This is a genomic window from Flavobacterium sp. MK4S-17 (genome assembly GCF_009848495.1).
In the GTDB taxonomy this organism is placed as follows: domain Bacteria; phylum Bacteroidota; class Bacteroidia; order Flavobacteriales; family Flavobacteriaceae; genus Flavobacterium.
In genome coordinates this window covers 1-108,357 of sequence record NZ_WWEP01000014.1, presented here as the reverse complement: position 1 = coordinate 108,357, position 108,357 = coordinate 1, and the positions used below count along the sequence as shown (strand labels likewise).

General features: G+C 38.6%; 97 protein-coding genes, 3 tRNA genes and 1 other RNA gene. 46 read left to right on the top strand and 55 right to left on the bottom strand.

Translation table 11 applies throughout. The annotated features are described in order from the left end of the window. A tRNA-Pro gene (locus GSF09_RS07385) sits at nucleotides 1–75 on the top strand. 33 nt (nucleotides 76–108) lie between these two features. After that, nucleotides 109–182 (top strand) — tRNA-Arg (locus GSF09_RS07380). 132 nt (nucleotides 183–314) lie between these two features. Here the strand turns inward: GSF09_RS07380 and GSF09_RS07375 are convergent. The 4 genes from GSF09_RS07375 to GSF09_RS07360 all read right to left on the bottom strand — a co-directional run bounded on the left by GSF09_RS07375 (nucleotide 315) and on the right by GSF09_RS07360 (nucleotide 3,844). Then, entirely contained in the window at nucleotides 315–1,043 is a 729-nt protein-coding gene (locus tag GSF09_RS07375) for a hypothetical protein (protein ID WP_159800307.1), read from the bottom strand. Further along, a complete protein-coding gene (locus tag GSF09_RS07370) occupies nucleotides 1,040–2,134 on the bottom strand; it encodes a hypothetical protein (RefSeq protein WP_159800306.1) in 1,095 nt (364 codons plus the stop codon). Before GSF09_RS07370 ends, GSF09_RS07375 begins: the two co-directional genes overlap by 4 nt. Nucleotides 2,135–2,143: 9 nt before the next feature. Then, the gene (locus GSF09_RS07365; RefSeq protein WP_159800305.1) at nucleotides 2,144–2,434 is read right to left on the bottom strand and encodes a hypothetical protein; all 291 of its coding nucleotides are present in this window, start codon (nucleotides 2,432–2,434) and stop codon (nucleotides 2,144–2,146) included. Between the two features lie 195 nt (nucleotides 2,435–2,629). Further along, on the bottom strand, nucleotides 2,630–3,844 hold the full coding sequence (locus GSF09_RS07360; protein WP_159800304.1) for an NAD(P)-dependent oxidoreductase: 1,215 nt from the start codon (nucleotides 3,842–3,844) through the stop codon (nucleotides 2,630–2,632). Between the two features lie 205 nt (nucleotides 3,845–4,049). Here GSF09_RS07360 and ssrA point away from each other — a divergent pair. Further along, nucleotides 4,050–4,447: a transfer-messenger RNA gene (gene ssrA, locus GSF09_RS07355) on the top strand. Between the two features lie 69 nt (nucleotides 4,448–4,516). Here ssrA and GSF09_RS07350 read toward each other — a convergent pair. The 7 genes from GSF09_RS07350 to GSF09_RS07320 all read right to left on the bottom strand — a co-directional run bounded on the left by GSF09_RS07350 (nucleotide 4,517) and on the right by GSF09_RS07320 (nucleotide 9,594). Further along, a complete protein-coding gene (locus GSF09_RS07350) occupies nucleotides 4,517–4,957 on the bottom strand; it encodes an SRPBCC domain-containing protein (RefSeq protein ID WP_159800303.1) in 441 nt (146 codons plus the stop codon). A gap of 191 nt (nucleotides 4,958–5,148) precedes the next feature. Further along, nucleotides 5,149–6,615, bottom strand: coding sequence for a glycosyltransferase family 2 protein (locus GSF09_RS07345; protein ID WP_159800302.1), 1,467 nt, complete (start codon nucleotides 6,613–6,615; stop codon nucleotides 5,149–5,151). A gap of 170 nt (nucleotides 6,616–6,785) precedes the next feature. Beyond that, on the bottom strand, nucleotides 6,786–7,067 hold the full coding sequence (locus GSF09_RS07340) for a hypothetical protein (RefSeq protein ID WP_159800301.1): 282 nt from the start codon (nucleotides 7,065–7,067) through the stop codon (nucleotides 6,786–6,788). 132 nt (nucleotides 7,068–7,199) lie between these two features. Next, nucleotides 7,200–7,275, bottom strand: a tRNA-His gene (locus GSF09_RS07335). Nucleotides 7,276–7,338: 63 nt separating this feature from the next. Next, nucleotides 7,339–8,055, bottom strand: a complete 717-nt coding sequence (gene bshB1 / locus GSF09_RS07330) for a bacillithiol biosynthesis deacetylase BshB1 (protein ID WP_159800300.1) — start codon at nucleotides 8,053–8,055, stop codon at nucleotides 7,339–7,341. A gap of 51 nt (nucleotides 8,056–8,106) precedes the next feature. Beyond that, nucleotides 8,107–9,159 carry an isochorismate synthase gene (locus GSF09_RS07325; RefSeq protein WP_159800299.1) on the bottom strand — a complete coding sequence of 351 codons (1,053 nt, stop codon included), beginning with the start codon at nucleotides 9,157–9,159 and terminating at the stop codon, nucleotides 8,107–8,109. 6 nt (nucleotides 9,160–9,165) lie between these two features. Continuing rightward, nucleotides 9,166–9,594, bottom strand: coding sequence for a PaaI family thioesterase (locus GSF09_RS07320; protein WP_159800298.1), 429 nt, complete (start codon nucleotides 9,592–9,594; stop codon nucleotides 9,166–9,168). A gap of 136 nt (nucleotides 9,595–9,730) precedes the next feature. On the opposite strand from GSF09_RS07320, the gene GSF09_RS07315 reads away from it, so the two are divergent. The 5 genes from GSF09_RS07315 (at nucleotide 9,731) to GSF09_RS07295 (ending at nucleotide 18,391) form a co-directional block, all read left to right on the top strand. Further along, entirely contained in the window at nucleotides 9,731–11,314 is a 1,584-nt protein-coding gene (locus tag GSF09_RS07315) for a hypothetical protein (protein WP_159800297.1), read from the top strand. Nucleotides 11,315–11,376: 62 nt separating this feature from the next. Further along, nucleotides 11,377–12,024 (top strand): DUF1579 domain-containing protein, encoded by a 648-nt coding sequence (locus tag GSF09_RS07310; RefSeq protein ID WP_159800296.1) that lies wholly within the window; start codon nucleotides 11,377–11,379, stop codon nucleotides 12,022–12,024. A 54-nt stretch (nucleotides 12,025–12,078) separates the two neighbouring features. After that, complete coding sequence (locus GSF09_RS07305; protein WP_159800295.1) at nucleotides 12,079–12,714, top strand: hypothetical protein; 636 nt, start codon at nucleotides 12,079–12,081, stop codon at nucleotides 12,712–12,714. A gap of 101 nt (nucleotides 12,715–12,815) precedes the next feature. Beyond that, complete coding sequence (purL, locus tag GSF09_RS07300; protein ID WP_159800294.1) at nucleotides 12,816–16,475, top strand: phosphoribosylformylglycinamidine synthase; 3,660 nt, start codon at nucleotides 12,816–12,818, stop codon at nucleotides 16,473–16,475. Nucleotides 16,476–16,615: 140 nt separating this feature from the next. Beyond that, complete coding sequence (locus GSF09_RS07295) at nucleotides 16,616–18,391, top strand: long-chain fatty acid--CoA ligase (RefSeq protein ID WP_159800293.1); 1,776 nt, start codon at nucleotides 16,616–16,618, stop codon at nucleotides 18,389–18,391. Between the two features lie 56 nt (nucleotides 18,392–18,447). On the opposite strand, the gene GSF09_RS07290 is transcribed toward GSF09_RS07295, so the two are convergent. Next, nucleotides 18,448–19,200 (bottom strand): SDR family oxidoreductase, encoded by a 753-nt coding sequence (locus tag GSF09_RS07290; RefSeq protein WP_159800292.1) that lies wholly within the window; start codon nucleotides 19,198–19,200, stop codon nucleotides 18,448–18,450. Nucleotides 19,201–19,268: 68 nt separating this feature from the next. Further along, the gene (locus GSF09_RS07285) at nucleotides 19,269–20,123 is read right to left on the bottom strand and encodes a methylated-DNA--[protein]-cysteine S-methyltransferase (protein WP_159800291.1); all 855 of its coding nucleotides are present in this window, start codon (nucleotides 20,121–20,123) and stop codon (nucleotides 19,269–19,271) included. A gap of 248 nt (nucleotides 20,124–20,371) precedes the next feature. Here GSF09_RS07285 and GSF09_RS07280 point away from each other — a divergent pair, with 248 nt between their 5' ends. The 4 genes from GSF09_RS07280 (at nucleotide 20,372) to GSF09_RS07265 (ending at nucleotide 26,373) form a co-directional block, all read left to right on the top strand. Beyond that, nucleotides 20,372–20,842: a MarR family winged helix-turn-helix transcriptional regulator gene (locus GSF09_RS07280; protein WP_159800290.1), complete on the top strand. Its 471-nt coding sequence runs from the start codon at nucleotides 20,372–20,374 to the stop codon at nucleotides 20,840–20,842. 55 nt (nucleotides 20,843–20,897) lie between these two features. Further along, a complete protein-coding gene (locus GSF09_RS07275) occupies nucleotides 20,898–23,288 on the top strand; it encodes a 3-hydroxyacyl-CoA dehydrogenase/enoyl-CoA hydratase family protein (protein WP_159800289.1) in 2,391 nt (796 codons plus the stop codon). A 21-nt stretch (nucleotides 23,289–23,309) separates the two neighbouring features. Next, entirely contained in the window at nucleotides 23,310–24,491 is a 1,182-nt protein-coding gene (locus tag GSF09_RS07270; protein WP_159800288.1) for an acetyl-CoA C-acyltransferase, read from the top strand. A gap of 91 nt (nucleotides 24,492–24,582) precedes the next feature. Further along, on the top strand, nucleotides 24,583–26,373 hold the full coding sequence (locus tag GSF09_RS07265) for an acyl-CoA dehydrogenase family protein (protein ID WP_159800287.1): 1,791 nt from the start codon (nucleotides 24,583–24,585) through the stop codon (nucleotides 26,371–26,373). A gap of 82 nt (nucleotides 26,374–26,455) precedes the next feature. Here the strand turns inward: GSF09_RS07265 and GSF09_RS07260 are convergent, their stop codons facing one another. The 3 genes from GSF09_RS07260 to GSF09_RS07250 all read right to left on the bottom strand — a co-directional run bounded on the left by GSF09_RS07260 (nucleotide 26,456) and on the right by GSF09_RS07250 (nucleotide 28,550). Continuing rightward, nucleotides 26,456–26,611, bottom strand: a complete 156-nt coding sequence (locus GSF09_RS07260; protein WP_159800286.1) for a lmo0937 family membrane protein — start codon at nucleotides 26,609–26,611, stop codon at nucleotides 26,456–26,458. A 26-nt stretch (nucleotides 26,612–26,637) separates the two neighbouring features. After that, entirely contained in the window at nucleotides 26,638–27,231 is a 594-nt protein-coding gene (locus tag GSF09_RS07255) for a DUF4142 domain-containing protein (protein WP_159800285.1), read from the bottom strand. 116 nt (nucleotides 27,232–27,347) lie between these two features. Beyond that, on the bottom strand, nucleotides 27,348–28,550 hold the full coding sequence (locus GSF09_RS07250) for an FAD-binding oxidoreductase (RefSeq protein ID WP_159800284.1): 1,203 nt from the start codon (nucleotides 28,548–28,550) through the stop codon (nucleotides 27,348–27,350). Between the two features lie 145 nt (nucleotides 28,551–28,695). Here GSF09_RS07250 and GSF09_RS07245 point away from each other — a divergent pair, with 145 nt between their 5' ends. Beyond that, nucleotides 28,696–29,889 (top strand): LETM1-related biofilm-associated protein, encoded by a 1,194-nt coding sequence (locus tag GSF09_RS07245; RefSeq protein WP_159800283.1) that lies wholly within the window; start codon nucleotides 28,696–28,698, stop codon nucleotides 29,887–29,889. 29 nt (nucleotides 29,890–29,918) lie between these two features. Here GSF09_RS07245 and can read toward each other — a convergent pair whose 3' ends face one another. The 4 genes from can to GSF09_RS07225 all read right to left on the bottom strand — a co-directional run bounded on the left by can (nucleotide 29,919) and on the right by GSF09_RS07225 (nucleotide 33,168). After that, nucleotides 29,919–30,557, bottom strand: coding sequence for a carbonate dehydratase (gene can / locus GSF09_RS07240; RefSeq protein ID WP_159800282.1), 639 nt, complete (start codon nucleotides 30,555–30,557; stop codon nucleotides 29,919–29,921). 44 nt (nucleotides 30,558–30,601) lie between these two features. Further along, nucleotides 30,602–32,233, bottom strand: coding sequence for a SulP family inorganic anion transporter (locus tag GSF09_RS07235; RefSeq protein ID WP_159800281.1), 1,632 nt, complete (start codon nucleotides 32,231–32,233; stop codon nucleotides 30,602–30,604). Between the two features lie 72 nt (nucleotides 32,234–32,305). Beyond that, entirely contained in the window at nucleotides 32,306–32,587 is a 282-nt protein-coding gene (locus tag GSF09_RS07230; protein WP_159800280.1) for a hypothetical protein, read from the bottom strand. A gap of 65 nt (nucleotides 32,588–32,652) precedes the next feature. Continuing rightward, complete coding sequence (locus tag GSF09_RS07225; protein ID WP_159800279.1) at nucleotides 32,653–33,168, bottom strand: Dps family protein; 516 nt, start codon at nucleotides 33,166–33,168, stop codon at nucleotides 32,653–32,655. Nucleotides 33,169–33,276: 108 nt separating this feature from the next. Between GSF09_RS07225 and GSF09_RS07220 the strand changes: the two genes are divergently transcribed. Beyond that, nucleotides 33,277–34,224, top strand: a complete 948-nt coding sequence (locus tag GSF09_RS07220; protein WP_159800278.1) for a hydrogen peroxide-inducible genes activator — start codon at nucleotides 33,277–33,279, stop codon at nucleotides 34,222–34,224. Between the two features lie 31 nt (nucleotides 34,225–34,255). Here GSF09_RS07220 and GSF09_RS07215 read toward each other — a convergent pair whose 3' ends face one another. The 4 genes from GSF09_RS07215 to GSF09_RS13775 form a co-directional block, all read right to left on the bottom strand. Beyond that, a complete protein-coding gene (locus tag GSF09_RS07215; RefSeq protein ID WP_159800277.1) occupies nucleotides 34,256–34,456 on the bottom strand; it encodes a hypothetical protein in 201 nt (66 codons plus the stop codon). 135 nt (nucleotides 34,457–34,591) lie between these two features. Continuing rightward, entirely contained in the window at nucleotides 34,592–35,254 is a 663-nt protein-coding gene (gene mnmD, locus GSF09_RS07210; RefSeq protein ID WP_159800276.1) for a tRNA (5-methylaminomethyl-2-thiouridine)(34)-methyltransferase MnmD, read from the bottom strand. Between the two features lies 1 nt (nucleotide 35,255). Continuing rightward, the gene (locus GSF09_RS07205; protein ID WP_159800275.1) at nucleotides 35,256–35,726 is read right to left on the bottom strand and encodes a hypothetical protein; all 471 of its coding nucleotides are present in this window, start codon (nucleotides 35,724–35,726) and stop codon (nucleotides 35,256–35,258) included. A 3-nt stretch (nucleotides 35,727–35,729) separates the two neighbouring features. After that, a complete protein-coding gene (locus tag GSF09_RS13775; RefSeq protein WP_236564857.1) occupies nucleotides 35,730–36,380 on the bottom strand; it encodes a DUF4920 domain-containing protein in 651 nt (216 codons plus the stop codon). 179 nt (nucleotides 36,381–36,559) lie between these two features. Here GSF09_RS13775 and GSF09_RS07195 point away from each other — a divergent pair, with 179 nt between their 5' ends. Next, nucleotides 36,560–37,624, top strand: a complete 1,065-nt coding sequence (locus tag GSF09_RS07195) for a branched-chain amino acid aminotransferase (protein ID WP_159800274.1) — start codon at nucleotides 36,560–36,562, stop codon at nucleotides 37,622–37,624. A 29-nt stretch (nucleotides 37,625–37,653) separates the two neighbouring features. Here the strand turns inward: GSF09_RS07195 and GSF09_RS07190 are convergent, their stop codons facing one another. After that, entirely contained in the window at nucleotides 37,654–38,040 is a 387-nt protein-coding gene (locus tag GSF09_RS07190; RefSeq protein WP_159800273.1) for a nucleoside triphosphate pyrophosphohydrolase family protein, read from the bottom strand. Nucleotides 38,041–38,117: 77 nt separating this feature from the next. On the opposite strand from GSF09_RS07190, the gene GSF09_RS07185 reads away from it, so the two are divergent. From GSF09_RS07185 to GSF09_RS07150, 8 genes are all read left to right on the top strand, one after another. Further along, a complete protein-coding gene (locus GSF09_RS07185; RefSeq protein WP_159800272.1) occupies nucleotides 38,118–38,306 on the top strand; it encodes a hypothetical protein in 189 nt (62 codons plus the stop codon). A gap of 109 nt (nucleotides 38,307–38,415) precedes the next feature. Beyond that, nucleotides 38,416–38,907 (top strand): hypothetical protein, encoded by a 492-nt coding sequence (locus tag GSF09_RS07180; RefSeq protein ID WP_159800271.1) that lies wholly within the window; start codon nucleotides 38,416–38,418, stop codon nucleotides 38,905–38,907. A gap of 5 nt (nucleotides 38,908–38,912) precedes the next feature. Then, the gene (locus GSF09_RS07175; protein WP_159800270.1) at nucleotides 38,913–40,697 is read left to right on the top strand and encodes a sensor histidine kinase; all 1,785 of its coding nucleotides are present in this window, start codon (nucleotides 38,913–38,915) and stop codon (nucleotides 40,695–40,697) included. Beyond that, nucleotides 40,694–41,311 (top strand): response regulator transcription factor, encoded by a 618-nt coding sequence (locus tag GSF09_RS07170; RefSeq protein WP_159800269.1) that lies wholly within the window; start codon nucleotides 40,694–40,696, stop codon nucleotides 41,309–41,311. Before GSF09_RS07175 ends, GSF09_RS07170 begins: the two co-directional genes overlap by 4 nt. Before the next feature lie 285 nt (nucleotides 41,312–41,596). Further along, nucleotides 41,597–42,199, top strand: a complete 603-nt coding sequence (locus tag GSF09_RS07165; protein WP_159800268.1) for a penicillin-binding protein activator LpoB — start codon at nucleotides 41,597–41,599, stop codon at nucleotides 42,197–42,199. A gap of 22 nt (nucleotides 42,200–42,221) precedes the next feature. Continuing rightward, on the top strand, nucleotides 42,222–44,057 hold the full coding sequence (locus GSF09_RS07160; protein ID WP_159800267.1) for a COG3014 family protein: 1,836 nt from the start codon (nucleotides 42,222–42,224) through the stop codon (nucleotides 44,055–44,057). A 1-nt stretch (nucleotide 44,058) separates the two neighbouring features. After that, nucleotides 44,059–44,436 (top strand): hypothetical protein, encoded by a 378-nt coding sequence (locus GSF09_RS07155; RefSeq protein WP_159800266.1) that lies wholly within the window; start codon nucleotides 44,059–44,061, stop codon nucleotides 44,434–44,436. A gap of 90 nt (nucleotides 44,437–44,526) precedes the next feature. Continuing rightward, complete coding sequence (locus tag GSF09_RS07150; protein ID WP_159800265.1) at nucleotides 44,527–45,684, top strand: GyrI-like domain-containing protein; 1,158 nt, start codon at nucleotides 44,527–44,529, stop codon at nucleotides 45,682–45,684. Nucleotides 45,685–45,690: 6 nt separating this feature from the next. On the opposite strand, the gene GSF09_RS07145 is transcribed toward GSF09_RS07150, so the two are convergent. The 5 genes from GSF09_RS07145 to GSF09_RS07125 form a co-directional block, all read right to left on the bottom strand. Beyond that, a complete protein-coding gene (locus tag GSF09_RS07145) occupies nucleotides 45,691–46,407 on the bottom strand; it encodes a ThiF family adenylyltransferase (RefSeq protein WP_159800264.1) in 717 nt (238 codons plus the stop codon). Further along, nucleotides 46,391–47,044, bottom strand: a complete 654-nt coding sequence (locus GSF09_RS07140; RefSeq protein ID WP_159800263.1) for a TatD family hydrolase — start codon at nucleotides 47,042–47,044, stop codon at nucleotides 46,391–46,393. Before GSF09_RS07140 ends, GSF09_RS07145 begins: the two co-directional genes overlap by 17 nt. Nucleotides 47,045–47,140: 96 nt before the next feature. Continuing rightward, entirely contained in the window at nucleotides 47,141–48,652 is a 1,512-nt protein-coding gene (locus GSF09_RS07135; RefSeq protein ID WP_159800262.1) for a malate:quinone oxidoreductase, read from the bottom strand. A 102-nt stretch (nucleotides 48,653–48,754) separates the two neighbouring features. After that, the gene (gene ruvX / locus GSF09_RS07130; protein WP_159800261.1) at nucleotides 48,755–49,171 is read right to left on the bottom strand and encodes a Holliday junction resolvase RuvX; all 417 of its coding nucleotides are present in this window, start codon (nucleotides 49,169–49,171) and stop codon (nucleotides 48,755–48,757) included. A 6-nt stretch (nucleotides 49,172–49,177) separates the two neighbouring features. Beyond that, on the bottom strand, nucleotides 49,178–49,915 hold the full coding sequence (locus GSF09_RS07125) for a class I SAM-dependent methyltransferase (protein WP_159800260.1): 738 nt from the start codon (nucleotides 49,913–49,915) through the stop codon (nucleotides 49,178–49,180). A gap of 124 nt (nucleotides 49,916–50,039) precedes the next feature. Between GSF09_RS07125 and GSF09_RS07120 the strand changes: the two genes are divergently transcribed. Together GSF09_RS07120 and GSF09_RS07115 are read left to right on the top strand one after the other, a co-directional pair. Next, nucleotides 50,040–50,855 carry a 2,3,4,5-tetrahydropyridine-2,6-dicarboxylate N-succinyltransferase gene (locus GSF09_RS07120; RefSeq protein WP_159800259.1) on the top strand — a complete coding sequence of 272 codons (816 nt, stop codon included), beginning with the start codon at nucleotides 50,040–50,042 and terminating at the stop codon, nucleotides 50,853–50,855. Between the two features lie 9 nt (nucleotides 50,856–50,864). Then, nucleotides 50,865–52,691: a glycosyltransferase gene (locus tag GSF09_RS07115; protein ID WP_159800258.1), complete on the top strand. Its 1,827-nt coding sequence runs from the start codon at nucleotides 50,865–50,867 to the stop codon at nucleotides 52,689–52,691. Here the strand turns inward: GSF09_RS07115 and GSF09_RS07110 are convergent. Both GSF09_RS07110 and GSF09_RS07105 read right to left on the bottom strand, forming a co-directional pair. After that, complete coding sequence (locus GSF09_RS07110; RefSeq protein ID WP_159800257.1) at nucleotides 52,688–53,497, bottom strand: glycosyltransferase family 2 protein; 810 nt, start codon at nucleotides 53,495–53,497, stop codon at nucleotides 52,688–52,690. The genes GSF09_RS07115 and GSF09_RS07110 overlap by 4 nt on opposite strands. 1 nt (nucleotide 53,498) lies before the next feature. Next, the gene (locus GSF09_RS07105; RefSeq protein WP_159800256.1) at nucleotides 53,499–54,266 is read right to left on the bottom strand and encodes a lipopolysaccharide kinase InaA family protein; all 768 of its coding nucleotides are present in this window, start codon (nucleotides 54,264–54,266) and stop codon (nucleotides 53,499–53,501) included. A 77-nt stretch (nucleotides 54,267–54,343) separates the two neighbouring features. Between GSF09_RS07105 and GSF09_RS07100 the strand changes: the two genes are divergently transcribed. Further along, nucleotides 54,344–55,414, top strand: a complete 1,071-nt coding sequence (locus GSF09_RS07100) for a glycosyltransferase family 1 protein (RefSeq protein WP_159800255.1) — start codon at nucleotides 54,344–54,346, stop codon at nucleotides 55,412–55,414. Nucleotide 55,415: 1 nt separating this feature from the next. Here the strand turns inward: GSF09_RS07100 and GSF09_RS07095 are convergent, their stop codons facing one another. Next, nucleotides 55,416–56,294, bottom strand: coding sequence for an ATP-grasp fold amidoligase family protein (locus tag GSF09_RS07095; protein ID WP_159800254.1), 879 nt, complete (start codon nucleotides 56,292–56,294; stop codon nucleotides 55,416–55,418). A 5-nt stretch (nucleotides 56,295–56,299) separates the two neighbouring features. After that, complete coding sequence (locus GSF09_RS07090; RefSeq protein WP_159800253.1) at nucleotides 56,300–57,409, bottom strand: glycosyltransferase family 4 protein; 1,110 nt, start codon at nucleotides 57,407–57,409, stop codon at nucleotides 56,300–56,302. Nucleotides 57,410–57,518: 109 nt separating this feature from the next. On the opposite strand from GSF09_RS07090, the gene GSF09_RS07085 reads away from it, so the two are divergent. The 5 genes from GSF09_RS07085 (at nucleotide 57,519) to GSF09_RS07065 (ending at nucleotide 61,922) form a co-directional block, all read left to right on the top strand. Next, a complete protein-coding gene (locus GSF09_RS07085; protein ID WP_159800252.1) occupies nucleotides 57,519–58,619 on the top strand; it encodes a DegT/DnrJ/EryC1/StrS aminotransferase family protein in 1,101 nt (366 codons plus the stop codon). Nucleotides 58,620–58,624: 5 nt separating this feature from the next. Next, complete coding sequence (locus tag GSF09_RS07080; protein WP_159800251.1) at nucleotides 58,625–59,197, top strand: L-threonylcarbamoyladenylate synthase; 573 nt, start codon at nucleotides 58,625–58,627, stop codon at nucleotides 59,195–59,197. Beyond that, nucleotides 59,197–60,624, top strand: coding sequence for a CCA tRNA nucleotidyltransferase (locus GSF09_RS07075; protein ID WP_159800250.1), 1,428 nt, complete (start codon nucleotides 59,197–59,199; stop codon nucleotides 60,622–60,624). The genes GSF09_RS07080 and GSF09_RS07075 overlap by 1 nt, the downstream gene beginning before the upstream one ends. 11 nt (nucleotides 60,625–60,635) lie before the next feature. After that, on the top strand, nucleotides 60,636–61,655 hold the full coding sequence (locus GSF09_RS07070; RefSeq protein ID WP_159800249.1) for a COX15/CtaA family protein: 1,020 nt from the start codon (nucleotides 60,636–60,638) through the stop codon (nucleotides 61,653–61,655). Nucleotides 61,656–61,739: 84 nt separating this feature from the next. Beyond that, a complete protein-coding gene (locus GSF09_RS07065; RefSeq protein WP_159800248.1) occupies nucleotides 61,740–61,922 on the top strand; it encodes a CsbD family protein in 183 nt (60 codons plus the stop codon). A gap of 104 nt (nucleotides 61,923–62,026) precedes the next feature. Here GSF09_RS07065 and galA read toward each other — a convergent pair whose 3' ends face one another. The 10 genes from galA to GSF09_RS13835 all read right to left on the bottom strand — a co-directional run bounded on the left by galA (nucleotide 62,027) and on the right by GSF09_RS13835 (nucleotide 72,583). After that, a complete protein-coding gene (gene galA, locus GSF09_RS07060) occupies nucleotides 62,027–64,855 on the bottom strand; it encodes a beta-galactosidase GalA (RefSeq protein WP_159800247.1) in 2,829 nt (942 codons plus the stop codon). 99 nt (nucleotides 64,856–64,954) lie between these two features. Next, nucleotides 64,955–65,713 carry a LytTR family DNA-binding domain-containing protein gene (locus GSF09_RS07055; RefSeq protein WP_159800246.1) on the bottom strand — a complete coding sequence of 253 codons (759 nt, stop codon included), beginning with the start codon at nucleotides 65,711–65,713 and terminating at the stop codon, nucleotides 64,955–64,957. Between the two features lie 10 nt (nucleotides 65,714–65,723). Beyond that, entirely contained in the window at nucleotides 65,724–66,056 is a 333-nt protein-coding gene (locus GSF09_RS07050; RefSeq protein WP_159800245.1) for a 2TM domain-containing protein, read from the bottom strand. Nucleotides 66,057–66,060: 4 nt separating this feature from the next. Next, nucleotides 66,061–66,663 carry a 2TM domain-containing protein gene (locus GSF09_RS07045; RefSeq protein ID WP_159800244.1) on the bottom strand — a complete coding sequence of 201 codons (603 nt, stop codon included), beginning with the start codon at nucleotides 66,661–66,663 and terminating at the stop codon, nucleotides 66,061–66,063. Then, nucleotides 66,660–66,953, bottom strand: coding sequence for a 2TM domain-containing protein (locus tag GSF09_RS07040; RefSeq protein ID WP_159800243.1), 294 nt, complete (start codon nucleotides 66,951–66,953; stop codon nucleotides 66,660–66,662). Before GSF09_RS07040 ends, GSF09_RS07045 begins: the two co-directional genes overlap by 4 nt. Before the next feature lie 3 nt (nucleotides 66,954–66,956). Beyond that, nucleotides 66,957–68,303, bottom strand: coding sequence for a 2TM domain-containing protein (locus tag GSF09_RS07035; protein ID WP_159800242.1), 1,347 nt, complete (start codon nucleotides 68,301–68,303; stop codon nucleotides 66,957–66,959). A gap of 6 nt (nucleotides 68,304–68,309) precedes the next feature. Further along, nucleotides 68,310–68,936: a hypothetical protein gene (locus GSF09_RS07030; RefSeq protein ID WP_159800241.1), complete on the bottom strand. Its 627-nt coding sequence runs from the start codon at nucleotides 68,934–68,936 to the stop codon at nucleotides 68,310–68,312. Between the two features lie 281 nt (nucleotides 68,937–69,217). Continuing rightward, nucleotides 69,218–70,354 carry a M23 family metallopeptidase gene (locus GSF09_RS07025; RefSeq protein WP_159800240.1) on the bottom strand — a complete coding sequence of 379 codons (1,137 nt, stop codon included), beginning with the start codon at nucleotides 70,352–70,354 and terminating at the stop codon, nucleotides 69,218–69,220. Between the two features lie 65 nt (nucleotides 70,355–70,419). Continuing rightward, a complete protein-coding gene (locus tag GSF09_RS07020; RefSeq protein WP_370515982.1) occupies nucleotides 70,420–71,853 on the bottom strand; it encodes a TonB-dependent receptor plug domain-containing protein in 1,434 nt (477 codons plus the stop codon). Further along, nucleotides 71,810–72,583, bottom strand: a complete 774-nt coding sequence (locus tag GSF09_RS13835; RefSeq protein ID WP_370515981.1) for a carboxypeptidase-like regulatory domain-containing protein — start codon at nucleotides 72,581–72,583, stop codon at nucleotides 71,810–71,812. The genes GSF09_RS07020 and GSF09_RS13835 overlap by 44 nt, the downstream gene beginning before the upstream one ends. Nucleotides 72,584–72,802: 219 nt before the next feature. Here GSF09_RS13835 and GSF09_RS07015 point away from each other — a divergent pair, with 219 nt between their 5' ends. From GSF09_RS07015 to GSF09_RS06970, 10 genes are all read left to right on the top strand, one after another. After that, entirely contained in the window at nucleotides 72,803–74,002 is a 1,200-nt protein-coding gene (locus GSF09_RS07015; RefSeq protein ID WP_159800239.1) for a hypothetical protein, read from the top strand. A gap of 10 nt (nucleotides 74,003–74,012) precedes the next feature. After that, nucleotides 74,013–74,402, top strand: coding sequence for a VOC family protein (locus GSF09_RS07010; RefSeq protein WP_159800238.1), 390 nt, complete (start codon nucleotides 74,013–74,015; stop codon nucleotides 74,400–74,402). An 84-nt stretch (nucleotides 74,403–74,486) separates the two neighbouring features. Then, on the top strand, nucleotides 74,487–75,023 hold the full coding sequence (locus GSF09_RS07005; RefSeq protein WP_159800237.1) for a hypothetical protein: 537 nt from the start codon (nucleotides 74,487–74,489) through the stop codon (nucleotides 75,021–75,023). Between the two features lie 24 nt (nucleotides 75,024–75,047). Continuing rightward, on the top strand, nucleotides 75,048–76,106 hold the full coding sequence (locus GSF09_RS07000) for a nucleoid-associated protein (RefSeq protein WP_159800236.1): 1,059 nt from the start codon (nucleotides 75,048–75,050) through the stop codon (nucleotides 76,104–76,106). A gap of 116 nt (nucleotides 76,107–76,222) precedes the next feature. Then, on the top strand, nucleotides 76,223–78,085 hold the full coding sequence (locus tag GSF09_RS06995; RefSeq protein WP_159800235.1) for a hypothetical protein: 1,863 nt from the start codon (nucleotides 76,223–76,225) through the stop codon (nucleotides 78,083–78,085). 70 nt (nucleotides 78,086–78,155) lie between these two features. After that, a complete protein-coding gene (locus GSF09_RS06990; protein ID WP_159800234.1) occupies nucleotides 78,156–79,058 on the top strand; it encodes an ABC transporter ATP-binding protein in 903 nt (300 codons plus the stop codon). 12 nt (nucleotides 79,059–79,070) lie between these two features. Beyond that, entirely contained in the window at nucleotides 79,071–79,910 is an 840-nt protein-coding gene (locus GSF09_RS06985) for an ABC transporter permease (RefSeq protein WP_159800233.1), read from the top strand. A gap of 16 nt (nucleotides 79,911–79,926) precedes the next feature. After that, a complete protein-coding gene (locus GSF09_RS06980) occupies nucleotides 79,927–82,218 on the top strand; it encodes a T9SS type B sorting domain-containing protein (RefSeq protein ID WP_159800232.1) in 2,292 nt (763 codons plus the stop codon). A 19-nt stretch (nucleotides 82,219–82,237) separates the two neighbouring features. Further along, complete coding sequence (locus GSF09_RS06975; protein WP_159800231.1) at nucleotides 82,238–83,839, top strand: T9SS type B sorting domain-containing protein; 1,602 nt, start codon at nucleotides 82,238–82,240, stop codon at nucleotides 83,837–83,839. 32 nt (nucleotides 83,840–83,871) lie between these two features. Then, nucleotides 83,872–86,361, top strand: coding sequence for a T9SS type B sorting domain-containing protein (locus tag GSF09_RS06970; protein ID WP_159800230.1), 2,490 nt, complete (start codon nucleotides 83,872–83,874; stop codon nucleotides 86,359–86,361). 63 nt (nucleotides 86,362–86,424) lie between these two features. Here the strand turns inward: GSF09_RS06970 and typA are convergent, their stop codons facing one another. After that, entirely contained in the window at nucleotides 86,425–88,224 is a 1,800-nt protein-coding gene (typA, locus tag GSF09_RS06965; protein WP_159800229.1) for a translational GTPase TypA, read from the bottom strand. A 182-nt stretch (nucleotides 88,225–88,406) separates the two neighbouring features. Between typA and GSF09_RS06960 the strand changes: the two genes are divergently transcribed. From GSF09_RS06960 to GSF09_RS06945, 4 genes are read left to right on the top strand one after another with little or no spacing between them, the layout of a single operon-like run. Continuing rightward, nucleotides 88,407–89,303: a MerR family transcriptional regulator gene (locus GSF09_RS06960; RefSeq protein ID WP_159800228.1), complete on the top strand. Its 897-nt coding sequence runs from the start codon at nucleotides 88,407–88,409 to the stop codon at nucleotides 89,301–89,303. A gap of 52 nt (nucleotides 89,304–89,355) precedes the next feature. Beyond that, entirely contained in the window at nucleotides 89,356–90,855 is a 1,500-nt protein-coding gene (locus GSF09_RS06955; protein ID WP_159800227.1) for an NAD(P)/FAD-dependent oxidoreductase, read from the top strand. Further along, entirely contained in the window at nucleotides 90,852–91,691 is an 840-nt protein-coding gene (locus tag GSF09_RS06950; protein WP_159800226.1) for a phytoene/squalene synthase family protein, read from the top strand. Before GSF09_RS06955 ends, GSF09_RS06950 begins: the two co-directional genes overlap by 4 nt. Nucleotide 91,692: 1 nt before the next feature. Then, nucleotides 91,693–92,145 (top strand): sterol desaturase family protein, encoded by a 453-nt coding sequence (locus tag GSF09_RS06945; RefSeq protein ID WP_159800225.1) that lies wholly within the window; start codon nucleotides 91,693–91,695, stop codon nucleotides 92,143–92,145. Nucleotides 92,146–92,298: 153 nt separating this feature from the next. Here the strand turns inward: GSF09_RS06945 and rpsA are convergent, their stop codons facing one another. The 9 genes from rpsA to GSF09_RS06900 all read right to left on the bottom strand — a co-directional run bounded on the left by rpsA (nucleotide 92,299) and on the right by GSF09_RS06900 (nucleotide 104,067). Next, entirely contained in the window at nucleotides 92,299–94,059 is a 1,761-nt protein-coding gene (rpsA, locus tag GSF09_RS06940; RefSeq protein WP_159800224.1) for a 30S ribosomal protein S1, read from the bottom strand. 234 nt (nucleotides 94,060–94,293) lie between these two features. Next, a complete protein-coding gene (locus tag GSF09_RS06935) occupies nucleotides 94,294–95,667 on the bottom strand; it encodes a nucleoside permease (RefSeq protein ID WP_159800223.1) in 1,374 nt (457 codons plus the stop codon). A 91-nt stretch (nucleotides 95,668–95,758) separates the two neighbouring features. Further along, nucleotides 95,759–96,445 (bottom strand): (d)CMP kinase, encoded by a 687-nt coding sequence (gene cmk, locus GSF09_RS06930; RefSeq protein ID WP_159800222.1) that lies wholly within the window; start codon nucleotides 96,443–96,445, stop codon nucleotides 95,759–95,761. A gap of 4 nt (nucleotides 96,446–96,449) precedes the next feature. After that, nucleotides 96,450–97,469: a type IX secretion system protein PorQ gene (gene porQ / locus GSF09_RS06925; RefSeq protein ID WP_159800221.1), complete on the bottom strand. Its 1,020-nt coding sequence runs from the start codon at nucleotides 97,467–97,469 to the stop codon at nucleotides 96,450–96,452. 107 nt (nucleotides 97,470–97,576) lie between these two features. Further along, nucleotides 97,577–100,027, bottom strand: coding sequence for an endopeptidase La (lon, locus tag GSF09_RS06920; RefSeq protein WP_159800220.1), 2,451 nt, complete (start codon nucleotides 100,025–100,027; stop codon nucleotides 97,577–97,579). 192 nt (nucleotides 100,028–100,219) lie between these two features. After that, nucleotides 100,220–101,137 (bottom strand): DUF6252 family protein, encoded by a 918-nt coding sequence (locus GSF09_RS06915; RefSeq protein WP_159800219.1) that lies wholly within the window; start codon nucleotides 101,135–101,137, stop codon nucleotides 100,220–100,222. Between the two features lie 51 nt (nucleotides 101,138–101,188). Then, on the bottom strand, nucleotides 101,189–102,496 hold the full coding sequence (locus GSF09_RS06910; protein ID WP_159800218.1) for an MFS transporter: 1,308 nt from the start codon (nucleotides 102,494–102,496) through the stop codon (nucleotides 101,189–101,191). A gap of 85 nt (nucleotides 102,497–102,581) precedes the next feature. After that, on the bottom strand, nucleotides 102,582–103,385 hold the full coding sequence (locus GSF09_RS06905) for a 1-acyl-sn-glycerol-3-phosphate acyltransferase (protein WP_159800217.1): 804 nt from the start codon (nucleotides 103,383–103,385) through the stop codon (nucleotides 102,582–102,584). 40 nt (nucleotides 103,386–103,425) lie between these two features. Then, nucleotides 103,426–104,067, bottom strand: a complete 642-nt coding sequence (locus GSF09_RS06900; protein WP_159800216.1) for a CoA pyrophosphatase — start codon at nucleotides 104,065–104,067, stop codon at nucleotides 103,426–103,428. Nucleotides 104,068–104,116: 49 nt separating this feature from the next. Here GSF09_RS06900 and GSF09_RS06895 point away from each other — a divergent pair, with 49 nt between their 5' ends. After that, a complete protein-coding gene (locus GSF09_RS06895) occupies nucleotides 104,117–104,560 on the top strand; it encodes a DUF4268 domain-containing protein (protein WP_159800215.1) in 444 nt (147 codons plus the stop codon). 40 nt (nucleotides 104,561–104,600) lie between these two features. On the opposite strand, the gene GSF09_RS06890 is transcribed toward GSF09_RS06895, so the two are convergent. Beyond that, the gene (locus GSF09_RS06890) at nucleotides 104,601–107,864 is read right to left on the bottom strand and encodes a T9SS type B sorting domain-containing protein (RefSeq protein WP_159800214.1); all 3,264 of its coding nucleotides are present in this window, start codon (nucleotides 107,862–107,864) and stop codon (nucleotides 104,601–104,603) included. Nucleotides 107,865–108,357: the final 493 nt, after the last annotated feature.

Here is a 108,357-nt window from a genome sequence, read left to right as displayed (position 1 = left end):
CGGGGTGTAGCGTAGCCCGGTCATCGCGCCTGGTTTGGGACCAGGAGGTCGCAGGTTCGAATCCTGCCACCCCGACAACATAATGTATTTGAGAACCCAAGGATTCAGGGTCGCGTAGCTCAGCTGGATAGAGCACCTGCCTTCTAAGCAGGCGGTCCCAGGTTCGAATCCTGGCGCGATCACATCACAAAAGCCCTGTATTTCAGGGCTTTATTATTTTACATGGAATTTAATTAAAACCAATTCACTATATTTACCGCTACAAATCGTAACAAAAAGCAACATTTTGCGGATAGATATGAGTAAAACAATCATTAATTAAAGTTCAATAACCCTTTAATTTTAGTTTGAGATTCGAGCCAGCTTTCAATTTCTTGGATTACATCAAGGTAACTTTCAATATACTGCCTCAAGGTTATATTATTTGTAGAATGTATTATAAATGAATTGTCTTCAATATTACATTTAAATTCAGCAATTGTAAAGTTAGAGTTATTCATCTTAAACGACCGGAATTTTTCTATGTTTCTGAAGGTAGTTATGAAGTATAACTTATCAGATATATTACGTTCCAAATACACACTATATTGTAAATCATCAATTTTATCTTGAACGTGTTTAAATTCTTTATAAGAAAATACCAACGTGTTATCCAGAAGTAAACTCAAATCTTTTCTTTTTAACGCATCTCTACTAATTGATACTACATTTAATTCACGAAAACCTTTATCAGTACATAATGTTACATAAATTGTTAACTCAGTTTTGATAAACTCCAGTAATTCTAAAGCCACCTTAATCTTCTTTTCATAGATGTATTTTTTCATACCAAATTTATCGTAGAGGGAAATACTTATTGCCAATGCTATTAAAGCTATAATAGCGGGAAAAAGCTGGATAGTTTTATTTACATATTTTTCATTAAATAAATCAAAATATACTGATATAATCAGAAACAATAAGACTACAAATAAGCCACTTAAAAGCAATTTCCAATGATTTAATGATTTTAAAAATCTACCTATACTATATTTTTTAATCATTCCTTATTATTTAAAATTGCAGTGAGTACTTTGAAGAGTAATTCACCCTTACCAGTGAGCATGTACTTATCTAATTCATTATTATCTGTAGAGGATCTAGGGTAAAAAATCTCTTCAGTAATTAAATCAAGACTCTCATAATAATCCAAATCTTTTGACTCAATTTCAGTATTACTTATATTATCATTATTAATATATTCTCCTATTCTATAAAAAGAAACTAGTAAATTCTGTTCTGCTAATTCTCTTAGCATAATTTCAAAGTTAATACGTTCACTTTCGCTAAGCCCCTTAATCTCTTCATACAATAATTTTGAAAATATAATAGTTTTGAAAGGTGATAAATAAGTTAAAAATTTAAGTTTGGTTAAATCATCGTCGTCGACATGGCCAAAATCGAGATACTTATTAATATTAGTTATGGTAATATCTAATAAATTTTTAGTTTCATTATAATTTCGTTCAGAGGTTTGTAAATCTTTTTTAACAATTTTAATATCCTCATTTAGTTTCTCATTCTCTGTTGTTAAATTTTTCTTTTCAATATTTAATTTATCTTGAAGTAGTTGTAAAGCTGCGTAATTGTTTTGTGAACGATTGACTTCAGTAGATAGTTTCTCGATGGATTGATTTTTATCTTTTACTATATCGTCATGAAATCTAGCTTCAGTTTTAAGCTGATCTCTCTCTGTTTTTACTTTTTTCAGATGTTTTTCTAAAATTTCATGTTCCTCTTTTGAAACAACTGAACCTCTTGCAGTATTTTTATTTAATTCATTTAAAGCTTTAGTATATTGATTAGTAAGCCATCGAGAACCAAGTAATAATAAATATGATAATATTAGAATTAATGTTGTCCATAAAACATTAATTAAAAGTTCAAAAAATAAATTTTTACTATTAAAATATCTGTGAAAGTAATCTATTCTTTGTGTTAGTGTTACGCCTTCAGCGAAATTAAAAAAGGCATATATAAAGTCAAAGTTTCGTATAATCCAAACTCCCAGTAGCGACAGTAAAAATGGATTTGTAAACCTTGTTTTTACATAATCTGAAGTATCACTACCAATATTTTTAAAGAAATCCAGCATAGTAAAACCTTACAATTGAATATTTTGGTTATTACAAACAAACTCCTCTAATTTAGTTCTCATTACAATTTTGCTTGCAGTATGTTTTCTAATAATACGTTCAACTTTTTGGAAATAAAATTTTGTGTAAGGCCATTGATATTTTTCTAAAAAACTGTTACAAAAATATACAACCTCATATACCTCAGTCTTATCTACTTGAATTCTATCTCTTATACCAATATAATTCGGATTGTCTCCACTATCAGCGTAATTGTTGTAATCATCAAAGTATAAATCTGATTTTGTAAAATTTGCCATATTAAAATTGTTAAGTTTAAATGTAAGTAATTGGAGTGTAAATTAACAATAATTTAAGAATACAACAATAAGTATAATTACCTGTTTAGCAATTAAAAGAAATTACCTAAATAATAAAATCCCAATTACTGGGGATTTAAAATTCTTAATATATCGAGTAATTAAAAAAACCTGCAATAGTTGCAGGTTTTTATTTTAATGCGTCAAATGATTTTCATTGACATATCCTTTTAAGTATTTAAACCGTTCGGTAAGCCTGCCCTGCTCGGTGATTTGAGCGCGTTTCAGTATCCCTTCTTTATCCCCGTCAAAAAAAGCGGGAATAACATGTTCCAGGAACATTTTGCCAAATCCTTCGCTGGCATCTTTTGGCAATTCGCACGGCAGGTTATCCACAGCCATTACTGCTATTGCGGCAGGATGAAACATATCCACCTCTTCACCGTCATGTGGGTTGTAGCCGTAAAAAGGCTGTGCAATGGTTGAAGCGCGTACAGTACTGGCAACAGGCCCGTTAACATCGCATGATATATCGGCCACTACCTTTATACGGTTATCTTTTGCCTTAAGCATTTCTCGTGTGAGTATTGCAGGTGCACCATTGCCATAAAAATGCCCGGCCATGTAAATATCGGCTGCTTTGGTAAATCTTTCAAAATCTGAAACATAAGCATCCGGATTAGTATAAAAATCATTATTATCCAAAATTTTGCCGTCTTCGCGCTTATTATAATCAAGCACGTCAAGCTGAACATACACCGGGTTGGTATAGGTTTTATTCAGGAAATCTTCAACAGGTACTTCTTTTATTTTTATTGCATCCAAAATTTCTTTAACTCCCATACCCACTTTGCCTTTTCCGGTAAGCATAATCTTAATGGGGGGTAAAACCTGTTTTCTTAGCTTTGCTATAAGCGCCTGTTTATCGGCCAGGGTTTCCGCTTTAGGCAAATCAAATAATCCATACTTCATCCCAAACGCCCTGAATCCATTATAAGCACCCACATTACCGGCATAGCGGCCAAAACCTATCAGTCGTCTGTTGCTGGCATCCACAATGGTTTCATGGTCATACAGGTCAATATTTTTATCAAGCACAGCCTGAAGGAGCTTTTGATTGTAAGGCTGCTTTTTAATAGTGTGCGAAAAGAAAAAATATTTTTTATTTGGTATAAGCGCGTCAACCGGAACTTCCTTAACCCCCAGCAGTACATCACAATCACTTAAATCACTGCTGATTTCAATTCCTGCGCCCCTGTATTCCTCCTCATTAAAAACCCTTATATCTGACGGTTCAACCTTAACTGTGGCCTGAGGATACAGCTTTACAAGTTCTTTAAGCTTTTCAGGGCTGAAAACTACCCTTTTATCCGGTGGGGATTTCCTTTCTCTTATAATTCCGAATTTCATTACTTTATAATTAATAACACCGTTATTATTTAGATATTTTTAAAACTTTGATATATATTTTAATAACCTGTCAAATTCCTGATTAAAATTTACGGTTTCAAATATATATAAATAAACAGCCTTATCAAATGTAAACACCCATTTAATTATGGCTTGCAGGAAACAAATAATGGTATTATTTTTGCAACCTTGCTTTATGCAAACCGGGGTCGATTGGTTTTGACAGCAGGTCGAATTGAACGGTAAGCACGCCGGGAAGTGAAGCGGTTCCCGAACATCATTGCTTCGAACATTTAAACGGCGAAAATAACTACGCTCTTGCTGCTTAATTCTGAATTATAGTAAGATAAAGCCACGTCCCTGCAAGGCAGGGAGGCGGGATCCTTCTGAAAAGCCCTGGTTTATGGCGTTTCGAATAGAAGGACCGTAAAAATAAACCTGGGGACAGCCCTGCTCCGAGGCTGTACCGAGACTTTAGGAGCTAAGTAGCATGTGGCAGTTTCCGGCCTGGCATGCTATCGAAAAAATAAGCGGAAACTAAGCGTGTAGAAAGCCCTTTAATTGCTTGTTTGGACCCGAGTTCGATTCTCGGCGACTCCACAGAACCGGAAAGAACAGATTTATGTCCTTTCCGGTTTTTTATTTTAAACACCTGTTACAACAGGCCAGCAATCAGGCTTCACAAATTTGTTTCAGGCGGGCTAGGGCTTTGGGCCAGTCCTCATTGAACATGGCTTCCCAATCTTCATTAACTTTCATATCGATGGTTAGTTCAGTTGTACCGCCCTTTTCTGTAAAATTATAGCACTCTAAACTGCCTGTCCACTTTTTAGCCCACTCGCTTTCCGTATCTTCTATACTTCCGGGCTGTAAAAGAGCAATATGGGTTAGTAATATTTTACTGTAAGGATCAAAAATGGTTACCGTAGCTAATGTACCACTGCCATCGTTTCCTGTAAATTTAAGGTTTTCACCCTGTTTCCATTCACCCTTAAAATCAGAGCCCGGCCATGCGGCATTCGTCCAGTCTTTATAAGTTTCTTTCCCTGTCATGGTATCCCATACCTTTTTAGGGCTTGCTGCAATGCTGATTGTATATTTTAAGTTTTTCATGTTATAAAGTTAAGTATCGGCCCTGAATAAAAACATGCAATTTAAGACAAAAAGAGTATCAATTTGAGACAAATAACTTACTTTCAACACTATATAACAACATATGCAGGCTGAACATAGTAGTATAAAAAAATGCCTTTTGCAAATTGCAAAAAGGCATTTTTATATAGTAGTAACAGAATTAAAGTTATTTATGCTGCTGCGGGTAAATCGCGTGTTAGCCATCCTTTTTTACCTGCTGTTGCAATAGCATAGGGTGTTATCCAGAACAAGCCGAATGTATATAATATACTGTAGGAGTAAGCCCAAAATGAGTTAGGAATATCATTATACCTTTTAGCATAAAAGAAAACCGGGAAACTGGAAAGTATTAATATACTTAAAAACGTCGAACTTAAAAATAATAACGGGTGTGTAAATATAAATAGCAGCATTAGCAATATAACAGGGTAAGCCATTACTATTTTAATCCATTGGTTTAAAAATAACAGCCTTGTCCCAAATTTTGACTCTTTCCTAAAATTTTTAAATATAAATTTACCCATCATTATATTTTCGCGCACGTTACTCCTTCCCCACCTGATAAACATTTTATAAAGCCCTTTATACTGAACAGGTACATTTGTAAGTACATAAGCATTTCTCTGGAACTGCACGTGGTATCCTTGTTTTAGTATCATATTTGTCATGGCACGGTCTTCCCCAATATCCGAAGGCTGTCCCATAAAAGTCTGGTTTATCCATTCCGGCAGGCAGTTAAAAACTGCTTCGCTCCTATAGGCAGATAAGGCCCCCGGCGTACAAAATACCGAGCCTAAGGCACTTTCTACCGAGCGTATAAACTCAAAACTTAAAACAAAACTTACATTCAGCATTTTGGGTAATATGCCGTTGCTCTTGTTTAAAACATGAACATTTCCGGCTACCGCACCGCACTTTTCATTAACAACAAATGGGCTTACCAAATTTCTTAACGTATCTTGTTTTACTACAGAATCACTGTCAACAGTTACAAAAATCTCACCGGTACCCAAATTAAACCCGCGATATAAAGCATGGCGTTTACCTTTATTTTCCGGCTGCTTGTAAATTGACAAACGGTCGCCCAGCGTTTGCTTTGCTTTTTGCATCCAGTACCAGGTATCATCTTTACTGCCATCATCTATGGCGAGTAATTGCAGTTTCTCCTGTGGATAATCGCTTTCAGCAAGGCTCATTAATGTGTCCCACACCTGCCTGCCCTCATTATAAGCAGGTACAATAACAGTACAGGTGGGCAGCAAATCATTTGAAACTGACGCTACAGGCTTATACCTGAAATATAAAATCAGGCTGTATATAAAGAATAAAAATTTAAATGCAAGCAGTGAGAGCCCAATTCCCAACAGAATTTTTCCGCCTGATGAATTTAATCTTTCAACATTTAACTTATAGAAGTCAGGCTGAAATTCAAAAGCCATGAAAGCACCTGCAATTAGTATTATAAAAGTAGCTGCTAAAACTAAAAATCCCGTAGAGGGATACTGGCTGATTGAAAATGTTTTTTTGAAAGATTCATTAAAAATACCGGAAATAAATTCAGCAAGGTTACGCTGGTCATCATTTATAGTGCCTTCCTGTGCATATAAATTTTTGGGGTTAATTGTATTACTCTTCATAGCTGTTCACTAATTTATTGTTGTGCATATTGTTTAATCCACAATATTTAAAACAATGCATGTGCCAACAGCTTTATAATGGGTATTTGCTCAGTATTTTGATATGATTACACAAAAAAGGTGTAGAAATAATCTACACCTTTTTTTAAATTTCCACAAAATTGTGATACCTACTTTTTTAATTTACTGTAATCGGTAACACATCTTTTAGCATAATTTTTAGCGATAGCCCTTATGCGTTTTAAAGCTTCAGAATCTTTTTTTATCTTATTTTCCGATATAAAATTATTCTCTACCTTTTCAAACTCCACCTGTATCAGCTCAAGAAAAGCTTCCAGTTTTCCAGGCCCGCCCGATTCGTATTTTGATTTATACTCCGTCGCCAGGCTATCAACTGCTTCCTGGCAGGCACAATCAAATTTACTTTCAAGTTCGGTATAATCAACCTGCATATTATTATCTTTTAAATTAGGATAAAGATATAAATTTTAACATTTGATAAATTATAATTTATACATGCAAATTTTATGTTCCCTCTTGGCTTAAAACAAAAAGCCCTTTGAAAATTCAAAGGGCTTTTTTAAGGGTGAATGATGGGTCTCGAACCCACGACCTTCGGAACCACAATCCGACGCTCTAACCAACTGAGCTACAATCACCATTTATTTTGCGAGTGCAAATATAATTTCAATTACGCTTTTATGCAAGTAAAAAAGCAACTTTTTACACTAAATCGCTTATGCTGTTTACCGCCACATAGCGTTCGGCAGTATAACCCTCTGCATACTCGCTATTTATAAGCCTGCCTAAATCCTGCGCACGGTATAAAATACTGTCCTTAAAATTTTTTGTGGCTATAGGTGTAACCGGTTCATTGCTTTTCGGGTCATAAAACTGAGACCTGTATGCCATTAATGATTCTACTTTTTTATCCATAAAGCCTGTTACATCCACTACAAAATCAGGCTCAATGTTTTTCCATTGAATGTAGTGATATACTACTTTAGGGCGCCAGGCTTCCTGATTTACCCCCTCTAATTCTGTTTCAATTTTTCGCAATCCTGAAAGGAAACAGGCATCAGAAACCAGCCTGCTGCCTTTGCCGTGGTCTATATGGCGGTCGTCTATAGCGTTGCAAAGCACCATATCCGGACGGTATTTCCTGATAATTTTTATTACCTCAAGCTGGTGCTGTTCATCATTTATAAAAAAACCGTCCCTAAAATGCAGGTTTTCCCTTATAGAAACTCCAAGTATATTTGCTGCTGCTGCCGCTTCCTCGTCTCTTATTTCTGCCGAGCCGCGTGTACCAAGCTCTCCCCTTGTCAGGTCTATAATACCTATTTTTTTGCCAAGGCTAATCTCTTTCGCTATGGTTGCACCACAGCTAAGTTCTACATCATCAGGGTGCGAGCCAAAAGCCAGTATATCTAATTTCATTTTGTTTTTATTCAGTTACCGCAAAGTTACAAAGTTTAAACAGTATGGCAGTTATAAAATACGCCTCATGGTAAGGCTCTTGTTTACGGTTTCATAAAACTCTTTTTCAGGCTCGCTGTCTTTTGTTATCCCACAGCCTATAAATAAATGTGCCTCATTATTGGTAAGCTTCATGCTGCGCAGGTTTACAAAAAGGTCGGTTACAGTGCTGCCGGTAGTAAAGTCATAATTAATTTCACCAAGGTAACCGGAATAATATTCCCTGTTATACCCCTCATTATCTATTATAAATTGCCTTGCCTGTTGTTTTGGCAGCCCACATACGGCAGGAGTAGGATGCAAAATATTTATAATTGCTTCCTGGTTTGGCCCGTCAGTTAATTGAGCCGAAATATCGGTTTTTATGTGGAGCAGGTTTCCGGCCCTGAAAGTGTAAGGTGCTGTTGCCTGTATATGTTGTGTATGTCCCTCAAGCGATTTTAAAATATAATCCGTTACAAACTGCTGTTCCGCTTTTTCTTTTTCTTCCCAAACTGCATTAGCGTCTTCCATATATAACTGGGTGCCGGCCAAAGCTACAGTATGCAGTGTATTGTTTTTAATTTTCAGCAGCTGTTCCGGGGTTGCGCCCATCCATAATCCGCTTTCAGGGCTGTAAAAGCAGTAACGGAAAGCATTAGGATAAGTATATAACAGCCTGCTGAAAGTACCAATAATGTCGTTATTGTAATTAACGGCTTCGGTACGGGAAGTAACCAGTTTTTCAAATTCCCCATTTCTTATGGCATTAACGCTTTTTTGTACAAGCTGTTCAAACAGTTCCTTTGCGTCGCTGTCAATCGTCATTGCCATAGATTGCGTAGGTACAACACCTCCATCTTTAATCTTGGTAATAATTATATCGCTTTTGCTTTTAGGTATAAAAATTGTTTTTCCCTGATTAAAAGGTACAAAAACAAAACCTTCGGTGCAATAATCAGCTTCATAAAAGCCTTCTTCTTTTTGAAAGATACCTGTAAGTACATCATTACTCGGCTTGCTGTAAACAGCAAACGGCCTTTTAAACCCTAATTGCTCTTTTATCTTTAAAAATATATCTGTCATTAACTTTTAATGTTTCTTCCTGGGCAAAATCATATTAGTTATTTTACAAAGCGAAATTAGCCTGCCCTGCTCATCGGTAACCTTTATTTCCCATAAATGCAGGCTTCTTCCCTGGTGTATTATCCTTGCGGTGGCTGTAACTTCCCCATCCCTTTTGCTGCGAAGGTGGTTTGCAGAAATTTCTATACCCCTCACCTCCTGCAAATCTGTATTTATAAACAGTAACGATGCCGCACTGCCCACACTTTCAGCAAGGGCAACGGTGGCACCGCCATGCAGTAAACCCATAGGCTGGTGTACTTTGGCATTAACCGGCATTTTTGCCTCAAGAAATCCCTCTCCAGCATCGGTATAGGTAATATCAAGGGTTTGCATTAATGTATTCCTGCTGTAATCATTGCACATTTTAAGTGCTTTTTCCCTGTTAAACTCCATACATGTTTTTTTAAGAAACCCAAAAGTACGAAAAGACTGCCTTTTGCGAAAGCGTTACAGACTAAAACAGGCAATACGCCGTTACACATTTTAATATTACAAATTAATAGCTACTTTTACCAAAAATTGTTAACCGATGCGCCACTGCCTGTTATTATTTTTTGCTGGTTTAATTGTATCATTAACCTCCTGCCGCAACGATTTTGAATTTGAGCCAAGCAGTGGTAACCTTGAGTTTTCAAGGGATACTGTTTATTTAGATACTGTGTTTACAAACATAGGTTCCAGTACCTATATGCTAAAGGTATATAACCGAAGTAAAAAAGATATAGCCATACCAAGCATAAGGCTTAAAAAGCCGGACTCTAAATACCGCCTTATGGTAGATGGCATGAGCGGTACATCGTTTACAGATGTAGAGCTGCTTGCCAAAGACAGCATGTTTATATTTATTGAAACTACTGTAGATGTTGCGGAAGCCAATCCTGATGATTTTTTATATACAGATGAAATTGAGTTTTCCAGTACAAACGGTGTGCAGGAGGTGCACCTGGTAACATTGATACAGGATGCCTATTTTTTATACCCGCAACGGAATGATGAGGGCTTATATGAGGGCGTGCGCTATGACAGCGAAACCAACCCTGATAGCGAGGCTGTTTATATATATGGCTTTAATCTTGACCATAGTGATGTTAATAATGGTGATGAATACCACTGGAACAATACCAAACCTTATATTATATATGGTTTTGCTACTGTGCCCAACGGAGAAACACTGGTTATAGACCCAGGGGCACGTGTGCATTTTCATGCCAACTCCGGGCTGATGGTGCGCCCCGGGGCTAAGCTGGAAATAAACGGTACCACTTCCAGTGACCCGGAGACAGCAGAAAATGAAGTAATTTTTGAAGGCGACAGGCTGGAACCGGGCTTTGCAAATATTCCCGGCCAATGGTTTGGGGTTTTACTAATGTCGGCAGAGGATAATGCTATAAACCACCTTACGCTTAAAAACGCTGAAATTGGTATTCTTGCTTCAGCTCCAATCGGCGATGAAGTTACAAAACCAAAGCTCAGCATTAATAATTCACAAATTTATAACCACAGGAATTTTGGAATACTGGGTGTAAATGCAGATATAACCGCTACAAATTTGGCAGCAAATATTGCCGGGCAGGCTTCGGTAGCATGTACTTTGGGCGGAAACTACAGTTTTAAGCACTGTACTTTTGCCAATTACTTTAACCACCCCAGCCAGGTACCGCTGCTGGTAAACGATTATCAGCTTGACGGTGAAGTATTAAAGTTAAGCAGCCTGAATGCCACATTTGAAAATTGTATTATGTATGGTTCTTCCAGCCTGGGCATCTCGTTGGAAAATGCAGGTGCTGATACACCAGAAGTTACATTTAACTGCACCTTTAGCAACAGCCTTATAAAGTTTGTTGACTTTAACAACAGGTTTGCAAACCACCCGCTGTACCAGTTTAACGGTGGCGGCATTGTGAATTATAATAGTGTACTGATAGCAGAAAGTTCTATTGCAAATACTGCTGATTTTGTAAATCCGCAAAGAAATAACCTTAATATATTGAATACTTCTGCAGCAATAGGCATAGGCAGCACTGCGGTTGCAGCGCAGGTTCCTGCTGACCTTAACAATGTAAGCAGGACAGCAAACCCTGATGCCGGAGCCTATCAGCACTTAAACGAATAAAGGGTTTTCCAAATGGTTTTTTTCATACTTTTACGTTAACAAACATCATTAACTGAACAATTATGAAAAAAATTTACATCAGCCTTGCCATTATGGCAATGGCTATTACATCCTGCAAAAAAGAAGTAAAAGTAGAGGAAGCAACAGTAGAAGTTGAAAAAGATACGGTTGTACAGCAGGAACCTGCACCTGAACAGCCGATGGACTCGGTAGCTATGCAAAAAGCATGGGAGGCTTATGCCACACCGGGTGATGTACATAAAATGCTTGCCGAAGAAACCGGAAAATGGGATGTTACCATGACGTTTTGGATGGAGCCCGGTGCCGAACCACAAGTTGACAAAGCAACTGCCGATGTAAAAATGATAATGGGCGGACGCTACCAGGAAATGACTTTTACAGGAAAAATGATGGGTATGGACTGGATAGGAAAAAGCACTGTTGCCTACAACAACAAATCAAAGGAAATTACTTCAACATTTATTGATAATTCCGGAACGGGTATGATGGTTGTAAAAGGCCCTTATGATGCCGAAAAAAAATCGTTTAGCCTTAAAGGTGAGACAGTTGACCCAATGACAGGGCAAACGGTTCAGTTCAGGGAAGTATATACTTTTGTAGATGACAATACCCGCAGGATGGAAATGTTTGACACAAAAAATGGCAAGCCCGAATACAAAAGCCTTGAAATTGTAATGACAAGAAAATAAAAGGTGAATATACTTAAAATATTTTTTGTATCATTAGGCCACTAAAGGAAATATATGGAGTTTGATAAAGAAAAATACAAGGTATTAAACTGGAAAAATATTGCAATGCTGCACTGGATAATTAACCCGGGGCTTGCATTTAACGAATTGGTTTTAGGGCAGCGCGTCCCGAAAATTTCATTAATAGAAATAAGTACCGACAAGCCCTTATATGAAAGAAGCTTTATACCATGCCCCCATTGCAACACTATACATGACGGGAGGATATGGTCAGTACAAAACAATACGGCTTTTAAAAACTGGTTTGGACTGTACTGCCCTACATGCAGTAATGTTATTCCATGTTTTACCAATATATTTTCATTCATTATACTTGCGGTTACGTTTCCTGTGTGGGGCTGGTTCAGGAAACAGCTAAAAAATGCATGGTTAAAAAAGCAGCCTGCAAGATATAGAGATGCAGGGATTAGCCTGCCACAAAACCCTTACAATAAAAAAGGCTGGATAAAAGAAGGGCTAACCTGGGGTACTATTATGTTTATCCTGATGGAAATACTATTACCTGCTATTGAAGATGAAGAAATAGGATGGCGTAATTTTGCAGTAGGCATACCTATATGGTTATTAGGCGGTTTACTGTTTGGTTATTCCATGAAACGCTTTTTTGCAGCAAAGCTTAAAAATAATTAATCAGCTTATAGTTATAAAGCCTACTTTTCAGCTTTTTGCTATTTTCAAATCACTAAATAATACCTATTTTTGCAGTTTCAACAACATAACTACAACATACAATGATTCATTTCTTCGGAAACCATTCCAATACGGTTTTTGCAGTACAGTCGCAAAACGAAATTTCTGCTGAAGATACTGCAAAATTAAACTGGCTTTTTGGCAACGCACATAAAATTGAAAAATCCGTACTTACGGATTTTTTTGTTGGGCCCCGCCCCGCAATGATTACACCATGGAGTACCAATGCCGTTGAAATTACCCAGAATATGGGTATAAAAGGCATTATACGCATAGAAGAATTTAAAAAGGTGAGTGAGGATGAAACAGGCTTTGACCCTATGCTGTCGCAAAAATTCAATGGGCTTGACCAGGATATTTTTACTATAAATATACAGCCCGAAGCCATACTGGAGGTAACCGATATTGCTGCTTATAATGAAAAAGAAGGGTTGGCACTCAGCAGTGAGGAAATTGATTATCTGCGGGAGCTAAGCAATAAATTAGGCAGGAATCTTACCGATAGTGAAGTGTTTGGGTTCAGCCAGGTAAATTCAGAACATTGCCGTCATAAGATATTCAACGGTACATTTGTTATAGATGGCGAGGAAAAACCGGCTTCACTTTTTAAACTCATAAAAAAAACATCGCAGGAAAACCCTAATGATATTGTTTCGGCTTATAAAGACAATATAGCTTTTGTAAAAGGCCCTAAGGTGCAGCAGTTTGCGCCCAAAAGTGCTGATAAACCCGATTTTTATGAGGTAAAGGATTTTGATTCGGTAATTTCATTAAAAGCGGAAACACACAACTTCCCTACTACTGTTGAACCGTTTAATGGTGCTGCAACGGGTTCAGGAGGCGAAATACGCGACAGGCTGGCAGGCGGCCAGGGTTCACTCCCGCTTGCAGGTACAGCCGTGTATATGACATCCTATTCTCGGCTTGAAGAAACTCGTCCATGGGAAAAAGGTATGGCTGAGCGCAAGTGGCTGTACCAGACGCCAATGGATATATTAATAAAAGCATCTAACGGCGCATCTGATTTTGGAAATAAATTCGGGCAGCCATTAATTACAGGCTCGGTGCTTACCTTCGAGCATGAAGAAGAAGCCCGCAGGTTAGGCTTTGACAAAGTGATAATGCTTGCAGGCGGTATCGGCTATGGCAAAGAAAGCCAGGCCGTAAAGAAAAAACCCCAGCCCGGTGACAAAGTAGTGATACTGGGTGGAGAAAATTACCGTATCGGTATGGGTGGTGCTGCTGTTTCTTCTGCCGATACAGGAGAGTTTAGCAGCGGTATAGAGCTTAACGCCATACAGCGCAGCAACCCTGAAATGCAAAAACGGGCAGCCAACGCTGTGCGTGGCCTGGTAGAAAGCGATGAAAACCCTATAGTTTCCATTCACGACCATGGTGCGGGTGGGCATTTAAATTGCCTTAGCGAACTTGTGGAAGAAACCGGCGGTAAAATAGATCTGGATAAACTTCCGGTGGGTGACCCTACCCTTTCTGCAAAGGAAGTAATAGGGAATGAAAGCCAGGAGCGCATGGGGCTTGTAATTGGGCAAAAAGATATTGAAACCCTGCAGCGCATTGCCGAACGGGAGCGCGCGCCAATGTACACAGTAGGTGATGTTACGGGCGACCATAAATTTGTTTTTGAATCGGCTGCTACAGGCGCAAAACCAATGGATTTTGACCTTGCCGATATGTTTGGCGCATCGCCAAAGACTATAATGTCTGATAAAAGTGTTGTACCAAATTACGGCGATTTGCAATATTCACAGGAAAATATACATGAATATCTTAACCAGGTACTGCAACTGGAAGCTGTAGCCTGTAAAGACTGGCTTACCAATAAAGTTGACCGCTGCGTGGGCGGCCGTGTTGCCAAGCAGCAATGTGCAGGCCCTTTACAACTACCTTTAAACAATGTGGGGGTTATGGCCCTGGATTTTGCGGGTAAAGAGGGAGTGGCTACATCAATAGGCCATTCGCCTGTTTCGGGCCTTGTTAACCCGGTGGCCGGAAGCCGTAACTCTATTGGTGAAGCGTTAAGTAATATTGTATTTGCCCCGCTAAAAGATGGATTGAAAAGCGTTTCACTTTCAGCTAACTGGATGTGGGCATGTAAAAACGAAGGAGAGGATGCCCGTTTATATGAAGCGGTACAGGGATGCTCTGAATTTGCCATTGAATTAGGCATTAATATACCAACAGGTAAAGACTCGCTTTCCATGAAGCAGAAATATCCTGATGGCGATGTTATTGCCCCGGGCACGGTTATTATATCGGCTGCCGGTAACTGCAGCGACATTAGTAAAGTTGTTGAGCCTGTGCTGAAACGCAACGGTGGCAATATATACTACATTAACCTTAGCAATGACGGCTTTAAACTTGGTGGTTCGTCATTCGCGCAGGTACTTAATAAAGTAGGCAAAGAAGTGCCTACTGTTACTGATTCAGCTAAATTTAAAACCGCTTTTAATACCATACAGGATTTAATTAAATCAGGAAAAATTGCAGCAGGACATGATATAGGAAGCGGCGGTTTAATAACCACCCTGCTTGAAATGAGTTTTGCAGAAGTGAACCTTGGTGCTGAATATGACCTTACAGCACTGGGGGAAGCAGACACTGTAAAAGCCTTATTTGCCGAAAATATTGCGCTTGTTATACAAGCTGATACAGCAATTGAAGAAACTTTAAATTCCAAAGGAATAAGTTTTGCAAAAATAGGCCAGGCAAAAGAAGGCAATACAATTACCATTATAAATGGTGAAACCAACCTTACTTTTGATGTTGCCGAAACCCGTGATACCTGGTTTAAAACCTCTTACCTGCTTGACCAGAAGCAGAGCGGTGTACAAAAAGCAAAAGAACGCTATGTAAATTATAAAACACAGCCTTTGCAATACAAATTCCCGGAGCATTTTAACGGAAAAAAAGCAATTATTGATGCCAATAAGCCACGCCCAAAGGCGGCCATCATCCGCGAGAAGGGAAGCAACTCCGAACGTGAAATGGCAAATGCCATGTATTTAGCAGGATTTGATGTTAAGGATGTACACATGACCGACCTTATCAGCGGGCGTGAAACACTTGAAGATATACAATTTATAGGTGCTGTAGGTGGTTTCTCTAACAGTGATGTATTGGGTTCGGCTAAGGGCTGGGCAGGTGCATTTTTATATAATGAAAAAGCACGCACTGCATTGGAAAATTTCTTTAAGAGAGAAGACACACTTTCTGTAGGCATTTGTAACGGGTGCCAGTTGTTTATAGAACTGGGGCTGATTAATCCTGACCACAAAGAAAAGCCACGCATGCTGCACAATGACAGCCATAAGCATGAAAGCGGCTTTACATCGGTTACCGTTGGCGAGAATAATTCGGTAATGCTTGGCTCGCTATCCGGTAGTACACTGGGTGTATGGATAAGCCATGGCGAAGGGAAATTTAACCTGCCATATAAAGAAAACCAGTATAATATTGTAGCCAAGTATGCCTATAACGGCTACCCTGCCAACCCTAACGGCAGCCACTTTGATATTGCCATGATGGCCAGTAATGATGGCCGCCATTTGGTAATGATGCCCCATATTGAACGCTCCATGTTTCAGTGGAACTGGGCTTACTACCCAGATGGGCGCAATGATGAAGTTTCACCCTGGCACGAAGCATTTGTAAATGCACGTAAATGGATTGAGAAAAGATAGAAAAAAACCGCCATATGGCGGTTTTTTTATTCAATAATTTTAAAACTGTTATCACAAAGATTAAAATTCTATATATATGTAAATGTATTGCGCCATAAAATATATTTTCCTAATTTGCATAAAGCTAATTTTAAGAAAATATGAGTAACATCTCCCGCCTCTTTGATTTTCCATATTACCAACTTGAAAAATATAACCTGCCTGATGCGCTGGTTACTAAATATGGTAATGACTGGGTTAAAACTTCAACCAAGGAGTATATTGAAAAGGCTAATGCTTTTTCACGTGGCCTTTTACGCCTTGGCGTAAAAAAGAATGATAAAATTGCCGTTATCTCTTCCAATAACCGTACTGAATGGAATATTACCGATATAGGCATACTACAAACGGGGGCACAAAATGTTCCTGTTTATCCTACCATATCCGATGAAGACCATGAGTATATACTGAACCACTGCGAGGCAACCTATTGTATTGTTTCGGATGAGGATTTATTTAATAAAATTTCTTCTTTAAGGCATGCTATGCCCAAGCTAAAGGAAATTTATTCCTTTAATGAAGTAAGCGGCTGTAAAAACTGGAATGAAATACTGGAACTGGGCAGGGATGAAAGCAATCAGGCCGAAGTAGATGCCATGAAAAACAGTATTACCGAAGATGAACTGGCAACCATTATTTATACATCAGGTACTACGGGCAGGCCTAAAGGCGTAATGCTTTCCCATAAAAACATCGTATCGGATGTATTGATGAGTGCAGAAAGGGTTCCTTTTGAGCCGGGCAAAAACAGGGCATTAAGCTTTTTGCCTGTTTGCCATATTTATGAAAGGATGATATTATACCTATACCAGTATTATGGTGTTTCTATATACTTTGCCGAATCTATTGAAAAGGTAAGCGATAATATTAAGGAAGCAACCCCGGATGTTATAACCGCAGTACCGAGGCTACTGGAAAAAGTATATGATAAAATTATAGCTAAGGGGTCTGACCTTACAGGTATAAAGAAAAAACTGTTTTTCTGGGCAGTGGAAGTGGGCCTTGAATATGAGCCTTACGGTGCCAATGGACCGTGGTATGGCTTTAAGCTGTGGCTGGCACGCAAACTTATTTTCAGCAAATGGAAAGCTGGTCTTGGCGGCAGGCTGGGATTAATGGTTTCAGGCAGCGCAGCCATACAACCGAGGCTTGCAAGAGTTTTTGCAGCGGCTGAAATTCCGGTAATGGAAGGATATGGCCTTACGGAAACCTCGCCTGTTATTGCTGTTAATGACGAACGCAACAAAGGCTTTAAAATAGGGACTGTAGGAAAACCGCTTCGTGGTGTTGAAGTAAAAATAGCCGAAGACGGGGAAATATTATGCAAAGGCCCTAATGTTATGATGGGCTATTTTAAGGACGAGGAGAAAACAAATGAGGTAATGACAGATGGTTACTTCCATACAGGAGATATGGGAGAAATTGATAAAGAAGGCTTCCTTAAAATTACCGACCGTAAAAAAGAAATGTTTAAAACATCAGGCGGTAAATACATTGCTCCGCAGCTTATTGAAAATGCCATGAAGCAGTCGCGCTTTATTGAACAGATAATGGTAATTGGAGATGGTGAAAAAATGCCGGCTGCATTTATTCAACCTGATTTTGAATTTGTAAAGCAATGGGCTTCCCGTAAAGGTATTACTGTTAACAACAATGAAGATATTGCAGGCAATGAAAAGATAAAAGAAAGGATACAGCGCGAAGTTGATGGTATCAATAAAAAATTCGGCCATTGGGAACAGGTTAAAAGATTTGAGATTACACCCGAAATATGGTCGGTAGATGGCGGGGAAATGACCCCTACCCTTAAACTGAAACGCAAAGCCATAAAAGAAAAATACCAAAAGCTTTACGATAGGATATATGGCAATGCTTAATATATCTTTGCTTTTAATCTTATAAAAAAGGAGAGGCTATATAGCCCCTCCTTTTTTTATTTAGTTATTGATAAGCCACCGTCTACGGCTATCTCCGCACCATGAATATAAGAGGATTCTTTCGAGGCAAGAAAAAGCACAGTTGATGCAATTTCTTTAGGCAAACCAAATCGTTTATATGGTAATGTAGGAATAACATTTTTTATGGTACTATCTATCTCTTCAGCATTTAACCCGGTATTGTTAAAAATATTAGTTTGTATATAACCGGGGCTTATGCCATTTACCCTTATCTGCTTATCGGTACATTCTGCTGCAAAAGATTTGATAAACGACCCAACCGCTGATTTTGCGGCTGTATATATGGAAAAATTAGGCATACCAAACTTTGTTACAAAACTTGTATTTAGTATTATGCTGCTTTGCTTATTAATTAATGGTAATATCTGCTGAACCGTAAAATATGTTCCTTTAACCAGCATGTTAAAAAGTTCATCAAATAACTCTTCATCTGTATCTTCTATTGCCGCGAATTTTCCGTACCCTGCATTAACAAAAAGCACATCAATACTATCAGCATATTTCTTCACTTCTGTTGCCAATTGCATAATATCCTGTATATTTCCCGCATCAGAAATAATACCATGTGCATTGCGCCCTAATTTTTTTATGGCATTATTAACCGTGTCGTGCTTCCTGCCTGTAATTATTACTTTAGCACCTCTTATAATAAATTCTTCTGCTGTAGCATAGCCAATACCATTAGTTCCTCCTGTAATTAAAACTGTTTTAGAATTAAATCTTTGCATAACTGTTATTTTTAAAATTGTTGTTGCAAAGATTACAGTTAATGTTTTCTGTAAAAACCCGATACTTGCTATTTGTAACTATCTAATTGCGCAGCTTCCCATCCTATAATTGCACCTTTTCTTTCGTTGCCCCACATGTAACCGCCTACTTCCCCGTTTACCCTTATTACCCTATGGCACGGAATGAGGTAAGCAACAGGGTTTTTCTCTATTGCATTGCCAACAGCACGAGAAGAACTTAATTTCCCTATATGTCCTGCAATAACCTGATAATTTGCAAGATTACCAGTCGGTATTTTTAAAAGAGATTGCCACACTTTTAATTGAAAGTCTGTACCTTTTAAGTGGAGCTTTATTTCATCAAGATTTGAATGTTTTTTAGATTTAAAAATTTGCAAAGCTCTTTCCTGCATAGTATCATGCCCTGGAATAAAAGAAGCATTCGGGAACTGGCTTGTTAAATTAATTAATGCCTCTTCCTCGTTTTCATAAAAACCCATATAACAAATACCCTTTTGTGTTGAAGCGATAATTATATTACCAAAAGGAGAAGTGTTAAAACTAAAGTTAATAATAAGGTTTTTGCCTCCGTTTTTATACTCTGCTGGAGTCATTCCCTCAATTTTAATAAAAAGGTCATGCAGCCTTCCTGTACCAGATAATCCTGTTTCAAAAGCAGCATCAAAAAGGGTAGCCTCGCTATTCTTTAATATCTGCTTGGCATACTCAATACTAGTGTATTGCAAAAAACTTTTCGGGCTTACCCCTGCCCAATCAGTAAATATTCTTTGAAAATGATAAGCACTCAAATTTACCTCATTTGCAATATCTTTTACCTTGGGCTGGTATTTAAAGTTATTTCTTATATATGTAATAGCTTTTGCTATCCTATCATAGTTTATTATATCGTTAGCTTTTTCCATAATGCTAAATTGAGGATATTATTTAAACAAAAAAATCCGAAACTTGCTATAAAAATTATATAATACTACCTGTCAACACTCTACATACAAAAATAACATCTGCAACAATATTGTTTTTTTTAGTAACTTGTATGGTTATATACCAGTGATTTTCTTTAAATAAAGAAATAACTTTTTATGAGTCAAAAAATTATTTAAATTTAATATGCGTGCATACTATTTTTTTGTATATTTGAAATAACCAGGCGATGAAAGAAAAAACAATAGACTATATATTAAGAGCCACATGGCAGGCAGTTGCCCGCATGTATAATGAGGAAGCCTCAAAATACGGGGCAACAATGTCAATAGGTTTTGCGCTGCTATCCATAGATAAGGAAAAAGGTATTTCGTCAACTGCGCTGGGGCCGCAAATGGGAATGGAGCCCACCAGCCTTACACGCACATTGAAATCAATGGAGGAGAAAGGGCTTATAGTACGTAAAAAAAATCCTATTGACGGCAGGGGTGTTATAATACACCTTACTAAGCTGGGGCGTGAAAAGAGGGATTTATCCAAAGAAACCGTACTTAAGTTTAACGAAGTGGTAAAGCAGCATGTTTCGCAGGAAAAACTGGATCATTTTATTGAAGTGGCAGAAGTTATAAACAACCTTATTGCCGAAAAACAGGTTTACAGCGAAGGGAAACAGGAAACTGAAACAACAAAAATAAAATAGCAACAACATAGATGGCTTAATGCCATTGTTAACAACAAGCAAAAAACTTAAAATAATGAAACGCACTATTAAAAAGGCAGCCGTTGTCGGCTCCGGCATAATGGGTTCGGCAATTGCCTGCCATTTTGCCAATATAGGTGTTGAAGTCCTGCTGCTGGACATAGTACCAAAAGAACTTACGGACGCCGAAAAGAAAAAAGGGCTTACATTACAGGATAAGGCTGTGCGCAACCGCATAGTTAATGATCATCTTGACAATGCTTTAAAATCCAAGCCCTCCCCTATTTACCACCAAAAATTTGCATCGAGGATAGTAACAGGCAACACTGAAGATGATTTGCCTAAAATTGCTGATGCCGACTGGGTAATTGAGGTGGTTGTGGAAAGGCTGGATATAAAACAAAAAGTATTTGAGCAAATTGAAAAATACCGCAGGCCGGGAACCTTGATTACATCCAATACTTCGGGCATACCGATACATTTTATGAGTGAAGGCCGGAGCGAGGATTTCCAGAAACATTTTTGCGGTACACACTTCTTTAACCCCCCACGCTACTTAAAACTTTTTGAAATTATACCCGGGCCAAAAACTTCGCAGGAAGTACTGGATTTCCTCAATGGTTACGGCGAGAAGTTTTTAGGAAAGACTTCGGTAATAGCCAAAGATACCCCGGCCTTTATAGGAAACCGAATAGGTATTTACGGTATTATGAGCCTTTTCCACCAGGTAAAGGAAATGGGGCTGACTATTGAGGAAGTAGATAAACTTACAGGCCCTGTAATCGGCAGGCCGAAATCGGCTACTTTCCGTACAGTTGATGTTGTAGGGCTAGACACCCTTGTACATGTTGCCAATGGCATTTATGATAATTGCCCTGATGATGAAGTGCATGAACTGTTTAAAGTTCCCGATTTCATCAACAAGATGATGGAAAATAAATGGCTTGGCAGTAAAACCGGGCAAGGCTTTTATAAAAAAGTAGATAAGGATATTTTAGCACTTGACCTTGATACTTTAGAATACAGGCCTCAGAAAAAAGCATCTTTTGCTACACTGGAACTAACCAAAACTATTGATAAGCCAATAGACCGCTTTAAGGTTTTGGTAAAGGGCACTGATAAAGCCGGCGAATTTTACCGTAAAAATTTTGCAGGCATGTTTGCTTATGTTTCAAACCGTATCCCTGAAATTACAGATGATTTATACAAAATAGACGATGCCATGAAAGCCGGTTTCGGCTGGGAAAATGGGCCATTTGAAATATGGGATGCCGTTGGCGTTGAAAAGGGTATCGAAATAATGAAAGCAGAAGGCTTTGAACCTGCACAGTGGGTTAAAGATATGCTTGCTTCGGGTAACAGCACTTTCTATACAATTAAGGAAGGTAATACCTACTATTATGATATAGCCTCAAAGTTACAGAAAAAAATACCGGGCCAGGATGCCTTTATCATACTTAACAATATACGCGAAAGCAGAAAAGTATGGAGCAACAGTGATGCCGTTATTGAAGATTTAGGCGACGGCATACTTAATGTTGAGTTTCGTTCCAAAATGAACACTATAGGTGGTGGCGTGCTTCAGGGCATAAACAAGGCTATAGACCTGGCAGAAAAAGAATATGATGGTTTGGTAATTGGAAACCAGGCTGCAAACTTTTCAGTGGGTGCAAATATCGGTATGATATTCATGATGGCGGTAGAACAGGAATATGATGAGCTTAATATGGCTATTAAAATGTTCCAGGATACCATGATGCGTGTCCGCTATTCTTCTATACCTGTTGTGGTCGCACCACATGGAATGACACTGGGCGGTGGCTGCGAAATGAGTATGCATGCCGATAAGGTAGTAGCCGCTGCTGAAACCTATATTGGCCTTGTAGAGTTTGGTGTAGGCGTTATACCGGGCGGTGGCGGAAGCAAGGAAATGGCTTTACGTGCTGCGGACACATGGCATAAGGATGATGTGGAATTAAATGTATTACGCGAGTATTTCCTTACCATCGGTACTGCAAAAGTTTCAACATCTGCTTATGAAGCCTATGATTTAGGCATACTTCAAAAAGGAAAAGATATAGTAGTGGTTAATAAGGACAGGCAGATAGCAGAAGCGAAAAAATATGCTAAACTTATGGCAGAAGCCGGCTATACGCAACCTGTTAAACGCAAAGATATTAAAGTGCTTGGTAAGCAGGCACTGGGTATGTTCCTTGTGGGAACCGACAGCATGCAGGCAGGAAACTACATAAGTGAGCACGATAAAAAAATTGCCAATAAGCTTGCTTATGTTATGGCAGGGGGCGATTTGAGTGAGCCTACCCTTGTTACCGAACAATACCTGCTTGACCTTGAGCGTGAGGCTTTCCTTTCCTTATGTGGGGAGCGTAAAACTTTAGAGAGAATACAACACATGCTAACTAAGGGTAAACCGCTTAGGAACTAATACCTAAAATTTACAAAAAAAATGAAAACAGCATATATAGTAAAAGCATACAGGACAGCCGTGGGCAAAGCACCTAAAGGTGTGTTCAGGTTTAAAAGGCCTGACGAGCTTGCCGCAGAAACTATACAGTATTTATTAAAAGATATACCCCAACTGGACAAAACCAGGATTGATGATGTTATTGTGGGTAATGCAATGCCGGAGGCTGAGCAGGGCTTAAACTTTGCAAGGCTAATATCGCTTATGGGGCTAAAGATTGAAGATGTACCCGGTGTAACGGTAAACCGTTATTGTGCTTCCGGTTTGGAAACTATTGCTATAGCTACAGCTAAAATCCAAAATGGTATGGCTGACTGTATTATTGCAGGTGGTGCGGAAAGCATGAGTTATATCCCTATGGGCGGTTATAAACCGGTACCTGATTACCAGGCTGCAAAAAACGGGCATGAAGATTATTACTGGGGCATGGGGCTTACTGCCGAGGCAGTAGCAAAAAAATATAATGTGAGCCGTGAAGACCAGGACAGGTTTGGTTACGAGTCGCACCAAAAAGCGTTAAAGGCACAGGCAGAAGGTAAATTTGAAAACCAGATAGTACCAATAACTGTTGAGGAAACTTATGTAGATGGTAACGGCAAAAAAGCAACAAGAAGCTATACGGTAACCAAAGATGAAGGCCCCAGGGCAGATACATCGCTTGAGGCATTAGGCAGGCTTAAACCCGTTTTTGCTGCTGATGGCAGCGTGACCGCAGGGACATCATCGCAAATGAGTGATGGTGCGGCTTTTGTTTTGGTAATGAGCGAGGAAATGGTAAAAGAACTTAACCTTGAGCCTGTTGCAAGGCTGGTTAGCTATGCCGCTGCCGGTGTAGAACCGAGGATAATGGGGATAGGCCCTGTTAAGGCTATTCCTAAAGCCCTGAATATGGCAAACATGAAGCTGGACGATATCCAGCTTATAGAACTCAATGAAGCGTTTGCCTCACAATCTTTGGCTGTAGTACGCGAATTGGGTATTAATACCGATATACTGAATGTTAATGGCGGTGCAATTGCTTTAGGGCATCCTTTAGGATGCACAGGGGCAAAGTTATCGGTTCAGTTATTTGACGAGGCTAAACGCCGTGGCAATAAGTATGGCATGGTAACCATGTGTGTAGGTACCGGCCAGGGAGCAGCAGGAATTTATGAGATTTTCTAGATTAAGCAAAGAGAAGTTAAATTTAATGTATAACTAAAATCCTATTGACCCCTAATAGGTATAATCCCCCGTTGGGGGTTAGGGGGCTGATATGAGCGATATAACAAGAGGTGGCCAATTCCTTGTAAAAGAAACAAAATGCAAGGATGTTTTTACTCCCGAAGATTTTTCGGAAGAGCAAATAATGATGCGCAACTCTGTAAAAGAGTTTGTGGATCGTGAGCTTTGGCCTAATAAAGAGCGTTTTGAAAAGAAAGATTATGCATTTACTGAAGAGTGCATGCGCAAAGCCGGCGAAATGGGCTTTTTAGGCGTAGCCGTGCCCGAAGAGTATGGCGGACTTGGAATGGGCTTTGTAAGTACTATGCTGGTATGCGATTATATTTCGGGGGCTACAGGTTCTTTTTCCACTGCCTTTGGTGCGCATACAGGTATAGGTACTATGCCAATTACGCTATATGGAACCGAAGAACAAAAAAAGAAATATGTACCCAAACTTGCTACTGGCGAATGGTTTGGTGCTTATTGCCTTACAGAGCCGGGAGCAGGAAGTGATGCCAATTCAGGTAAGACCAAAGCGGTACTTTCTGAAGATGGCACGCATTATAAAATTACAGGACAAAAAATGTGGATTTCCAATGCGGGTTTCTGTAACCTCTTTATAGTATTTGCCCGTATAGAGGATGATAAAAATATTACAGGCTTTATAGTAGAGAATGATCCTTCCAATGGTATCAGCCTTGGCGAAGAAGAGCACAAACTGGGCATACGTGCCTCATCTACAAGGCAGGTATTTTTTAATGAAACCAAAGTACCTGTGGAAAATATGCTGAGCGAGCGTGGTAATGGTTTTAAAATTGCCATGAATGCGCTTAATGTTGGGCGTATTAAGCTGGCTGCGGCCTGCCTTGATGCACAAAGAAGGACAATTTCAGGTTCAGTGAAATATGCTAATGAAAGGGTACAGTTCCAAACACCTATTGCCAACTTTGGAGCCATACGCTCTAAACTGGCGGAAATGGCAGCAAGCTGCTATGCCGGCGAAAGTGCCAGTTACAGGGCGGCCAAAAGCATACAGGACAGGATTGAAGCGCGTGTAGCTGCAGGAGAAAGCCACCAGGATGCCGAACTTAAAGGTGTTGAGGAGTTTGCCATTGAATGTTCTATACTTAAAGTAGCTGTATCGGAAGATATACAAAACTGTTCTGACGAAGGTATCCAGATATTTGGCGGTATGGGCTTTAGTGAGGACACCCCGATGGAAAGCGCCTGGAGAGATGCAAGGATTGCCCGTATTTATGAAGGCACGAATGAAATTAACCGTATGCTTTCAGTCGGCATGCTTATTAAAAAAGCCATGAAAGGGCATGTGGATTTACTTGGCCCTGCCATGAAGGTTGCAGAGGAGCTTATGGGTATTCCATCGTTTGACACGCCTGACTATAGCGAACTTTTTGCAGAGGAAAAGGAAATTATCGCAAAACTTAAAAAGGCATTCCTCATGGTAGCGGGAAGCGCGGTGCAAAAATATGGCCCTGACCTTGACCAGCACCAGCAATTGCTTATGGCTGCGGCCGATATATTAATAGAAATATATATGGCAGAGTCGGCAATATTAAGGACTGAGAAGCTTGCCAAAAATAAAGGTGCTGAAAATGTAAAAGAACAAATTGCCATGGCGCAGCTTTATTTATACCATGCCGTTGACCTGGTAAATACCAAAGGAAAAGAAGGTATTGCTTCGTTTGCTGAAGGCGATGAGCAGCGCATGATGCTTATGGGGCTAAAAAGGTTTACAAAATATACCAATATGCCAAATGTAGTAGCTTTAAGGGAAACTATTGCTTCCAAGGTTATAGCAGAAAATGCATACCCTTTTTAACAGGCTGATAAAAACACTTAAATAAAAAACCCACTGTATTAAGTTTACAGTGGGTTTTCTTTATTGCGGTAATAACTTAATCTTAAGGCTTTCTGTTTTTAAATATATTTACCACTATTGCAATTACAGCAACAACCAGTAAAAGATGGATAAGTGCACTGCCCACATGGTAGGCAAAACTACCCAAGGCCCAAATAATAATAAGTATTACAGCAACAATATATAATAAATTTCTCATAGCAATTATAGTTTTATAACCAAAGGTTATTCCATGTTATCCATCTTCTCTTTAAGCGATTTTGCCTCTTCAAGATGCTTCCTTAAATCAGGCAGCATATTAGCGGCCCACATCCTTATTTCTTCATCGTTAGCTTTTTCAGATGCCTTTTCCATTTTGTCGATAGCTTTTTCATGTACGTCAACCATCATGTCAGCATATTTTTTATTGAAATCCATTGCTGATTCATCGTTAAGGTCATTATAGGCTTCCTGTGCATCTTCAGATAGTGATGACGGTAGTGAAACATTTTTCTTTTGTGCCAGCGACTTAGTAGTTTCTGATGCTTTTGTATGGGCATCAACCATCATTTGGCCGTATGCTTTTACATCTGCATTAGTACTTTTTTGCTGTGCCAGTTTGCCAAGTTCAATTTCTTTCATGTCAATAGCAGAAGCTGTTACAAGATATTCGGAATCATCTTCCATCTCGTCGTTGTTGTCAAATGTTTCCTCATTTTGCTCTTCTGCCACTTCCTTAGGGTCGTCTTCTTTATTTTCCTTGCATGAAGTCATACCAAATGACATGGTAACTACTGCCGCCCCTAAAAGCATTTTACTGAATAATGATGTCTTTCTCATAATAGGTTAAGTTTAAATTTTGTTTATTAAACGAAATTACTATAATGGAGTTTGTGGGGGTGTTATGATAATCACAATAAATGTTATGGAAATATTAAACTTTATTAAGAATATTTTTACCTGTTGAAAGTAAAAAGCCCCGCGTCTTCATTTTCTTTCCCTAAAAGCATATCCCTTATAATTTCGGCAGCTATAAGGCTGAATGTTATACCGTTTCCACCAAAACCGAGCGCAAAATAGCTGTTTGGTAATTTTCCATACGGCCCAATATAAGGCAATCCGTCTTTTGTTGCCCCAAAAGTACCTGTCCAGCTAAACTCCGGTTTAAAATCAAGATGCGGGAAAAGTTTATTGGCATCGGCTGTAAGTAGTTTGGTTTTACGCTTCATCAACTTATCGCGCTTTGCCGGGTTGCTGAACTCTACATCCCTTCCCCCAACCAAAACCCTGTTATCCGGCGTGGTACGCATGTAGAGATAAGGTTCAGCGGTATTCCATATCAGTACATCGTCCTTCCAGAATTTCCTTTCATTATACTGCTCGCTTACCACTGCATAAGTAGAAAGCAGTTTCACTATATCCTTATCAATAAAATCAACAACCTCATAACCCGTTGCATATATTAGTTTCTTTGCTTTTATAGTATAACCTGTTTCAGTTTTTAATGTTACCCCATTTTTAGTATGCCTGATATTTTCCACAGGTGTACGGTCAAAAATGTTCAGTTCTGTCCCTCTCTTTTTGTGCTGAAGCAAATAGTGCGCATACATATAGGCATTGGTTTGCGCCCCGTGTGTAGAAAGTATAGCACCATAGCAATCAAATCCATAACGTTCCTTAGCTTCCTTTGCAGTGAGGTATTTTACCTTAAATCCTGCCTCTTTTCGGGCTTTGTACTCTTCCTTAAGCCAATCTTCATCCTTTTTTCTGGCGGCATAAAACAAACTGTCTTTTTGCTCAAACTCTTTCATACCCAGTTTACCTGCTATTTCTGCAAGTACATCTATGGCACGTCCGCACAGGTTATAAGCCCTGTCTGCCTCTTGCCTGCCAATCATTTTCCTTAGCCTGTATAAAGGGATGTCAATTTCATATTGCAGCAGGGATGTGCTGGCACTTGTACTGCCCAAACCTATAGTCCTGGCATCAACAGTTACACAGGGTATGCCTGCCTCAACCAAATAATAGCGTACTAATGCACCGGAAATACCTGCGCCAATTATTGCCACTTCTGTTTCTACATCATGGTCAAGTTTTGGGAAGGTATATGGAAGCCCGTCTTTAATGAGCCAGAAAGGATAACCCGATTTTAAAGTCATAAATTATAATACTATTTCTTACAAATTTAGCAGGCAGCTTCTTCTTCTATAGTAATTTAACCAAAAGCATATTATATTTTAACTCTTGTTGAAGTTGAAACGGAAACAAATAAAAATATTAATTTTGCACTGCTAACCAGTTGTTATGATAAACCCTTCGGCCAGCGGATGGATTGATAAATTTTTTAACCGGCTTACTAAAAAGGCGCCGGAAAAAAGCATACACAATTTTTACAGGCAAATAAGGGATACCGGTTTTATATACGGGCATGCTGTAAGCATTGAACATTTAAACAGTAAAGAAACTACAGGCTGGACTGCCGAAGAAACCACAAAGGCTGCGCTTTTAGGAACTTTATTTGACCTTTACAGGCATGTTACGGAAGAAGAGTCAGTACACGATTTTATTAAAAAGGCAATCGGCTTTTACAGGGAAATGACTCCTGAAGGTTTTGCACTTCTAAAAAAAGTACTGCCGGCATCACCCCCAAGCCATGAACTGGAAAATATTTTAGATGAAAGGATAAGGACAAATGATAACATTATAGGGCGTAATTTTTCGCATATACTTACCAATGCCCTGTTGTTTATGGATGCACTGGCTTTCCGCCACTATCTGCTGGAAAATGAAATACCTGAAAAGTATATAAAAAAGCTGGAGGAAACGGCAGTCAGCATAGTATCGCTTGCACTTAAAACCAAAAAGGCGAAATCGGAATACGATAAGCTGCTGATAAAACTTTTTGAGTCTTCCGTGCGCTATACAAAATTCTCGGCAGTTAATACGCAAGGGTTAAACAAACTGGAGCTAAGTTATTTTAAAAATTATCTTGAAAAAATATACCTGCTGGATATTGCAGGTATGGCTATATGGAATGACAGCAAAGCAGAAAAAGATGAAATTGACTTTTTGTACCGCCTTGCCGCACAACTTGCAATTCCTGACGACGAAGTGGCTGAAAGTATAGCTTCCTTTGATGTTTTTATTAAAAGATACAAAAAGGAAATACCTTATTTTAATTACTCCAACCCTGTACGGCATTTTTATGACCATGCATCGCAATATGTTATGCTGCTTATAAACAGGAACCGTAAAAGATTAATAAAGGAACTTTCCAACAACGGTGAACTTATGGTGCTACTAACCCACTCTACCCACCGTACGCTTGATAAGGATGAAAAGAAAAAAGTGAAAAAGCAATTACTGGAAATATGTAAAACTGTGCCCTCACTCACTATATTTATTCTGCCGGGGGGAAGCCTTTTATTACCCTTGCTTATTAAATTTATTCCGCAGTTGCTACCGTCAGTATTTAATGAAAATCTTGATAATGAATAAAAAAAGCCCCGCAATTGCGGGGCTTTTTTTTATATTGTAAGGCGGTCAACCTTATCAAGGTCGGCATTATCCTTAAGGTTAACCTCAAGGTCTTTCACTATACCCGTATCAAGGCCATATACCCAGCCATGCAGGTATAATTCCTGCCCGTTTTTCCAGGCAGCCTGTACTATAGATGTTTTGGCAAGGTCATACACCTGTTCTTTTACATTAATTTCTACAAAGGCATTAAACCTGTCGTTTTCATTAATTATGGAGTCAAGGTATTGCCTGTGGTGCCTGTAAATATCTTTTATGTGCCTTATCCAGTTATCAATAATACCTATTGACTGGTTTCCCATAGCTGCCTTAACACCTCCGCACCCATAATGCCCGCATACAATAACGTGCTTTACCTTTAAAATATTTACTGCATAATCCAGCACGCTTAGCATATTCATATCCGAATGTATAACCATATTCGCTATATTCCTGTGCACGAAAACCTCTCCCGGCTGAGCGCCAATAATTTCATTGGCCGGAACACGGCTATCTGAGCAGCCAATCCATAATAAAGGCGGCGACTGCCCTTCTGCAAGCATTTTAAAATACTCGGGGTCTTCGGCAAGTTTGGAGTTAGACCACGCTTTATTATTTTCAATTATTTTTTTATAGAAATCTAAGTTCATAAATCCTGTATTTTGTCTTTATGTAAAAAACTAAAGTTTTGCAATTAATAAATATCCTGCTTTTCCTTCCTGTTGCTGCCGTTTTCATTGTTATGTGTTACAAACACATTATTATTATCGGCATTTTCAAGCTCATAGGCAGTTTTAAAGCCTATAAGCGTTACTTCAATATTATCTTCTTTTGCCTTTACAGTGGCAAATTCTTCTATTAAATCCAATACATCCTGGGCTATATATACTGTATCCGAAGCATCAATAACCACTTTAGAGTTTTCAGGCATTTCATTTAATGTGGTTTTTATAGCTGCCTTGTTAAGGAAAGAAACTTCCTGGGCAAGGTCTATATGTATAACATCACCTTCCTTATATTCTTCTTTCCGGAAATTATAAGCCCTTTTTAAATTACCCCTCAGTATAAATACAATACTGATTACCATTCCCAGGGCAACACCTTTTAAAAGGTCAGTTAATACTGCAGCCAGCAACGTAGCTATAAAAGGGACAAACTGGTAAATTCCCTTATTCCAAAAATGTTTTACCTTGGCAGGGCTTGCCAGCTTATAACCCACTACTAAAAGTACTGCTGCAAGTGTAGCCAGTGGGATACGGTTAAGCAACACAGGTATGGCAAGCACACAAATAAGCAGAAGTACCCCATGTATAATGGTTGACATTTTAGATTTTGCCCCTGCACTTGCATTGGCTGACGAACGTACTACTACCGATGTCATGGGAAGGCCACCCAAAAGTGAACTGATGATGTTACCTATGCCCTGCGCCTTAAGCTCAAGGTTTGTATTGGTGTAGCGTTTTTGAACATCCATCCGGTCAGAAGCCTCTATACACAAAAGTGTTTCTATTGATGCTACTATTGTAATGGTAATGGCTGTTATCCATACCTGAGTATTGCCAAAACCCGAAAAATCAGGCATTACAATTATATTTTTCAAATCTTCAAGCGATTGTGGCACCGGCAGCTTTACTAGGTGTTCGCCGCTTACTGTATAGGTACTTCCCGCTGCCTTAAAGGCTTCGTTTATGGCAACTCCGGCTACTACTGCTACTAGTGCACCCGGTATAAGTTTAAGCCTCTTTAAAAAAGGCACTTTATCCCAAAATATTAATATCAGCAGGGATACAACTGTTATAATTACAGCACCTAACTGTAAGTAATCCATGGCGCCAAGGAGCGAGCTAAAGGTATTACCGCCATCAGCTTCCATAAAAGCCTGGTCACCTTCAAAGTCGCTATCATAGCCCACAGCGTGGGGTATCTGTTTCAGGATAATAATAACACCTATACCTGCCAGCATACCTTCTATAACATTACTTGGGAAATAATTTGAGATACTGCCAGCCCTGATAAAGCCTAAAACCAACTGCATAGCACCGGCAAGCAATACTGTAAGCAGAAAAAGCTCAAACGACCCCAGTGTTGAAATTGCTGTTAGCACAATGGCAGTTAAGCCAGCAGCAGGGCCGGAAACACTTATGTGAGAGTTACTTAATGAGCCTACTACAATACCACCTACTATACCGGCAATAATACCCGATAATGGTGGTGCGCCGGAAGCAAGTGCAATACCAAGGCACAAAGGCAGTGCTACCAAGAAAACCACAAGCCCCGAAGCAAAGTCGGCCTTTAGGTTCGCAAAAAGATTTGTCTTTTTTGTCATACCGAAAAATATAATACATTAATTATTAAACGCTGCGCGTTTAAACAAAACCCACTATGGGCTGTGCATGTATTATACCTGTTCAGGAGGAGGTAAAAAAATATCTCCAAAAACATTATCATGCCTCTGGAGATATTTAGAATTTATAAGTGTCTTGTTTTTTATTAAAAGTAAAAAGGTAAACTGAAATTCACTGGGGCCTGCTTTTATTTCGTGCATTTCCTTATGGATTTCTTCTTCGGTAAAGCTGTAAAATACAGATATATCTGCTTCATCCTCTACCATACTCACAATTGTGGGCGTGGTAAGGAAGGTAACAAACATTAACAGCACTATGCTTACCAAAAACCTCATGAGTGCGAAGATATAAATTTTCTGCCTATATCTTATAATGCTGCTGTTATAAAAATGTTATTGCATTATATGCTTTCCTCGCTCCAGGCTTTCATCATCCATACCGTTTTTTCCTGCTCGGTAATAAAATCGCTCATCATGGAGTTGGTACCCTCATCATTAATTTTATCTGATTCATCCAGTATAACCCTTTCTATCTTAAGAAGATTGCTTAATGACTCAATAATTAAATGTACCGCTTCTTCATCTTTAGAAACATTTTTACCAACCTCCAGCCTGTTGTTGGCAATATAATCTTCAAATGTGTGCAGCGGCGTTCCGCCTAATGTAAGCACCCTTTCGGCAACCATGTCAATTTTAAGCTGGGCATCATTATATAATTCTTCAAATTTAACATGAAGGTCAAAAAAGCGTTTACCCCTTATATTCCAGTGTATGCCTCTTAAATTTTGATAATAAACCTGAAAGTTTGATAACAATATATTAAGCTCTGCAGCTATTACTTCTGTTTCCTTAACGGGTAAACCCAATACATTAACTTCCTTGTCTGAAGTCTTTTTTTCTTGTTTTTTAGTTTTCATAATACGTTGATTGTTGTAAGTTTTGCATTATAAATTTACGTAAAATTATTTATTTTAGCCATAGCTTATATCAATCGTTTTTATAATTTTATCATAAAAATCTATTTCATGACTATTACCCAGCTTCATTATGTACTGGCAGTTGCCGAACATAAAAATTTCACCCTTGCCGCCGAAAAATGTTTTGTTACACAGCCCACTTTAAGCATGCAGATACAAAAGCTTGAGGAAGAACTTGATGTACAAATTTTTGACCGCGGTAAAAAACCTATACAGCTTACAGAAGTAGGGCAAAAAATAGTTTTGCAGGCCAAAAATATTGTCAATGAATCTGGCAGGATACAGGATATAGTTGACCAGCAGAAAGGTTACATAGGCGGAGAGTTTAAAGTAGGGATAATACCCACTATAATGCCTACACTCCTGCCCATGTTCATGACCAATTTTATAAACAAATACCCTAAGGTAAACCTTATTATAGAAGAGCATACTACCGAAGAAATAATAAGGATGCTTAAAAACGGCCAGCTTGATGCCGCCATTGCCGCAACACCCCTTAGTGAGGAATCTATAAAAGAGATTGTTTTGTATTATGAACCTTTTGTGGCGTATGTACCGGAAAATAATCCCGCCTATAAAAAGAAGGAATTTGAGGTTGAAGACCTTGAAGAAAACCTTAATAACATTTTGTTATTACAGGACGGGCACTGTTTCAGGAACAATGTATTGAATATTTGCCGTGCCAACAGCCTTGGTACCGATACACCTTTCCAGATTGAAAGCGGAAGTTTTGAAACACTTGTAAAACTTGCCGATGAAGGTTTGGGCATGACACTGCTGCCCTACCTCCATACTCTGGACATGAACGGTAAAGCCACAGAAAAGCTCAGGCATTTTAAAGAACCGCGCCCATCGCGCGAAGTGAGCCTTATCTATTCTAAAAAAGAACTAAAACTGCACATAATTGAAGCACTTCGAAGCACTATAGCAGGCGTGGTGCGGGGCGCCATTACCTTTCAGAATGTGGAGATAACCAGCCCGCTGCATAAAAAATAAAAAAGGAGCCTTAAGGCTCCTTTCTTTTTATTTATTGCTTTTCTACATAAATAAGACACGCTTTTAGTTCCGGCTTTTCAGTAATATAATTATTCAGCCAGTCTATAAGTTGTTCAACCTCATAAGGCAATAATATCTTTATTGCTTTTTCCAGTTCTTTACAAAATAAATTGGTATCAAAGCTCACGCTCTCCAAAATTCTTTTTGTATAACTAAACATGGGTCTTGGCATTTTCCAAAAATTATTAATTGTTAGTAGGTGGTAAGAACGAATATGTAAATTTAACTAAAAAAACGTTTCATTTATAAAAAATAGTATCACTCAGAATTGTTAAACTTTTTATTATGATAATTTTTTAACAAAATTTTAAAGCTTAACAGCCCGCAGCATTTCCCTTTTACCCAGTGGGCCGGGTAATTTTTCAACTGTTAACCCTGCCTCCTGCATTGCTTTTTTTATTACCGTACGGCAGGCATAAGTAACTAATATTCCGTTTGTTTTTAAAGCAGTATGCATTGCCTTAAAAATAACAGTATCCCATAATTCGGGCTGTGCGTGGTAGCCAAAAGCATCAAAATAAATCAGGTCATACTTATTATGCTCTTTTATATCCTGAAACAGCAGTTTGCGTTTTTTTAATATAAATTTATCACTAATTGCAGTTTCTCTGTCCCAGTCGGTATAATGCATTAAATTAAAAACTTCTTTTTCGTCTTCGGCACCTGTCTGCCCTGCATAATTCAGGAGTGGTACTTCATCCATTGGTACAGGGTAAGCCTCAATACCTTCATAATAAACCTGCTGCCCTGCTTTTTTTGTTTCAAGGTAAGTAATAAAGGCGTTAAGTCCTGTACCGAATCCTATTTCCAAAATTGAAACGGGCTGCCCTTTTGTTAAGGCCAGCCCGTTTTTTATAAATACATGATAAGCTTCCTGTACTGCCCCGAATTTAGAATGATAGGTTTCCTTCATTTCCGGCAGGTATATTGTTACAGAGCCATCCTGCGTGTATATAATTTCCCTTTTCAAATTATTTTATGTATAATTTTTTAATGCGCGGTATTGGCCCGGTGCATTTAACCTCATGGCACTTAACGCATGATGATACGGCATCATTAAAATGTTTGGATGCATTTATAGAGTCTTTATAAATTAACTCCTGCGCCTTTATAAATTTTGCCGCCTGTTCTTTAAAAAAAGCGTCGTTTTCACTTTCATCAGTCATTGCTGAGGCATGTATCTTTAAAAAATGAGAAGGAAAATTACCGATAGTATCGCCATTGGTTATCCTTTCCTTAAGCCTCATATTATCTACATACATTTGCTCCATAAGGGCTGCCATTTCTGACATTTCATACATTACCAGCCCATCGCTTTCACCGTCTGCATGGTTTGCCGGCTGCTCCTGCCCTGTTTTGGCTTCCTCTTTATTATTTTCATTCTTACTGCCACAGGATAAAAACAATGCAGAGGCAATAAATATATATACTAAAACCTTCATTAATTATTTGCTGATTAAAACACCATCTGCCTGGAAAGCGTAGGTTACTTTAGGCTGAGTAATTTTATCTATTTCCTCCTGAGGCTTCCCGCCATCTTTGGCATAATGTTTAAGTTCGGCTACAGAAATTTCATTAATAAATGCCTTACCGCTTACTACGGCCTCATGGGTAGCTGCATTTAAAGGCACGAAGAATCCATAATCCTTAAATCTTACAAAAGAATCCTTACCGTTTGGAAGCTCAAGTTTCATCCAGCAGCCTTTTTTCTGGCAAACATCCTGTACGGTTGACTTGAATTTTACATTAATGGTGTCACCCGGTTTAAGGTTTTTATATTTTTTAAGCATCTCCTCTTTGCTAAGGGCATTTTGTGCAATAATCTTATCGCCAAAGGCAGCATACTCAACTTTAAGCTCTTTAGGCTGTTTTACTTCTATTTTCTCCTTTACGTTTTTCACTTCCTCATCAGCACCTGCCAGCTGAGCATTTTCCACTCCATCAGTTTCAACCGCAGCAATAGTATCTGTATCAACAGTTACAGTATCTGTAGGAGTTTCAATAATAGTTTCTTCAGATTTTACTTCTGTTTCCTTATTTTTCTGGCAGGCTGTTAAAACCAACAGCGAAGCTGCCACTATAAAAGTTTTTTTCATGAGGTATTTCAGATTAATTTACAGGCAAATTTATACAGAAAAGCGTAATTTTATATACTTTATTGATAATTATATAATTCCCATATACATTATACATAAAAAACTTATATTTAACAAACAGGCAAGGCATATATTTTTTTGTAGATTTGCAGTATACACAACTTAACTAACCTTACTTAATGAATAACGATACTACCGATATTGCCATTACCCGTGCCGGATTTTCTAAAATTGATACTGTAGATTTTGAAAACTTAACCTTCGGCAACATTTTTACCGACCATATGCTGGTTTGTGATTATAAAAACGGGGAATGGGAAAAACCAGTTATCAAGCCTTATGAGCCTTTCCCTATAGATCCTTCCGCCAAAGTTTTTCATTATGGGCAAGCCATTTTTGAAGGCATGAAAGCCTACAAAGATGATAATGATGATGTGTGGCTTTTCAGGCCCGACCAGAATTTTGAGCGATTCAACAAGTCTGCCAACAGGCTGGCAATGCCCGCTGTTCCTGAAGGAGTTTTTATGGGAGGCATGAAAAAGCTGTTGGAGCTTGAAAAGGCATGGGTTAAAAAAGGCAAAGGCAACTCCCTTTACATCAGGCCGTTTATGATTGCCATAGGTTCAGGCGTGGTGGCAGCCCCTTCTATGCACTACAGGTTTATGATTATTTTATCTCCTGCAAAAGCTTATTATTCCGGCACTGTAAAAGTTATAATAGCCGAGCACTACAGCCGTGCCGCTAATGGAGGTATAGGTGCTGCAAAGGCAGCCGGTAATTATTCGGCACAATTTTACCCTACAAGGCTGGCCAATGAAAAAGGGTTCCAGCAAATTATATGGACTGATGATGCCACGCACACCAAGCTGGAGGAAGCAGGTACAATGAATGTATTTTTCAGGATTAATGATACTTTATACACTGCTCCAACAAGTGAAAGGATACTGGACGGTGTTACCCGCAAAAGCCTTATTGAACTGGCGAAGAGTGAAAATATAAATGTAGAGGTTCGCCCTGTTTTGGTTAGTGAACTGATTGAAGCAGCCACTAATGGTTCATTAAAGGAAATTTTTGGTGCAGGCACGGCTGCAGTTGTAAACCCTATAGTAGGTTTTAGCTATCAGGACGAGTATTATGAACTGCCGGAGCAGGAACACTCCATAGCTTTGGAACTTAAGGAAAAACTTACCAATATACAATATAAGCTGGCTGAAGATAGTTTTGGCTGGACTGTAAAGGTGTAAAAAAAGCCGCTGTAAATACAGCGGCTTTTTTAATATTCCAGTATTTTGGTAAAATCAGGCTTAAAGTAGTTGGGGCCTTTCATTACTTTTCCATCCTCCCTGTATATTGGTTTGCCGTCGTGCCCAAGCTTGCTCATATTGCTTCTTTGTATTTCATCAAAAACCTCTTCTATTTTGTGCTGAAGACCATGTTCAATTATAGTACCGCATAAAATATACAGCATATCGCCCAGGGCATCTGCAATCTCTACAATATCATTGTTTTGTACAGCCTCGAGGTATTCTTCATTTTCTTCTTTCATCAGGTTATAGCGCAGCAGGTTTATTGCTTCTCCTAAATCTGCCTTAGGCACTTCGCTTATACCAAGCCCAAAAGAGGAATGAAACTCCTTTACTGCTTCAAGTTGCTTTTTCATGGTATTAATAATTTGGTTGGTTTAAAATTATTATAAAAATACAGGCGCATGTTGTAGCTTTGCAAAAAGATTTCAACATGTTTACCCAGGGCCAGATTATTTTCGCACTATGCTTTATTATTGTATTTATTGGTGTAATGATATATGTTTACCGTAAAGACCTTAAACTTCATAAAAAATACTATAAAGGCAGTTACTGGATATTGGTTGCCTTCCTTATTTTTATAGGATTGCTTTTTGTTGTAAAAAAATACCTGAAAGAATAATTGTTAATACTTTCTTAAAATTTTATTTCTTAAAATCCCCACTGATGGGGATTTTTTTTTATATTAATCTCCTCAATTTTGTAATTATTAACTATTAAAACCAACAAATATGTTTGAAATTATCTATTCAGGAATAGGCGGCTATTCTTTATACAGTAAAAAAGCAACATACCATACAGTATTACCTAATGTACCGGAATGTGTGCCAGACTTTAAAAACATTTACAATTTTACTAAAATTGGCGGGCCAGATTTTTTAGTAATTGAAATGAGTATGAGTGGTGTTGAACCTGATCCGAACTTAACGCTATACCCTGATTTAAGAAATATAAGCCTGAAAGTAACGGATATTGATTTTTCCAGTACCTCTACAGATATTACAGAAATAAACAGGCCTACTACAAGAGAAGACTTAAAACTAAATAGCGACATATTGGTAATGGTTATGCATGATGATGAATTTGACCTTGAGGATATGATTAAGCAATATCATGATGATATTAGTTTTACAGGAACAGATTTAAAAGATTTTATTGATTGTATAAAAGGGCCGGGACTGGCTCCGAGAAAATTTGGTTTAGGAACTTTAAGGCCCATATAATATAAATGCTATCAGTTATTATTAAAAAACTTTTAGTGCCTGCCTGTATTCTATTGGCAGGCACTGTTTATTCCCAGTATTTCCCGCAATTATTAACTATTGAAAATGAGTTAAAGGCAGAAAATTATGATGAGGCACAGGAAAAACTCAACAACATAGATACAACGGCTTTAAACAAACCAGAAAAAGCCCTGTACTGTTATCTTAAAGGGAATATTTTATATAATAACAGTAATGAAGACCTTGCCTTTCAACAATTCCTTATAGCACGTAAATTGTTTAAAGAGGCAGACAGCCTTAACCGTGCTATGGATTTGAACCTAAAAATAGCTTATCTGCTCCAGGCGCAGGAAAACAACACAATAAATTACTCTAAATACATTAAAGAGTATGTGGCTTATGTAGAAAAATTGGACAATCCTGTTAAACTGGCGCGTGGCTACGGCAACCTTGCTATGTTTATGCTGGATGAGCAGGATTATGACCTGAGCCTGAAATACTACCATAAGGCATTAAATTATATCAACAGGACTGATAATAAAGTAATAAAGTCGGCTATTTATAATAACATTGCCAACCTGTATAATGAAAGCCTGCACCAGCCGGATTCAGGGCTGTATTATCTTGAAAAAGATTTGGCAATTATCCGCGAAAGCGGTAATGACCCGGAATACCTTTACCATAATTACCTTAACCGCGCTTCATCCTATTACCATAAAAAAGAATATGACAAGGCTATAGATTTACTAAAAACGGCAGACAGCCTGCCAATTTCAAACCTTTTCCTTAAATCTAAACAAATAATCTATGAAGGGCTGTATAAGAATTATGCAGCAAAAAATGATTATAAAAATGCCTATGAAAGCCTGCTGGCAGTAAAACAACTGGCTGACAGCATTAATGTTACCGAACAAAACATAGCCTTAAACAATATAGAAACCAAATACCGCACCAAGGAAAAAGAGCTTGAAAACGAAATATTAAAAGGAAATATAAAAATAGGCAAAGTATTGCTGTATACTTTTTTTGGGCTGCTTATTGCCAGTGTGGTTATAGGCTTCCTTTTAGTAAAAAACTCCAGGCGTAAGGAAAAAATACTGCACCAGGAAAAACTTATAGAGCAGCAGAAACTGGAAAAGGCTTTAAAGGAATATGAATTGAGCAGTATAGACATTATGCTGGAAGGCCAGGAAAAAGAAAGGCAGCGTATAGCTAATGACCTTCATGATAACCTGGGCAGTATGCTGGCAACATTAAAACTTAATTTTGAGCATTTAAGGATGAGGAAAAACGATATTACGGAAAACGAGGGCCTGTACCAAAAAACAGATGATTTAATTGCTGAGGCTTACCAAAGGGTAAGGCGCATTGCACACGCAAAAAATGCAGGGGTTTTTGCTAATGAAGGTTTAATACCCGCACTTAAAAAACTGGCAGAAAAAATATCAGTACCCGGCAAGCTTAAAATGGATTTTATATCTTTTGGGTTTAATGAAAGGCTGGAAAATGCACTGGAAATTACTATCTTTAGGATGGTTCAGGAACTTGCCACAAATATTATAAAACACTCGCAGGCTACAGAAGCTTCGGTACAGTTGACACACCATGATGATAATATAAATATTATTATTGAAGATAACGGAGTTGGTTTCCCTGTTTCAAAACTCCGTAAGGCAGATGGTATGGGTATAAACACAATTATGCGCAAAGTGGAGCAAATGGAAGGAACTTTTACAGTAGATTCAACACCCGGACAGGGTACAACCATTATAATAGATTTACCGGTATGATAAATTTAGTAATAGCCGAAGACCACCAGTCGCTTATAGACGGTATAAAGGTTTTCCTTGAATATGAAAATGATATTAAAGTTGTGGGCGAAGCCAATGACGGGGAACACCTGCTGGAAATTGTAAAAACACAAAAACCGGATATTGTGCTTACAGATATACGAATGCCTAAAATGGACGGTATTACCGCTACAAGGTATATAACAGCCGAATATCCGGGATGTAAAGTTATTGCCTTCAGCATGTTTGAACAGGATGAGGCTATAGCACAAATGGTGGATGCCGGCGCATCGGGTTATATAATGAAAAATGCTTCATTAAAAATTGTACTTGAGGCCATAAGGGCGGTAATGAACGGCGAAACATATTTTGATGCTTCAATAAAACGGTCAGATAGCCCCAAAAACGGGAGTGATGATATACCATTAAGTAAACGCGAAATGGAAATTGTAAAACTGATAGGGCTCGGTAAAACATCTTTGGAAATAGCCGAGGAGCTTTTTATAGGAAAAACTACAGTTGATACCCACAGGAAAAATATATTAAGAAAGCTTAACCTACAAGGCAAAAGCGAGCTATTGCGCTATGCAATGGAGAAAAAATATGATTTTTAATTTGTTACCATATAATACTTTGAATGAAAATACTCAGTATTGGGTATTTTTTTGTTTTTATAAGTCCCTCATATTTGCAGGGTGTAGTTTGCTTTTTTTATAGCTACAGATTAGTAATCCCATATTATTAATTTGAGTAGTTGGTTTAGCATGAATACCCCTTAGTAAGGGGTATTTTTCTTTTTAGTAATGTTACTCCTGTTAATTGGCATGCTCTTTGTAAATGTGAAATTAAAGTTATAATTTTAACTTGAATCAATAATTAAACATTAATCAATAACGAACATGAAAACAAAAACATTACCACTGTTTGCAGCCCTTGCTATTGCTACAGCAACACTATCTGCATGCTCATCACACAATGTACAGCGAGTGAATGAAAACACTGTAATAGACCTTAGCGGACGCTGGAACGATACTGATTCAAGGCTTACTGCAGAGGAAATTACAGCCGAGTTAATGGAGCACTCCTGGTATAGCACTTATGCTGCTGAAAACGGTGGTAAAAAGCCGGTTATTATTGTTGGTATGATTACCAATAAATCACACGAGCATATTGCAACCGAAACTTTTTCTAAAGATATAGAAAAGGCTATCATTAATTCTGGCAGGATGAAACTTGTTCAGGCCGGTGGCATGCGTGAAGAAATAAGGGCAGAACGTGCCGACCAGCAAAATAATGCATCTCAATCCACAATGAAAAAATTCGGGCTTGAAAACGGTGCCGATTTTATGCTGCAGGGTACTGTTAACTCGATAGTTGACCAATATTCAAAAGAAAAAACAATTTATTACCAGATTGACCTTGAGCTTACCAACATACAAACAAATGATAAAGTTTGGATAGGCGATAAAAAAATCAAGAAATACATTGGTAAAAAACTGTAACAGCTAACCTTCCTGTCCATATATGAAAACAACTACAAACACCTTTGCGGTTATTGGCAAAGTTGTGCTGTTATTGCTATTGGTCATATTTCAGTCATGCGGTACATACAATTATAAAACTACTGAAATTGAAACCGACCTGTATAACGGCAACTTTAAAAAAGCCGTTTCCAGTATAGAAAAAAATAAATTCCTGAAAAAGGACAGGAACAGGCTTTTGTATCTACTGGAAAAAGGTAAAACCGAACATCTGTTAGGCAACTATGAGGAAAGTAACAAGTTACTGGAACAGGCCTATATAATGATAGATGACAGGATAAAAACCAAGGCAGGGCAGGCCGTAGCTGCCAAGCTAACCAACCCAATGGCCACTACTTATAAAGGTGAGGATTTTGAAAAGGTTACCATACATTATTATAAGGCACTCAATTACTTTCTTTTAGGCCAGCCCAATGAGGCACTTGTAGAAGCCAAAAGGATAAATATAAAACTGTACGAGCTTAATGAAAAATATAAGGAAAATAAAAACCGTTACAGTGAAGATGCCTTTTCTCATATACTGCAGGGCATAATTTACGAGTCGGTGGGCGATATTAATAATGCCTTTATTGCCTATAGGAATGCAAAGGAAATATACAGCAAAAATAAAGGTGAGTATTTTGGTGTCACCATACCCCAACAATTAAAAAAAGATGTATTGCGCACTGCCTGGGCTATGGGATTTAAAGAGGAATACAATGCTTACGCAAAAGAATTTGGCATGATTATTCCCGAAGGAAACCGTCCGCAGGGCGAGGCAATCATATTTTGGGAAAACGGCATGGGCCCCGCCAAAGACCAGATTGTAATTACGGCATCAGGCGGGGGTGGTATTTTTTACGGCTCCTATATGGACGGCGATATATTGCAGGAAATCATTATCCCTATACCTTTTGGTACTGACATAGGTAACGTTAATGCCATTGCCATACCTAAATACAGGCAAAGGGAAAGCTACTACAGCAGTGCCGAACTTGTGAATGACAGCTATAGTGAGAATTTTGAACTTGTGCAGGATTTTTACCCTATTGCCAGGCAATGCCTCCGGGACAGGATGCTGAGGGAAACAGTGGAAATTGTTACGCGCTTTGCTGCTAAAAAGGCTGCAAGTGCCGGTTTGGGCGCATTAGGAAAAGAACTTTTGGGTAATGATGCAGGCGAACTCATAAAATTTGCTGCAGATGCTGCCGGAGCCTTAACCGAAAAGGCAGATACCCGCAACTGGCAAACCCTGCCCGCAACCATTAGCTATGCACGAGTTCCGCTTAAAGAAGGTATTAACAAGTTTGTAATTAAAAAGCATGGACCTAAAGGTGTGGTAGATACAGACACTATAGCTATCCCGTTTAAGCGCGGGCTACAAATACTTAATTATTTTGATTTAGGCCGCACACAGCTTGCGCCGCAGGAAAATCCTAAAGAACTGCCGGGCAAACTAAACAGTCCCGGAACGGCTCCTGTTGTAGATAAAAAAATTGCAGATAAATACGGCCAGTGGATTGAGGCAGGTAATGGGGTTTCCTATAAAATGGAATATGCTGTTAAGCAGTGGCCGGAACATGTAATGTATGAGAAAAAAATTACTCTTAAAGCTGATAGCGATAAGCCGGTAAAAGTTACTTATGCTGTTACAGAGCTGCCCTTTAGTGATAAGCTGAAAGAGGTTAAGCAGGCTGATTATATAACAATTCCTGAAGATGGGCAGCCATCTAAGGAATACTTTAAAATTTCTGACACGCTGAAACCGGGTGAAGAAACCTCAATGCTTATATACCAGGCTACACCTGATTATTACATAACATTTTTTAAAGCCCAATAATATGCACAAGTTATTTATACTTTTATTTTTTTCAGGTATGGTTTGTGCCGGGGCACAAACAAAAAACGGCTGGGAAGAGTGGCAGAAAACAAGCTGTTACTCAAAAATATCCTTCAGGCTGAAAGAAGAAAAGAAACGCGGCAACCAGTACAGGTGGAAAATACAGTTCAGGAATGATTATAATGAAGTTATTTCTTTTAATTACCATGTTACTGATAAACTCCAGCAGTATAATATTACCACACACAGGAAAACATTAAACCCCTTACAGTTAAGTGATGAAATTGAAGTTTTTACAAGGGAAGAAGACATATACATACTGGTTGATAAAGTGAGCCTGTCGCCCTTTCCCGAAAACTTTTTGGATTGCGACCACTAAATAAAAGTTAAGCCCCGCAGGGGGCTTTTTATTTTTTAGTAACTTACAGGAAATATTTATAATTTTACGCTACCATTAAACCCAGCCTGCATGAAAATTGTAAAGTATATATTCCTGCTATTGCTGCTTGCAGCCGTTGCATTAACTGTATTTATAGCCACACAGGACGGCAAATATAACATAGTAAGGGAACAGTATATTAAAGCTCCAAAAAATGTACTTTATAATTTTGTAAACGACTATAGGAACTGGGAAAGTGTGGCGTTATTCCCCGAAACAGATACAACAACGGTTTATACTTTTTCAGAAAATGCAGGCAAAACACAGCTTACCTGGAAGTCGGCAGATACTGAAGGAAAACTTCATACCATAAAAACAGTAGGTAATGATTCCATAATTCAAAAAGCGCATAACAATGGGCTTGATTCAGATATTTTCTGGAAATTTAAAGACACTCTTAATGGTACAAAAGTTACGGTAAGGGTAAAAGGCAGGCTGTCATTCATTGAAAAAGCTTATTCCGTTTTAAATGGTGATATTAAAAACCAGACTGAAACAGGATTACAGAACAGCCTGGACAACCTGAATGACTATCTGGTAAATGAATTGAGCACATATACCATTGATGTAAAGGGTATGGTAAAGAAAAATGCTGTCTTTTATTTGGGGCATACCGATTCTATTACTGTTGAAGGATTAAACAGAAAGATATTTAACCTGTTCCCTAAGCTGCTCAATTTTGTAAAAGAGAATAAAATTGCTACAAACGGCGCGCCGTTTATCCTTTATAAAAAGCATGATTCTATAAAAGGTTTTACAAAGTTTGCCGTATGTGTGCCTATTAAAGAGGAAATTTTCACCTCACCGGGCAGTGAGTTTGAAGGTGGCAAACTGGAAAGCTTTAATGCGCTGAAGACTACCCTAAAGGGCGATTATTCTCATCTCAAAGAGGCTTGGAACGCAGCATATGCACATATTAGGAAAAATAACCTGCCTGAAAATACTTCCGGAAGCTATGTTGAAGTTTACAGTACAGGCATGCAGCAAACAAAAAAGCCATCACAATGGGTTACCGATATTTACATTCCCATTGGCAAGCCTGCGCCTGTTTTAAATGAGGCTGGGCAATCTATTAATAACACAGCAGGGAGTACAGCCAAAACAACTGCTCCGCCTGCCTATCCTATAAACCGCCCCCGCCCTTCATCCGAAAACGGAAATATGCCCGAAAACCGGGAAACTCCCTAATAGCGGCTATTTCTTTAAAAGATATTTCACTACAGTTTCGGCGGCATGCAGCCCAAATAGTGCCGGCATCCAGCTATTGGTTCCGTAAAAAGACTTTTTGAAGTTGGTGCCGTCAGTCATCTTTAAGCTGGTTTCATCCGGCGCTTCAACAGAGTAAACCACTTTTACCCCTTTGGATATTCCTTCCTTCCTTAAACGCTTGCGTATAGTTTTTGCCAACGGGCAGTATTCCGTTTTACTGATATCAGCCACTTTTACTTTAGAGGCTTCATATTTACCGCCGGCTCCCATATTGCTTATAATCTTAATCTTTTTACGCCTTGAAGCCATAATAAGGTTAAGCTTGGGTGTAATACTGTCAATACAGTCCATTACATAATCATAATCTTCTGTTACCAGTTCATAAGCCCTTTCCGGCGAAAGAAACTCCTTCAGCTTTATCAGTTTAAGTTCCGGGTTAATATCCATAAGCCTGTCGCCCACTATATCAACTTTTGGTTTGCCAACTGTAGAGTGCAAAGCGGGCAACTGCCTGTTTATATTGGTAATATCAACAACATCACCATCTACAATAGTCATTTTCCCCACTCCTGCCCTTGCAATAAACTCGGCAGCAAAAGAGCCTACGCCTCCCATGCCCACAATGAGCACATGGGAGTTTTTTAAATTTTGCAATCCCTGTTCCTTAAATAAAAGTTCAGCCCTTTCAGTCCATTCTGCCATTTTTAAAAACGGTTTTAAAATTTGTGCTTATACTATGTTTTAAATCTTCTATATCAATATTGCGTGCCAAAGCCGCTTTTTCATAAACCTGCTGTATGCCTTCTTCAATTGTATCAGTTTCAAGAAAAAAACGCTCCTGCGGTACTTTTGCCAATACACCAGACAATTCCGGGTTCCTTAATAAATATTTACCAAAGGACAGGTAAAAGCCATTATCCAGCAATTGCTGTGCCGTTTGTATATTTTTAGAAAATCCGTGAATTACCAAAGGTACACCCGGCACTACACTCTTTTTTATTTCCACCAGTTCCTGAAAAGCAGCAACAATGTGCAAAATTACAGGTTTTTGATATTTTTTTGCCAATAGCAGTTGTTTTTCGAAAACAGGTATTTGTATACTTAATGGAATTTCAATGCGTTTATCGAGCCCGCATTCGCCTATAGCAAGGCAGTTATCCATTAAAAGGCGTTCTTCAATTACAGCAAGATGTTTTTCAGTTTTATCCTGTTCAATATACCACGGGTGTATCCCGGTAGAAAAAAAAGGTACATCAACATCCTCTGTTGGGTAACGGTTTACAACTCCCAGAATATTGCTGTCATGTGTTGCAGTATGGGTATGCAGGTTATAAAACATTATATACAAACTTAAGTTTGCAATATACAAACAAAATTGCCATTGAGAGAGAGCAGATACTGCGCTCACCTGAATGGCAATAAGTGTTTTTATTAATTAAGCTAACTGCAATGAATGCAAATCAAGCATCTCATCGGCGTGCTGCCTTACCTTATAAAGCAGTTGGGGATTATCATTTAAAAGCTTTCCGAATGACGGTATCATGCCGCTTAATTTTTCCTGCCATTCAGCCGACTGCATTTTTTCAGGGAAACAACGTCCCATAAGGTCCAGCATTATTGAAACCGCAGTACTTGCTCCCGGCGATGCACCCAGCAATGCTGCAAGCGAACCATCGGCACTGGTAATAACTTCAGTACCAAACTCAAGCTTACCCCCCTCTTTTGGGTCTTTTTTAATTACCTGTACACGCTGCCCTGCCGTTTCCAGTTCCCAGTCCTCCATTTTAGCATCGGGTAAATATTCTTTAAGGGCTTCCAGCCTGTCTTCCCTTGACTGTGTTACCTGTTCAATCAGGTATTTTGTAAGGGAAAGGTTGTGGTACCCTGCGGCAAGCATAGGCCCAATATTATTAGCTTTGATAGATAAGGGTAAGTCAAAATAGGAGCCATGTTTAAGAAATTTAGTACTGAAACCTGCATAAGGCCCAAAAAGCAGTTCCTTTTTACCATTTATCATCCTGGTATCAATGTGCGGAACCGACATGGGCGGCGCTCCTACAGAAGCCTTTCCATATACTTTAGCATGGTGCTTTTGTATAACTTCCTCATTGGTGCACCGGAGCCACTGCCCGCTAACAGGAAAGCCGCCATAGCCTTCCCCTTCGGGTATATCGGCTTTTTCAAGCAAAGGCAATGAACCGCCTCCTGCACCTATAAAAACAAATTTAGAATATACTTTATGCTTATCACCTGTGTCAAGGTCTTTAATTTTAAGTTTCCACTGCCCTTTCCTGCCTTTTGAACGGCGTAGTTTTTTAACCTCATGCCCAAAATAAACATTAACGCCTTCCTGTGCTGTAAGCCATTCAAGCATATCGCGTGTAAGTTCGCCAAAGTTAACGTCTGTGCCTATTTGCATGCGTGTGGCGGCAACAGGCTCTTTACCTTCCCTGCCTTCCATTATAAGGGGTGCCCACTGTTTTATCTCAGCCTTGTCTTCGCTATATTCCATACCTTCAAACAAGGGGAATTGCTGTAAAGCATCATAACGCTTTTTAAGGTAATCAACATTATTTTTACCCCATACAAAACTCATGTGCGGAATACTGTTTACAAACTCCTTTGGGTTTGTTATCCTGCCTTTTTCAACAAGGTAAGTCCAAAACTGCTTTGATTCTTCAAAAGAATTGGCAATTTTCAAAGCCTTTGCTGTATCAATTTCGCCATTGGGAAGTTCAGGCGTGTAATTCAGCTCACAAAAAGCCGAGTGCCCGGTACCGGCATTATTCCATGCATCCGAGCTTTCAGCAGCTGCCCTGTCCAGCCTTTCATATATATTTATCTTAACCTCAGGCATAAGTTCTTTTAAAAACATACCCAGGGTTGCACTCATAATACCCGCGCCAATGAGTATTACATCAGGTTCATTTTTTATATCTGCACACATGATTTAAGTTTAAAATACAAAGGTACTTTACACTTTCTAAAACTTATCTTAATACGCAATGATATTAATCATGAAGTGGCATTTTTAATGATATAAAAAATATCAGAAGCTTTTTTTTCGCGATAAATAATCCTGCAGCATAATTGTTGCCGAAATTTCATCAATCAGTGCTTTATTTTGCCTTTGCTTTTTCTTTAAGCCAATATCAATCATGGCCTGAAATGCCATTTTACTAGTAAAGCGTTCATCCACCCTTTCTACTTGCATATCAGGAAAAGCATCTTTAAATTTTTGAAGGAAAACTTCAATAAGCTCTGCGCTTTGCGAAGGTTCATTATTCATCTGCTTAGGCTCGCCCAGTAATACAAGCCCCACCCTTTCCTTTTTAAAATAATCGCTTAAAAAATCTAATACTGTTTCTGATGCTACTGTAGTTAAACCCGATGCTATAAGCTGCATTTCATCTGTAACAGCTATACCGGTTCTTTTAAGTCCGTAATCAATGGCAAGTATCCTCATTTTAAGTTATTTAATTTTCCCCATCCGCAAAAGTAAGGGAAAAACTACCTGTTTATCTCCATTTTCCCATGATTCCTGCAATTCATCTTTAATCAGGAGCAGCGGATTGTGTCCATTTTTCTTTATATAATGCTGCACTGCCGACCACGTTTCAAGATAACCCTCAAGCTGCTCAAAAGTCCACATTAAATGGTTGGCAAATGCCTTGTCAGTATATATTTCTTCAAAAGGAAAAGGAATAGTGGTATAATTTTCATCAATATACCTCCGCTCATTGTCCCAATAAGGGCCAACAATATCATGGTAAAACCTGCTTATTATTTTTTCGGTACCCGGATTGGATTTAAAAAGCCCATATCCTAAAACGGCAATAATACTCTTCGGTTTCCCTATACGTTTTATTTCTTTATAAAATTGCTCAAAATCAAACCAGTGTATTGCCTGCCCCACTGTTATTAAATTGAAACTGTTGTCTTCAAAATCAGTGTTTTCTGCACTTTGCCGGCTATAATAAATATTATCTTTTACAACAGCATTATCCAGCTGGCTGCTGCTAATATCTGTAGCATGAACGTTATTAAAATGGCCGGATAATTTAGCCGCCAACTGTCCGTTACCTGTAGCCACATCAAGCGCACTGTTTCTTTCCTCAACAAATTGCAAAATATAATTTACCATTTCTTCAGGATATCTCGGCCGGAACTGAGAGTAGCCTTTTGCCTGTGCCGAAAAATTATCTTTCATAATTTAAGCCTTATACCGTAAAGGTAATTAATTGTTCCCGTTACTAAAAACTGCTTATAAATATGTATTTTTAATAACCGTAATATATACATATTACTATCTTTGCCAAAACCACTTATTTGCAATGAACACTTTACAAACCATTATAGAGCAGGCATGGAACGACCGCTCCTTACTGCAAAGCCAGGACACTATAAAAGCCATTCGCGAAGTTATTGAAATGCTTGATGCAGGCAAGCTGCGTGTAGCCGAACCCGTACAAAATGGCTGGCAGGTTAATGAATGGGTAAAAAAAGCTGTGGTTATGTATTTCCCCATACAAAAAATGGAAACCCTTGAAGCCGGTATTTTTGAGTATCATGATAAAATGCCCCTAAAACGCAATTATGCCGAAAAGGGCATACGCGTTGTACCCAATGCTGTGGCAAGGCACGGAGCCTATATATCTTCGGGTGTTATACTAATGCCCAGCTATGTAAATATAGGCGCTTATGTAGATGAAGGCACCATGGTTGATACCTGGGCTACTGTAGGTAGCTGCGCGCAGATAGGTAAAAATGTACACCTTAGCGGTGGTGTGGGCATAGGCGGAGTGCTTGAGCCTTTACAGGCTGCTCCTGTAATTATTGAGGATGGTGCTTTTATAGGCTCACGCTGCATAGTTGTTGAAGGGGTAAGGGTAGAAACCGAAGCCGTGCTTGGTGCAAATGTATGCTTAACGGCTTCCACAAAAATAATAGATGTAACAGGCAGCGAACCAGTTGAGCTAAAAGGTGTGGTGCCTGCACGCAGTGTTGTTATACCGGGAAGCTATACTAAAAAATTTGCAGCAGGCGAATACCAGGTTCCGTGTGCGCTTATTATTGGCAAGCGCAAGCCTTCCACCGATTTAAAAACTTCGCTTAACAATGCCTTACGCGAATATGATGTAGCGGTTTAACACCTTGCAATGAGCGAAAACCAAACTAAAATATCTGCACTCGCCATTGTTTACAATGAGGAGCACAACATAAGGGACTATCTGCAAAACATGGCTTTTGCTGATGAAATTATTGTAGTTGACTCTTATAGCACAGATGCAACACCTAGAATTATTAAGGCTGAATTTCCGCATGTGAAATTTTACCAACGGAAGTTTGATGACTTTTCCTCGCAGCGAAACTATACACTTAGCCTTGCAAGTAATGACTGGGTATGTTTTTTTGATGCCGATGAGAGGGTTACACAAAACGGTATAGATGAAATAAGGCAGGTGGTTAACAATAATCCTGTTGAAGTTGCCTTTTGTGTTAAACGGATATTTTATTATAAAGGAAAGCCTTTTGTAAACAACAACTTTAATAAGGACAAAACCATACGCCTTTTCAGGAAATCAAAATGCCGTTATACAGATAAACTGGTACACGAAACACTTTCAGTAAACGGCAGGACAGGCAGCCTTCAGGAAGGCATAAAGCACTTTTCCTTTAAAAGCACTGAAGATTTTTTAAACAAAAGGCTGCAGTATTCAAGGCTAAAAGCCAAAGAATTATACGCAAAAAGTATAAAGCCCAACTTTTACCACCTGACCATAAGGCCAGCCTTCCGCTTTTTTAAATATTATATTTTAGGGCTCGGCTTTTTAAATGGCAGGAGAGGCTTTGAAATAGCGCGCATACTTGGCTACCACGTTTATATGAGGTATGTGTACCTCAAAGAAATGTATTACCTGAAAGACGGGGTAAAAATATTGGTTATACAGCAAAAAATGATAGGCGATGTACTTGCCAGCAGCATTATTTGCAATAACCTGAAAAAGATGTACCCCGTAAGCCAGGTTGATTACCTAATTTACCCTTTTACTAAACCTGTTGCAGAAAATAACCCGAATATTGATTCTATTATTCTTTTTAACCAGGAACTGAGGGATAGTAAATGGGCATTTTTTAAATTCCTGATGCAGCTACGCAGGAAAAAGTATGACGTGGTTATAGATGCTTATGGCGTTTTGGAAAGTAATTTGATTACTTTGTTTTCTGGAGCGCAAAAAAAGATTAGCTTTTATAAACCTTATACAAGTTTTATTTATACAGATACCGTAAAGGAGTTAAAAACACCTGCCACCAATGCAGGGCTTGCGCTTGATAACCGTTTACTTTTACTTAAAGCACTCCATCCCGAAGTACTGCTTGAGAGCAAACCAAAAATATATATAACCCCACAGGAGATAGCGTCAGGGCGGCAACTTTTAGCAGAAAAAGGTATTGCAGGCAGTAAAATATACATGATAAGCGTACTGGGAAGCGGCGACAATAAAACTTATCCCTTTAACTATATGGCAGCATTGCTTGACAGGATTGCTGCTAATAGCGATGCCTGGCTGGTATTTAATTATATACCGGCCCAAAGCAAGGATGCTGAAACCATATACAACCTTTGCAATGAAACCACACGCGAAAAAATACGTATGGATATTGCTCCCGGTACTATCAGGGAATTTCTTTCTGTACTATATCATTGCCGTGCCCTTATTGGTAATGAGGGTGGTGCTGTAAATATGGCAAAAGCACTAAACATACCCACCTTTACCATTTTTTCTACATGGATTAAGAAAGAAGCGTGGAATTCCTTTGAAAACGGAACAACAAATGTTTCGGTACATTTAAAAGACTATAAACCGGAACTGTATGGGGAAAAATCTCCAAAGGAGATGAAGACACATGCTATTCGGCTGTACCAGGAATTTACACCGGGACTTATAATGCCGGCACTTGAAAAATATATAAGAGAAAATTAATTGGAATCTATCCCAACCGGAGTTTTAATTACCTTGTTTTTTCTTGTATTGGCCCTTATTGCATAATTTTTTTTCCAGGTTGCTTCATTTACATATCCCCGGGCATGGTCTAAATGCACGCAAACTGCGCTATAGCGTATCTGTTTTGATTTAAGCCCTTTGTTAAAAAGCCTTTCTCCAAGTTCCCTGTCCTGCCCGCCATACTGCATTTCCTGGTTAAAACCATTTATCGCCACCAGGTCAGACTTCCAGCCCGAAGCATTGTGCCCGTTCCAGGTAGCTTTGGTTGGTGTTATAAAATTCAGGAATTTTGCCCACAGGCCGGTAGCAGAAAGCTTGGCTGTTTTAGATGATTTCATTCCCATCCCTTTAAGCCACTTTACATCAAAACACCGCTGGGCAAAAATATCCTCTTTGGTAATAGCCTGAGATATATTCATGGGCAGTTTAAAATACCCCCCTGAAAGAAAATAGCCTTCCTGCCTGAATTTAAGGTGTGTTTCAATAAAATCATTGCGGGGTATACAGTCGCCGTCTGTAAAAATAAGGTAATTGGTTTTAGAAGCTATAATAGCTTTATTGAGTATCTGCGATTTTTGAAAACCATTATCCTCCTGCCAGACATGAACAAGCGGCATGCTTATTTGTGTACGGAGCCTGTCCAATAACTCTTTAGTTTTAGGCCCGGAGCCGTCATCAGCAATAATAATTTCAAAATCCTTTTCTGTCTGCACGCTAAATCCCCAGATAACTTTTGCAAGCCATTCCTCAGCATTATAGGTACTCATTATAACCGATGCTTTCATACTATTTCTTTTTGCCTATTCCCAATTTACTTTTTAACCTTTTCTTCCTCCTGAATTTTTCCTGAAAGGCTGTGGTTTTTTGCCATAATTTTTCAAAAACCTCTGCTTCCGCCCTTCCATACAATTTAGCATATTCATTGCTCATAACGGCAACCATTTCCTTTTTTGGCGTAAGCCTTTTTAGGTTTTCCATGCGCTGGTCAAAACTCATAGCGGCATGAAATTCCATCCTGTTAAGGTCAACCAGGTAAAAATCATATATGCCCTCCCCTCTTTTAACTATAAGTGTATTACCGGGAGAGTGATCTTTAAACTCTATGCCTTTTTCATGCAGCCTGAACGAAAACTGTGTAAACTGCCTCAAAATTATTTCATGCTCAGGGTAGTCAGGGTCAGCAACCAGTTCCCTGTAGGTTAGGTCAGGATAAAGGTGTTCGCATACATAATAGCTATCGGTTAGGCCTACAGCGTCATAATTTTCAAAATAGGCAATAGGTTTAGGTGTTCCTATATTATTTTCCAGCAGCCTTTTTGCAAACTCAAATGAACGCCTTGCTTTTGATTTCCTGAAAAACCTGTACACAATTTTATTAATAAGGTTGGGCATGCGGAAAGATTTTACGTTTATAACCTGCCCGTTAATAGTAAAAAGCTTTATCACGTTTCTTTTGCCTTTCACCAAAACTTCACCTGTATGGGTAAAATCAGCTATTGCCTCTTTTATTTTTCCCCTGTCCAGGCTGTTATCCTTATCAAATACTTGGTTCATCACGCAAAATTACGATTTTGTTCAAATATACCTACAGCCGCATAAAATATTCGTAATATTGCAGGAAAGCTGTTTTAATGAAAACTATATTTTTAGAGGCTCACCATGTAAAAAACCTTTATTTCGGGTTTGGGCAATTTAACTATAACCTGCTGAAAAGCCTTAGTAAAATTGAAAATCCTGAATTTGAATTTGTGGTGCATGCAAAAAATATCAGCTTTTTAAAAGAGCAGTTTGGCAGTTACTTCAGCTACAAAAAATATTATTCGTTAAGAAGGTATCCTGCCTTAAGAATAAGAAAAGAATACAGCCTTTGGCACGCCCTGAACCAAAACACAAAAATTGAGCCCTACGGCAGCAATGTACCTTATCTGCTTACAGTGCATGACCACCCTAATATTAAAGATACTGAAAACTACAGGCAACTGCCGGAGCATAAAATATTTCAGGAAAAGCTTAGCCGAAGTACCGCAATTACATATATTTCGGAATACACAAAGTTGTCCACGCAAAAATTTTATGATGTTCCCAATGTTCCGCAGTTTGTAATATATAATGGTAACCCTATTACAGATATTACCCTCGCTGAAAATTTTACACCAAATTTTGTCCCAAAACGCCCTTTCCTGTTTACCATAGGGGTAATACAGCCACGTAAAAATTTTAACCAGCTTATAAAAATGATGGAGTTTTTACCGGAGTTTGACCTGGTAATTTCAGGGGCAAATAATACCGGTGCGGGAGAAGAATTAAAAAAGCTTATTAACCATTCAGGCTTACAGGAGCGTATAACACTTACAGGACAGGTTAATGAGGCTGAAAAGCAGTACTACTACAAGCACTGCACAGCTTTTGTTTTCCCTTCAAGAAGGGAAGGTTTTGGCCTGCCGGTTATTGAAGCCATGCGCTTTGGCAAACCTGTTTTCCTTTCTGATAAAACATGCCTGCCGGAAATTGGCGGCGATGCTGCCAGCTACTGGTATAATTATGAACCGGAGTACATGGCAGGCGTGCTGAAAGAGGGCCTGGAAAACCATTATAATAATGAACCCGTGATGGTTGAAAAGCTGATAGCGCGCTCCAAACACTTCAGCTGGGATAAAGCCGCTTTGGAATATTATGATGTGTACAAACAGCTTTTAAAATAACTCAGGCTGGAAGCTGTATTAAATCGCCCAGCTTTTCATTCATCCACTCTACAGCTATCCTTTTAATACCGCCGGTAGGGAAAAAAGTAAGTTCGCCAAAATAAATTTTGCCCTGTAAAGAATATAAATCCACACGTATAAAAATAAAACCTTCTGAAAGTATTTTGGCAATCCTTACCATTTCGTCAAAATTTTCAGGTTTAGGCATATCCCTTTTCAGGAAATTACGTGGTTCTTTTTCAGGATGCACCTTTTGCCAGTCCATGGTGTAATAGCATTTTTTCTCATCCCCATTCTCGGTGAGCTTTACCAGTACATAATGAGGAACTCCGTTAAAGCAGTAAAACTTGTAATCTATAAGCAGGTCTTCGTCAGCTTCACTTAAATATTTTTCAGCAATAATACGCGGAGTTATATCTTTATAAACCTTTTCGCGGTTTTTGTAATACTGGTTAAGCTGCATCCACTGTTGCAGTTTGGCTTTGGCCTTTGGCCAGTTCAGTTTACTTTTATCCTTTACAATTATATTAGTGCCCGATGCATGGGTGCATTTTAAAACAAACTGCTGCGGCAGGGTATCAATATCAATCTCCTCAACTGAATTATAAACACCGTAAAGTTCATTTAGTATGTCATCGCCTGCTTTCTCGGCTACCAACTGCCTAACGGCATACTTATCTGCATACTCCTTATACTGCTCAGTATATTTATAAAGTTTGAGCCATTGTATTTTTTCAGTAAATTCCTTGGGATTCTCAAGGTTAAGCTCCCTTTCATTTTTAAGGTAATATAGTATTTTAAGATACTTTACATCATCGGCTTCCCTTTTTTCAAGGTAGTTCACCAAAAAGCGGTAATACTTTCTTTTAAAAAAATTCATAAACACTATTTTTTGGAAGCCTGCAATACCTCATTAAGCTCGTCAAACATTTTTTTGGCAATCACTTCTTTGGTGAAGTTATTTTTAAGGAATTCATATCCGTTTTTCCTGAATTCATCCTGTAACCCCTCATCACCCAGTAACTGCTGAACCTTATCTGCAAAATCTATTGGGTTGCCCACCTGCGCCATAAGCCCTGTTTCACCATTAACCACCACTTCGGGAATACCGCCTGCATTAGCTGCCACAATAGGCACATGGCAGGCATAGGCTTCCAGCAGTACACCGCCTGTAGGTTCATTGTTGGAGGTAAACATGAATAAATCAAATTCGGGCAAAACCTGCGGTATATCCTTCCTGAAACCCGCAAAAATTACTTCGCTGTCAATACCTAAATCTTTTACCTGCTGTCTTACCTGCTGCTCCAGCCCGCCTTCGCCAATCAGTATAAATTTTGCCTTTACACCCCGCTTAACCAGTTCGGCTGCTGCATTAACCCAGGTTACATGGTCTTTAAATCCTGTAAAGGCAGCTATATTGCCTATAATTTTATAATCGTCAGGAATAGAAAATTCTTTCCTTAGTATCCCTGCATCTTTATATTTGAATTTATGAATATCAGTAACACTGCCCACAACGCACATTTTACTGTGGTCTTTAACTGCATATTTCAGTACATCGACTACAGGGTTTGATACGCATATAATTTTCTTAATTTCTTTATAATTGTATTTCCACTTCCTAAGAAAGTTGGTATCCACCCTTTTAATAAGAGTACGGCACAATACCAAAGGAATTTTAAGTCCGTAAAATATGGACGACAGGACGCTTATTGTGTGCGACTCGCTGTTATGGATAAATACAATATCAGCCCTGTTTTCATCGGCTGCCTGTTTTAAGGCTTTGGCAAACTTAAGGTCATATTCACCATTATATTCCAGTCCTATTACCTGCATATTTTTGCTTTTGGCAACATTATATAGTTCGGAGTCTTTTATACACACAATCCACTGGTCTTCAACATAGCCAAAATCGCGAAAAGCCTCATATAAATAAATTATCTTTTGCTCGTGCCCGCGCCAAACCCTTGATGCAGTAACCTGTATTAATCTCATAAATAGCGTTTGCAGGCAAAGGTATCAAAAATAATAATGTTGCATACTAAGCATATTATTAACTGCTGTTATATAAACTTTCAATATTTTTGCTTTATAATTAATTGTAATGATAAAGTTTCTCGACCTGCAAAAAATAAACATGCTGCACCAAAAGGAAATTGAGCAGAAACTGCTGGAAACCTTTAGGAGTGGCTGGTATTTACTGGGTGAAGAAACAAAACTTTTTGAACAGAACCTTGCAGGTTATATAGGTGTAAAGCATGCCATAGGAACAGCCAACGGCCTTGATGCACTGCGGCTTATTTTGCGTGCCTATATGGAAATGGGTGTAATGCAGCCAGGGGATGAAGTTATAGTGCCTGCCAATACTTATATAGCTTCTGTACTTGCCATAACAGAAAACGGGCTGAAGCCTGTTTTTGCCGAACCTGATGAAACTACCTTTAATATTGACCTCACGAAAATTGAGGAAAGCATATCACAACGGACAAAAGCTATTATGATAGTGCATTTATACGGGCAGGCTGTTTTTTCGGACGCGTTACAAAATCTTGCCCAAAAGTATAATCTTAAAATTATAGAAGATAATGCCCAGGCTATTGGCGCCGTATGGAATGGCAGGAAAACAGGCAGCCTTGCCGATGCTGCTGCATTCAGTTTTTATCCTGGTAAAAATCTTGGTGCCCTTGGCGATGGCGGTGCGGTTACATCCGATGATGATAGGCTTGCAAAAACACTAAGGGCACTGGCAAATTATGGGTCGGAAACCAAATATGTGCACAAATACAAAGGGCTGAATTCAAGGCTGGACGAAATACAGGCAGCCGTTTTAAATATAAAACTACAATATCTTGATGCCGAAAACCAAAAGCGCAGGGAAATAGCTGAATTTTATATCAACAACATTATCAATCCTAAAATAAAAGTACCTGCTTGGCCCGCCAAACCTGAAAGCCATGTATGGCACCTATTTGTAATACGCTGTACCGAAAGGGACAGGCTACAGCAATACTTAACAGATAACGGAATACAAACACAGGTACATTATCCAATTCCGCCCCACAAGCAGGATGCTTATAGGGAGTATAACACCCTGTCTTTACCTGTTACAGAAAAACTGCATAATGAAGTGCTGAGCCTGCCGATAAGCCCGGTGCTTACTCAGGAAGAAATACAAACAATTACTGAAATACTTAATAAGTTTTAAACAGTATGGAACATACAATTAACGAAGAAGTGCACAATGCATTTGAGGTAATAAAAAATGGCGGTATAATATTATACCCTACAGACACGGTTTGGGGTATAGGCTGTGATGCCACCAACCCTGAAGCCGTAAAAAAAATATATGAGCTGAAACAACGTGAAGAAACCAAAAGCATGATTGTGCTGATGAATGGCGACAGAATGATGCATAATGTTTTCCGGGAAATACCTGAAGTTGCCTGGCAGATAATAGAGCTGAGCGATAAACCTACAACGCTTATACTGGATAACCCTAAAAATGTGGCTCCTAATTTAGTTGCATCAGATAATACACTTGGCGTACGCTTAGTGAAAGAACCTTTTTGCTACAAACTCATGAAACGCATGAAAAAACCGCTGGTTTCAACTTCTGCTAATATAAGCGGCATGCCAACACCTAATTCTTTTAAAGAAATAGACCACCATATTTTGGACGGAGTTGACTATATTGTAAATTTGCACCACGATAAAATTGCCGCAAAACCATCCACTATTATTAAAATAGGTAACGATTTGCAGGTAAAAGTGATACGACCTTAATGAAAGCAAAAACTTCATATAAAGAAGCATTAAATAATAAAATATTTACAATAACCTCCCAGGCTGCTGCAACGCTTAATGTAAAAAGTTATGTTATTGGCGGCTATGTGCGCGATTTTCTTTTAAACAGGGGCCTTAAAAAAGATATAGATATTGTTGCCGTTGGCAGTGGTATTGCACTGGCAGAAAAAGTTTCTTCCCTGCTGCCCGGTAAGCCTAAAGTTCAGGTTTTTAAGAATTACGGTACTGCCATGCTGCGCCATAACGATACCGATATTGAATTTGTGGGTGCGCGTAAGGAATCCTACCAATGGGAAAGCCGAAAGCCGCATGTTGAAACAGGTACACTAGAAGATGACCAAAACCGCCGTGATTTTACCATTAACGCCCTTGCCTTATCCCTTGATGAAGCAGATTTTGGCGAACTGGTAGATCCATTTAACGGAATGGACGACCTTAAAAAAGGTATTATACGCACGCCTTTAGACCCGGATATAACCTATAGTGATGACCCGCTGCGCATGATGCGTGCCATACGCTTTGCCACACAGCTTAACTTTACTATTGAGGAAGAATCGTTAAAGGCAATAGGACGTAATAAAGACCGTATAAGTATAATTTCCGGTGAACGAATTGTTGACGAACTGAATAAAATATTGATGGCGCCAAAGCCATCAACAGGATTTAAACTTTTGCACCAAACGGGGCTTTTGCAAATTATTTTACCAGAGCTTACCGCCCTGAAGGGTGTTGAGGAAGTAGAGGGCCAAACCCACAAAGATAATTTTTATCATACCCTTGAAGTGGTTGATAATATTGCCCCAAATACTGATGATGTATGGCTTAGGTGGTCGGCATTGTTACATGATATTGGTAAGGCACCAACAAAAAAGTTCCATAAAAAAATAGGCTGGACGTTTCACGGGCATGAATTTGTGGGAGGTAAAATGGTTAAGAAACTTTTTGAAAGGCTGCATATGCCCCTTAACCATAAAATGAAATATGTATCTAAAATGGTTATGCTCAGCTCCCGCCCTATTGTGTTAGCACAGGATATAGTAACTGATTCTGCTGTGCGCAGGCTTATATTTGATGCCGGAGAAGATGTTGAAGATTTAATGACCTTATGCGAGGCTGACATTACCACGAAAAATCCACAAAAATTTAAAAAGTACCATAATAACTTTAAAATTGTACGCCAAAAAATTGTGGAAGTTGAGGAGCGCGACCATGTGCGCAATTTCCAGCCACCCATAAGCGGGGAAGAAATTATGGAAATATTTAACCTTAAGCCCTCTAGGGAAATAGGTGTGCTTAAGGAAGCCATAAAAGAAGCTATACTGGAAGGTGAAATTCCTAATGAATATAATGCTGCCCACGATTTTATGATGGAAAAGGCTTTAAAAATGGGGCTTAAAACAAACTAATACACAATAAAATGAAGCAAAATAAACCGGTAATACTATGGCTGCTATCAGGCTGTGCCCTGGTTTTTATCATGGTTGTAGTGGGCGGAATTACAAGGCTTACCAATTCCGGGCTTTCTATGACCGACTGGCATTTGGTTACAGATACATTTCCTCCTATGAGCGAGGAAAAATGGCAGGATGCTTTTGAGGAATACAAAAAATTCCCCGAGTATCAAAAAATTAATATCCATAACGATTTTACGCTTTCAGATTATAAGTTTATTTATTTCTGGGAATGGTTCCACCGCCTTATAGGCAGGGTAATAGGGATAGTTTTTATTATTCCGTTTATTTATTTCCTAATACGCAAAAAACTGGATAAGGCAACTGTGGGAAAATGCCTCATACTTTTAGCTATGGGTGCCTTACAGGGTTTTTTCGGCTGGTTCATGGTAAAAAGCGGACTCGTGGATAATCCTGATGTAAGCCATTTCAGGCTTTCACTGCATTTAACTTTTGCTTTTGTAACTTTTGCCTATACGCTTTGGGTAGCACTTGATTTAATTTACCCTGAGAGGAAACCGGCTATTGCACCGCTTAAAAAACTGGCACGTATAACACTTTTAATCCTGTTATTGCAAATTATTTATGGTGGCTTTGTTGCAGGGCTAAACGCCGGGCTGATACACAACCACTGGCCTTTAATGAGTGACGGGCAATTTATGCATGACAGTATTTTTATAGAAAAGCCTTCTTTACTGCTTGCATTAACAGAGGGGCAAAGCGGCGTGCAGTTTGTGCACCGCACTATGGCTTATGTAGTAGTTGCTTTTATAGTATTCCTGTTTTTTAAAGGGAAAAAATACAACCTTGATACTCAGCAAAAGCAAGGTTTAAATGCCCTGGTCATTATTGTATCGCTTCAATTTATACTTGGAGTATTTACATTATTACTAAGGGTGCCCTTATGGCTTGGGCTTGCACATCAGGTAGTTGCATTTTTCCTCCTTACCGCAATGACTTTTACACTGCATAGACTAAGTAAATAATTGTGATAAGCTTAGCATGGCTTTGGCAGTATTTTTAGATTATCAATAGTAACTTTATACTATAACAAATAAAAACATATAATCATGCCAAATTCAGAAGAAATAAGAGGAAACTGGAACGAGTTTAAAGGTAAGCTTAAACAGGAATATGGACAGCTTACTGATGACGACTTAACATATGAAGAAGGAAAAGAAGATGAAATGTGGGGACGCCTTGAAAAGAAATTAGGTAAAGCGAAAAAAGAAATACTTTCTATTTTCCAATAGCCTGAAGTTCCTTTAAGGATATACTGCATTTCCCGAAACTGTTTTATAAACCGGATATTAGTTTTTAAATAACTAAAGCTATCGTTTATAAAACAGTTTCTTTTTTATTCCCCTCCGGCAGATTGAATTACCAAGGTGGTTCCTTTTAGCTTTGCACCTTCTGCAGTTATCTCAATCTTACCTTTATTTTTATCTGCCTGTATAATTAACTGCGCATATCCGTTAAATAATTTCCTTTTCCACTGCGGGGCTTTTTTAATAACCTGTATCACTCCCGGGTCTGTATTTATTTTATCCCATTCATGTGCTTTATGTATCGGTGGCGCTATTACAGCAACCGTATTGTTACCCTCTTTTAAAATAGGAGCGGGCAATTTAAATTTCAGAGTATCTTTGTCATCAGGCATTACCCTTATCCCATTAATAAAAACAGCCTTATCAGTACCTAAATTTTTATAGTAATACGTTATTTCTGCATCTTTAAAACTTCCTGTTAAGGTAAATATACCCTCATATACAAATGCCGGTGGCAGGTTTTTATAATCCCTGTCTTTAAATGCCTCCCTCCAGTCCTTTAAATTAAAATCCGGTAAAGATGGAAGTCCGGCTGTAGCCAAAGGCTGCTCTTTTAAATCATTTATAGGATATAACGTTATGCTATCTAAAAATTTATCCGGTTCCAGCGAAGTAGGATTTCCATTACCCACACCTATTATTTTACCCGGGCCTTTTATAGTAAATTGTATTTCATTACTGGCAGTTGGCACATGCCTGCCTTTGTTATCTGTTACTTCCACCGTAATAACAGCTACATCAGTACTGCCGGATAACTTATTTTTGTGCGGGGTCAATTTAATTTTATCTGCCCTGCCTGTTGTTACCCTTTCCGCCTGCAGCGCTCTCTTTCCATTTTTATACCCAACAGCACTTAACTTGCCCGGGCTGTAAGGCACATTCCATTCCAGGTGGCTGTTAACCTGCATTTTCTTTTTCCCCAAGCTTTTTCCGTTTAAAAATAATTCCACCTCATCACAATTGGAATATACCCAAACATCTATTTTCCTGCCTTCCATTCCCTCCCAGTTCCAGTGGGGCAATATATGCAATACATCTCCCTTTCCCCACCATGATTTTAAATAATACACGTTATCTTTTGCAAACCCGCAAACGTCCATCATCCCAAAATAGGAAGTAACCGAAGGCCAGCCATAAGGAGTCGGCTCGCCCCGGTAATCAAAACCTGTCCATATAAACATCCCCGCAAGGTAAGGGCGTGCCGCATAAAAATTCCATCCCTCTTCTATACTGTAAAAAGAGGGACGTGGTTTTTTATCATAGGTACTTTGGTAATGTTTTTCATTATCTGTAAAATATACTCCCCTTGTGGCAAAGGTGGAACCCTCTTCGGTGCCCATGCCCGGTTGCTGTTTGTACTGACCCCTGTGTGCATCTATATCGCCATTACCCAGATAGTTATACCCCATCACCTCAACAACCGATGATATACCGCTTTTAAAACCTCCGCTAATGCCTACAGTTACAGGCCGTGTACTGTCGAGGCTTTTTGTGAATGCCTCCATGGTTTGTGCTATCCGCTCTCCTGTTATGCTATTTTCTATAGCCCATTCTTCATTCCCTACAGACCAGCATATTACACTTGGGTGATTCCTGTCACGCTCAATCATCTTTTTCAGGCTGCCTAAATGATATTCATTTACACCCATCAGCCTTGTTTCATCAATAACCAGCATACCAAGTTCATCACAGGCTTTAAGAAGCTCCGGCGTAGGCGGATGGTGCGAGCACCTGTAGGCATTACTACCCATCTCCTTAAGTTTCCTAATCCTGTAATACTGCAATTCATCAGGCAATGCAGTCCCTACCCCTGCATGGTCCTGGTGGTTGTTTGTGCCTTTTAGTTTTAAAGGTTTTCCATTCAGAAAAAAACCTTTTTCAGCATCAAAATGTATTGTCCTTATACCGAAAGTTGTTTGGTACTCATCGATAATATTGCCCTTATATTTAAGCACTGTAACAAGCCTGTATAATTCAGGGTTATAAATACCCCAAAGCTTTGGCTTAAAAACTTTTAATGACATTTTATATGCAACAGTCTTGTAATATCCGGGAACTACATGCTTTGAAATTTCAGCAGCTATCTTTTTTCCTGCTGAATCATATATAGTATTTACAACCTCAACTTCACCAGCAGTATCGATTTTATGATTTTCAATAAAAACGGTGGCTGCTACTTGTGCATTATCACCATTAAGCGCAGATACCACATATGTACCATTAGTGGCTATATGCAGTTTATTTGTTTTGCAGAGATATACATGGCGGTAAATACCTGCCCCTTCATAAAACCATCCCTCCTCCATCCCGGCATCAACCCTTACAGCTATAACATTATTGCCATCATAATTTATATACTCGGTAATATCATATTCAAACGCATCATAACCACTTTCCTCAGTACCTAAATAGTGGCCGTTAAGCCACACTTTCGAATTACGGAACACACCATCAAACTGTAGCGTAATCCTACGGCCTAAATCACTTTTGGGAATAGTAATTGTCTTGCGGTACCAGCCAATGCTCTTTTCAGGATAACCTTTACCCGATGCCTTAAAACCATGGCTAAAACTTGCTTCTTCGCTAAAGGGCTGTTCTACAGCCCAGTCATGCGGTAAATTTAACTGCCTCCAGGCCCTGTCATCAAAATCAGGTGCAGCAGGGCCATCGCCATAACCGGTTTTTGCCAAGTATGAAAAATAGCCTGTCGCATGGTTGTAGTCTTTGGCAACATCAGACGGATGCCCAAAGGCAAAATGCCAGTCATCATCTATAAGTATTTTTTCACGGGGTGAATTTTCCTGACCGAAACAAAGTGTGTAGATAAATAGCAGGATATAGCTGTATGTAAACTTCATATTCACAGAATTGTAATCTGTAAATATAAAATATGCAAAGCACCGCCTGTAATACTATTTTTGCAGAAATGTAACAAATCTCCTCAAAGGAGATTTGTTTTAACTGCCAAGCCAGTCCCTGAAATCGTTTACCCGCTCCCGGCTCACTATTACTTCATCCGCATTATAAGTTGGCAATATAACCTTAAGCCTTGAATTGGTATAAACCACTATATCCTTAATGGTGTTTATACACACTATATGCTTCCGGCTAACACGGTAAAACTTTGCCGGGTCAAGCTCGTTTTCAAGCTGCTCCAAAGTACTTTCCAGCAGGTAGTCTTTATTATCCCTGGTGTGTATGTAAGTCCCCTTATTTTCGCTGAAAAAACATTCGGCATCATCAACATTTACCATTTTAAGGTGCTGTCCTATTTTTATGGCAAAACGCTTTTTGTAGCTTTTCTCCAAAGGGTTTACCAGCATCTTTTTTATCTGCTCAAAATCAAGAGAAAGGTTTTGCGGTTGTGGCCGGTATTCCCTGTATTTATTTACAGCTGTTTCAAGGTCATCTTCATCTATAGGCTTTAATAAATAGTCTATACTGTTTAGCTTAAATGCCCTCAGTGCATACTCATCATAAGCCGTAGTAAAAATAATGGCACTGTTAATAGTAACCGTTTCAAATATTTCAAAAGAAAGCCCGTCAGACAACTGTATATCCAAAAAAATAAGGTCAGGGTGCGCATTTCCTGAAAACCAGTTTATAGCTTCCTCTACAGAGTGAAGCATGGTTTCTGCGTTTATGCCCAGTTTTAGCAGTTTGCGTTGCAGCAGTCTTGCAGCCGGTTTTTCGTCTTCAATTATTATTACATTCATCTTACTTATTTTACTCCCATTTAGTACGGTTGCCCTGATTTCTTTCCATCATTTCCTTTATCTTCCTTTCTTCCCAGTTATTACCCAGTAAAATATTACTGCTGAACGTTCCCAAAGCATGAAACAAAACACCTATTCCCCAAAAAATGGCTGTACTGAATGCCTGAAAGGTAAAAAATTCTTCTCCCGGTTTCATATCTTCCCAGTGCATTAGCAATAATATGATGTTTACTACCAAATAAGCTGTAAAGTGCATATAGAAGCCTTTTATAGACTTTACTTTTTTCCTTGCCCTGTCATAACGCAGCTGCTCCTCAACTGTCCTTAATGTATTATTGTTCATGACCTTATTTTTTATTTTCTTCCTGTATTAGCTCTATAAGTTTTAGTTCTTCCCAATTTTTACCCATAAGGAATGAAACTCCAAATACCTTAAAAATATGTATTAGCAATCCTATACTCCAGCCAAAAGCAGCACCATAAGCAATATAAATAAATAAGTCCTGCTTTTTTTGAAACCCTACCCACAGTAGTACCAGTAAAAGAATAATAACCACTATATAAGCTGTAAGGTGCCTGTAAAAATTTCTTAAGGCATGGATTTTCTTTTTTGCGCGATTGTACAGTATTTGTTCATTCAATTGCCCTTCAGCATCGTTTCCTTTTTTCTCTTCCTTATTACCAATCAGCTCTCTTAATTTTTGTTCTTCCCAGTTTCTTTTCATAAATGGCATACTGTCAAATACTATCATACCATACACCGCCATTCCTATTCCCCATAATAGTATAGAATACCAGAACCAATTAAACTGAAGGTTATAAATTAAATTAAAATATATAAATACTAAATGAGCAGCAATATATACTAACAGGTTAAAATAAAAACCCCTTATAGCTTTCACTTTTTTCCTTGCTTCTTTATAAGCTTTTTGTGTAGTATTATCTTTCATAAGTAATTTCTTTTCTGAATTTCCTTGTCAATCAATTCCTTTAATTTTTTCTCTTCCCAGTTTTTCCCTAAAAAAGGAATATAATTATGTGCTGACATACCATGTACAGCCACACCGGTGCCCCAACCTAACATTGGAAACTGAAACCAGTAGGCTTCGGGTGTTAAATAGAGGTTTATAAACACAAGTACAGGAATAATGGTTAGGTAAAGACTAAGGTTAATGTAAAAATGTTTGATTTCCTTTACCTTTTTTCTGGCCCTGTCATAGGCAACTTTATTATAATCCATGCTCTAGTCCCATTTATTATTTTTCTCTTTTTCCATGTACTCGCGTATTTTTCTTTCCTCCCAGTCCCGGCCGGCAAACGGCATATAGTTAAACACGCTCATTCCATGTATTATAACCCCTACACCCCAGCCAATAGCAGGATAAATAAACCATAAATGCTCTGCGCTGGTATAAAGGTTAAGTACCATAAGCCCTAAAATCACTACTACATAGGATGTCAGGTTACCGTAAAAACCTTTTATTTCTTCCACTTTTTTCTGTGCTTTGTAATAAGCACTTTCTTTATCTGTATTTATTTGTGTTTCCATTATACTTACTTGTTTAGTTAAAATTGGTAATTTCACTGTAAAATGTTTTTCTGTTTGTTCTACCAGCACATTCCTGCTGGTTAATATTGCATACCGGCTTACTATATTTTGAAGCCCTACACCTTTCCTGTCCTGTAACACTTCTTTTTTCTGGAGGTCATTTTGTACCACCAGGTAACCTTTTTCTTCAAATATCCTTATATGAAGCGGGCGTTGCTGGCTGACAACATTATGCTTTATAGTATTTTCAAGGAGCAGTTGTAAAGACAGTGGTACTACCCTGGCCTCCTGATTATTAAAATCCTGTGGGATTTCAAAAGAAATACTATTTTCAAAACGCATTTTTAGCAGATTCATATAGGTTTTAGCAAAAGCCAGTTCCTCCTGTACGCTTACCAGTTCTTTATCCCGCTGTTCCAGCACATAACGGTACACTTTGGAAAGCGACGTTGTAAAACGCTGTGCACTTTCCGGATTTTCTTCTATCAGCGAGCTTAACACATTAAGGCTGTTAAAAAGAAAGTGAGGGTCTATCTGGTTTTTAAGCGATTCAAACTGTGCCGAAGCAACACCCGCCACTATTTTTTGCGCTTTTACACGGTTTTCCTGATACCTCCTGTAAAAGTAAAATATATGGACTATTGTATTAACAATAAGGGTAAGCAATAAGGTAAACCTGTAATTGCCAAGGCTGTGCGCAGCAAAAAAAGCCTGTATTGTATTGCCTTCAATAAAAAGTGAGTGCAGCAGCAACAGCAAAAAAACTAAAATCATAGTTACCATGCCTGAAGCCACAAAGCCTATGGCAACTCTTTTTAACGACATATTTCCCGTACCGAATACCCTGTCCAGCTTTATAAACACCAGTGAATTAGCCAAAAATATCGGTATTGCAAACAACATGAATTCGGCATACCATTCGGCCAGGCTAAAAGTTTCCCAGTTTATTTTGCCTAATACTGTAAAAACCAGTACTACTGTCAGGAACAAAAGTGTACCTGCTATTAGCGAACGGAATATTTCCCTGATATAAGTTTTCAAAGCGTATTATTTTTTACAATTTTCAAGTACTTGCTTTGCCCTGTCCAGCCCCCATTGAGGATGAAAGGGAGATTCAGGTTTAAAGGTAGCAAAAAGTTCAACAGCACGTTCAACCTCAGCACACATCGGTTTTGTATCTGTGCCAAAATAAGCCGCCGAACCCATATCAAATTCAGCTTTACTCAATACTACCCTCGGGTTATCAGGGGCTACTTGCATTGCTTTTGCATAAAGCCCGTTTACAGTACCCGAAAGTTTCATTCCGTTTGTCATAGGGTCAAAAGCAATCCATGCCGTATGTATCATTGCCTGCATTACCATAAGCTCCGGGTTGCCGGAAGAAAGTGCTTCAGCTTTTTCCTGCGCTTGCTGTGCTTTGCTTAAAAGCGCATTAACTTTTTCTTTGTCTTTAGTTGTAAATGCCTGCGTGGTATTAACAAGTGCCACATAATATTGTGGGAGCCAGTTGTCCTTCTCCGCTGCCCCTATCCTTTCAAACATAGCCGAAGCTTCGGCGGGCTTGCCTTCAGTCCATAATGAAAATGCTTTTTGCATTCCGCTTTCATACTGGGATTGCGCGTTAAGCATTGTGCTCACAAAAAAAATAACTACTGCTGTAATAACTCGTACCATAATATTTAATTTTTAGGTTGTTGTATTTTGATGAAACAAAGTTGCACCATAAACAACTCCTTTAAAAAAGTGTTTTACCGAACTGTAGATTTTTACGGATGAGCTGTAAAAAAAGATAAAGTATTTTAAAATTATAGTATCAAGGCTCTTATAAAGCAGGGAGTTAAAAATGATATTTCACTAATAATGCCGGAAATATGATTTTATAAAACTAATTAAACGGAGGGAAGAATACTTGCTAACCATACAACTTTGAATAAGGTTAAAGTAAAGGAAATACATTATTTATTATTAACCAGGCTTTTATGTAAAAATGCTTTACTGCCTTGTGGTGTAATTATATGCAGCCACTCTTTATGCTGCCCAAGTAATATTATTGTATTGTTACTATTAAGCCTGCCTAATACAGAGTAGTTGAGAGAAGGCCCCTGCCTTAAATTAGCAGTTCTTTTAACCTTTAGCAAGGTAGTTTTGAAATCAGCAGGATAATTTTCAGGTAGTATCTGTTCAGCTTTATAAACATAAGGCAGCGGATTAACTGCACCTGTAGCTTTATAAATTCCAAAATGCAGGTGTGGCGGGGTAAATTTTGCATTTCCTGTATTTCCCACAAATCCCAGCGTATCGCCCATTTTTACCCTCAAGCCGGATTGTACATTTATGCTGTCCAAATGGGCATAGTATAAGAACTTGCCAAAAATACCATCGCGAAGCCAAACCTGTTTTCCACCTATGCCCCTTTCTCCCGTAAAACCTATAATTCCATTTGTGGCCGCTACTACGGGTGTGCCTTTATGTGCAAAAATATCAATGCCTTCGTGGCGGCGTTTGCCGCCTTCGCGCTCCATACCCCAAAAACTTCCTATAGCCCCGTTACTTTTTCCTGCTACGGGAAAATTATATTGCGGTTTTTTAGTTATGCTTATAAAAAAATTACTGTTGGCAGCTATTTCAGGCTGAATCATTAATTTGTAAATACCTGATGATTGTATTGCAAATTCAAGCCTGTGCTGATTTAATTCCGAACGTTTTTCATTTTTATTATCCTGAAATAAGTCTATAAAAACCCTTTGAGAAGAATCTTTAATAACTTCTGTCACCAAAACCTCTCCTTCCTGCAGGTTTAGGTTATAACTATAAGCTGTTTCTTTTAAAGGATTAAATGTACCTTTTTCACCATAAGGAAGCGAAATATTGAGGCTATCCTTTAAAGCACTGTTATATGCCTCTATCCATGCCTCATACAGCATCATATTTTCCTTAAATTCCCTTTTATAAACTTCTCTTGCAGTAGGTTTTGTTATAGCGTCAGCCACACTTGTTACAGCATTAGAAATACCTGAACAACCGGGGCATGAGAACGTTAGCAATAGCACAGCTACAGCCGCTGATAAATAAATTAAACTTTTCTTTTTCACACTGCCAATAATACAGTAACTGTGCCAGTATTTGTTAACTAACCTATAATACCCAAATACATAAATTACAGATTTTGCAGTTGGTTTGTTTTTTTGTTGTCGCTTATTGTCCAGAAAAAGCCAATAAAAACAAAACGGTCGGCAGCCTGTGTTATGGGCTGGCGCGCAAAAGTACCATCAGGGCCAGGAGTGCTGGCATAGTTGTAGCCAAATATATTATCGGAGCCTGCAATATTTGAAACGGACAGGTATAATATTTTTTGCTGGCTTACCAGCCATGCCCAGCTAAGGCTAAGATTATTATAGCTTTTTGTTTTTCCATTCATAAAAGCCGACTCATTAGGGTTATTGTACGGCCTTCCTGAATTATAGGTATAGGTTACACCCAACTGAGACCTAAGGCTTTGAATCCAGTATTTTGTAACCAAAGAAAAATTATGTTTAGCAATATAGGATGGCGTAGCACCATATTCATAATTCCGGTAATCGCGCTCGCTGTCAATAAACGAATAAGATACCCAGTATTCCATATTTTTAAACGATTTGTTGTCTCTCCAAAAAACATCGATACCTTTTGCATAGCCAATGCCTGTATTACTGAAATCAGAGTTGTATTGTGCAGTGCCTGTATCATATTTTACAAGGCTGCCGTAATCTTTATAGTATGCCTCAGCCCTTAATGTGTATGAATCGGTGTTGTACAGGTAATTAAAAATATAATGGGCAGTTTTTTCATAGTTGGGGTTATTGTAATATTTAAGATAATCCTGCCCTGGAGTTTGGTAAAAATTACCATAAGCCAGCGAAATCTGGCTGTTTGAACCTGATTTATAGGCAAAGGCAGCCCGTGGTTCTATAGTAGTAGTACCAACCATAGCAGAGTGGGAACTGCGTACGCCTGCTTTTAAAGCCAGTTTTTTAGAGAAAAATATATCTGCCTCGGCATAGGCTGCCGCAATATTATTATTGTAACCGCTTTTAAATTCAAACTCTTGCGGCTCTTTGTACATTTCGTTAAAATCAGTTAGAAAATAATCTGCACCGAAGGAAAGCTTAAAGCGGTTTGTAATTTTCTTTCTTAATTTCAGCTTAAGGTGCGAGCTGTGCTCTCCATTGGTAACTTCATTGCGGTTAAGCCCGATAGCATTATGGCTGTAACCATAACTCATTCCGGTTGTTATGGCCCATTGGTTACCCAATATGCCATTATAGGAAGTATTTACATATAAGTTGTTATTGGTTATAGCTGTGCGCACAGGTTCCGGCTGGTTGATATCGTCCTGATCAAGGCTAAAATCAGCATGGTCAAAGGCTGCATAAGCCTTAAACAAACCATTGGCAAATTTATAACGATACACTGTTTCCCCAGATAATGATTGATACGGTTTATGCCATGTAACATTTTGCTGTATTACCTTCTGGTAAGGTTCAAGATTAATATATGCAGCATTAAAGCTAAGGGAACTTTTTTCCCATTTTTGTGTATTGCCAAGCCCCAATCCTAGTTCGTAAAGTCATTAATGAAATATCGGTTTGCTCCTGCACCGGTTCATCTATAGTATTAAGCAATAAAACGCTGGAAAGTGCCTCACCATATTCTGCAGAATATCCACCTGTAGAAAATGTCATTCCCTTAAAAAGAAAAGGAGAAAAGCGCCCACGTGTTGGAATGTTATTGGCCGCAGCCCCATAAGGCTGTGCTACCCGTATGCCATCTATAAAGGTTTGTGTTTCATCTGCCTCACCTCCCCTAACAAATAATCTGCCGCTTTCGCCTACGGTTTGTGTGCCGGGTAATGTTTGCAGTGCGGCAATAATATCGCCAGCCGAGCCCGCAGTTGTTACAATATCCAGCGGCTTTAATGCAGTAACTTTTGTATTATCGCCTGTCTGGAAAGTACCAGCCGATATTACAACGGCATCAAGGGTATTTACATTTTCCCGCATTTTAAATGTTTTAGGCTGGTACTCTTCAATTACTATATCCTGCCTTATCTCTTCAAAAGAGAGGAAACTTATAACCAGAACCTGCTGCCCCTTTACACTTGCCTTGAAAGAAAAGCTGCCATCCTCTGCCGATGTAGTACCATCATAGGTACCATCCAGGTATATATTGGCTGCAGGCAGCGGATTGCCTTTTTCATCTGTAACCTTGCCCGAAATTAATGTTTGTGCTGCTGCTGCTGAATAAGCCAGGAATAATATTAGAAAAATAATTGTCCGCTTCATAATTGTATTGGTTTTGTTGGGACAAAGTTGCAGTAACCTGTAAACGAATAATAAAAAAAATTACCCAATTGTAGAATGAACAGGATGAATTGAAATAAAAATTTTATTTTAGCCCGCCAAACAAAAATCATAGATATATCAATACATAAATCAATGCTACTAAAACCAATACAATTTTAATTTTAAACATAATTACCAATAAAACAAATTAACCTACAAATGAAAAAGTTATTACTATTACTGTTATTTACAAGTTTCACAGCCATTTCACAAATTACATATCAGCCAGGGTATTTTATTGACAATAGCGGCAATAAAACAGAATGCCTTATAAAGAATACAGGATGGAAAAATACACCTACAGAATTTAGCTATAAATTAAACGAAAATGATGAACCAAAGATTAATACAATAAAAACCGTAAAAGAATTTAGCGTAGAATCACACAAATTTTTAAGATTTAATGTAGATATTGATCGACCGAGTAGTAATGTAACTGTTATGAGTTCTCCCGAACCGGAATGGAAAAAGGAAACATTATTCCTTAAAGTTTTAGTTGAAGGCAGCCTTAACTTATATCAATATGAAGATGGTAAGTTAATGAGATATTTTTTCAGTAAGAGTGATCATAGTAAACCTGAACAATTAGTATACAGGAAGTATAAGATTAAAGGCGAAACAGTTTACAATAGTAACGGTAGTATAAAAAAAGACAACAATGCTTTCCAGGAACAGCTTTACAATAATATGAAGGACAAGATTTCTAACATAGAAAGATTTATAAAAATCAGCTATAAAAAAGATGACTTGGTGAAAATTTTTGTAGAGTACAATACTAATGATGATTTATTTAAGGATTTTACTGCAACGCAAAACAAAGGCAGCCTGCATTTAAAAATTACTCCCGGTATAAATTTCGCAACATTTAAAGTTTCTAATGAGCTTGCACTGTTTAAAAGTTTAGAGTTTAGCGATAAAACAATATTCAGGCTTGGGGCAGAACTGGAGTATGTATTGCCTTATAACCGAAATAAATGGTCTTTATTTATCGATCCAAATTTTCAGCAGTATAAAAATAAAGGTAACGTTGGGCCATATGACTTAGAAATGAATTATACATTTATACAACTTCCTATTGGTGCCCGGCATTATATGTATTTAAATGATCAATCGAAATTATTTCTTGATATTGCTTTTGCTATGTCTTTTGCCATTAATGACTCGAAATTAAGTTATTACGATTCTGTTACGATTGACTTAAGGCAAACTTCTACATTTGTTATTGGTGCAGGCTATAATTATAAAAGATACAGTGCTGAAGTAAGATATGCCTTTAATGATAATCCTTTGGAAAATGAGATTGGCTGGGAAGCTAATCTAAGTTCTGTCGGCATAATATTAGGATACAGGATTTTTTAATTACTAGTGAATGCTAAAAATCAATAAAGTACATCACATAGCCATAATCTGTTCTGATTATGAAAAATCTAAACTGTTTTATACCCAGATATTGGGCTTTTCAATTATAAAAGAGCATTACAGGAAAGAGCGTGATTCCTTTAAGCTTGATTTGGCAATACATGGTGTTTATACTATTGAGTTATTTTCATTTCCAAATCCGCCTGCCCGTGTTTCACTTCCGGAAGCTGCAGGCTTACGGCATATTGCATTTGAGGTAGACAGCATAAGCAAGGCTGTTGAGTGGCTTAGCAAACATAATATAGAAGCAGAACCGATACGGGTTGATGAGTTTACAGGAAAAGAATTTACCTTTATATCCGACCCTGATGGGCTGCCTGTTGAGTTTTACCAGAAGTAACGCCATATTTAAAAAAACGGAATTTACAAAACCCTTATTCTAAATTTATAGAGTACCTTTGCTGCACCTAAAAAACATTAAAATATGATATATAAATTCAGGGTTATATTAGATGCAGAAGAAGATGTTTTCAGGGATTTGGCAATTGATGAAAACGATACGCTGGAAGACCTGCACAATGCCATAGTTAATGCTTTTGGCTTTGATGGTATGGAAATAGCTTCTTTTTATACATGTAATGACGAGTGGGTACAGGAAGACGAAATTCCACTTTTTGATACGGGCGATGTGCCGGGAGAGGAAAAAACCATGGCCGATTATCCGCTAAGCAGTATTCTTGACGAGCAAAGTACTAAGATAATTTATGTTTACGATTTCCTTAATATGTGGACTTTCTTTGTGGAGCTTGCTGCTATTGAAGAACCCGAAACAGGCGTGTCATACCCCGACCTTTTGTACAGCCACGGCCTTATGCCTGTAACTGCTCCTGATAAGGAATTTACAGCCGATGATAATGATATGTACAGCGATTTTGATGATGATTATGATGAAGATGACCTTGATATGCTGGACGACGACAATTTTGAAGATTTAGGGTTTGACGAAAACAACTGGAATTAAAAAACATATAGCCGATTACTATAAATGATTAACCTGTTTAACACACATATAGAAAGCCTTTCCATACACAGGGTTGGCAATAAAAGCCGTAATGAGGCTATATTTTTATCGGAACAGCCGTATAATTTAAACGATGAAATTTTACCGCTTATCAAGGAATACTTTTTTAAGCCTTTTCGTGATAAGGAAGAAAATTATTTCCAGTTTGCACATGATGTAGATTTGGATTATAATGATATGTACAATTTTGCCAATGAGATTTTTACCAATCCGGGCAGTGTACATGAGGTGTCAAAAAAAATAACCAAACACCTTTTTGAGCAGTCAAATCATCCACACATTAAAAATGGCGAAGTATATGTTGCCTACCTTACCAATGTAACTATAGATAATAATCCTGTAGATGCCATAGGTATATTTAAAAGTGAAATAAAAGCAGATTTCCTTCAGTTTGAAGAAAAAGGGCCTAACCTTGAAATACTTTTACAGCAGGGTATTAATCTTAATAAGCTTGATAAAGGCTGCCTTATATTTAATTATAAAAAGGAAGACGGCTACAAGATACTTACTATTGACAGTAACCGTTATGATGCCCGCTACTGGCTGGAACACTTCCTTTCGGTTGATGCTTTCCAGGATGAAAACTTCATGACAAAAAAATACATGAAGTTTGTACAGGATTTTGCAAAAGATGTGGTTTTGCCTGCGGAAGACAAAAAAGAAGAGGTAATGTTCATGAACCGCTCGGTTAACTTCTTCGCTAAAAATGATGAGTTTGAAGAAAGCAAATTTCTTAATGAAGTACTTGATAATCCCGACCTTATACCTGAGTTTAAAAACTATAAGGTTGAAAAAGCACCTAAATACAGCATAGAAGATGTTACCACATTCCCTATTGCGAATGCCGCTGTTACCGATGCGCGTAAAAAAATGAAAAATGTCATTCAGCTGGATACCAATATTCAGATAAAAATGGATTTTGTGAATCCTGAAAGCGCTGAAAAATTTGTTGAAAAAGGCTGGGATGAGGAAAAACAGATGTATTATTACCTCGTTTATTTTAATAAAGAACAAAAAAGCTAATATTCAATATATCAGCAAAAAAAGAGGCCAATGGCCTCTTTTTTTGTTAAAGCGGTGATAATGCTGAACCAAAAAAGTATTTTTAGAGTTACATTAGCACGCGAACCTGTAAAAGAATGTACTTAAAAATAAAACTGCTTATTGTAATGTTGTTGTTCGGAGCCGGCACAATGGTAGCGCAGGTAAACCCTGCCAGCAAAGACTCCGTTAAGGAAAAGCAGGACAAAATGTACAGGAAAATAGAGAAATTCTCTAAAAAGAAAAAATTTACCAAATTCCTGCATAAATTAATATTCAAGCCGGTAAAGGCAAAAGAACCTTCGCGGGAAAGAAAACATATAAAGAAAAAGACTCCCGAACTGCAAAATACCTATGAAAAATATGAAGGTAAAGTAATTCGCACTATTACCATTGAAACCCTTGACCCCTTTGGCTATTCTGTAAACGACACTACAAAGAAACCTGATAACTGGCTCGAAAACTTTGGTAACAGCGTGCATTTAAAAAGCAAGCAGATGACTATAAGGAACCTGCTACTGTTTAAAAAGCATGAAAAGCTGGATTCCCTGCTTGTAAAAGAGTCAGAGCGTTTAATACGAAGCCAGAGATATATAAGGAGGGTAGCCATAAAGCCGCTGCCTGTTGGTACAAGCAACGATTCGGTTGATTTATATATCAGGGTTTTGGATTCCTGGAGCCTTATACCAAACGGCTCGGCATCAGGCTCCGGTACTTCTTTTGAAATAACCGAGCGCAATTTTTTTGGCTTGGGCCACGAGTTTCGTAATGAGTTTGATAAACGCTTCAACACCGGCCAGACTTCCTACCTTGCCCGGTACCGCGTCCCCAATATTGTAAATACCTACATAGACGGAGAAATAAATTATGAGATATGGCGGGGTGACAATTCGCAAAAAAGTTTTAGCCTGCAAAGGCAGTTTTTTTCTGCCTATACGCGTTGGGCAGGCGGTGTTTATTTTGAAGAAAAGCTGGTGCGGGATTCGTTGCCTGACAATGAGAATGTTTATGCTATGCAAAACTATAAAACCGAGGCACAGGACTACTGGGCAGGCTACTCATTTAAAATATTTAAAGGCTTTACCGAAGAAGACCGTACCACCAACCTTGTAACAACAGGCAGGTTTTACAATCAGGTTTATAAGGAATCTCCTTCTGCGGTTTATGATTCAATAAACTTCTACTCCGACCAGCGGCTTTATCTTACAAGTGTGGGTATCACATCCCGAAAATTCGTACAGGATAAGTTTCTTTTTAATTATGATATTGTTGAAGATATACCTATTGGTAAGGTATATTCTGCCACTTTTGGCATACAGGATAAAAATAACGAGCATCGCTTTTATCTTGGCGCACGCTATGGCTTCGGTAACTATTATAAATGGGGTTATTTAAGCACAAATGCTGAAGTAGGTTCGTTTTTTTACAACAACAACAGATACCAGAGTGTATTTAAGCTGGATATGCTTTACTTTACCAATATACTGGAATGGGGTGAATGGCGTTTCCGCCATTTTATAAAACCACTGTTGGTGTTTGGCGATAACAGGATGCCGATAATTACCGATCAGTTAAATCTTAATGGCGATAATGGCATACAGGGGTTTTTCAGCCGGGAAGTATTAGGCACAAGGAAACTTTTGCTAACCCTGCAAACACAATCTTATTCTCCATGGAATTTAAGCGGTTTCCGCATCAACCCGTTTATAAACTTTACTATGGGGGTAATTGGCGACCACAACCATCCTATATACCAAAGCAACTTGTACACAAAAGTAGGCATCGGGATATTATTGTATAATGATTACCTGGTTTTTAATAGCTTTCAGCTATCAATTGCGTTTTATCCCAATATACCCGGCCAGGGCAATAATGTATTTAAAACCAATACCTTTAAAAATACGGATATTGCCCTTCCTGATTTTCAGGTTGGCAAGCCGGTTGTGGTGCCTTATCAATAATATTTGCCTTTTTGCGTAACAAACAGGCCTACTTCTCGTCAAGTATATAACAACCATTAATTATTACATTTTGGAAACCATTCTTACTATACAAAACCTTGATAAAAGGTTTGGTAAAATCCATGCGGTTAAAAATGCCTCGTTCGAAATAAATAAAGGAAATGTTTATGGCATACTTGGGCCTAATGGCAGCGGAAAATCTACAACTTTAGGTATTATACTTAATGTGGTTAATAAAACCTCCGGCTCTTATTCCTGGTTTGGCGGCAGCATGGATACACACCAGGCACTTAAAAAAGTAGGCGCAATAATAGAGCGCCCCAACTTTTACCCTTATATGACTGCATACCAAAACCTGAAACTGGTTTGCAATATAAAAGGTATTTCCTATAATAAAATTGATGAAAAACTGGAGCTTGTAGGGCTTTCTGAAAGGAAGGATAGCAAGTTCAGGACTTATTCACTTGGTATGAAGCAGCGCCTTGCCATTGCGTCTGCCCTGCTTAATGACCCCGAAATACTTATACTGGATGAACCTACCAACGGTTTAGACCCGCAGGGCATACGCCAGATAAGGGATATTATACGGCAGATAGCTGCCACCGGCACAACTATATTGCTGGCATCGCACTTACTGGATGAGGTAGAAAAAGTGTGCAGCCATGTAGTTGTAATGCAAAAGGGCGTGGTACTATATACCGGCAGTGTAAATGGCATGATAGCCAACGAAGGCTTTTTTGAATTACAGGCACCAAATAGTGTGCAGCTTAGGGAAATACTGCAATTATTCCCTTACACAGAAAAAATTGAGGAGCAGGATGGAAAACTGCTGCTTTATCCTTCACAGCCTTTAGAAGCAGGAGAACTTAACAAATACCTTTTTGAAAAAGGCATTTGCCTTAGTCATCTTGTAAAAAGGAAATACAGCCTTGAAGAGCAATTCCTTCAGTTAACCTCAAAACAAACCAATTAATCAAGCATTAACATGAAACGTCTTCTTACTATAGAACTTCAAAAACTGTGGAAAAACAGGGCCAGCAAAATACTTATACTCAGTTACTTTGTGCTCCTTTCGTTTATAGCACTCCTTGCCTCTGTCAATTTTAAAATTATAGGTATTGATTTTCGCCTTGCCGACCAGGGAATATTCAATTTCCCTTATATATGGCATTTTAATACTTATATAGCAGCATTGTTCAAACTTTTCCTTGCATTGGTAGTGGTTTCCATGATGGCGAATGAATACACTTATGGAACGCTGAAGCAAAACCTGATAGACGGCCTTAGCAAGGAAGAATTTATTAAATCAAAATTCCTTACAATAACAGTATTTGCCTTTGCCTCGGCACTTTTTGTGTTTGTTATGTCGCTTATACTGGGGCTGAGTTTTTCCTCTTATAATGAAATGTCAATAATATTCTCTAATTTAGGTTATATTTTCTTTTATTTCCTAAAGCTGCTGGGCTTTTTCTCCTTCTGCCTTTTTGCGGGCATGCTGGTAAAGCGTTCGGCATTTGCCATTGGTTTTGTAATATTATGGGCTATAATAGAGTGGATTATTTATGGAGTATTACGTTGGAAAATTATAAAAGATGGTGAAATTACCGATACTGTAATGCAATTTTTCCCGCTTAACGCCATGAGCAACCTGGTAAAAGAACCGTTTACAAGGTTTCAGGCGTATAAAGCACTTGAAAACCAGGTTGCAGGAACAGTTAACCAAAAATTTTATGGTACCCATTGGTATGAAACCGTTATAGTAATTTTTTGGATAATTTTCTTTGTATTAATGTCTTACCGCATACTAAAAAAACGGGATTTATAGTATCTTTGCCGATGCTATGAATGTAAGGCGTTATTTTTATATTATTTTATCATTACTTTTTACACCTGTTGCTTTTGCGCAATATATACAGGTTAATGATAATTATACTGCACAACAGCTTGTTGATGCTTTGGTAGGCGGCACATGTGCACAGGTTTCCAATGTTTCTATTAACGGATGGTCGGGCTCGTCGGGCAGTGTCAGTTACGGTTACTTTACAAAAGGAACATCAAATTTCCCGTTTGATAACGGGATTATACTGAGCACAGGGTTTGCGTCTTCGTCTCCCGGGCCCAATAATTCACTGCTCAGCGAGGGCAGCACTGCGTGGGGCGGTGATAACGACCTTGAAGATGCGCTTAATGTTAATAATACTATTAACGCCACCGTACTGGAGTTTGATTTTATACCGCTTACCAACCATATTAGTTTTGACTATATGTTTTCGTCAGAACAGTATTTAACCAGTATCAATTCGCCCAACCAGTGTAATTATACCGATGGGTTTGCCTTTCTTTTAAAGGAAGCGGGAAGCAGTACTTATAAAAACCTTGCTATAGTACCGGGAACTAATATTCCGGTAAGGGTAAATACAGTACGTGGGGCTGGAGTATGCCCGGAAGCCAATGCACAATATTTTGGAGGATTTAACGGCACAAACCATCCTACAAACTTTAACGGGCAAACCGTTATATTAAAAGCGGAATCGGATGTAGTGGCAGGTACGCAATACCACATAAAGCTTGTAGTTGCCGACCAGGGTAATAATCTTTATGACTCGGCAATATTTTTAGGTGGCGGGAGCTTTAATGCTACTACCGATTTGGGCCCTGACAGGCTTATTGCTGCAAACAACCCGTTATGCAACGGTGAAAAGCTTACGCTTAATGCTGCCTATACTGGCGCTTTAGGATACCAGTGGTTTAAAGATGGTGTACCACAGGCAGCAGGCGCAATACCTTCTGAATTTGAGGTAAACTCACCGGGTGTATATACTGTTGAAGTACAGGTTAATTCAACCTGCTTTATAAAAGGCAGGATAACAGTGGAATATGTAGCGGCACCTGTTACATCAAGCCAGGTTTTATTGCAGTGCGATGATGATAGTGATGGATTAACCCGCTTTAACCTTTCGCTGGCAACCCCTTTGCTAACAGGTGGCGACCCAGACTTTACAGTTAGGTATTACAGGACCGTGAGCGATGCTAATACCGGGACTGATGCTATAACAAACCTGATTAATTTCCAAAACACCACTCCAAACCAGCAAATATTTGCTGTTATAGAAAACAGGTATGGGTGCAGTGCTGTAGGCATGGTAACTTTATCAACGGCAGTTAATGGATTAAGCAACCCTTCCCCTTTGCTGGAATGCGATACCGATGATGATGGTTTCTATAATTTTGACCTTACGCAAAAAAACGCGGAAATACTGCAAGGACTGCCGGCAGGGCTTCAACTTGAATATTATATTACACGTGAGGAAGCACTGGCAGGTGAAAATGCAATACCAACACCAGATAATTTTACCAATAATGTTGCAGGAAGCCAAACTGTATATGCGCGCATTTACAATGCAGGCGATTGTTACGGTATTGCCGAACTGGAACTTATTGCCGATACCTTTGGCAGCGGGTTTACCAATGAAACCGTTTACCTGTGTACCGATAGCTTTATAATACTGGATGCCGGAAACGGATTCCAGGACTATGAATGGGACACCACCCCGGTAACCTATTCGCAAACGTTAAGGGTGAGGCAACCGGGAACTTATACTGCCAGCTTTAAAAATAGTAATACCTGCACTGCCAGCAAAACATATATAGTATTACCCTCCGGGCCGGCTACCAATGCCGACTTTACTATTAATGATTTTACCAGCAACAATTCTATTACAGTTGTTCCTGAAGGCCCGGGCAGGTATGTATATTCACTGGATGGAATCAATTACCAGGAAAGCCCTGTTTTCAGCGGTTTAAATGCAGGGAGGTACACTGTTTATATAAAAGATGATAACAATTGCCTCCCTGTTTATACAGATATTGTTTTTGTGTTGGATTATCCACGTTATTTTTCACCTAACGGAGATGGCAAAAATGATTACTGGACCATACCTTATTTAAGGACAAGGGCAGATGCTGTAGTTACTATTTTTGATCGTTTCGGCAAAACCATAACAGGTTTTTCAGGCGCATCCGCAGGATGGGATGGCACGCTTAACGGGCGTACCCTGCCCGCAACCGATTACTGGTTTGTAATTGAATTAGACAATAAAACAATTAAGGGGCATTTTTCATTGCTCCGCTAACAGAATACTTTATACCCTAATGCCTAAAAATTTTTTACTATTTCTTCTGCTTATTTGCAGCCTTAAAATAACCGCCCAGAGTGATTGCCGCGATGCAATAACCGTGTGCGGCAATATGGCTTATGAAGGACTGAACGCTGTTGGTTTCGGCACGCAGGAACTGCAAAACACAAACGATTGCCAAAGCCAGGAAAACAATAGCTTGTGGTTAAAAATATCCATAAAAACAGGAGGTACTTTAGGCTTTACTTTAAAACCAAAAAATACTGACATTAATGTAGATTTTGACTTTTTTATATATGGGCCCAATGTTACTTGCGGCAGCATAGGCCGTGCTATACGCTGCTCTACCACCAATCCGGCAGCTTCGGGGGCTGCAAATAACTGGACAGGCATGAACGGTACTGAAACGGATGTTTCTGAAGGGCCTGGCGCATTTGGCAATAATTATATACAATGGCTTAACGTACTGGATAATGAAACGTATTTTCTTGTAATAGACAGGCCCATAGGAGGAAGTAACTTTGTATTGGAATGGACAGGCACTGCGGTTTTCCAGGATGCACCGTTATTCAACATACCTAACATAGAAGCACTTAGTCAGTCAACTTGTGATGATGACGCTGTTGATGATGGAAAAGTAGAATTTAATTTAACCACGGATGAGGCAAGGATTTTACAAGGCCAGCCTAATGTAGTGGCTACTTACCATGACTTTCAGAATGATGCCCTTACGGGTATTAATCCTATAACAAATCCTGCTGCTTACATTAATACATCGCAACGGCAAAACCTGTTTATGAGGTTAACCAATACATTAACGGGATGCTTTTCAATAGCGCCTTTTTCCATAGAAGTTGTTAACCCTGTAACAGCAGGACAACCGCAGGATTTAGAACTTTGCGATTTGTATGAGAATGGTACCCGTTTGTTTGATATAGCATCAAATGATGATGCTGTACGCAATGGCATGCCCAATACACAGGTTACTTATTATGCCTCTGTAACCGATGCCCGGAATAAAACAAATCCGTTAAGCAGCCCTTACCGCAACACATCACCACAACAAACCATATGGGCACGGCTTGAAAACATAAGCGGCTGTTACGGACATGATATTAAAACGTTTACACTTAATATAATTCCATTGCCTGACATTGATTTTGATTTAAGGATTAAGGATTTTACTGATAATAATAATTCCATATCAGTAGAAATGCCTGACCCTGAAAATTATCAATTTTCACTGGATGGAAATATTTATACCGACACCTCTTTTTTCGGCAATTTGGAACCCGGCCCATACACTGTATATATAAAAGCAAAAACGGGTTGTAAAACTGTCAGCAGGGATGCTGTAATATTAAACTATCCAACCTTTTTTACACCTAACGGTGATGGGGCAAATGATTACTGGACTATACCTTACCTAAGGCTGAAACCTGATGCAAGAGTTACCATATTTGACAGGTATGGTAAGGTACTGTACGGTTTTAAAGGAAGGGATAAAGGATGGGATGGTAATTTTAATGGTGCCTCACTACCTGCCACCGATTATTGGTTTACACTTCAATTGGAAAATGGCAGGATAATAAAAGGGCATTTTGCCATGATAAGATAATAAGTTATTTTTACTTGCGTTGTACATATGAAATGAAAAAAATCCCGATATATATTATTTTTTTATTTATTACCGCAGTTGGGTTTGCGCAGGGAGAAGCCAACAACTGGTTTTTTGGCCAGTTTGCAGGATTACAGTTTCTACCTGATGGTTCAGTTGCAGTGTTACAGGGCAGCGAAATGAACACTAACGAAGGCTGCAGCTCTATTTCTGATAAAGATGGTAACCTGCTTTTTTATACTGACGGGCGCAATGTATGGGACAGAAACAGTGTTATAATGCCCAATGCCAACTATAACGCAGGAACAGGTTTGCTGGGCGACCCATCAAGTACCCAATCCGGTATAATAGTGCCAAAAAAGGGAAACCCTGATATATATTATATTATAACAGTTGATGAGCCGCATCATGACAATGCCGCTACATACCCCAATCGGAATACAGGTGTGCCTTTTGATGAAGACGACGGCTTTAATAACGGGCTTAATTATTCCATAGTAGACCTTTCAGTTACCGGAAGTAATGGCAGCATTGGAGATGTAACTACACGAAATGTGCATTTACTTACCTATGATCCTACCGATATTCAACAGGATAAATACAAATGTTCTGAAAAAATAACTGCAGTAAAAAATAGTACGGGAACCGGCTTTTGGGTTATTACACATTTTATAGACAAGTTTTATGCCTTTCTTATAGATGCTACGGGCGTTAATACAACACCTGTAATAACACAGATAGCCCCTACGGTACCCACTTCTGGTTACAGGAGAAATTCCATAGGTTACTTAAAGGCTTCGCCCGATGGCAAGAAACTGGCAATAGCCCATAACCAAAAAGGTACATTAACAGGCCAGGTAGAGAGTAACGGGGGTGTTTACCTTTATGATTTTGATGATGCAACAGGAATAATAAGCAACATGGTTACTGTGAGTGAAAATACAGTTCCTTACGGCCTTGAATTTTCTGCTGAAGTTAAAAAGCTTTATGTATCTTATGACAGGGGCCTTACAGGAATTGAAGGCGTTTATCAATACGATTTACTTGCAAGTAATATAGAGGCATCCGGTGTAGCCATTTCATCGGGTTTCATCAATTCCGGAGCTTTACAGTTGGGGCCAAATAAAAAAATATACCGTTCCATAAACGGTGGCACGGCACTGGATGTTATAGAGAACCCCGAAGCAGATGGTTCACTTTGCGATTATCGTATTGCGGCCGTGCCACTGGGCCCGGGAATGAGATCCATATTCGGGCTGCCGCCATTTATTACTTCGCTCTTTTCGGCTTCCATTAAAGCCGAGAATACCTGCTTTGGTGATGTTACGCAGTTTCAGCTAAATGTAAATGGTACTTTTGACAGTGTGGTATGGGATTTTGGAGATGGCAGTGCCACCTCTGTAAGCAATACCCCTTCCCATACCTATGCAACTCCCGGTACCTATACTGTTGTAGCCACAGTTACAAAAATGACAGACGTAAGTACTGCAAGTGCTGATATTACCATTGTGCCTTACCCTGTTGCTAACCCCGCGCAAAACCTTGCCGAGTGTGATAATGATAATGACGGAGTCGCTGCTTTTAACCTTGATTTAAATACGGCTGATATACTGGGTACACAAAACAGTAATAACTATTTGGTAAGGTATTTTGCATCTGCTGCAGATGCTAACGATAATATAAGGCCTTTAAATAGCCCTTATAATAATACTACTTTAAACCAACAGGATATATATGCGCGGGTGCACCATAAAAATCACCCGGAATGTTATGCGCTGACCACTTTTACTATAACAGCCCTTGAAACACCCGCTGTACAGCCTGAGGAAGAAGCAATAGTATGCCTTAGTACAAAAGATTATATACCACTAAATGCCGGCGTGCAGGGAACGGGCTATACTTACTTATGGTCTCCCTCCAACGAAACAAGCCAAACTATCTGGGTGAACGAACCCGGTATTTATACAGTAACAATAACCAATGCTAATAACTGCAGCAGCACAAAAACAATAACTGTAAAAGCTTCGGATATTGCAATAATTGATGATGTTGAAATAAGAGACCTGCGGGATAACAGTACGGTTACAATATATGCATCTGCACCTGCCAATACAGTAAGCACCTATCTTTACAGCATTGACGCGCCAAACGGCCCGTGGCAGGAGTCCAACCTTTTTGAAAATGTTGCACCCGGCATCCACACTGTATATGTTTATAATACTGATGAGTGCGGCGTGGCTGAACAACAAATATCAGTACTCTTAATACCTAAGTTTTTTACACCCAATGGCGACGGGATTAATGATAGCTGGAGAGTTATAGGGATAAATCCTTTCTTTTACCAGCAGAGCAAAATAAGGGTATTTGACCGCTTTGGCAAACTACTTGCTGACATAGACCCAACCGGAACAGGTTGGGATGGCACATTTGATGGTACTAAACTGCCCGCTACCGACTACTGGTATGTTGTTGAACTGGATAACGGCAGGATAGTGAAAGGGCATTTCAGCCTTTTAAGGTAAGCTTCAATTTAAAGTATAAAATATAAAAAAAGCCCTGTTGATACAGGGCTTTTTTTATTGTCATTATGCTATTTTAAAACGCTTTCTGTCGTTTTCATTCAGGTAAATTTTACGAAGGCGAAGGCTTTTTGGTGTAACCTCTACATATTCGTCTTTCTGAATGTATTCCAGTGCTTCTTCAAGCGAAAACTTAATGGCAGGAATAATCCTTGCCTTATCGTCAGCGCCAGATGAGCGTACGTTAGTAAGTTTCTTGGTTTTGGTAACATTTACAACCATATCGTCGCCACGGCTGTTTTCACCAATAACCTGTCCTTCATAAATATCTTCGTTAGGGTCAACAAAGAATTTACCACGCTCCTGCAGCTTGTCAATAGAATAAGGTATTGCCTTACCATTTTCCATAGAAATAAGGGAACCGTTTATACGTCCCGGTATTTCGCCTTTAAATGGCTGGTATTCCAGAAAGCGGTGCGACATGATTGCCTCACCGGCAGTTGCTGTTAGCAGCTGGTTCCTCAAGCCGATTATACCACGTGAAGGAATATGGAATTTAATAATCATTCGGTCGCCTTTAGGTTCCATGCTAAGCATCTCCCCTTTGCGTATAGTTACAAACTCCACTGCACGCCCCGAAAGGTTTTCAGGAAGGTCTATGGTAAGCTCTTCCACGGGTTCGCATTTAACACCATCAATCTCTTTTATAATAACCTGCGGCTGGCCAATCTGTAATTCATAGCCTTCACGCCTCATGGTTTCAATAAGTACAGATAGGTGAAGTACGCCACGGCCAAATACCATAAATTTATCAGCACTTTCCGTTTCATTTACACGCAATGCAAGGTTTTTTTCAAGCTCTTTTGTAAGCCTGTCTTTTATGTGCCTTGAAGTAACAAACTTACCTTCCTTACCAAAGAATGGTGAATCGTTAATGGTGAAAAGCATACTCATTGTAGGCTCGTCAATTGCTATAGTTGCCAAAGCTTCAGGGTTTTCAAAATCGGCAACGGTGTCACCAATTTCAAAACCTTCAAGCCCAACAAGAGCACAAATATCGCCGGCAACAACCTCATCTACTTTTTTACGGCCAAGCCCTTCAAAAGTATGAAGCTCTTTTATCCTGCTTTTCATTATTTTACCATCACGCTTAACAAGGGAAATATTCATGCCTTCGCGCAAAACACCCCTTTGCAGCCTGCCTATGGCAATACGCCCGGTAAAGCTGGAAAAGTCAAGTGATGTAATAAGCATCTGCGGTGTACCTTCAGATACCTTTGGTGCAGGTATGTGCTCCAGCACCATGTCAAGCAATGGCTCTATATTATCAGTTTTTTGCTTCCAGTCGGTGCTCATCCAGTTTTGTTTCGCCGAACCATAAACAGTTGGGAAATCAAGCTGCCATTCTTCAGCACCAAGCTCAAACATAAGGTCAAAAACTTTTTCATGTACTTCTTCAGGAGTACAGTTTTCCTTATCTACCTTATTTATAACCACGCATGGCTTCAGGCCAAGGTCAATAGCTTTTTGCAGTACAAAACGTGTTTGCGGCATGGGCCCTTCAAAAGCATCCACAAGCAGCAAAACACCGTCTGCCATGTTTAGCACACGCTCAACCTCACCGCCAAAGTCGGCGTGCCCGGGAGTATCTATAATATTAATTTTTGTGCCTTTATAGGTAACCGAAACGTTTTTTGAAGTAATGGTAATACCTCTTTCACGCTCCAAATCATTGTTATCCAATATAAGGTCGCCTGTGTTTTCGTTTTCACGGAATAACTGGCAATGGTACATAATCTTGTCAACCAGCGTAGTCTTTCCGTGGTCAACGTGTGCAATAATAGCGATGTTTCTGATAGATGCCATATCAATTTTTTTGAAGGTGCAAATGTACACTTTATTTCGGTAAAAAAAACTTTAGTTATGAGGGCATTAGCATTTATAACAATACCAAAATCCTTTGGTAACATTACATACATAAAAAATATTTAATATGTAATTAGTTTAAAATAAATTAATTAAATTTGTTTAATAATTTATAAAAAAAGATGAACAATATAAAAAACACCTTCAATATACGCGACCTTGAAAACCTTACAGGCATCAAAGCGCACACAATACGCATATGGGAAAAGAGATATAAAATACTGGAACCTATGCGCACAGACACCAACATACGTTTTTATGATGTAGCCAGCCTCCAAAAATTACTTAATATATCAACACTAAATTCTTTTGGATATAAAATTTCTGCACTGGCAAAAATGCCGCAGGAAAAAATACCTGTACTTGTAAAGGAAGTGCTTTCTAATAAAAGCCTTAACAACCATGTATTAAACAACTTTAAACTGGCCATGATGAATTTTGACCAGTCGTTGTTCCTCAACACCTATAACAGTTTACTACAGGAAAAGTCTTTCCGTGAAATTTTTTACGAATTCTTTATTCCCCTCCTTGATGAAATAGGCTATTTATGGCAAACCAATACTATAACTCCTGCTCATGAACATTTTATAAGTTTCCTTATAAAACAAAAGCTCGCATCAAATATTGAAAAGCTGCTATTGCAGCCATCTTACAAAAACGACAGGATATTTGTATTGTATTTACCTGAAAATGAAATACATGAATTAGGACTGATGTTCCTTAATTATGAATTAGCACTAAATGGTTTCCGTTGCATTTATTTAGGTGAAAGTGTACCTATTGACAACCTGAAAGATGTAAAAAATTATTTTGATGATATAACATTTATAACATATTGCACCGTTGAACCGGGAATGGAAGAAATAAATGATTATATTAACACTTTAAAGAATGAACTTTTAGACGAAACTACGAACCTTTACATATTTGGGCACAATTCGCAATATCTTAATAAAAGTATAGTAAACAATAAAATCAGGATATATAGTAGTATTAAGGATTTTACCGATATCTTTTAATTAACAAACGTTTAGGTTTTTTTGTTTATTATTTTTCTATTTTTGTTAAACAATGGATACAAAAACAATCATAATAGGGTCTGGTTTTTCATCTTTGGCTGCATCTTGCTACCTGGCAAAGCAGGGGCATAATGTTACTATATATGAAAAAAATGCAACCATAGGCGGCAGGGCCAGGCAACTTCATAAAAATAATTTTACGTTTGATATTGGCCCTACATGGTATTGGATGCCTGATGTTTTTGAACGCTTTTTTGCCGATTTTGGTAAAAAGCCTGAAGACTACTACAACCTGAAAAAGCTGTCACCAGCCTACAGGGTTTATTTTGAAGACAGCAGTTTTGTTGACATTAAAGACAACCTTAACGATATAGAAAGCACTTTTGAAGCTATTGAGCAAGGCAGCGGAAAATCACTAAAAAAATTTATTGGCGATGCAAAGGAAAATTATGATGTAGCCATAAAAGACCTTGTGTACAGGCCGGGTGAGTCGCCTTTGGAACTGGTTACACTTAAAACAATAAAAAAGCTGAATCAGTTTGTTGGCAACATCTCATCAGATGTAAGGAAAAAATTTACCAATAAAAAACTTGTGCAGGTATTAGAATTTCCTGTATTATTCCTTGGTGCAAAACCATCGGACACGCCTTCTTTTTACAGTTTTATGAATTATGCCGACTTTGGGCTTGGCACGTGGCATCCTGAAGGCGGCATGTACAGCGTTATACAAGGAATAGAAAAACTGGCTCGCGAACTTGGTGTAAAAATAGTTACCAACGCTGCCGTGCAAAAAATTAATGTTGAAAATGGCTCGGTAACAGGCATTACCATTAATAATGAGTTTATACCTGCCGATACTGTTGTAAGCGGGGCTGATTACCACCATACCGAAACACTGTTGGATAGCAGCTACAGGGCCTATTCCGAAAAATACTGGGATAAAAAAACATTTGCACCTTCCTCACTTCTTTTCTATGTAGGTATTGATAAAAAGCTGGATAATGTTGAGCATCATACATTGTTTTTTGATACTGATTTTGATATCCATGCAAAAGATATATATGATAACCCTAAATGGCCTGAGGAACCTTTATTTTATGCCAGTTTCCCATCTAAAACAGATGCAGAAGCAGCACCTGAAGGAAAAGAGGCTGCTATTTTTCTTATACCACTGGCACCGGGTATTGAGGATACACCTGAATTAAGGGAAAAATATTTTGAAAAAATTATTACCCGCCTTGAGAAGCTGACAAATCAGGATGTAAAAGAGCATATATTATTTAAAGAGTCATTCTGCGTAAATGACTTTGTAAAAGAGTACAACTCCTATAAAGGCAATGCTTACGGGCTTGCCAACACCTTATTTCAGACAGCATTTTTAAGGCCTAAACTTAAAAGTGCAAAAGTAAACAACCTTTACTTTACCGGACAACTTACCGTGCCCGGCCCTGGTGTGCCACCAGCACTAATCTCAGGAAAACTGGCAGCGGGACTGATAGAAAAATATACCGCAAAGCAACCTAAACCAACTTTAAACCAAGTTACTGTATGAAAGCAATTTTTGACCTCATTTCCTGCCAGTGCAGTAAAAATATAACCCGTGCATACAGCACATCATTTTCATCTGCAGTAAAAATGCTGTCACCAAGCATACGCCAGGATATTTACAATATTTATGGTTTTGTTCGCCTTGCAGATGAAATTGTGGATACTTTTCATGACTATGACAAAGAAAAACTTTTTGCCCTCCTTGAAGAAGACCTTAAAACTGCCCTTAAAGAAAAAATAAGTTTAAACCCAGTGCTGAATGCCTTCCAGCATACCGTAAACAAATATAATATCCCCCAAAACCTGATTGATGCTTTTATGAAAAGTATGAAAATGGACTTACATAAAAGTGTTTATAATACCGTTCAGGAATATAATGAGTACATTTACGGCTCGGCCGATGTGGTCGGGCTAATGTGCCTTAAAGTATTTACAGGCAACGATGACAAAAAGTATGAGGAACTAAAAATGCCTGCCATGAGGCTGGGTTCGGCATTCCAAAAAGTAAACTTTTTACGCGACCTGAAAGCCGACACTGAGGAATTGGAAAGGAATTATTTTCCCTCACTGAATTTAAGTGAAATTGATGATGCCACGAAAGCAGCTATTATAAGTGAAATTGAAGCCGATCTTAACGAGGGCTTTAAAGGTATCATTAAATTACCACCCGAAGCTAAATTTGGGGTATATACGGCTTATGTATATTATAAAAAATTATTGCAAAAATTAAAAAACACGCCTCCTGTAAAAATTAAATCAACCCGTATAAGGGTTCCTGATTATGAAAAATTAGGCCTGCTGGCACAATGCTATTTTAATTATCGTTTTAATATTATTTAATATGGAGTGGTGGATATATATAATAGTATTTTTATTAACCTTCGGCATTATGGAATTTATGGCGTGGTTTACCCATAAATATGTAATGCATGGTTTTTTATGGAGCCTGCACAGGGACCATCACCGGAAAGATCATGATTCCTGGTTTGAGCGTAACGATGCTTTTTTTATTTTTTATGCGCTGGTAAGTATCGGCTTTTTCCTTTTATGGAAAAATGATATACTGCAAATTGGGCTTGCCATTGGTTTGGGGATACTGGCCTACGGTATAGCTTACTTTTTTGTGCATGATATTTTTATACACCAAAGGTTTAAAATATTCAGGAATGCCAACAACCGGTATGCAAAGGCGGTGCGCCGGGCACATAAAATGCACCATAAGCACACAGGTAAAGCAGATGGTGAATGTTTTGGTATGCTGGTAGTGCCTTGGAAATATTTTAAGAAAAGCTAAAATAAAAAGCCCTCGCAAATGTGAGGGCTTTTCTGTTTCCAATGAGTTAATATTTAATATAGCTTTTTACTTTTGCACTATTTAATCTCAAAGTTCTAATATAATAAAAAAGCCCTCACTATGTGAGGGCTTTATATTGAAGGATAAGAAAATTTATTTTTCTCCTTTTTCCATTCTTTCTTTAAGTTCAGCTAATGCATCAATATCACCAAGTGTGGTTTTCTCTGCATTGTTAGAAGTATTAGCTTCAGCAGCTTTTACATTCTTATCTTCTTCATCTTTAAAAGTAGCGGTATGCGAAGCTACTACCCTTTTAAACTCTTTGTTGAACTCAATTACTTTAAAGTCGGCAGATTCCCCTTTTTTAAGTTTCTTTCCGTCTTCTTTTTCAAGGTGCCTTGTAGGGATAAATGCAACAATATCATCATTAAACTCTACAGTTGCGCCTTTGTCCACAATTTCAGAAATTTCACCTGTGTGTACAGTACCTACAGCGAAAGAATCTTCATATTTATCCCAAGGGTTAGCCTGGGTCTGTTTGTGGCCAAGAGAAAGTTTGCGTCCTTCAACATCAAGCTCAAGAACTACAACATCAAGTTTATCACCTACGTTTACAAACTCACTTGGGTGCTTAATTTTCTTAGTCCAAGATAGGTCAGATATATAGATAAGTCCATCAATACCTTCTTCAAGCTCAACAAATATACCGAAGTTAGTAAAGTTCCTTACAATACCTGTGTGTTTAGAACCTACAGGATATTTAGAAGTAATATCAGTCCAAGGGTCTTGTGTAAGTTGTTTAATACCTAAAGACATTTTACGGTCTTCGCGGTCTAGTGTAAGGATTACAGCTTCAACCTCATCTCCTACTTTCACGAAATCCTGAGCACTCCTTAAGTGTGTAGACCATGACATCTCACTTACGTGGATAAGGCCTTCAACACCTTCGGCAACTTCAATAAATGCACCGTAATCTGCTATAACAACAACTTTACCTTTAACTTTATCGCCTACCTGCAGGTTTGCATCAAGTGCGTCCCATGGGTGCGGATGAAGTTGTTTAAGGCCAAGCTGGATACGTGTTTTCTCGTCATCAAAGTCAAGGATAACAACGTTAAGCTTCTGGTCAAGTTCAAGTACTTCACTTGGGTGGTTAATACGGCTCCATGAAAGGTCAGTTATGTGGATAAGCCCGTCAACACCTCCAAGGTCGATGAATACACCGTATGAAGTAATGTTTTTAACAACACCTTCAAGTACCTGGCCTTTTTCAAGCTGCCCGATGATTTCTTTTTTCTGAACCTCGATATCAGCTTCAATAAGTGCTTTGTGAGATACTACTACGTTTTTAAATTCATGGTTAATTTTAACCACTTTAAATTCCATAGTTTTATTTACATATTGGTCGTAATCCCTGATAGGTTTTACATCTATCTGAGAACCCGGAAGGAAAGCCTCGATACCAAAAACATCAACGATCATACCCCCTTTAGTCCTGCATTTAACGAAACCGTTAACGATTTCACCTGTTTCATTAGCATTGATAACCCTGTCCCAAGCTTTAATTGTACGTGCTTTTTTGTGAGAAAGTACAAGCTGGCCTGATTTATCTTCGCGAACATCTATAAGTACTTCTACTTTGTCGCCCACTTTCAGGTTAGGGTTGTAACGGAATTCATTAAGAGAAATAACGCCTTCAGATTTAGCGTTGATATCCACAATAGCATCCCTGTCGGTAATCCTTACCACAGTACCTTCAACCACCTCATCACTATCGGTATCAATAAAGGTTTTTTCAACTAAATCTTCAAACTCCTGAAGGTTTTTCTCATCTACAGGATCAATACCTTCTTCAAAGTTGTGCCAGTTAAACTCTTGTAAGAATTCTTCTTTTGTTTTTGTTTGTTCAGACATGTCTGATTCTTAAAATTTGTATCCTGCACCTGCCGGGGTTTCTTATACAGCGGTAACTACAGAAGCGTTTTACATTAAATTGATTATAACCTTAAGGAAACCCACCCTGCCAAAAGGTGTGCAAATGTATAACATTTTTTTGATTTACAAATAATTACATTCAATAATTATTCCAAAAACAAAAGCCCTGAACAGTTATCCAGGGCCTTTTTATTTTTATTAAAATGAAGAATATTAATGTGCTACATTTTCAACCACTTTAGGGTCATGCTTATGCTTAAACATTATGGCAAAAGCTATTGCCACAATAAGTGCATAGGCTGCAAAGGCAAGCCATATACTATGCCAGTCCTTCATCAGTACGGGAGCATTAAAAGTACCGCTGGCAGCCACCTCTACACCATGCCCTTTTACAAATTCAAGCATCTGGTTATTGGCTGGTTCCGTTTCAAGGAAAGCGGCCAGTTCGTTTGTATTAGTAAATGATTTTGTAAAAAACCTGTCAATTGCCCACCCTGAAGTAAAGCTGCCTAATACAGCACCGAAACCATTGGTCATCATCATAAATAACCCCTGTGCCGATGAACGTATTTTTGCAGGAGTGGTTGTTTCTACAAACAAAGAGCCTGATATATTGAAAAAATCAAACGCCATACCGTAAACTATACATGAAAGTATAATCATCCAAAGCCCTGTTACAGGGTCGCCATAGGCAAACAGCCCAAAACGAAGAACCCATGCAAGCATACTGATAAGCATTACATTTTTAATACCAAAACGTTTCAGGAAAAACGGTATTGCAAGGATAAAGAGTGTTTCTGAAACCTGCGATATCGACATGATTATAGTAGAGTATTCCACTACAAATGAATCGGCATACTTAGGAAAGAATTTAAACTCATCAAGAAACACGTCGCCATAAGCATTTGTAAGCTGTAAAGCCCCTCCTAAAAACATGGAGAATATAAAGAACAGGGCTATTTTATATACACCGAAAAGCTTAAAGGCTTCAAGTCCCAATGCTTCAGCTAAAGTGGCATTAGCTTTGGTATTTTGCGGTTCGCATTTTGGCAGGGTAAAAGCATATAAACCTAACAGCACTGCGGCTGCGCCGGCTATATAAAACTGAAATTCTGTGGCTTTGCTGCCCGTAAGGTTGGTTATCCACATGGCAACAATAAAACCTATAGTGCCCCAAACCCTTATAGGCGGAAAATCTTTTACCACATCAAGACTGTTTTGTTTTAATGCGGTATAGGATATTGAGTTGCTTAGTGCAATGGTAGGCATATAACAGCACATAGCCAGCAGCATTACATATATAAAATCAGATGGGTTTCCTACCTGTGGGAGGTAAAACAACACCCCCGCATAAACCAAGTGAAGCACGCCGTACAATTTTTCAGCATTTATCCACCTGTCGGCTATTATACCGGTTATGGTTGGCATAAATATAGATGCTATACCCATAGTACCAAACACAAGGCCAAACTGTGTTCCGTCCCACTGCTTTGTGCCAAACCAGTAATTTGCTATAGTTATAAGCCATGCTCCCCAAACAAAAAACTGAAGGAAGCTCATGGCAATAAGGCGTACTTTAATACCCATATAAACGAAGTTGATTTAACATTTTGTTAACGCCGGTAAATCTATTAATAAAATTTAATTTAAAAAGGAAAATCGGCGTTAAAGTTAAGGTTTAACTAACCTTCTGCACTAAATCAACAACCTTTTCAAACTGTTGGGTTATTGAAAGGTTAGAATTATCAATTTCAATAGCGTCATCAGCCATTATAAGCGGAGAGTCCTTGCGGTGCGTATCAATATAATCACGCTCCTGTACATTTTTAAGCACAGCATCATAAGTTACATCCTGCCCTTTTCCCTGTAATTCCTCAAAACGCCGTTGCGCCCTTGTTTCGGGGCTTGCAGTCATAAAAAGCTTCAATTCGGCATTAGGAAAAACCACAGTGCCTATATCCCTTCCATCCATAACCACACCTTTATTTTCACCCATATGCTTTTGCTGCTCTACCAGCTTGGCGCGCACTTCCGATACTTCGGCAACACGGCTTACCCACCCTGAAACTTCCAGTGTCCTGATTTCGTTTTCAACATTTACCTCATTAAGGTATATTTCTGCATTGCCAATATCAGGGTTAAATAAAAATTGCAGGCTTATTTCAGGCAGTTTCCTTACCAGTCCGTCACGGTCAAAATGATCGTCAATAATATAACCATTTTGCAATGCATAATAAGTAACAGCCCGGTACATCGCTCCTGTATCTACATACACATACCCCAGGTGCTTTGCCAATTGCCGGGCAAGTGTACTTTTCCCTGTGGAAGAAAAACCGTCAATAGCAATGGTAATTTTTTTATCCAAAACCTTATTGTAAATTAATCATTAAGCCAAACAGGCTGGTATTGGCAGCCAGTGTATAGCGTGAATAGGAATAATCAAAGCGCAATTTATTAAATCGTAAACTCATCCCGGCCGATATGCCCGAAAAATTTCGCCTGTCTTCTATCCGTAGCTCTTCGCCCCTCCTGAAATTGTAGCCTACCCTAAGGTTAAAGCTTTTGCCGGGAAAAAGTTCTGCCCCCACAATAACATGGCGCAGTGCATTATTTATAAAAGAAACTTTTTCCTCTTCCCTGCCCCCGTCAAGTGTTTCTTCGGCACGGTTGGGATTGGAAAAAGAAATATTCCACTGCTGTAAATTTTCAAGGGTTAAATGCCAGCGGATAGGAACGTTTTCAACCTCCTGCGATATACCCGCTATTATTTCAAAAGGCAGTGTTTCCCGTGTTCCCGCATATGTTGTAAACTGTGTGCCTATATTTCTTAGCGCAATACCAATATTAATATCATTTACATCGTCAATATAAATTGCACCAATATCAATAGCACCACCAAAAGAATTATAACTTTCCAGTGTGGAAGAAATCAGCTTTGCACTTGCCCCCACATATATATCTGTCCAGGGGATATTATAAGCATATCCGAAAGACAACGCTGCCTCACTACCGGTAAATTCACCAGTAAGCAGCCCCGCTTCATCACGGCCTTCAAACGTACCGTAATTAGCATAATTTACACCAACATGAAAAGTCTGCACGTGCCTGTCCCATGTATAGGCATAAGCGCCTGTGCCATAAGATACTTCTCCATAATAGCTGCCGTAGTTAACTGACAGGTGATTGTCCATTTCCGGATTTATGGTAGCAGGATTAAAAATACCCTGGTTAACATCATAATCATAAAGGGTGACTATTTTACCGCCAAGCGCTGCCTGCCTTGGGGAAGTAACCAGGTTCAGGAACTGATAAGTGTGCTTACCGCCTATTTGCCCAAAAGAGAATGCGCTGCAAAAAAAAAGGGTATAAAGTAAAGAATTCCTGAACATTAGTAAAAGTACGTTTTCTGAATAGTATAACGCAGTTGCGAAGATATTATTTTTAAATAAAAAAACGGCTAAGAAATTTAGCCGTTTAATATATACGAGAAGTATGCTTATAGTGTTTTTGCATTCTTTACTTTCTGGTCGGTAATGGCGTGTTTTATAACATCGCCCATTTCTTTTACATAGTGAAAGGTAAGCCCTGTAAGGTAATCTTTATTTATTTCCTCAACATCCCGCCTGTTTTCCTCACACAGTATAATTTCTTTAATGTTAGCCCTTTTGGCAGCCAGTATCTTTTCCTTGATACCCCCCACAGGCAATACCCTGCCCCTTAATGTAATTTCGCCTGTCATGGCAAGGTGCTTTTTAACCCTTCTTTGTGTGAAAGATGATACCAGCGAGGTAAGCATAGCCACACCGGCACTGGGGCCATCTTTAGGCGTAGCGCCTTCAGGAACGTGAATGTGCACATTATAATTTGATATAACCTCCGGGCTGATGCCTAACAATTCTGCATTTGCTTTAATATACTCCAAAGCAATGGTTGCCGACTCCTTCATTACATTACCTAAATTACCGGTCATGCTCATATTTCCTTTCCCTTTTGAGAGTATGGATTCTATGAAAAGAATATCGCCGCCCACACTTGTCCAGGCAAGTCCTGTTACAACACCTGCCACTTCATTATTTTCATATTTATCGCGCTCCATTTTAGGGGCACCTAATACGGTTATAATATCTTCATCTGTTATTTTATTATTATACTCCTCCTCCATGGCAATGCATTTTGCAATGTGGCGCACCATTTTTGCAATTTGCTTTTCCAGCCCACGCACACCTGATTCGCGTGTATATCCTATTATAATTTTTTCAAGCTGTTTTCTTCCTATAGCAATATCCTTAGGTTTTAACCCGTGCTCCTCAATCTGCTTTGGCAAAAGGTGCTTTCTCGCTATTTCCACTTTTTCCTCAATGGTATAACCTGTCATGTTTATAATTTCCATCCTGTCCCTCAAGGCAGGCTGTATGGTGCTCATGTTATTTGAGGTTGCTATAAACATAACTTTGGAAAGATCGAAGCCTAACTCAAGGAAGTTATCGTAAAATTCTGAATTCTGTTCCGGGTCAAGTACCTCGAGTAAAGCAGAAGAAGGATCGCCGCTGTGCCCGGTAGATAATTTATCTATTTCATCCAGTACAAATACAGGGTTTGAGGTTCCCGCCTTTTTTATACTCTGTAAAATCCTGCCCGGCATAGCGCCTATATATGTTTTCCTGTGCCCGCGTATTTCAGCTTCATCACGCAATCCGCCCAATGAAATGCGTATGTATTCCCTGCCTAAGGCCTCTGCAACAGATTTACCAATAGATGTTTTACCCACGCCCGGTGGCCCATAAAGGCAAAGTATAGGCGATTTCATATCATTACGCAGTTTAAGTACCGCCAGATATTCTATGATGCGTTTTTTAACATCATCAAGCCCGTAATGGTCGCGGTGCAGTACCTTCTCTGCTCTTTTAAGGTCAAAATTATCTTTGGAAAACTCATTCCATGGCAGGTCCAGCATCAGCTCAAGATAGTTGCGCTGTATGGCATATTCCGCCACCTGCGGATTCATGCGCTGCAATTTTGCAAGCTCCTTTTCAAAATGAGATTTGGTTTTATCAATCCATTTTTTGTTCTTTCCCTTTTGGCGCATCTCCTCAATTTCCTGGTCATGCGATACCCCACCAAGTTCCTCCTGAATGGTTTTCATCTGCTGGTGCAGGAAATATTCGCGCTGCTGCTGGTCAAGGTCAAAACGTACTTTGCTTTGTATATCGTTTTTCAGTTCCAGCTTTTGCAATTCAAGGTTCATATAGCGCAATGTTTCCAGCGCCCTGTCCTTTAAATTATTTATAACAAGCAAATCCTGTTTTTCCTTAACTGTAAGGTTCATATTGGAAGAAACAAAATTTACAAGGAAAGAATTGCTTTCAATATTCTTAATAGCAAAAGTAGCTTCTGTTGGAATATTAGGGCTCTCTTTTATTATTTGTATGGCAAGGTCTTTAATCGAGTCTATTATTGTGGTAAATTCAACATCATCGGCTTCAGGCTTTACCTCATTAACCTCTTTAATTGTAGCCATTAAATAAGGCTGCTCAGTAGTTACCTGGTCAATCTCAAAGCGTTTTTTACCCTGTAATATAACCGTAGTATTACCATCAGGCATTTTAAGCACCCTTAATATCCTTGCTACAGTACCAATGGTATGAATATCTCCTGCAGCAGGCTCTTCCACAGCTTCATCCTTTTGCGCCACAACACCTATAACCTTACCTTTAGCGTTGGCATCGTTTATCAGTTTGATAGATTTGTCCCTGCCCGCGGTAATAGGTATAACAACTCCCGGAAACAGTACCATGTTGCGCAAAGGCAGTATGGGCAGTGCCTCTGGAAGTACTTCATTATTCATTTCTTCTTCATCTTCGGGAGTCATTAACGGTATTAATTCTGCATCCGTATCCAATTCCTGAAGTGACAGACTGTCAATATTTAAAATTTTCTGATTCGACATGTTATTTATTAAGTCATTTTGTCATTAAATAACATGGTATTATTGCTGCTACACAAAACGCAGTAGCCTTATTTACCTGTTATTCAATAAATACAATAATTATTCTTCTATTTTACTAACTATTCCTTTCAATCATTATGCCATAAAAAAATCCGCATTTAGCGGATTTTTAAATCATATAACTTAACAGAATTACCACTCATATTCAATATTGAATGAACCTTCTGTTATTTGTATTGTTTCATCGTTTTCGTCAGTTCCCGAAAATGAGAAGGTACCTTTTATCCAGCCGTTTTCTTTACTAATAATTGTAAGTGTACCTTCAGTTGCAGTGATAGACGTATCATTTGTAGAATAGTCTGCCGAAACATCAACCAGCACACCATCTGTTATAGCATATGTATCAGGCCCAAGTGTCTCATCTATCCTAAGCTGTATTGTTTCCAGGTTATTGCCTGATAACCCCATAAGGGTCATGTATCCTCCTGAACCTAATATTTGTATTTCGTCAAAGTTTACCATTGTTCCGTTAACCTTGGCTTTGTAATATTCTTCATCGGTTGGTGTTGGCCCGGGGTTAGTTCCCGGTATTGTACCAGTATAAGGAACATTTTGAAAAGTACCATTTGTAAATTCAATTATAGGCAGCCCTGATTCAGTATCAATAGGATAACCCGTAAACCTGAATGTACCCGATATGGTTTTTGCAGTAGTATTAATGTTTGTTATTATAACATTACCGTTTGTTTCTACATCGTCATTTACATTTGCATATGCGTTTTGTGTACCACCGGTACCGGGTAAGTAACTCATCTGCGCGTTAGTGTAAGACCCGACAGCAACACCCGGAAGTACAATATTAACCATTTCCCCGGAAGAACTTAGTAATCCTACTATTGTAATAACGTTAGATTGTACTACAGCTGTGGCAGCTGTGGCAGTACGTGTTTCGCCATCTATATTAACTTTAAATACACCCGAAGTAACACCTCCGCCATCATCATCAAAGCCGTCTTTTAAAACAGGATCAACCGGTTCTGTATCGCACGATGTGAAATTAAAAGCTGAAAACAGCACTAATAAAACTGCTAAAAAATTAATTTTTTTCATAACTTATTTGTTTTCGGTTCCAAATATAAAAGAAATAAATCTATATATCTATTATTTTTTTAAAACCCTTGAAAGTAAAAATATGCCTCCTAAAAAAAACACTGCAAGGAAGATAACCGAATAACGCATGCTTCCAAAAATTTGGTCTATAGCACCATAAAGTACCATACCTATAACAATACCTATCTTTTCGGTAACATCATAAAAGCTGAAAAATGAAGCCGTATCGGTAGTTTCAGGAAGGAATTTTGAATATGTTGAGCGCGACAACGATTGTATGCCTCCCATTACAAGCCCTACAAAACCAGCTGTTATGTAAAACTCTACTGGCTGTTCTACAAAAAAAGCCCATATACATATTACTGCCCATATTATATTAATACCGATAAGTGTTTTAATGTTGCCATACGTTTCCGAAAGCCTTGAGGTTACTATAGCTCCAGCCACAGCTACAAGCTGTATAAGCAATATACTTATTATAAGCCCCATTTGCTTGCCGCTTCCCTCTCCCCATTCAATTTCTTCGGCTCCAAAATAGGTGGCTACCAGCATAATAGTTTGCACCGCCATACTATATACAAAAAATGCCCCTAAATACCTTTTTAGGGTAGTATTAAGTTTTAGTTCGCCCCACACCTTTCTCAGTTCCCTGAAACCATTAAGCATAACATCGCGTGTAACCTTATTTTTTTTATTCCCTTTAGGCAGGTAATAATAAGTGTACTGGCTGAATAAAATCCACCAAATACCGACAGTTACAAATGATATACGCATGGCTGTCATAGCTGCTTCGCCTTCTGTTCCTGTTATGCCAAACCATCCCGGCTGCATTATCATGGCAAGGTTAACTATCAATAATATAACACTGCCTATGTAACCTAAAGAATATCCTTTCGCACTTACTGCATCCTGCTGTTCAGGATAGGCTATATCAGGCAGGTAGGAATTATAAAAAACCAGGCTGCCCCAAAAACCCACCAGCCCGAAAAAGTAACAAACAAGGCTCCAGTATATATCTTCAAGGTTAAACCAGTAAAGCCCGATACAGGAAACAGCACCCAGGTAGCAAAACAGCTTAAGGAATACTTTCTTGTTACCGGAATAATCGGCTATGCCCGAAAGCAGTGGCGATATAAATGCCACCAGTAAAAAAGCCAATGCCGTGGTAAAACTTATTAAAGCAGTACCTTTTAAAGATGTGCCGAAAACATCTATATGCGAGCGGCCGTCACTAAAAAGCGCATCAAAAAAAATGGGGAATACTGCCGAAGCTATAACCAGGCTGTAAACAGAGTTGGCCCAGTCATAAAATGCCCAGGCGGTAAGGAGCTTTTTGCTGCCTTTTTCAGGTTGTGCCATGCTGTTTTGGTTTGTGTACCGCCAAAACTAAATTATTTTCGGCAATAACAAAAAATAAAAAAGAGGCATATGCCTCTTTTTTATTTTAATAATCCCATTTTCTTTGCTTGTTAAGTTCCTCCTGTACTTCCAGTACTTCTGTAGGTATAACTTTAAGGAATGAAGGGTGCTGCTCTATGGCATACTCAATTTTCTCGATAATCTGGTCTATAGTTTCGTTTTCATAATCTATCTGCAAAGGCTCTTTCACTATAAACGACTGCAATATGCCCTTCTTTTTTGCCCGCAAGCCCTTTTTATCAAATGAGCGGCGAAAACCATCTATTACAATAGGAACAACCAGTGGCTTGTGCTGCTTTATAATATGTGCAGTTCCCTTCCTTATAGGCTTAAATGGCTTTGTGGTTCCCTGCGGAAATGTTATTACCCAGCCATCTTCCAGCGCAACTTTTATATTCTCAGTATCGTTAGGGTTAACTTCTCTCTGTATATCCTTTCCTTTGGCACGCCAGGTGCGTTCAACAGTTATTGCACCTGCATAAGCAAGAATGCGGGGCAAAAGCCCCTCGCGCATGGTTTCCTTTGCCGCCACATAATATATATTGAGCTTGGGATGCCATATATATCCTATATTTTTAATGGTGTCCTCCCGCCCTTTAAGGCTGGCATTAAAAACATGGAACATTGCCACCACATCGGCAAAATAGGTTTGGTGGTTAGATATAAAAAGAACATTGGTATCCGGCAGCGAACGTATAATTTCCGAACCTTCAATTTTAAGTTCATTAAACCCCCTGTAACGGCGGTGCGTTAAAACACCAAAAAACCGTATAAGCCATTTCTTAAGGAATAATATATGCCCAAAAGGATTTCTTTTAAATAAACCCATATTTCATTAATATCAAAGCTGCAAATTTAAGTAAACGTTACTATTTAAACGCTGTTTTTAAAGTTTCTTTAAGTTCGCTCAAAATCATGGCGGTAGCCCCCCAAATAATATTTTCCTGAAATATAAACGCCGGTACGCTTATTTTATGCGAATAGGATGTTTTCATTTCAACCGAAGTAACAGTAGCATCATCAAGCAGAACCTGCAGGGGCAGCTCTATTATAGCGTTTACTTCTGCAGGGTCAGGTATAAATTCAGGCTGCTTTCCGCATAGCCCCATAAACGGGTAAACTAAAAAATTGCTGGGCGGTATGTAAATTTTTGTAAAAGGCATAACCACATTAATTTCATGCCTGCCAACGCCAACCTCTTCCCAGATTTCCCTTAGGGCTGTATCGGCAAAGTCTTTGTCCTCTGGTTCCGCTTTACCGCCGGGAAAGGAAATTTGCGCTGAATGTACACCGGGATACGAATTCCTTTTTATCAGTACTAAACAGGTTTCGTCCTGGCGGGGGTAAAAAAGCATCATTACTGCTGATTCCCGGGGGTTATTTTTGGTATAATAATCGGGCTCCAGCGATGCCTGCCTTTCTACAGGTGCCATTTTTAAATGAGCCGAAACGGCAGGCAACTGTACTTTTACTATTTTTGGTATATATTTTATAAATTCGGTAAACTGCATAGCAAACTATAAAGGTAATAGAAATACTGCAGTTATAAAACGATAAATTATGTTTAGCAAAGCGGAAGCCCAACAGATAAAAAAAGATTTCTGGACGTCATTTGCAGAAGCCTACCCACGTAAATGGCTTTTGTATGACACCAAAATAAAAGATGTGTCATTTAAATTTTATGTTGATAATAAAAAAGCACAGGTAATGCTGGACATAGAACCAAAAGAGGATGATAAAAGAAAGATATATTTTGAAAAGATAGAATCGCTTAAAAACATACTGATTGATGAATTTTTACCCGATGCGATTTTTGAAAGTGATTTTTACCTTGAAAGCGGCAAAACAATCAGCCGGGTATGGGTAGAAAAAACAGGCATAAGCCTATACAACAAAGCATCATGGGCTGCTATATTCCGCTTTTTTAATTTAAGTATGGATGCCTTTGAACGCTTTTTTTATGAATATGAAGACTACATACGCGACCTTGATATGAATTCATAAAAAAACCCTTTCCTGTTTTGGAAAGGGTTTATAACCGTTTTTAACGAAGCATCGAGAAATGTCCTCTATATTCTCTTCCGTCTTCTCTTGTAACCACGAACCAGTAATCTGTAGATGGTAGTTGGATGCCGTTCAGAGTACCGTCCCAACCTTCACTGGTTGGGCCGAAAGTAGTTATAAGTTTGCCATAACGGTCAAAAATGGCGATTTTCATGTTTGGTTCTTTTATAGAGTATTTTATCTGCCATTTATCATGTATGCCATCACCATTAGGTGTAAAGAAATTAGGATAATGCAGTAATGCAATTTCTTTGTGCGCTTTGCCGCATCCCATTGCATCTTTTACATAAACCTGGTATAACCCTGATTCGAGATTGGTAAAAACATTGCTTTCCTGATAGTTAATATCATCAACTGAATACAGGTATTTACCGTTACCTGATGTATGAATTGTTATAGTGTTTTGATCTCTTGTCCAGTCAGAAGTTTCAATTTTCACAATAGTTGGCGTTTCAGATTCAGTTATTTCCACTTCTGCAAAACCATCACACATCATGTTACCATACGCTTTTTCCACAATTACAGTATATATACCTGGATCTGAAACCCATATACTCCTTGTTTTTTCGCCTGTTGACCATGTATAGCTGCTATAACCTGCGTTGGCAGTAAGCCTTAGTTTGTTGCCATCGCAAATAGTACCTTCAGTTGTTATCTTCGGCTCCTGATATTCCCCAACAAACAACCTGAAAGATGTTGTGCCGTGGCATATTGAAATATGATTGTTTACAAGCCTTGCGAAAATTCTTTGCCCATTAGATATATTAGTATAATATTCGTCTAAAGCATTTACTCCTAAATCTGCATCCTGCTGTGTAAGGTGGTAGGTTATAGTGTACATTGCGCTATGCAACGGGCCTAAAATTGCAGCATTCTGCTCGGTTAAATGGAAAACCTGTTGGGTAGAAGCTCCCGGTTCAGCACAAATAATCATATCGTTTGGCTGTGTTGCATCAGCTATAGAAGGCAGCGTTAACAGATTAAACCATTTGGTTACCACATTACCACAACCATCTTCCACTTCAAAAACATATTCGGCAGGCTCCAGGTTCACAAATATTTTATTAGTACCGTTTTGTACTAAAAAAGGAACGCCATTCTTTTTAATTATCCTGTAGGCTATAGGGTGGCCTACCGCCTCAAGATATACATCATTAGGGTTGCCTTCGCAGGCCATTGTATAGGCACTTGCTATAGAAAGCCCATCGGTATATGTAAAATCTCCCAGTACACTTATACAGTTATTATTTTGAGAGGTACCTGTTGCAAAAGTCTCAAATTTTTTCACAATCCTGAATTTGCCTTCAAAATTTAGGTTATTCTTAGTTACATTATTTGTCAGCTTAATACCTGTAGAGGTACCGGGCAGGCTGCCCTCTTCATAAACATTTCCGCTTACAGGATGCCCCCAGGTATTATTTGCCTCATTATATTTTTGAAGCCAGTAAGTGGCACCTTCTTTACCATTGCTGCTATCTGTAACCCTTACAGAAAATGAGCCGCACTTTGGTGTAAAAACAAAACTATTTAAAGGTGCAATATATCCTTCAACATTTAATGGAGCCAACTCTTTAACAATCCCGCAAATATCAGTAGCACGGAAAATGTAACTACCGGCCGGCAAATCTGCCATATATAAATCCCCTTCATTGTTAATGTAACTGCTAACATCATAAGGCAAATTACTGTTTAGCTGCTGCCTGTATGCCAAAGGAGCCGAAATTATTTCTATTGCTGTAATATCTCCGTTACCGCCTTTAACCCGTACTCCGCCAAAACCTGATGTGCATGAAGGCAATGTTACTGCATCAAAGCCTTTATCTTTAAATACCGGCACTTCTACATCTTCCTGGTATTCAAAACCACAATCATCTGTAAATTTTATGGTATAAATACCTAAAGGCATATTCCCTAAAACCAAAACTCCTGACGAATTAATCCTGCTGGTAACATCAGGATTGCTATTATCGTATATTGAGGGTGCAGCAACAACTTCTGCACTAACCACCTTTTGATTAGGTACACTAACCCTTATTTTTCCAAATTCCGAAAAACATCCATTATTTGTACCTTTTAAAGTTGGTGTTGGTTTTATAAATTCAACGTCAATAGCTTCAGTAGTCCTTCTGCCACAGGCATCCACTACTTCAACAACATAATGCCCAAATGGTAACGGATTTTCCTCGCTTCCGTAAACAACAGAATCATCTGTAAACGGCCCGTTAGGATTGTCATTGTAAAGCGAAGCATCAAAACCCGCAGGTTCAATAAAGGTAACGGTATAAGGCATCATATGCCTTGAAGGTGTTACCGAAAGATATTTTTCAGCACAAGTTGCATCTAAAAGAGCAATTGAAACCTTTATATCAGGATCTATAACATTGCCATTTTTTTCATAAAGAGCATTACAATTATCTGTAACAGCTATATCATAAGTATAACTTTCATCAAGCCTTGGCACTGTAACAGTTACCTCTGCATATTCTTCAGGCCCCTCTGTAATTGTTTGGTTAAAAACAATTGGATTACCCGATATATCCATAGCATCAAGTGTATGCTTCACGTTAAGAGGATACGTCATGGTACCTGAAGAAGGTGTAATTTTATTGCTTATTTGATAAGTATCGCACACATCTGTACTACTATCTTTATATATTGGATCTGATATGCTGAGCGTAGTATTAACTACAGATAATGTATATGATTTTACCTTACCTACACCACAAATATCAAATGCCCTTACATTATAAGAACCCGAAGGCAGATTTTCAAAAACATTTGAGGTTTGGAGCGGCCTTGTAACCGGCCCCGAGATAATTTCGAATGATGCTGCAACCCCTGAAAGTGTTTCAACTATAATATTACCTCCCTGAGAGCAATTAAGATTAGATGAATTAACATTAAAAGCAAATTCCTGTATATTATCAAAAATGGTAATATCCCTTTGCTGAGAATTCATCTGATTACCTAATGCCTGTAAGGCAACAACCCTGTAAACTCCGGAATTTAAACCGCCAATGTAAGTACTTTCCTGAACAGAAATAGGATTGGATGTATCAGGAAGTAAATAAACCTTATAAAGTAAAGAAGTATTTTCTAAGGTATCTGATACGGTAAAAGTAAGTGTTCCGTTGCCTAAACAGGTTTCATCTGTTTTAGTAACTTGTAAATTAAAATCAGGCAATTGCTGAGCATTAACACTGACTGTAATTATTAACAATAATAAGCTTGTAAATTTTTTCATAAATTTTAACCACACATTAAATCTCAGAGAGATTATCCTACATCATAAATTTATGCAAAAATATAAAAACTTACATTAACATATTGATTATTAAATATTTATCAAATGTATTTGAACGAATAAATTTACTTTATTTAAAATTTAAATATTTTAATGTACTGTATTTCAATACTAAAATACACATGAGTTAAATATTAAATTTTGTAATTTAAATATGTTAAATATATAAAATCCTTAATATTTTATAAATTATAAAGTAATTATTAAAATATTAATAATAAAAACAATAAATAACGAAAAAAATTTGTAAGTAAAATATAGAAAAAACTTACAAGCAGATATAATTATAAATCTGTACTACTAATACTATGTTAATAACAATATTTTTTCTCGATTGTATACAACCTAAAAAACAAAAAGCCCTTCATAATAATGAAGGGCTTTTAAAAGAAAGGCGACGACATACTCTCCCACAAGATGCAGTACCATCTGC

Coding starts and splice junctions, on each gene's coding strand:
- lon (WP_159800220.1), bottom strand. CDS start 100,027: ATGTCGAATCAGAAAATTTTAAATATTGACAGTCTGTCACTTCAGGAA.
- GSF09_RS07195 (WP_159800274.1), top strand. CDS start 36,560: ATGAATAACGATACTACCGATATTGCCATTACCCGTGCCGGATTTTCT.
- GSF09_RS07375 (WP_159800307.1), bottom strand. CDS start 1,043: ATGATTAAAAAATATAGTATAGGTAGATTTTTAAAATCATTAAATCAT.
- GSF09_RS07190 (WP_159800273.1), bottom strand. CDS start 38,040: ATGAAAAAGCAACTTGAAGCAGTAAAGGAGTTTCATTCCTCTTTTGGG.
- GSF09_RS07215 (WP_159800277.1), bottom strand. CDS start 34,456: ATGCCAAGACCCATGTTTAGTTATACAAAAAGAATTTTGGAGAGCGTG.
- purL (WP_159800294.1), top strand. CDS start 12,816: ATGATTCATTTCTTCGGAAACCATTCCAATACGGTTTTTGCAGTACAG.
- GSF09_RS07325 (WP_159800299.1), bottom strand. CDS start 9,159: ATGACAGATATATTTTTAAAGATAAAAGAGCAATTAGGGTTTAAAAGG.
- GSF09_RS06945 (WP_159800225.1), top strand. CDS start 91,693: ATGGAGTGGTGGATATATATAATAGTATTTTTATTAACCTTCGGCATT.
- GSF09_RS07125 (WP_159800260.1), bottom strand. CDS start 49,915: ATGAAAGATAATTTTTCGGCACAGGCAAAAGGCTACTCTCAGTTCCGG.
- GSF09_RS07050 (WP_159800245.1), bottom strand. CDS start 66,056: ATGAACAATAATACATTAAGGACAGTTGAGGAGCAGCTGCGTTATGAC.
- rpsA (WP_159800224.1), bottom strand. CDS start 94,059: ATGTCTGAACAAACAAAAACAAAAGAAGAATTCTTACAAGAGTTTAAC.
- GSF09_RS07295 (WP_159800293.1), top strand. CDS start 16,616: ATGAGTAACATCTCCCGCCTCTTTGATTTTCCATATTACCAACTTGAA.
- GSF09_RS07255 (WP_159800285.1), bottom strand. CDS start 27,231: ATGAGAAAGACATCATTATTCAGTAAAATGCTTTTAGGGGCGGCAGTA.
- GSF09_RS07310 (WP_159800296.1), top strand. CDS start 11,377: ATGAAAAAAATTTACATCAGCCTTGCCATTATGGCAATGGCTATTACA.
- GSF09_RS06950 (WP_159800226.1), top strand. CDS start 90,852: ATGAAAGCAATTTTTGACCTCATTTCCTGCCAGTGCAGTAAAAATATA.
- GSF09_RS07110 (WP_159800257.1), bottom strand. CDS start 53,497: ATGAAAGCATCGGTTATAATGAGTACCTATAATGCTGAGGAATGGCTT.
- GSF09_RS07270 (WP_159800288.1), top strand. CDS start 23,310: ATGAAAACAGCATATATAGTAAAAGCATACAGGACAGCCGTGGGCAAA.
- GSF09_RS07205 (WP_159800275.1), bottom strand. CDS start 35,726: ATGAAGGTTTTAGTATATATATTTATTGCCTCTGCATTGTTTTTATCC.
- GSF09_RS07075 (WP_159800250.1), top strand. CDS start 59,197: ATGAAAGCAAAAACTTCATATAAAGAAGCATTAAATAATAAAATATTT.
- GSF09_RS13835 (WP_370515981.1), bottom strand. CDS start 72,583: ATGAAGCGGACAATTATTTTTCTAATATTATTCCTGGCTTATTCAGCA.
- GSF09_RS07370 (WP_159800306.1), bottom strand. CDS start 2,134: ATGCTGGATTTCTTTAAAAATATTGGTAGTGATACTTCAGATTATGTA.
- GSF09_RS06995 (WP_159800235.1), top strand. CDS start 76,223: ATGTACTTAAAAATAAAACTGCTTATTGTAATGTTGTTGTTCGGAGCC.
- GSF09_RS07305 (WP_159800295.1), top strand. CDS start 12,079: ATGGAGTTTGATAAAGAAAAATACAAGGTATTAAACTGGAAAAATATT.
- GSF09_RS07165 (WP_159800268.1), top strand. CDS start 41,597: ATGAAAACAAAAACATTACCACTGTTTGCAGCCCTTGCTATTGCTACA.
- GSF09_RS07225 (WP_159800279.1), bottom strand. CDS start 33,168: ATGAAAACTAAAAAACAAGAAAAAAAGACTTCAGACAAGGAAGTTAAT.
- GSF09_RS07065 (WP_159800248.1), top strand. CDS start 61,740: ATGCCAAATTCAGAAGAAATAAGAGGAAACTGGAACGAGTTTAAAGGT.
- GSF09_RS07365 (WP_159800305.1), bottom strand. CDS start 2,434: ATGGCAAATTTTACAAAATCAGATTTATACTTTGATGATTACAACAAT.
- GSF09_RS07260 (WP_159800286.1), bottom strand. CDS start 26,611: ATGAGAAATTTATTATATATTGTTGCTGTAATACTTATTATTATTTGG.
- GSF09_RS07150 (WP_159800265.1), top strand. CDS start 44,527: ATGAAAATTGTAAAGTATATATTCCTGCTATTGCTGCTTGCAGCCGTT.
- GSF09_RS07070 (WP_159800249.1), top strand. CDS start 60,636: ATGAAGCAAAATAAACCGGTAATACTATGGCTGCTATCAGGCTGTGCC.
- GSF09_RS07030 (WP_159800241.1), bottom strand. CDS start 68,936: ATGGTACGAGTTATTACAGCAGTAGTTATTTTTTTTGTGAGCACAATG.
- GSF09_RS06975 (WP_159800231.1), top strand. CDS start 82,238: ATGCCTAAAAATTTTTTACTATTTCTTCTGCTTATTTGCAGCCTTAAA.
- GSF09_RS07135 (WP_159800262.1), bottom strand. CDS start 48,652: ATGTGTGCAGATATAAAAAATGAACCTGATGTAATACTCATTGGCGCG.
- GSF09_RS07185 (WP_159800272.1), top strand. CDS start 38,118: ATGTTTACCCAGGGCCAGATTATTTTCGCACTATGCTTTATTATTGTA.
- GSF09_RS07155 (WP_159800266.1), top strand. CDS start 44,059: ATGCACAAGTTATTTATACTTTTATTTTTTTCAGGTATGGTTTGTGCC.
- GSF09_RS07350 (WP_159800303.1), bottom strand. CDS start 4,957: ATGAAAAACTTAAAATATACAATCAGCATTGCAGCAAGCCCTAAAAAG.
- GSF09_RS07180 (WP_159800271.1), top strand. CDS start 38,416: ATGTTTGAAATTATCTATTCAGGAATAGGCGGCTATTCTTTATACAGT.
- GSF09_RS07145 (WP_159800264.1), bottom strand. CDS start 46,407: ATGGCAGAATGGACTGAAAGGGCTGAACTTTTATTTAAGGAACAGGGA.
- GSF09_RS07000 (WP_159800236.1), top strand. CDS start 75,048: ATGATTAACCTGTTTAACACACATATAGAAAGCCTTTCCATACACAGG.
- typA (WP_159800229.1), bottom strand. CDS start 88,224: ATGGCATCTATCAGAAACATCGCTATTATTGCACACGTTGACCACGGA.
- GSF09_RS07140 (WP_159800263.1), bottom strand. CDS start 47,044: ATGTTTTATAACCTGCATACCCATACTGCAACACATGACAGCAATATT.
- GSF09_RS06915 (WP_159800219.1), bottom strand. CDS start 101,137: ATGAAAAAAATTAATTTTTTAGCAGTTTTATTAGTGCTGTTTTCAGCT.
- GSF09_RS07040 (WP_159800243.1), bottom strand. CDS start 66,953: ATGGATTATAATAAAGTTGCCTATGACAGGGCCAGAAAAAAGGTAAAG.
- GSF09_RS07275 (WP_159800289.1), top strand. CDS start 20,898: ATGAAACGCACTATTAAAAAGGCAGCCGTTGTCGGCTCCGGCATAATG.
- GSF09_RS06890 (WP_159800214.1), bottom strand. CDS start 107,864: ATGAAAAAATTTACAAGCTTATTATTGTTAATAATTACAGTCAGTGTT.
- GSF09_RS06935 (WP_159800223.1), bottom strand. CDS start 95,667: ATGGGTATTAAAGTACGCCTTATTGCCATGAGCTTCCTTCAGTTTTTT.
- GSF09_RS07120 (WP_159800259.1), top strand. CDS start 50,040: ATGAACACTTTACAAACCATTATAGAGCAGGCATGGAACGACCGCTCC.
- GSF09_RS13775 (WP_236564857.1), bottom strand. CDS start 36,380: ATGAAAAAAACTTTTATAGTGGCAGCTTCGCTGTTGGTTTTAACAGCC.
- GSF09_RS07245 (WP_159800283.1), top strand. CDS start 28,696: ATGATAAACCCTTCGGCCAGCGGATGGATTGATAAATTTTTTAACCGG.
- GSF09_RS07055 (WP_159800246.1), bottom strand. CDS start 65,713: ATGAATGTAATAATAATTGAAGACGAAAAACCGGCTGCAAGACTGCTG.
- GSF09_RS07285 (WP_159800291.1), bottom strand. CDS start 20,123: ATGGAAAAAGCTAACGATATAATAAACTATGATAGGATAGCAAAAGCT.
- GSF09_RS06910 (WP_159800218.1), bottom strand. CDS start 102,496: ATGGCACAACCTGAAAAAGGCAGCAAAAAGCTCCTTACCGCCTGGGCA.
- GSF09_RS06905 (WP_159800217.1), bottom strand. CDS start 103,385: ATGGGTTTATTTAAAAGAAATCCTTTTGGGCATATATTATTCCTTAAG.
- ruvX (WP_159800261.1), bottom strand. CDS start 49,171: ATGAGGATACTTGCCATTGATTACGGACTTAAAAGAACCGGTATAGCT.
- GSF09_RS07085 (WP_159800252.1), top strand. CDS start 57,519: ATGATAAAGTTTCTCGACCTGCAAAAAATAAACATGCTGCACCAAAAG.
- GSF09_RS07315 (WP_159800297.1), top strand. CDS start 9,731: ATGCGCCACTGCCTGTTATTATTTTTTGCTGGTTTAATTGTATCATTA.
- GSF09_RS07010 (WP_159800238.1), top strand. CDS start 74,013: ATGCTAAAAATCAATAAAGTACATCACATAGCCATAATCTGTTCTGAT.
- GSF09_RS07045 (WP_159800244.1), bottom strand. CDS start 66,663: ATGAAAGATAATACTACACAAAAAGCTTATAAAGAAGCAAGGAAAAAA.
- GSF09_RS07115 (WP_159800258.1), top strand. CDS start 50,865: ATGAGCGAAAACCAAACTAAAATATCTGCACTCGCCATTGTTTACAAT.
- GSF09_RS06970 (WP_159800230.1), top strand. CDS start 83,872: ATGAAAAAAATCCCGATATATATTATTTTTTTATTTATTACCGCAGTT.
- GSF09_RS07340 (WP_159800301.1), bottom strand. CDS start 7,067: ATGCAGGTTGATTATACCGAACTTGAAAGTAAATTTGATTGTGCCTGC.
- GSF09_RS07230 (WP_159800280.1), bottom strand. CDS start 32,587: ATGAGGTTTTTGGTAAGCATAGTGCTGTTAATGTTTGTTACCTTCCTT.
- GSF09_RS07160 (WP_159800267.1), top strand. CDS start 42,222: ATGAAAACAACTACAAACACCTTTGCGGTTATTGGCAAAGTTGTGCTG.
- GSF09_RS07345 (WP_159800302.1), bottom strand. CDS start 6,615: ATGAAGAGTAATACAATTAACCCCAAAAATTTATATGCACAGGAAGGC.
- GSF09_RS06980 (WP_159800232.1), top strand. CDS start 79,927: ATGAATGTAAGGCGTTATTTTTATATTATTTTATCATTACTTTTTACA.
- GSF09_RS06895 (WP_159800215.1), top strand. CDS start 104,117: ATGTTTAGCAAAGCGGAAGCCCAACAGATAAAAAAAGATTTCTGGACG.
- GSF09_RS07095 (WP_159800254.1), bottom strand. CDS start 56,294: ATGAATTTTTTTAAAAGAAAGTATTACCGCTTTTTGGTGAACTACCTT.
- GSF09_RS06960 (WP_159800228.1), top strand. CDS start 88,407: ATGAACAATATAAAAAACACCTTCAATATACGCGACCTTGAAAACCTT.
- GSF09_RS07360 (WP_159800304.1), bottom strand. CDS start 3,844: ATGAAATTCGGAATTATAAGAGAAAGGAAATCCCCACCGGATAAAAGG.
- GSF09_RS07105 (WP_159800256.1), bottom strand. CDS start 54,266: ATGAACCAAGTATTTGATAAGGATAACAGCCTGGACAGGGGAAAAATA.
- GSF09_RS07100 (WP_159800255.1), top strand. CDS start 54,344: ATGAAAACTATATTTTTAGAGGCTCACCATGTAAAAAACCTTTATTTC.
- GSF09_RS07005 (WP_159800237.1), top strand. CDS start 74,487: ATGATATATAAATTCAGGGTTATATTAGATGCAGAAGAAGATGTTTTC.
- can (WP_159800282.1), bottom strand. CDS start 30,557: ATGAACTTAGATTTCTATAAAAAAATAATTGAAAATAATAAAGCGTGG.
- galA (WP_159800247.1), bottom strand. CDS start 64,855: ATGAAGTTTACATACAGCTATATCCTGCTATTTATCTACACACTTTGT.
- porQ (WP_159800221.1), bottom strand. CDS start 97,469: ATGTTCAGGAATTCTTTACTTTATACCCTTTTTTTTTGCAGCGCATTC.
- GSF09_RS07015 (WP_159800239.1), top strand. CDS start 72,803: ATGAAAAAGTTATTACTATTACTGTTATTTACAAGTTTCACAGCCATT.
- GSF09_RS07220 (WP_159800278.1), top strand. CDS start 33,277: ATGACTATTACCCAGCTTCATTATGTACTGGCAGTTGCCGAACATAAA.
- GSF09_RS07250 (WP_159800284.1), bottom strand. CDS start 28,550: ATGACTTTAAAATCGGGTTATCCTTTCTGGCTCATTAAAGACGGGCTT.
- GSF09_RS06985 (WP_159800233.1), top strand. CDS start 79,071: ATGAAACGTCTTCTTACTATAGAACTTCAAAAACTGTGGAAAAACAGG.
- GSF09_RS07280 (WP_159800290.1), top strand. CDS start 20,372: ATGAAAGAAAAAACAATAGACTATATATTAAGAGCCACATGGCAGGCA.
- GSF09_RS07265 (WP_159800287.1), top strand. CDS start 24,583: ATGAGCGATATAACAAGAGGTGGCCAATTCCTTGTAAAAGAAACAAAA.
- GSF09_RS07320 (WP_159800298.1), bottom strand. CDS start 9,594: ATGGAGTTTAACAGGGAAAAAGCACTTAAAATGTGCAATGATTACAGC.
- GSF09_RS07170 (WP_159800269.1), top strand. CDS start 40,694: ATGATAAATTTAGTAATAGCCGAAGACCACCAGTCGCTTATAGACGGT.
- GSF09_RS07235 (WP_159800281.1), bottom strand. CDS start 32,233: ATGACAAAAAAGACAAATCTTTTTGCGAACCTAAAGGCCGACTTTGCT.
- GSF09_RS06900 (WP_159800216.1), bottom strand. CDS start 104,067: ATGCAGTTTACCGAATTTATAAAATATATACCAAAAATAGTAAAAGTA.
- GSF09_RS07080 (WP_159800251.1), top strand. CDS start 58,625: ATGGAACATACAATTAACGAAGAAGTGCACAATGCATTTGAGGTAATA.
- GSF09_RS07090 (WP_159800253.1), bottom strand. CDS start 57,409: ATGAGATTAATACAGGTTACTGCATCAAGGGTTTGGCGCGGGCACGAG.
- bshB1 (WP_159800300.1), bottom strand. CDS start 8,055: ATGAAATTAGATATACTGGCTTTTGGCTCGCACCCTGATGATGTAGAA.
- GSF09_RS06955 (WP_159800227.1), top strand. CDS start 89,356: ATGGATACAAAAACAATCATAATAGGGTCTGGTTTTTCATCTTTGGCT.
- GSF09_RS07290 (WP_159800292.1), bottom strand. CDS start 19,200: ATGCAAAGATTTAATTCTAAAACAGTTTTAATTACAGGAGGAACTAAT.
- GSF09_RS07175 (WP_159800270.1), top strand. CDS start 38,913: ATGCTATCAGTTATTATTAAAAAACTTTTAGTGCCTGCCTGTATTCTA.